Annotated in this window: 112 protein-coding genes and 4 pseudogenes (2 of these 116 only partly in view); 49 read left to right on the top strand and 67 right to left on the bottom strand. The window is 63.4% G+C overall.

Features of this window, described 5'->3' with window-relative positions; translation table 11 throughout:
* From AC0L27_RS18675 to AC0L27_RS18705, 7 genes are all read right to left on the bottom strand, one after another.
* Positions 1-41, bottom strand: the 5' portion of a protein-coding gene (locus AC0L27_RS18675; protein ID WP_473319949.1) for an outer membrane protein. It extends 853 nt beyond the left edge of the window; 41 of the gene's 894 nt are visible here — the first part of the coding sequence; the start codon lies at positions 39-41; the stop codon falls past the left edge of the window.
* A 435-nt stretch (positions 42-476) separates the two neighbouring features.
* Positions 477-1352 carry an outer membrane protein gene (locus AC0L27_RS18680; protein ID WP_473305384.1) on the bottom strand — a complete coding sequence of 292 codons (876 nt, stop codon included), beginning with the start codon at positions 1350-1352 and terminating at the stop codon, positions 477-479.
* 153 nt (positions 1353-1505) lie between these two features.
* Positions 1506-3023 (bottom strand): tripartite tricarboxylate transporter permease, encoded by a 1518-nt coding sequence (locus AC0L27_RS18685; protein WP_473305382.1) that lies wholly within the window; start codon positions 3021-3023, stop codon positions 1506-1508.
* A gap of 12 nt (positions 3024-3035) precedes the next feature.
* Positions 3036-3578 carry a tripartite tricarboxylate transporter TctB family protein gene (locus AC0L27_RS18690; protein ID WP_354100982.1) on the bottom strand — a complete coding sequence of 181 codons (543 nt, stop codon included), beginning with the start codon at positions 3576-3578 and terminating at the stop codon, positions 3036-3038.
* Between the two features lie 76 nt (positions 3579-3654).
* Complete coding sequence (locus AC0L27_RS18695; RefSeq protein WP_473319951.1) at positions 3655-4641, bottom strand: Bug family tripartite tricarboxylate transporter substrate binding protein; 987 nt, start codon at positions 4639-4641, stop codon at positions 3655-3657.
* Between the two features lie 136 nt (positions 4642-4777).
* On the bottom strand, positions 4778-5575 hold the full coding sequence (locus AC0L27_RS18700; RefSeq protein WP_473305375.1) for an enoyl-CoA hydratase/isomerase family protein: 798 nt from the start codon (positions 5573-5575) through the stop codon (positions 4778-4780).
* A gap of 44 nt (positions 5576-5619) precedes the next feature.
* Positions 5620-6819, bottom strand: coding sequence for a pyridoxal-phosphate-dependent aminotransferase family protein (locus AC0L27_RS18705; RefSeq protein ID WP_473319953.1), 1200 nt, complete (start codon positions 6817-6819; stop codon positions 5620-5622).
* A gap of 244 nt (positions 6820-7063) precedes the next feature.
* Here AC0L27_RS18705 and AC0L27_RS18710 point away from each other — a divergent pair, with 244 nt between their 5' ends.
* The 5 genes from AC0L27_RS18710 to AC0L27_RS18730 all read left to right on the top strand — a co-directional run bounded on the left by AC0L27_RS18710 (position 7064) and on the right by AC0L27_RS18730 (position 13937).
* On the top strand, positions 7064-10075 hold the full coding sequence (locus AC0L27_RS18710; protein ID WP_473319954.1) for an FAD-binding and (Fe-S)-binding domain-containing protein: 3012 nt from the start codon (positions 7064-7066) through the stop codon (positions 10073-10075).
* Positions 10068-10496, top strand: coding sequence for a GlcG/HbpS family heme-binding protein (locus AC0L27_RS18715; protein ID WP_473305362.1), 429 nt, complete (start codon positions 10068-10070; stop codon positions 10494-10496). The genes AC0L27_RS18710 and AC0L27_RS18715 overlap by 8 nt, the downstream gene beginning before the upstream one ends.
* 469 nt (positions 10497-10965) lie before the next feature.
* Positions 10966-11139 (top strand): hypothetical protein, encoded by a 174-nt coding sequence (locus AC0L27_RS18720; RefSeq protein WP_247411853.1) that lies wholly within the window; start codon positions 10966-10968, stop codon positions 11137-11139.
* A 112-nt stretch (positions 11140-11251) separates the two neighbouring features.
* On the top strand, positions 11252-12214 hold the full coding sequence (locus AC0L27_RS18725; RefSeq protein ID WP_473305360.1) for a GIY-YIG nuclease family protein: 963 nt from the start codon (positions 11252-11254) through the stop codon (positions 12212-12214).
* Positions 12215-12380: 166 nt separating this feature from the next.
* On the top strand, positions 12381-13937 hold the full coding sequence (locus tag AC0L27_RS18730; protein WP_473305358.1) for an AAA family ATPase: 1557 nt from the start codon (positions 12381-12383) through the stop codon (positions 13935-13937).
* 129 nt (positions 13938-14066) lie between these two features.
* On the opposite strand, the gene AC0L27_RS18735 is transcribed toward AC0L27_RS18730, so the two are convergent.
* The 8 genes from AC0L27_RS18735 to AC0L27_RS18770 form a co-directional block, all read right to left on the bottom strand.
* On the bottom strand, positions 14067-15353 hold the full coding sequence (locus AC0L27_RS18735; protein ID WP_473319955.1) for a relaxase/mobilization nuclease domain-containing protein: 1287 nt from the start codon (positions 15351-15353) through the stop codon (positions 14067-14069).
* Positions 15353-15766, bottom strand: coding sequence for a hypothetical protein (locus tag AC0L27_RS18740; RefSeq protein WP_473305354.1), 414 nt, complete (start codon positions 15764-15766; stop codon positions 15353-15355). Before AC0L27_RS18740 ends, AC0L27_RS18735 begins: the two co-directional genes overlap by 1 nt.
* A gap of 255 nt (positions 15767-16021) precedes the next feature.
* Positions 16022-16834, bottom strand: a complete 813-nt coding sequence (locus tag AC0L27_RS18745) for a hypothetical protein (protein ID WP_473305352.1) — start codon at positions 16832-16834, stop codon at positions 16022-16024.
* A 144-nt stretch (positions 16835-16978) separates the two neighbouring features.
* The gene (locus tag AC0L27_RS18750; RefSeq protein ID WP_473305350.1) at positions 16979-17908 is read right to left on the bottom strand and encodes a hypothetical protein; all 930 of its coding nucleotides are present in this window, start codon (positions 17906-17908) and stop codon (positions 16979-16981) included.
* 299 nt (positions 17909-18207) lie between these two features.
* Positions 18208-18636: a hypothetical protein gene (locus AC0L27_RS18755; RefSeq protein ID WP_473305348.1), complete on the bottom strand. Its 429-nt coding sequence runs from the start codon at positions 18634-18636 to the stop codon at positions 18208-18210.
* An 86-nt stretch (positions 18637-18722) separates the two neighbouring features.
* Entirely contained in the window at positions 18723-19358 is a 636-nt protein-coding gene (locus AC0L27_RS18760; RefSeq protein WP_247411811.1) for a hypothetical protein, read from the bottom strand.
* A gap of 500 nt (positions 19359-19858) precedes the next feature.
* Positions 19859-20641 carry an enoyl-CoA hydratase/isomerase family protein gene (locus AC0L27_RS18765; RefSeq protein ID WP_473305344.1) on the bottom strand — a complete coding sequence of 261 codons (783 nt, stop codon included), beginning with the start codon at positions 20639-20641 and terminating at the stop codon, positions 19859-19861.
* Between the two features lie 131 nt (positions 20642-20772).
* On the bottom strand, positions 20773-22863 hold the full coding sequence (locus tag AC0L27_RS18770) for a molybdopterin-dependent oxidoreductase (RefSeq protein ID WP_473319957.1): 2091 nt from the start codon (positions 22861-22863) through the stop codon (positions 20773-20775).
* Positions 22864-23113: 250 nt separating this feature from the next.
* Between AC0L27_RS18770 and AC0L27_RS18775 the strand changes: the two genes are divergently transcribed.
* From AC0L27_RS18775 to AC0L27_RS18790, 4 genes are read left to right on the top strand one after another with little or no spacing between them, the layout of a single operon-like run.
* Positions 23114-24070, top strand: a complete 957-nt coding sequence (locus AC0L27_RS18775) for a tripartite tricarboxylate transporter substrate binding protein (RefSeq protein WP_473320029.1) — start codon at positions 23114-23116, stop codon at positions 24068-24070.
* A gap of 15 nt (positions 24071-24085) precedes the next feature.
* Positions 24086-24556 (top strand): (2Fe-2S)-binding protein, encoded by a 471-nt coding sequence (locus tag AC0L27_RS18780; protein WP_473319958.1) that lies wholly within the window; start codon positions 24086-24088, stop codon positions 24554-24556.
* On the top strand, positions 24553-26685 hold the full coding sequence (locus AC0L27_RS18785; RefSeq protein WP_473319960.1) for a xanthine dehydrogenase family protein molybdopterin-binding subunit: 2133 nt from the start codon (positions 24553-24555) through the stop codon (positions 26683-26685). Before AC0L27_RS18780 ends, AC0L27_RS18785 begins: the two co-directional genes overlap by 4 nt.
* A complete protein-coding gene (locus AC0L27_RS18790) occupies positions 26682-27380 on the top strand; it encodes a molybdate ABC transporter substrate-binding protein (RefSeq protein ID WP_473319962.1) in 699 nt (232 codons plus the stop codon). The genes AC0L27_RS18785 and AC0L27_RS18790 overlap by 4 nt, the downstream gene beginning before the upstream one ends.
* A gap of 9 nt (positions 27381-27389) precedes the next feature.
* Here AC0L27_RS18790 and AC0L27_RS18795 read toward each other — a convergent pair whose 3' ends face one another.
* The 4 genes from AC0L27_RS18795 to AC0L27_RS18810 all read right to left on the bottom strand — a co-directional run bounded on the left by AC0L27_RS18795 (position 27390) and on the right by AC0L27_RS18810 (position 31109).
* Positions 27390-28196, bottom strand: coding sequence for an SDR family NAD(P)-dependent oxidoreductase (locus AC0L27_RS18795; protein WP_473319964.1), 807 nt, complete (start codon positions 28194-28196; stop codon positions 27390-27392).
* A gap of 23 nt (positions 28197-28219) precedes the next feature.
* Positions 28220-29512 carry a TRAP transporter large permease gene (locus AC0L27_RS18800; RefSeq protein ID WP_473319966.1) on the bottom strand — a complete coding sequence of 431 codons (1293 nt, stop codon included), beginning with the start codon at positions 29510-29512 and terminating at the stop codon, positions 28220-28222.
* Complete coding sequence (locus tag AC0L27_RS18805) at positions 29503-30051, bottom strand: TRAP transporter small permease (protein ID WP_354254746.1); 549 nt, start codon at positions 30049-30051, stop codon at positions 29503-29505. The genes AC0L27_RS18800 and AC0L27_RS18805 overlap by 10 nt, the downstream gene beginning before the upstream one ends.
* An 86-nt stretch (positions 30052-30137) precedes the next feature.
* Positions 30138-31109, bottom strand: a complete 972-nt coding sequence (locus AC0L27_RS18810) for a TRAP transporter substrate-binding protein (protein ID WP_473319968.1) — start codon at positions 31107-31109, stop codon at positions 30138-30140.
* A gap of 321 nt (positions 31110-31430) precedes the next feature.
* Between AC0L27_RS18810 and AC0L27_RS18815 the strand changes: the two genes are divergently transcribed.
* Complete coding sequence (locus AC0L27_RS18815) at positions 31431-32207, top strand: cyclase family protein (RefSeq protein WP_275169829.1); 777 nt, start codon at positions 31431-31433, stop codon at positions 32205-32207.
* On the opposite strand, the gene AC0L27_RS18820 is transcribed toward AC0L27_RS18815, so the two are convergent.
* Positions 32204-32932: a Crp/Fnr family transcriptional regulator gene (locus AC0L27_RS18820; protein ID WP_275169828.1), complete on the bottom strand. Its 729-nt coding sequence runs from the start codon at positions 32930-32932 to the stop codon at positions 32204-32206. The genes AC0L27_RS18815 and AC0L27_RS18820 overlap by 4 nt on opposite strands.
* Before the next feature lie 498 nt (positions 32933-33430).
* Positions 33431-34141, bottom strand: coding sequence for a helix-turn-helix domain-containing protein (locus AC0L27_RS18825; RefSeq protein ID WP_473319970.1), 711 nt, complete (start codon positions 34139-34141; stop codon positions 33431-33433).
* Between the two features lie 148 nt (positions 34142-34289).
* Here AC0L27_RS18825 and AC0L27_RS18830 point away from each other — a divergent pair, with 148 nt between their 5' ends.
* Positions 34290-34610: a c-type cytochrome gene (locus AC0L27_RS18830; RefSeq protein ID WP_473305315.1), complete on the top strand. Its 321-nt coding sequence runs from the start codon at positions 34290-34292 to the stop codon at positions 34608-34610.
* 6 nt (positions 34611-34616) lie between these two features.
* Here AC0L27_RS18830 and AC0L27_RS18835 read toward each other — a convergent pair whose 3' ends face one another.
* Genes AC0L27_RS18835 through AC0L27_RS18845 form a run of 3 tightly spaced genes read right to left on the bottom strand, consistent with a single transcriptional unit; the run spans position 34617 to position 37630 of the window.
* On the bottom strand, positions 34617-35720 hold the full coding sequence (locus AC0L27_RS18835; protein ID WP_473319972.1) for an ABC-type transport auxiliary lipoprotein family protein: 1104 nt from the start codon (positions 35718-35720) through the stop codon (positions 34617-34619).
* Positions 35721-35723: 3 nt separating this feature from the next.
* Complete coding sequence (locus AC0L27_RS18840; protein WP_473305309.1) at positions 35724-36491, bottom strand: ABC transporter ATP-binding protein; 768 nt, start codon at positions 36489-36491, stop codon at positions 35724-35726.
* A gap of 2 nt (positions 36492-36493) precedes the next feature.
* On the bottom strand, positions 36494-37630 hold the full coding sequence (locus AC0L27_RS18845) for an ABC transporter permease (protein WP_473305307.1): 1137 nt from the start codon (positions 37628-37630) through the stop codon (positions 36494-36496).
* Positions 37631-37806: 176 nt separating this feature from the next.
* On the opposite strand from AC0L27_RS18845, the gene AC0L27_RS18850 reads away from it, so the two are divergent.
* A complete protein-coding gene (locus AC0L27_RS18850; RefSeq protein WP_275169822.1) occupies positions 37807-38082 on the top strand; it encodes a hypothetical protein in 276 nt (91 codons plus the stop codon).
* A complete protein-coding gene (locus tag AC0L27_RS18855) occupies positions 38083-38571 on the top strand; it encodes a phage holin family protein (RefSeq protein ID WP_473305301.1) in 489 nt (162 codons plus the stop codon).
* 9 nt (positions 38572-38580) lie between these two features.
* Here the strand turns inward: AC0L27_RS18855 and AC0L27_RS18860 are convergent, their stop codons facing one another.
* A complete protein-coding gene (locus tag AC0L27_RS18860) occupies positions 38581-41274 on the bottom strand; it encodes a bifunctional acetate--CoA ligase family protein/GNAT family N-acetyltransferase (RefSeq protein WP_473305299.1) in 2694 nt (897 codons plus the stop codon).
* Between the two features lie 70 nt (positions 41275-41344).
* Complete coding sequence (locus tag AC0L27_RS18865) at positions 41345-42175, bottom strand: universal stress protein (protein WP_473319973.1); 831 nt, start codon at positions 42173-42175, stop codon at positions 41345-41347.
* Between the two features lie 195 nt (positions 42176-42370).
* On the opposite strand from AC0L27_RS18865, the gene AC0L27_RS18870 reads away from it, so the two are divergent.
* Both AC0L27_RS18870 and AC0L27_RS18875 read left to right on the top strand, forming a co-directional pair.
* Positions 42371-43897: a bifunctional aminoglycoside phosphotransferase/ATP-binding protein gene (locus AC0L27_RS18870; protein ID WP_275169818.1), complete on the top strand. Its 1527-nt coding sequence runs from the start codon at positions 42371-42373 to the stop codon at positions 43895-43897.
* 12 nt (positions 43898-43909) lie between these two features.
* Positions 43910-44881: a CHAD domain-containing protein gene (locus AC0L27_RS18875; protein WP_473319975.1), complete on the top strand. Its 972-nt coding sequence runs from the start codon at positions 43910-43912 to the stop codon at positions 44879-44881.
* On the opposite strand, the gene AC0L27_RS18880 is transcribed toward AC0L27_RS18875, so the two are convergent.
* Positions 44878-46728, bottom strand: coding sequence for a PHA/PHB synthase family protein (locus tag AC0L27_RS18880; RefSeq protein WP_473319977.1), 1851 nt, complete (start codon positions 46726-46728; stop codon positions 44878-44880). The genes AC0L27_RS18875 and AC0L27_RS18880 overlap by 4 nt on opposite strands.
* Positions 46725-47315, bottom strand: coding sequence for a hypothetical protein (locus AC0L27_RS18885; protein WP_473319978.1), 591 nt, complete (start codon positions 47313-47315; stop codon positions 46725-46727). Before AC0L27_RS18885 ends, AC0L27_RS18880 begins: the two co-directional genes overlap by 4 nt.
* Positions 47316-47335: 20 nt before the next feature.
* Here AC0L27_RS18885 and AC0L27_RS18890 point away from each other — a divergent pair, with 20 nt between their 5' ends.
* Complete coding sequence (locus tag AC0L27_RS18890) at positions 47336-48064, top strand: CBS domain-containing protein (RefSeq protein WP_275169814.1); 729 nt, start codon at positions 47336-47338, stop codon at positions 48062-48064.
* A 46-nt stretch (positions 48065-48110) separates the two neighbouring features.
* Here the strand turns inward: AC0L27_RS18890 and AC0L27_RS18895 are convergent, their stop codons facing one another.
* The 4 genes from AC0L27_RS18895 to AC0L27_RS18910 all read right to left on the bottom strand — a co-directional run bounded on the left by AC0L27_RS18895 (position 48111) and on the right by AC0L27_RS18910 (position 51183).
* Positions 48111-48575 (bottom strand): RidA family protein, encoded by a 465-nt coding sequence (locus tag AC0L27_RS18895; protein WP_275169813.1) that lies wholly within the window; start codon positions 48573-48575, stop codon positions 48111-48113.
* Positions 48576-48590: 15 nt separating this feature from the next.
* Complete coding sequence (locus AC0L27_RS18900; protein WP_275169812.1) at positions 48591-50282, bottom strand: benzoate-CoA ligase family protein; 1692 nt, start codon at positions 50280-50282, stop codon at positions 48591-48593.
* 146 nt (positions 50283-50428) lie between these two features.
* Entirely contained in the window at positions 50429-50947 is a 519-nt protein-coding gene (locus AC0L27_RS18905) for a MarR family winged helix-turn-helix transcriptional regulator (protein WP_275169811.1), read from the bottom strand.
* A complete protein-coding gene (locus AC0L27_RS18910; protein WP_473319980.1) occupies positions 50935-51183 on the bottom strand; it encodes a hypothetical protein in 249 nt (82 codons plus the stop codon). The genes AC0L27_RS18905 and AC0L27_RS18910 overlap by 13 nt, the downstream gene beginning before the upstream one ends.
* A 12-nt stretch (positions 51184-51195) precedes the next feature.
* On the opposite strand from AC0L27_RS18910, the gene AC0L27_RS18915 reads away from it, so the two are divergent.
* Together AC0L27_RS18915 and AC0L27_RS18920 are read left to right on the top strand one after the other, a co-directional pair.
* On the top strand, positions 51196-52371 hold the full coding sequence (locus AC0L27_RS18915; RefSeq protein WP_275170192.1) for an ABC transporter substrate-binding protein: 1176 nt from the start codon (positions 51196-51198) through the stop codon (positions 52369-52371).
* A 28-nt stretch (positions 52372-52399) separates the two neighbouring features.
* Entirely contained in the window at positions 52400-52855 is a 456-nt protein-coding gene (locus AC0L27_RS18920; RefSeq protein WP_275169810.1) for a cupin domain-containing protein, read from the top strand.
* A 2-nt stretch (positions 52856-52857) separates the two neighbouring features.
* Here AC0L27_RS18920 and AC0L27_RS18925 read toward each other — a convergent pair whose 3' ends face one another.
* The 4 genes from AC0L27_RS18925 to AC0L27_RS18940 all read right to left on the bottom strand — a co-directional run bounded on the left by AC0L27_RS18925 (position 52858) and on the right by AC0L27_RS18940 (position 58251).
* Entirely contained in the window at positions 52858-54108 is a 1251-nt protein-coding gene (locus tag AC0L27_RS18925; RefSeq protein WP_275169809.1) for a flavin-dependent oxidoreductase, read from the bottom strand.
* 55 nt (positions 54109-54163) lie between these two features.
* The gene (locus tag AC0L27_RS18930; protein ID WP_473319982.1) at positions 54164-56515 is read right to left on the bottom strand and encodes a bifunctional salicylyl-CoA 5-hydroxylase/oxidoreductase; all 2352 of its coding nucleotides are present in this window, start codon (positions 56513-56515) and stop codon (positions 54164-54166) included.
* 94 nt (positions 56516-56609) lie between these two features.
* Positions 56610-57446 carry an enoyl-CoA hydratase family protein gene (locus tag AC0L27_RS18935; protein ID WP_354210215.1) on the bottom strand — a complete coding sequence of 279 codons (837 nt, stop codon included), beginning with the start codon at positions 57444-57446 and terminating at the stop codon, positions 56610-56612.
* A gap of 43 nt (positions 57447-57489) precedes the next feature.
* Entirely contained in the window at positions 57490-58251 is a 762-nt protein-coding gene (locus tag AC0L27_RS18940) for an SDR family NAD(P)-dependent oxidoreductase (RefSeq protein WP_354210216.1), read from the bottom strand.
* 212 nt (positions 58252-58463) lie between these two features.
* Between AC0L27_RS18940 and AC0L27_RS18945 the strand changes: the two genes are divergently transcribed.
* The 5 genes from AC0L27_RS18945 to AC0L27_RS18965 are packed head-to-tail and all read left to right on the top strand — an operon-like array spanning position 58464 to position 64170.
* Positions 58464-59261 carry an alpha/beta fold hydrolase gene (locus AC0L27_RS18945; RefSeq protein WP_473319984.1) on the top strand — a complete coding sequence of 266 codons (798 nt, stop codon included), beginning with the start codon at positions 58464-58466 and terminating at the stop codon, positions 59259-59261.
* 12 nt (positions 59262-59273) lie between these two features.
* Positions 59274-60563 carry an acyl-CoA dehydrogenase family protein gene (locus AC0L27_RS18950; RefSeq protein WP_473319985.1) on the top strand — a complete coding sequence of 430 codons (1290 nt, stop codon included), beginning with the start codon at positions 59274-59276 and terminating at the stop codon, positions 60561-60563.
* Positions 60564-60565: 2 nt separating this feature from the next.
* Complete coding sequence (locus AC0L27_RS18955) at positions 60566-62089, top strand: class I adenylate-forming enzyme family protein (RefSeq protein WP_473319987.1); 1524 nt, start codon at positions 60566-60568, stop codon at positions 62087-62089.
* A complete protein-coding gene (locus tag AC0L27_RS18960; protein ID WP_354210220.1) occupies positions 62086-63174 on the top strand; it encodes an NAD/NADP-dependent octopine/nopaline dehydrogenase family protein in 1089 nt (362 codons plus the stop codon). Before AC0L27_RS18955 ends, AC0L27_RS18960 begins: the two co-directional genes overlap by 4 nt.
* 3 nt (positions 63175-63177) lie before the next feature.
* Positions 63178-64170, top strand: a complete 993-nt coding sequence (locus AC0L27_RS18965) for a 3-hydroxybutyryl-CoA dehydrogenase (RefSeq protein WP_473319989.1) — start codon at positions 63178-63180, stop codon at positions 64168-64170.
* On the opposite strand, the gene AC0L27_RS18970 is transcribed toward AC0L27_RS18965, so the two are convergent.
* The 6 genes from AC0L27_RS18970 to AC0L27_RS18995 all read right to left on the bottom strand — a co-directional run bounded on the left by AC0L27_RS18970 (position 64167) and on the right by AC0L27_RS18995 (position 70523).
* Positions 64167-65213, bottom strand: coding sequence for a 2,5-dihydroxypyridine 5,6-dioxygenase NicX family protein (locus tag AC0L27_RS18970; protein ID WP_473319991.1), 1047 nt, complete (start codon positions 65211-65213; stop codon positions 64167-64169). The genes AC0L27_RS18965 and AC0L27_RS18970 overlap by 4 nt on opposite strands.
* Positions 65214-65251: 38 nt before the next feature.
* On the bottom strand, positions 65252-66019 hold the full coding sequence (locus AC0L27_RS18975) for an ABC transporter permease (protein WP_473319993.1): 768 nt from the start codon (positions 66017-66019) through the stop codon (positions 65252-65254).
* Positions 66016-66801 carry an ABC transporter permease gene (locus tag AC0L27_RS18980; RefSeq protein WP_473319995.1) on the bottom strand — a complete coding sequence of 262 codons (786 nt, stop codon included), beginning with the start codon at positions 66799-66801 and terminating at the stop codon, positions 66016-66018. The genes AC0L27_RS18975 and AC0L27_RS18980 overlap by 4 nt, the downstream gene beginning before the upstream one ends.
* The gene (locus tag AC0L27_RS18985; RefSeq protein WP_354057747.1) at positions 66798-67643 is read right to left on the bottom strand and encodes an ABC transporter ATP-binding protein; all 846 of its coding nucleotides are present in this window, start codon (positions 67641-67643) and stop codon (positions 66798-66800) included. Before AC0L27_RS18985 ends, AC0L27_RS18980 begins: the two co-directional genes overlap by 4 nt.
* 123 nt (positions 67644-67766) lie before the next feature.
* A complete protein-coding gene (gene ilvD / locus AC0L27_RS18990) occupies positions 67767-69461 on the bottom strand; it encodes a dihydroxy-acid dehydratase (RefSeq protein WP_473319996.1) in 1695 nt (564 codons plus the stop codon).
* A gap of 78 nt (positions 69462-69539) precedes the next feature.
* Positions 69540-70523: an ABC transporter substrate-binding protein gene (locus tag AC0L27_RS18995; protein WP_473319997.1), complete on the bottom strand. Its 984-nt coding sequence runs from the start codon at positions 70521-70523 to the stop codon at positions 69540-69542.
* Between the two features lie 121 nt (positions 70524-70644).
* Between AC0L27_RS18995 and AC0L27_RS19000 the strand changes: the two genes are divergently transcribed.
* Positions 70645-71616 (top strand): NAD(P)-dependent oxidoreductase, encoded by a 972-nt coding sequence (locus tag AC0L27_RS19000; RefSeq protein ID WP_473319999.1) that lies wholly within the window; start codon positions 70645-70647, stop codon positions 71614-71616.
* A gap of 16 nt (positions 71617-71632) precedes the next feature.
* On the opposite strand, the gene AC0L27_RS19005 is transcribed toward AC0L27_RS19000, so the two are convergent.
* The 5 genes from AC0L27_RS19005 to AC0L27_RS19025 all read right to left on the bottom strand — a co-directional run bounded on the left by AC0L27_RS19005 (position 71633) and on the right by AC0L27_RS19025 (position 75910).
* On the bottom strand, positions 71633-72187 hold the full coding sequence (locus AC0L27_RS19005) for a flavin reductase family protein (RefSeq protein WP_275169795.1): 555 nt from the start codon (positions 72185-72187) through the stop codon (positions 71633-71635).
* Between the two features lie 9 nt (positions 72188-72196).
* Complete coding sequence (locus AC0L27_RS19010) at positions 72197-73426, bottom strand: acyl-CoA dehydrogenase family protein (protein WP_473320001.1); 1230 nt, start codon at positions 73424-73426, stop codon at positions 72197-72199.
* A gap of 187 nt (positions 73427-73613) precedes the next feature.
* A complete protein-coding gene (locus AC0L27_RS19015; protein ID WP_473320002.1) occupies positions 73614-74882 on the bottom strand; it encodes a CaiB/BaiF CoA transferase family protein in 1269 nt (422 codons plus the stop codon).
* Between the two features lie 237 nt (positions 74883-75119).
* On the bottom strand, positions 75120-75548 hold the full coding sequence (locus AC0L27_RS19020) for a GNAT family N-acetyltransferase (RefSeq protein WP_473320031.1): 429 nt from the start codon (positions 75546-75548) through the stop codon (positions 75120-75122).
* Between the two features lie 62 nt (positions 75549-75610).
* Positions 75611-75910, bottom strand: coding sequence for a hypothetical protein (locus tag AC0L27_RS19025; protein WP_354210231.1), 300 nt, complete (start codon positions 75908-75910; stop codon positions 75611-75613).
* A 491-nt stretch (positions 75911-76401) separates the two neighbouring features.
* On the opposite strand from AC0L27_RS19025, the gene AC0L27_RS19030 reads away from it, so the two are divergent.
* From AC0L27_RS19030 to AC0L27_RS19045, 4 genes and pseudogenes are all read left to right on the top strand, one after another.
* Positions 76402-76602 (top strand): hypothetical protein, encoded by a 201-nt coding sequence (locus AC0L27_RS19030; protein ID WP_473320004.1) that lies wholly within the window; start codon positions 76402-76404, stop codon positions 76600-76602.
* A 108-nt stretch (positions 76603-76710) separates the two neighbouring features.
* Complete coding sequence (locus tag AC0L27_RS19035; protein ID WP_473320006.1) at positions 76711-77055, top strand: response regulator; 345 nt, start codon at positions 76711-76713, stop codon at positions 77053-77055.
* A 259-nt stretch (positions 77056-77314) separates the two neighbouring features.
* Positions 77315-78865 carry an FAD-dependent monooxygenase gene (locus AC0L27_RS19040; RefSeq protein WP_354254739.1) on the top strand — a complete coding sequence of 517 codons (1551 nt, stop codon included), beginning with the start codon at positions 77315-77317 and terminating at the stop codon, positions 78863-78865.
* Between the two features lie 3 nt (positions 78866-78868).
* A pseudogene (locus AC0L27_RS19045) lies at positions 78869-79084 on the top strand (SOS response-associated peptidase); the annotation flags it as partial.
* Between the two features lie 6 nt (positions 79085-79090).
* On the opposite strand, the gene AC0L27_RS19050 reads toward AC0L27_RS19045, so the two are convergent.
* Positions 79091-79867, bottom strand: a complete 777-nt coding sequence (locus tag AC0L27_RS19050; RefSeq protein WP_354210235.1) for a DUF4261 domain-containing protein — start codon at positions 79865-79867, stop codon at positions 79091-79093.
* 58 nt (positions 79868-79925) lie between these two features.
* Between AC0L27_RS19050 and AC0L27_RS19055 the strand changes: the two are divergent.
* The 4 genes and pseudogenes from AC0L27_RS19055 to AC0L27_RS19070 form a co-directional block, all read left to right on the top strand.
* Positions 79926-79997 (top strand): annotated as a pseudogene (locus AC0L27_RS19055) (type II toxin-antitoxin system HicA family toxin); the annotation flags it as partial.
* Positions 79998-80002: 5 nt separating this feature from the next.
* A pseudogene (locus AC0L27_RS19060) lies at positions 80003-80254 on the top strand (type II toxin-antitoxin system HicB family antitoxin); the annotation flags it as partial.
* 201 nt (positions 80255-80455) lie between these two features.
* Positions 80456-80656 (top strand): hypothetical protein, encoded by a 201-nt coding sequence (locus tag AC0L27_RS19065; RefSeq protein WP_354057716.1) that lies wholly within the window; start codon positions 80456-80458, stop codon positions 80654-80656.
* On the top strand, positions 80653-80859 hold the full coding sequence (locus AC0L27_RS19070) for a hypothetical protein (protein WP_354057714.1): 207 nt from the start codon (positions 80653-80655) through the stop codon (positions 80857-80859). Before AC0L27_RS19065 ends, AC0L27_RS19070 begins: the two co-directional genes overlap by 4 nt.
* Here AC0L27_RS19070 and AC0L27_RS19075 read toward each other — a convergent pair.
* Positions 80853-81122, bottom strand: a complete 270-nt coding sequence (locus tag AC0L27_RS19075; RefSeq protein WP_275169783.1) for a DUF6894 family protein — start codon at positions 81120-81122, stop codon at positions 80853-80855. The genes AC0L27_RS19070 and AC0L27_RS19075 overlap by 7 nt on opposite strands.
* A 330-nt stretch (positions 81123-81452) precedes the next feature.
* Between AC0L27_RS19075 and AC0L27_RS19080 the strand changes: the two genes are divergently transcribed.
* Positions 81453-82010 (top strand): hypothetical protein, encoded by a 558-nt coding sequence (locus tag AC0L27_RS19080; protein ID WP_275169782.1) that lies wholly within the window; start codon positions 81453-81455, stop codon positions 82008-82010.
* Positions 82011-82125: 115 nt separating this feature from the next.
* Here AC0L27_RS19080 and AC0L27_RS19085 read toward each other — a convergent pair whose 3' ends face one another.
* Positions 82126-82374, bottom strand: coding sequence for a hypothetical protein (locus AC0L27_RS19085; RefSeq protein WP_473320007.1), 249 nt, complete (start codon positions 82372-82374; stop codon positions 82126-82128).
* Between the two features lie 634 nt (positions 82375-83008).
* Between AC0L27_RS19085 and AC0L27_RS19090 the strand changes: the two are divergent.
* A pseudogene (locus AC0L27_RS19090) lies at positions 83009-83692 on the top strand (EAL domain-containing protein); the annotation flags it as partial.
* A 108-nt stretch (positions 83693-83800) separates the two neighbouring features.
* Here the strand turns inward: AC0L27_RS19090 and AC0L27_RS19095 are convergent.
* Entirely contained in the window at positions 83801-83992 is a 192-nt protein-coding gene (locus tag AC0L27_RS19095) for a hypothetical protein (protein ID WP_275169780.1), read from the bottom strand.
* A gap of 475 nt (positions 83993-84467) precedes the next feature.
* The gene (locus AC0L27_RS19100) at positions 84468-84710 is read right to left on the bottom strand and encodes a hypothetical protein (RefSeq protein ID WP_473305206.1); all 243 of its coding nucleotides are present in this window, start codon (positions 84708-84710) and stop codon (positions 84468-84470) included.
* 259 nt (positions 84711-84969) lie between these two features.
* Between AC0L27_RS19100 and AC0L27_RS19105 the strand changes: the two genes are divergently transcribed.
* Both AC0L27_RS19105 and AC0L27_RS19110 read left to right on the top strand, forming a co-directional pair.
* The gene (locus AC0L27_RS19105) at positions 84970-85155 is read left to right on the top strand and encodes a hypothetical protein (RefSeq protein WP_275169777.1); all 186 of its coding nucleotides are present in this window, start codon (positions 84970-84972) and stop codon (positions 85153-85155) included.
* Between the two features lie 272 nt (positions 85156-85427).
* Positions 85428-86714, top strand: coding sequence for an NRAMP family divalent metal transporter (locus tag AC0L27_RS19110; protein ID WP_275169775.1), 1287 nt, complete (start codon positions 85428-85430; stop codon positions 86712-86714).
* A 142-nt stretch (positions 86715-86856) separates the two neighbouring features.
* Here the strand turns inward: AC0L27_RS19110 and AC0L27_RS19115 are convergent, their stop codons facing one another.
* Positions 86857-87045, bottom strand: coding sequence for a hypothetical protein (locus AC0L27_RS19115; RefSeq protein ID WP_275169774.1), 189 nt, complete (start codon positions 87043-87045; stop codon positions 86857-86859).
* Positions 87046-87213: 168 nt separating this feature from the next.
* Between AC0L27_RS19115 and AC0L27_RS19120 the strand changes: the two genes are divergently transcribed.
* Entirely contained in the window at positions 87214-88428 is a 1215-nt protein-coding gene (locus AC0L27_RS19120) for a mandelate racemase/muconate lactonizing enzyme family protein (protein WP_275169773.1), read from the top strand.
* Between the two features lie 6 nt (positions 88429-88434).
* Here the strand turns inward: AC0L27_RS19120 and AC0L27_RS19125 are convergent, their stop codons facing one another.
* From AC0L27_RS19125 to rocF, 4 genes are all read right to left on the bottom strand, one after another.
* A complete protein-coding gene (locus tag AC0L27_RS19125; RefSeq protein ID WP_275169772.1) occupies positions 88435-88731 on the bottom strand; it encodes a hypothetical protein in 297 nt (98 codons plus the stop codon).
* A 102-nt stretch (positions 88732-88833) separates the two neighbouring features.
* Entirely contained in the window at positions 88834-89376 is a 543-nt protein-coding gene (locus AC0L27_RS19130) for a c-type cytochrome (protein ID WP_473320009.1), read from the bottom strand.
* Positions 89363-90634 (bottom strand): sulfite dehydrogenase, encoded by a 1272-nt coding sequence (soxC, locus tag AC0L27_RS19135; RefSeq protein ID WP_275169770.1) that lies wholly within the window; start codon positions 90632-90634, stop codon positions 89363-89365. Before soxC ends, AC0L27_RS19130 begins: the two co-directional genes overlap by 14 nt.
* A gap of 157 nt (positions 90635-90791) precedes the next feature.
* Positions 90792-91769 (bottom strand): arginase, encoded by a 978-nt coding sequence (gene rocF / locus AC0L27_RS19140; RefSeq protein ID WP_275169769.1) that lies wholly within the window; start codon positions 91767-91769, stop codon positions 90792-90794.
* A gap of 269 nt (positions 91770-92038) precedes the next feature.
* Here rocF and AC0L27_RS19145 point away from each other — a divergent pair, with 269 nt between their 5' ends.
* The gene (locus AC0L27_RS19145) at positions 92039-92299 is read left to right on the top strand and encodes a hypothetical protein (protein WP_275169768.1); all 261 of its coding nucleotides are present in this window, start codon (positions 92039-92041) and stop codon (positions 92297-92299) included.
* A 17-nt stretch (positions 92300-92316) separates the two neighbouring features.
* On the opposite strand, the gene AC0L27_RS19150 is transcribed toward AC0L27_RS19145, so the two are convergent.
* The gene (locus AC0L27_RS19150; protein ID WP_473320011.1) at positions 92317-95058 is read right to left on the bottom strand and encodes an EAL domain-containing protein; all 2742 of its coding nucleotides are present in this window, start codon (positions 95056-95058) and stop codon (positions 92317-92319) included.
* A 60-nt stretch (positions 95059-95118) separates the two neighbouring features.
* Positions 95119-96369 carry a FecR family protein gene (locus AC0L27_RS19155; RefSeq protein WP_473320013.1) on the bottom strand — a complete coding sequence of 417 codons (1251 nt, stop codon included), beginning with the start codon at positions 96367-96369 and terminating at the stop codon, positions 95119-95121.
* A gap of 130 nt (positions 96370-96499) precedes the next feature.
* Here AC0L27_RS19155 and AC0L27_RS19160 point away from each other — a divergent pair, with 130 nt between their 5' ends.
* The 3 genes from AC0L27_RS19160 to AC0L27_RS19170 all read left to right on the top strand — a co-directional run bounded on the left by AC0L27_RS19160 (position 96500) and on the right by AC0L27_RS19170 (position 99893).
* On the top strand, positions 96500-98296 hold the full coding sequence (locus tag AC0L27_RS19160; protein ID WP_473320014.1) for a ShlB/FhaC/HecB family hemolysin secretion/activation protein: 1797 nt from the start codon (positions 96500-96502) through the stop codon (positions 98294-98296).
* A gap of 157 nt (positions 98297-98453) precedes the next feature.
* Positions 98454-99284, top strand: coding sequence for an alpha/beta fold hydrolase (locus AC0L27_RS19165; RefSeq protein ID WP_085384826.1), 831 nt, complete (start codon positions 98454-98456; stop codon positions 99282-99284).
* A gap of 291 nt (positions 99285-99575) precedes the next feature.
* Positions 99576-99893: a c-type cytochrome gene (locus tag AC0L27_RS19170; protein WP_275169764.1), complete on the top strand. Its 318-nt coding sequence runs from the start codon at positions 99576-99578 to the stop codon at positions 99891-99893.
* 195 nt (positions 99894-100088) lie between these two features.
* On the opposite strand, the gene AC0L27_RS19175 is transcribed toward AC0L27_RS19170, so the two are convergent.
* Positions 100089-100430, bottom strand: a complete 342-nt coding sequence (locus AC0L27_RS19175) for a phasin (protein ID WP_007601491.1) — start codon at positions 100428-100430, stop codon at positions 100089-100091.
* 141 nt (positions 100431-100571) lie between these two features.
* Positions 100572-100757 (bottom strand): hypothetical protein, encoded by a 186-nt coding sequence (locus AC0L27_RS19180; RefSeq protein ID WP_007612798.1) that lies wholly within the window; start codon positions 100755-100757, stop codon positions 100572-100574.
* Positions 100758-101398: 641 nt separating this feature from the next.
* On the opposite strand from AC0L27_RS19180, the gene AC0L27_RS19185 reads away from it, so the two are divergent.
* Positions 101399-101755: a hypothetical protein gene (locus AC0L27_RS19185; protein ID WP_007612800.1), complete on the top strand. Its 357-nt coding sequence runs from the start codon at positions 101399-101401 to the stop codon at positions 101753-101755.
* Positions 101756-101802: 47 nt separating this feature from the next.
* Here the strand turns inward: AC0L27_RS19185 and AC0L27_RS19190 are convergent, their stop codons facing one another.
* Both AC0L27_RS19190 and AC0L27_RS19195 read right to left on the bottom strand, forming a co-directional pair.
* A complete protein-coding gene (locus AC0L27_RS19190) occupies positions 101803-102378 on the bottom strand; it encodes a hypothetical protein (protein WP_275169763.1) in 576 nt (191 codons plus the stop codon).
* A 46-nt stretch (positions 102379-102424) separates the two neighbouring features.
* Complete coding sequence (locus AC0L27_RS19195) at positions 102425-102949, bottom strand: GcrA family cell cycle regulator (protein ID WP_275169762.1); 525 nt, start codon at positions 102947-102949, stop codon at positions 102425-102427.
* A gap of 165 nt (positions 102950-103114) precedes the next feature.
* Between AC0L27_RS19195 and AC0L27_RS19200 the strand changes: the two genes are divergently transcribed.
* Together AC0L27_RS19200 and AC0L27_RS19205 are read left to right on the top strand one after the other, a co-directional pair.
* Positions 103115-103723, top strand: a complete 609-nt coding sequence (locus tag AC0L27_RS19200; protein WP_007601486.1) for a S24 family peptidase — start codon at positions 103115-103117, stop codon at positions 103721-103723.
* A gap of 97 nt (positions 103724-103820) precedes the next feature.
* Complete coding sequence (locus AC0L27_RS19205) at positions 103821-104096, top strand: hypothetical protein (RefSeq protein WP_275169761.1); 276 nt, start codon at positions 103821-103823, stop codon at positions 104094-104096.
* A gap of 40 nt (positions 104097-104136) precedes the next feature.
* On the opposite strand, the gene AC0L27_RS19210 is transcribed toward AC0L27_RS19205, so the two are convergent.
* A complete protein-coding gene (locus AC0L27_RS19210) occupies positions 104137-105111 on the bottom strand; it encodes a quinone oxidoreductase family protein (RefSeq protein ID WP_275169760.1) in 975 nt (324 codons plus the stop codon).
* 224 nt (positions 105112-105335) lie between these two features.
* Here AC0L27_RS19210 and AC0L27_RS19215 point away from each other — a divergent pair, with 224 nt between their 5' ends.
* From AC0L27_RS19215 to AC0L27_RS19225, 3 genes are all read left to right on the top strand, one after another.
* Complete coding sequence (locus AC0L27_RS19215) at positions 105336-105536, top strand: hypothetical protein (protein ID WP_007612817.1); 201 nt, start codon at positions 105336-105338, stop codon at positions 105534-105536.
* Between the two features lie 147 nt (positions 105537-105683).
* A complete protein-coding gene (locus AC0L27_RS19220; RefSeq protein WP_007601482.1) occupies positions 105684-106631 on the top strand; it encodes an AAA family ATPase in 948 nt (315 codons plus the stop codon).
* A 5-nt stretch (positions 106632-106636) separates the two neighbouring features.
* Positions 106637-108013: a vWA domain-containing protein gene (locus tag AC0L27_RS19225; protein ID WP_275169759.1), complete on the top strand. Its 1377-nt coding sequence runs from the start codon at positions 106637-106639 to the stop codon at positions 108011-108013.
* A gap of 19 nt (positions 108014-108032) precedes the next feature.
* Here AC0L27_RS19225 and AC0L27_RS19230 read toward each other — a convergent pair whose 3' ends face one another.
* Entirely contained in the window at positions 108033-108215 is a 183-nt protein-coding gene (locus AC0L27_RS19230; RefSeq protein WP_275169758.1) for a hypothetical protein, read from the bottom strand.
* Between the two features lie 351 nt (positions 108216-108566).
* On the opposite strand from AC0L27_RS19230, the gene AC0L27_RS19235 reads away from it, so the two are divergent.
* Entirely contained in the window at positions 108567-108788 is a 222-nt protein-coding gene (locus AC0L27_RS19235) for a helix-turn-helix domain-containing protein (RefSeq protein ID WP_275169757.1), read from the top strand.
* Between the two features lie 203 nt (positions 108789-108991).
* A complete protein-coding gene (locus tag AC0L27_RS19240) occupies positions 108992-110311 on the top strand; it encodes a dicarboxylate/amino acid:cation symporter (protein WP_275169756.1) in 1320 nt (439 codons plus the stop codon).
* A 9-nt stretch (positions 110312-110320) separates the two neighbouring features.
* Here the strand turns inward: AC0L27_RS19240 and AC0L27_RS19245 are convergent, their stop codons facing one another.
* Both AC0L27_RS19245 and AC0L27_RS19250 read right to left on the bottom strand, forming a co-directional pair.
* Positions 110321-111694 carry a hypothetical protein gene (locus tag AC0L27_RS19245; protein WP_473320018.1) on the bottom strand — a complete coding sequence of 458 codons (1374 nt, stop codon included), beginning with the start codon at positions 111692-111694 and terminating at the stop codon, positions 110321-110323.
* Between the two features lie 96 nt (positions 111695-111790).
* A protein-coding gene (locus AC0L27_RS19250; RefSeq protein WP_275169754.1) for an allantoate amidohydrolase crosses the window boundary here: on the bottom strand, positions 111791-112454 show its 3' portion. 596 nt of this gene lie beyond the right edge of the window; only the last 664 of its 1260 coding nucleotides appear in the window; its start codon lies off the right edge, out of view; the stop codon is at positions 111791-111793.

Here is a 112454-nt window from a genome sequence, read left to right on the forward strand (position 1 = left end):
AGCATGGCAGTCGCGACCGCAACCAGCAGAGTTCGTGTCATCAATCTTCCCTCGACAAAAGGTGTTGCCTGCTCGCTTCCTCGCGCGAGGCCGGCGATTCAGTGTCGCGACCCTAGGGAAGAGCGCATCGCTCCGCGTCGTGCGAACGAATGTCAGTCGTTTGTGGGATGCGAGCGGACAGTTGCGCGCGGAAGGCGTGCGCGCACCATCCAAGCGTTCTCGAAATCGCTGCTATTTCAGTAGGATTTGATGGTGGGATGGATTTTCGCGGACTGGCACGATGGCGTCGGGAGGCGCTCGACGCATACGGCTTCGCAGGTCCAACCAGAGCAGATCAGGCCGCAGATGTGGCGCCACCGCAACAAGTCAATCGCTCCGTCCGATTGTCGGCCTTGCGCCATTTCCAAAAATCAGGACAGAAACGACAAAGCCCGGCTCGAGCCGGGCTTTGCTTCTTGTTGACGCCTCTGTTGTTGTTAGTACCGGGCGACCACCGGGCCACCGAACTGATAGTTGATGCCGGCGCGCAGGATGTGGTCGGTGAAGCGCGACGAGACGTTGGCACTGACCGTGGAGAGCGGCGCCAGGGTAAACGGACCGGACGAGAAGCTGCCGAGATCCATATAGAGGTATTCGAGCTTGGCGCTCCAGTTCTGGGTGATCTTGCCTTCGATTCCCACGCCGGCGGTCCAGCCGGCACGCGTCGTCGAGTTCGATCCGACCGAGGCGATCGCGACCGCCGCGGGCGTGAACCCGGTCATCGTACCGGTGGTCTTGATCTCGCCAAAGGCCAGACCGCCAGTGCCGTAGAACAGCACTTTCGGAGTCGCCAGGATGCCGACCCGGCCGCGAACCGTGCCGAACCACTGAAGATGCTGATCGATCGTCAGGACGGTGCCGCCGGCAGCAGCGGGGGGAAGGAACGTCAGGCCGGGAAGACAGGGCCCGGCGCCCGGCGCGATCGGGGCGCCCACGCAGCTATAGGTGGCGCTGCCCTTCTCACCTGACCACTGGAGGTCGCCCTCGACGCCGAACACCCAGTTGGCGTTCTGCCAATTGTAGCCCGCCTGGCCACCGGCGACGCCGCCGTTCATGTCGAAAGACGCATTGGTGACGGAGCCGGCGGGAGGCGCGATCCCAAGGCCGGTTGCCGAGTTGAAGTAGGAGACGTCGGTGCGCGAACGGCCCCAGCTATAGCCGCCATTGCCGCCGACGTAGAAACCGGTCCAGTTCCAGACCGGATCGGCCATGACCGGCGCCTTGACGTAGGGCCTTGCGGCCAGATCGGCCGCCAGTGCGCCCGTCGCGAACAGCGACATCGCCGCCGCCATTCCAATCACAATCCGCTTCATGGCAATCCTCCACACAAATTTGTGATGAAAATATGCGCTGAGAAGCGCCCAAGGGCTGTGCCGCGCCTACAACTACCCGAAACAATCGCAGCGTGTAACGCCTAGGACTAGGACGACATCCCCCTATGTATTTGAATCCAGGGGTGATTACGCCTAGCTTTGCGCCGGCTTGGCCCCCTGCGTCAATCCGACACGGGCGAGCAAACGGTCGATCACCGGCCAGAACAGCAGCACGATCGCCAAGGTCGTGAGCGAGCCGACCAGGCCGTTCGACCAAAACACCTTGAGGTCGCCGCCGGCGCCGATCATCGACAGGCGGAAGGCATCCTCGGCGCGGTTGCCGAGCACGAGTGCCAGCGTGAACGGCGCGAGCGGAATGCCGATCTTCTTGAAGACGTAGCCGACGAGGCCGAATCCGAGCATCAGCCAGATGTCGAACATCGCGTTCTGGATCGCATAGGCGCCGATCGCACAGGACACCACGATCATCGGCGCCACCGCGGCGAACGGCACGCGCAGGATCGAGGCGAAGATCGGCACCGTCGTCAGCACCAGCACGAGGCCGACGACATTGCCGAGATACATCGAGGCGATCAGGCCCCAGACGAAATCCTTGTGCTCGACGAACAGCAGCGGTCCCGGATTGAGCCCCCACACCATCAACCCGCCGAGCAGGATCGCCGCGGTGCCGGAGCCGGGAATGCCGAGCGCCAGCATCGGCAGCAGCGCCGCGGTGCCGGAGGCATGCGCCGCCGTCTCCGGCGCGAACACGCCCTCGATGCGGCCCTTGCCGAAGCTCTCTGGATTCTCGGCAAAGCGTTTCGCCAGATTGTAGCCCATGAACGAGGCTGCGATCGCGCCGCCCGGGGTAATGCCGAGCCAGCAGCCGATGAAGGAGGAGCGCAGCAGCGTCACCCAGTATTTCGGCAGGTCCTTCCACACACTCAGCACGACGCGCAACGAAATGCTCGCTGCGTGTCCGCGCAGCGCCAGGCGCTCCTCCATCGTCAGCAGGATCTCGCTGATGCCGAACAGGCCGATGACGGCGACGAGGAAGTTGATGCCGCGGAGCAGCTCGGACGAGCCGAAGGTCATGCGCAGATTGCCTGACACCGTGTCCATGCCGATGCCGGCGAGCAACAGCCCGAGCGACATCGAGATGACCGTCTTGTGCTTGGCCTCGCGTCCCAGCCCGACGAAGGAGCAGAAGGTCAGCAGATACACGGCGAAGAACTCGGGCGGGCCGAACTTCAACGCAAAGGACGAGATCATCGGGGCGAGGAAGGTGATCAGGAGCACCGCGACCAGCGAGCCGATGAAAGAGGACGTGAACGCCGCCGTCAGCGCCTCCGCCGCCCTGCCCTGCTGCGCCATCGGATAGCCGTCGAAGGTGGTCGCGACCGACCAGGCTTCGCCGGGGATGTTGAACAGGATCGAGGTGATCGCGCCGCCGAACAGCGCGCCCCAGTAGATGCAGGACAGCATCACGATCGCCGAGGTCGGATCCATCGTGAAGGTCAGCGGCAGCAGGATCGCAACACCGTTGGGTCCGCCGAGCCCGGGCAAAACGCCGACGAAGATGCCGAGCACCAGCCCGACCATCATCAGCGCGAGCGTCTTCCACGTCAGCAGGACCGCAAAGCCGTGAAGCAAGAGACCGAAAGCTTCCATCGCGGGCTCGCCTTAGTGGCCGAAGGCCGCTTCTAGCGGCCCTTTCGGCATGATGACGTCGAAGGCGATGTCGAAGGTAACGAACATGATGGCCGTGAATACGACAGCGGTGAGCAGCGACTTCCAAAGCGCGATCTTGCCGACGAGGCGCATGAAGCTGGCGATCAGCAGGAAGCTCGCGACATAGAGGCCGAGAAACTGCGTCGCCAGGCAGAACAGCAGCGTCGGCACGAACACCGCCATCACGCGGCGGGCCTGCGCACGCGTGACGAAGGTCTCAGCTGCCGCGCGGTGCGCGACCAGCGCCACGATCAGGCCGTAGAGGCTGGCACCACCGAGAATGACGGAGAGGTAGAACGGGAAATAGCCGGGCTCCGGCCCGGTCGAATCCCAGGAGGCGCCGGTGCGCCAATTGTCGTAGCCGAGCGTGGCGGCCAGCGCGAGCAACAGGAGACAGACGAATATCTCGATCGTGCCGGAGGAGACGACGGAAGGCGAGTCGTCTTCGGGCGCGGTCGGATCGTCGACGATGATTTCAAGATCGGTTTGGGGCATGAGCCGTTGGGACGGAGTGCGGTTCGATTCTCCCTCTCGCCGCAAGAACGGGAGAGGGAGAAGGGAGAAGAGACGGCTACTTCGCGACGAATCCAGCTTCCGTCATCAGCAACTTGTTGACTGCATCGTCCTCCTCGAGGAATTGCACCATGTCTTTGCCGGTGAGGAAGATCGGCTTCAGCGCCTGCTTTTCCATGTAGTCCTTGTATTCCGCGGTCTGCGTCACCTTGTGGAACAGCTCGACATAGAACGCCTGCTGTTCCGCCGTGACCTTGCCCGGCAGGAACGTCGCGCGGAGCATCAGATACTGCACATCGACGCCCTCCTCCTTGCAGGTCGGGATGTCGGCCCAGGACTGCGTCTCCGTCACTTTGCTGGTGTAGGAGATTCGCTCCTTGTCGAACACGCAGAGCGGACGCACCTGGCCCGCGCGCCAGACTTCGAGATTTTCGGATGGATTGTTGACGTTGGATTCGGTGTGGTTGCCGACGAGTTGGGTCGCCGCCTCGCCGCCGGACTTGTAGGGCAGATAGGAGAATTTCGCGCCGGTCTTCTGCTCGAGGAACACGGTCAGCACGTGATCCTCGCGCTTGGAGCCGGTGCCGCCCATCTTGAACGGCGCGCTCGCCGCCTTCGCGGCCGCGACGAACTCCTTCACCGTCTTGGGACCCGCGCTGTTGTCCCACAGCACGAACTGGTCGAGCGCGATCACCGAAACCGGGGTGAGCTCACGCCAGTTGAACGGGATCTTCGCCGACAGCGGCAGCATGTAGATCAGCGAATAGGCGATCAGCACCTTGTTGGGGTCGCCCTCGCTGGATTTCATGTACATCAGCGCTTCGGCGCCGGAAGCCCCGCCCTTGAGCGAGACCACGATCGGCTGCTTCATCAGATTGTTCTTCTGGATCGCGGCCTGCATCATCCGAGCCATCTGGTCGGAGGCACCGCCCGCGCCCGCCGCAACCACGATTTCGACCGGCTTCGTCGGTTCCCAGGCGGCAATGGCCGGGGTGCTCAACGATAACGCTGCTGCAACGCCAACAGTTTTCACTAGACTTCGCACGAGTTTCGTCCCCCGGTTATTGTTTGGCTTGTTGCCAGGAATTCGATGCATTTTGCGGACGAATGCTGGCGAGTTCAAGCCGGCGCGCATCGCGCCGCCTATGACTTTCGGCTGACGAAGCCAAGCCGGAGATGCGCTACTTGCCCTTCCAGTTCGGCGTGCGCTTGTTGAGGAAGGCGTCCATTCCCTCGCGGAAATCTTCGCTCATATAGGCCTTGAGGATCAGATCCTCGCCCTCTTCGCGCGACAGCGTGCGGCGGATGCGGCGGACTGCCTCCTTGGTCGCTTCAAGCGTCAGCGGGGCGTGGCTCGCCACGAGCCTGGCGGTCTCGTCAGCGCGGCGCTGCAGCGTCTCGACGTCGGGAACGATCTCGTTTAGAAGGCCGAGCGCCAGTGCTTCCGGCGCTTCGACGAGGCGCGCCTTGAAGATCAGATCCTTGGTGCGGGCGGGCCCGACCAGCGAGACGACGCGGCTGATGTTCGACATCGACAGGCAGTTGCCGAGCGTGCGCGCGATCGGAAAGCCGATGCGCGTCGCTTCAGTCCCGATGCGCAGGTCGCAGCAGGCCGCAATTCCGGCGCCGCCGCCGGTGCAGGCTCCCGCGATCGCCGCGATTACGGGCACGCGGCACTGCTCCAGCGTGCCGAGCACGCGGTCGATGCGGGCCTCATAGTCGAGCGCATCCTGCGCGGTTTTGAACGCACGGAATTGAGAAATGTCGGTGCCGGAGGCAAACGCCTTGTCGCCGGCGCCGGTCAGGATCAGCGCCTTGATCGAGCGGTCGGCGTTGATCTCCTGGCAGATCTCCGCCATGCGCTCGTACATGGCGAAGGTCAGTGCGTTGCGCGCCTGCGGGCGGTTGAAGGTAATCCGCGCGATGCCGTCCGTGACGGAGTAGAGCAGGTCTTCGTTGGCGGTGGTCGGTGCGTTCATTGCGCGCTCTCTTTTCTCTAGGTTAGTTCAGGCAACCTGGGCCTTCAGGCCACCTGAGCTTTGGTCATCGGCACCGCGTCGCGTCCCTTCAGGAGGTCCATGGCCGCCAACACGCCGCCGCTCCGGTGCGGGATCTTTGCAAGATCGAGGCCCATCTCGACGCCGGCGAGCGTGCCCATCAGCATCAGGTCGTTGAAATGGCCGATATGGCCGATGCGGAACACCTTGCCCTTGACCTTGTTCAGGCCGGTGCCGAGCGACATGTCGAAGTTTTCCAGCACCACCTTGCGGAAGGCGTCGGCATCGTGGCCATCCGGCACGCGCACGCCTGTCAGCGCCGGCGAATGCGCGGCAGGATCGGCGCACTGCGTCTCCAGGCCCCAGACCTTGATCGCGGCACGCGTCGCCGCGCTGTGGCGCTTGTGGCGGGTCCAGACGTTCTCGAGCCCCTCCTCTTCCAGCATCTTGATCGCCTCGCGCAGGCCGTAGAGCAAATTGGTCGCGGGCGTATAGGGGAAGGTGCCGAGCTTGTTGAAGCTGATGACCTCCTGCCAGTCCCAATAGGAGCGCATGCCGGGGTTGGCCTTGGCCACCGCGAGCGCCTTCTCTGAGACGGCGTTGAAGCCGAGGCCCGGGGGCAGCATCAGGCCCTTCTGCGAGCCGGCGACCGAGACGTCGATGCCCCAGGCATCGTGCTCATATTCCATCGAGCCGAGGCCGGAGATGGTGTCGACCATCAGCAGCGCCGGATGCTTGACGCGGTCGAGCAGCTTGCGCACCTCCAACGGCGGCGTCACGCAGCCGGTCGAGGTCTCGTTGTGGACGACGCAGACCGCCTTGATGGTGTGCTGCTTGTCGGCGGCAAGGCGCTTCTCGATCTCGGCGAGATCGGCGCCATGGCGCCAGTCGCTCGGGATGAAATCGACGTCGAGCTTGAACTTGTCGGCGATGCCGCGCCACAGCACGGCGAACTGGCCGGTCTCGCACATCAGGACCTTGTCACCGGGCGCGAGCACGTTGACCATCGCGGCTTCCCAGCCGCCGGTGCCGGACGAGGGGAAGATGATCACGGGCTGCTTGGTGCGGAACACCCGCTGCATGCCGGCGAGGACGGCGAAACCGAGCTCGGCGAACTCCGGACCGCGATGGTCCAGCGTCGGCATGTCCATCGCCCGCAGCACCCGGTCGGGCACGTTGGTCGGTCCTGGAATCTGGAGAAAATGCCTTCCAGTATGCACGGTCATCGGCGTCCTTCCCGGTCTTTGAGTCTGCCTTTTGCGTCTGTCTCTTGAGTCTGTCTTGCCTTCGAGCCCAGCCTGACTTCGAGCCCGCTGGCCTCAAGGGGCTGCGCGAGCCGCTCGAATATCACTATTCGCCGGGCTTGTCCCTCGCCGGGCGGGGTCCGTCAATGCACAAGAAGCAGGGCTCGCCTTGCCAAGGGCCGTGACCGGAGGCAAGACGGGGGCGGCGAACAGGCAAGAGCGGACCATGGCGGCGGAAGTGCCCGGGAAATCACAGGAATCGGCCAAAAAGGACGGCCTCGCGGCACGTCTGGCCCGGGAAATGACCGGTGACGTCCTGTTCGACGCTTTCAGCCGCGGCCGCTACGCCACCGACGCTTCCTTCTACCAGATCATGCCCCATGGCGTGGTGGTGCCGCGCACCATGGACGAGGCCTTGCGGACGCTGGCAATCGCGCGCGACGAGGGACTGAAGGTGACCCCGCGCGGCGGCGGCACCTCGCAATGCGGCCAGACCGTCAATGACGGTCTCGTGGTCGATCTCTCGAAACACCTGAACCGGATCCTGTCGCTAGACGTCGAAGGACGCACCTGCGTGGTCGAGCCGGGCATCGTGCTCGACGACCTCAACCGCCAGCTGAAAAAGCACGGCCTCTGGTTTCCGGTCGACGTCTCCACGGCCTCGCGCGCCACCATCGGCGGCATGGCCGGCAACAATTCCTGCGGCGGCCGCAGCTTGCGCTACGGCACCATGCGCGACAACACTCTGTCGATGGAAGCCGCGCTTGCCGACGGCACGCTGGGCCGCTTCGGCGAGGTCTCGCGCGATCTTTCCGATCTCGATGCGAACGACAGCGCCCGCGCCCTGTTCCGCGACATGCTCGATCTCGGCGCCCGCGAGGCCGGGGAGATCGCCGCGCGCTTTCCAAAGGTGCAGCGTCGTGTCGGAGGATACAATCTCGATGCGCTGGTGCCGCGCAATGCGCGCAACAACATGGCCCACCTTCTCGTCGGCTCCGAGGGCACCCTCGCTTTCACCACCAAGGTCGAGCTGAAGCTGTGGCCCGTGATCCGCAACAAGGCGCTCGGCATCTGCCATTTCGGCAGTTTTTACGAGGCGATGGACGCGGCCCAGCATCTGGTCAAGCTGAAGCCGATCGCGGTCGAGCTGGTCGACCGCACCATGCTCGCGCTCGGCCGCGACATCGCGATGTTCCGGCCGATCATCTCCGCCGCGATCAAGGGCGATCCGGATGCGGTGCTCGTGGTCGAGTTCGCTGAGGAAGATCAGGCGGACAACCTCGTGCGCCTGAAGCAGCTGGGCGAGCTGATGGGCGATCTCGGCTTCGGCTGGAACAACGACAAGCGAAAATGGGGCGGCGTGGTGGAAATCACCGAGCCTGCGCTGCAGAGCGGGATCGCCGATTTCCGCGCCGCCGGCCTCAACGTCATGATGTCGATGAAGCAGGAGGGTAAGCCGGTCTCCTTCGTCGAGGACTGCGCCGTGCCGCTGCCGCATCTCGCCGACTACACCGCGCGGCTGAGCGAGGTGTTTGCCAAGCACGGCACCAGCGGCACGATGTATGCTCACGCCTCCGAAGGCTGCCTGCATGTACGACCCGTGCTGAATTTGAAGCTGGAGAAGGACGTCAAGGCGATGCGGGCCATCGCCGAAGAGGCCTTCGAACTTGTGCGCGAATATAAGGGCTCGCATTCCGGCGAGCACGGCGATGGCCTGGTGCGCTCCGAATTCCACGAAACGATGTTCGGCGAGCGCCTGGTCGCCGACTTCAGGGAAGTGAAGCAGCGCTTCGATCCCGATGGCGTGCTCAATCCCGGCAAGATCGTCGACGTCCCGAAGATGGACGATCGTTCGCTGTTCCGCTTCAAGCCTGAGTATCGCGTCGCTGAGCTCAAGACAAAACTCGACTGGTCCGCTTATCCCGGGGCTGGCGGCGGCTTTCAGGGCGCGGTCGAGATGTGCAACAACAACGGCGCCTGCCGCAAGCTCGAGGGCGGCGTGATGTGTCCGTCCTACCGCGCGACGCGCAACGAGAAGGACGTGACGCGAGGCCGCGCCAATACGTTGCGCCTCGCGATCTCCGGCCAGCTCGGCGCGGGCGCGCTCTCCTCCGACGAGATGATGGAGACGCTAAAGCTTTGCGTGTCCTGCAAGGCCTGCCGCCACGAATGCCCCACCGGCGTCGACATGGCCAAGATGAAGATCGAGGTGCTCGCCGCGCGCGCGGCCTCGCATGGCCTGACCTTGCGCGACCGGTTGGTCGGCTATCTCCCGCGCTATGCCGGCCTCGCGTCGCGCTTCGCGCCGCTGGCGAATTTGCGCAACCGCAGCCCGCTGCTGCGAAAGCTGTTCGAACACTTTGCCGGCATCAGCGCCCGCCGCGCGCTCCCCGCCTTCCGCAGCGACGTGTTCGTGCCGCCGGCCGAAGCGGTCGGGCCGGAAACCGGCCGCGAGGTGGTGCTGTTCGCCGACACCTTCAATCGCATCTATGAGCGCGAAAACCTCGAGGCCGCGCTGCGCGTACTCACAGCCGGGGGCTATCGCGTGCACATGCCAAAACCCGCGAGCAGCGGCCGCCCGCTCTGCTGCGGCCGCACCTTCCTGTCAGCCGGTCTCGTCTACGAAGCCCGGTCCGAGCTTGACCGCCTCGTCGCCGCCTTCGCGCCGTTTGCCGCGCGCGGCGTGCCGATCGTCGGTCTCGAGCCAAGCTGCCTTTTGACCCTGCGCGACGAGCTCGCCTCGCTGCGCCAGGACGATGACGCCAAGGCCGTCGGCACCCACGCGCTGACCTTCGAGGAATTCCTGGTGCGCGAGGCCGAGGCCGGCCGGCTGCAACTGCCACTCGGCACTGTTGCCGACAAAGCCCTGGTGCACGGCCATTGCCATCAAAAATCCTTCGGCGCGTTCAAGCCGGTCGAGCAGGTGCTGCGCCTCATCCCTCGCCTGAAGGTCGAGACCATCGAGTCGAGCTGCTGCGGCATGGCCGGCGCCTTCGGCTATGGCGCGGACACCTACGATGCCTCCATCGGGATGGCCGAGCTGTCGCTATTGCCCAGCATACGGCGCGCGGACCAGAATACGCTGGTCGTTGCCGACGGCACCTCCTGCCGGCACCAGATCCACGACGGCACCCAGCGCGAGGCGCTTCACGTCGCGCGCGTGCTGGCGATGAGCCTTGATCGTGCCGAAACCCAATCCACAACCACTCCCATTGCAAAGGAAACCAATCATGGCTGACCTCACCCTCGACACCGCCCGCAAGATCCTCGATGCCGCTTTCGCAAAGGCCGGTGAGCTGAAGCTGAAGCCGCTCGTGGTCACCGTCCTCGACGCCCGCGGCGTGCTCAAGATCGCCGCGGCGCAGGACGGCACCAGCCTAATGCGCGCCGAGATCGCCCACGGCAAGGCCTATGGCGCGCTCGCCATGGGCCTCGGCTCGCGCGCCCTGTTTCAGCGGGCGCAGGAGCAGGCCTATTTCATTGATGCCGTGAACACGATTGCCAAGGGCGCGCTGGTGCCGGTCCCCGGCGGCGTGCTGATCATGGACGGCACGACCCTGCTCGGCGCGGTGGGTGTGTCGGGCGACACGTCCGACAATGACGAAGCTTGTGCGGTGGCGGGCATCCAGGCCGCGGCCCTAAAGGCCAACGCTGGGTAGCGATGTCCCCCTCGAGCGCTGCCCACCGGAAAAATGTCACAGATAAAGTTGCGGAGAGGACATTAGCATCATCCGCCTGCCTCAATAGAATTTACCGCGCCTGCTGCGTGCGCGACCGGTCGATCGACTGATTAGAGTCGTCGCGCCTATTGAGATAACGACGGATGGCCCTCAAACTTTCGTTCGCGGTCTCTACTATCAAACTGGGAGCAAAGATATCTCTGAGCAGCATTCCGCCATCCCCAGGCCGGCTGGTAGCGAGGTTGTCGCCTTGTCAAGCGAGCTGCACAATTGGAGGGGAAAATCGCCCAAGGCGAATTTCGGGAAAATCGACAAATATTTGGACTTTGCGCCCGGCCACATTTTGTTCTATGTTTGTCCGGCCTACGCATAACCGCAAGGGCGGCCGCCGCCGATGGTTCAGATCGGACGGCGACCTAACCACAGCAGACTAACCAGGAGTCTACCAATGGCTATCGGCCAGTATATTGCCGATTCGTCGGCGAATTTCTCTTTTGATCTTCTTGTTCCCTCCCAGATGGCTGTCCGGTCGCGCCTTGCGCACTCGGAGCTCATGAGCTCGTCGGGCCGCCTGACGCGCGTGGATGGCGGCGTTTCGCTGTCGTGGATCGCGATCCACTAGCCTCGCCCCCCATCGAGCTTTCCGAACGGCACAGCTTCTCGGCACGCAAGGTGTCGGGGACTGCTGCCGTTCGGATTTCAACGGACATTCGATCGAACAGGAGATCTTCAACATGTCTTACTTCAAGGACAAGCCGCTCATCAGCACGCGCACCACGAGCCATGTGCACCGCCCGTATGGAGGTGTTGCCGACGTTCGCGAGATCATCGACCGCGCCGCCCATGTCAAAGTTCTGGTGTTCCCGATGAGCCTCGGCCCCAAGCTCGTGGCGAGCGAGCTCGCCTGCCCGGCCTTTTATGCCATGACCGGCGACGTTCAGGACGGCAACGTTCCGATCTATCTCGGCGAGACGAACTGCTTCAGCCGGCGGCTCGGTGAACACCTTGCCGATCCGCAGAAGGCGTGGGCCCGCCAGGTGGTGGTGGTGCGCGGGACCTCGAAGGAGGTGCGCTTCACGAAAGAGACCGCAGCCTACCTGCAGTTCTGGCTGACGCATGCGGCCGATCGCTGCGGCGTCATGAAAGTGGTCGCGGGCAGCCCGCCACGGATGCCCGAGATCGATCCGCTGGACCTGCCGCTGCATGAGCGCATGCTCGAAGACGCACAGCGCTTGCTGTTCGATGCCGGCTTGACCGCATTCGAATCGCCGCCGGGCGGCATGCCACAGGTGGACGCGCCGGTGCTGTCGCCGGAGGCGGCTGACGATGTAGAGAGCGGCCCGATGGAGATCGACGTGCACCTGTCGCCTGGCGGCGCGGAGTTCGAGTTGCGTTATGATGAGACGATCTGGGCGCGCGGCTATCCCGCCAACGACCGATTTGTCGTGGCGGCCGGCTCGGATTTCCGCATCGCCACCAATCCGAGCGCGAGCCCGGTGACCCGGGCGCGTCGAGCCGCCTTGTTCGAGGCCGGCGTGCTGACGCCGATCCCGGGAGCCATAGATCGCATGCGGATCACCGTCGACATCGCCTTCCCCTCGATGGCGACCGCCGCCAAGGCCGTCTGCGGGGCGCATGTCGACAGCTCGAAGTGGCGGCCGGTCGATCCGACGCAGCGCCCGGTGATGCAGCTCTAGACCTGAGCGCGACTGGACGCTGCGGAAGGTTTTCTGCAGCGTCCATGTTCGTCGTTTGCGTAGGCGGGGCCTTGCCCTCCTCCGCAATGGCAAGAGCGATCCGCGATTTTTCACAGTAGGACCTGCTGGCGCCGTGTTTCGGCGTCGACGCGAGCCGAGCAATCTCATGATCGATGATCTGGATGACCTGCCGCCGAGCGACCTCGATGAGAAGGTCATCGAGGGCGCGGCCGAGGATTCCGCATCCGGCGAGCAGGCCACTGCCAGCTTGCCACGCGTGCTGCGCTACGCTGTTCTGGCCTCGCGCGCCGACCATTCGGTCTACCAGCGCCTCGCCGCCGAAATCGAGACGGTCTGCCCGGGCATCGCCCTGACGGAGACATGGATCGACACGCCCGACGCCGCAAGCGGATGCGCGCTTGCCGTCGAGCTCGACCACCGGGCTGTCCGCGAAGACAAGCCGGAGTGCCGGAGCCTTGCCGATGGCGTGCGGCTGATCTCGCTGGCGCTACCTCGCGACAGGGGGCTCGACGAAGAGCACCGCCGTGTCGCAAGCGCGCTTGTTGCCGCCTTTCACAAACTTCCGCCGTCCATCCCCCTCGAGCTCGCCGCCGAGATCGAGGCCCTCGTTTATGGCTGGGCGGCACTGCCAGTCTGCGCGCACGAAGTTATAGGTGCCTTTCAGACGCCCGCAATCCGGGCAGCTGCGATGCTCGGCGCCAGCATGGCGCGGCGCAGGATCGAGGAAGCCGAGGAGACAGCATTCGCCCGCTCGCGGGAGCGTCTGCGTAAAGCCGACGAGCGGGAGGCCATGCGCAGCGACGCCAGTAGTGAGAGGCCGCTGCTGGACGTTCCCGAGGGGCATGTCATCGTGGTGCGAACGGATCCGGTCACCATGACGGGCTATAAATTGAAGGAGATCGTCACGCCCTTGAAAGGCCTGATCGATGTACCCTTGCCGCTGATCAAGACACCGGCGCTTGCGGAAGTGCGCCGCCAGTTGATGGCGGAATTCAGCTACGCGGCCAATGTCGTCGATTTTGTGCTATCCGACCTCGTCGGTCGCCCCACGATCGCCTTCCGCCCGCTGCTGATGGTGGGGCCGCCCGGGAGCGGGAAGACGCGTTTCGCGCAACGGCTGCAGCAGCTGCTTGGCGTCGGCATGTGGCGGACTGATTCAAGTGGAGCCGATGGCGCGGCGTTCTCCGGAACCGACCGCAGATGGGCGACCGCGCAGCCGTGCCATCCGCTTCTGGCGATCGCGCGCGCTCGGCATGCCAACGTAATGATCCTGCTCGATGAGCTCGACAAAGCCGCGACGGGGCGAGACCATGGCCGCCTGTTTGATTGCCTTCTTGGGTTCCTCGAAATCGACTCGGCGCGGCAATATCCGGACCCCGCACTGCAGACCCCCGTTGACCTGCGACACGTTTGCTACGTTGCTACGGCGAATTTCATCGACAACCTGCCCTCTCCTTTGCTCGATCGCTTCCGCAAGATAGACTTTCCCAAGCCGACGGAGGCCGACCTTCTGGCTCTAATCCCCGCGGTGATCACCGATATCCTGCGCGACCAGGGTATGGACCGGCGCTGGATCGAGGGCCTGAGCCCGAGTGAAACTTCCGCCATCGCGCACCATTGGCGCGGCGGATCAGTGCGACGGCTCCGCCGCCTCCTCGAGATCGTGTTGCGCCAGCGCGAGGTCAACGCAAGCCGCCATTGAACGATAGCGCCGATCCCCCTGTGCCACAGCGGGTAAGGTCTCAGGCGTTGTCATCCAAAGTCCCCCGCGGGATCAGCCCTGTCTCTTGAGGACGCTTTCAAAGGCTCGCAACCGCATGAACTTCCGTCACTAAGGACTCCAGCCGGAAACTCGCACATCTTCCACCTCCCCGCGCTGCGCGATCTCAATGTTCGGCGGAATGTCCTCGGCCGCCGAGGTGACGATCTTCGCCGCGGCGTGCATCAAATCGAGCTCCGGTCCCACCATCCACCCAGCATCCTGGCACAGCAGCGAAATCGCTTTTTCCAAAATGGACTCGGCTCGGGCAAGACGGTGAATGCGGATGGCGATTTCGTCCGGGGAAATCGGCTCGCCCGAGCCTGTACGGCCCGGTTGGTAGATCAGCGATAGACGTTCCGTCTTCAGACGAGCCAACGGCCGCTCTATCGCATCGATCCTCTTCTGCAAATCGAGGCGGGCGCGCCGATCAGCATCGGACGGCTTCAGGACCTCGGCCGAAGCATCTGACGAGGCAGCATCGAGTGGGTTGCCTTCATCGGCGTGAAGTAACCGGGGGATCCGGCGCTGCGCCTCGTGATAAGCAACCGAGACCTCCTGCCTGAGAATGCGATGCAAGGCACCAACGAACAACTGCGGATGGTGAAACGCGATCACTCTCGGCGCATTCCCCGGTTTGACCGCCACGTTGTTGCGGCCCAGGAACGAGGCGAATTCGGCTTCCGTCGCTGAACTCTTCCACAGGCGTTTCAGCTCCGACTGAAACCTGGGCAGCGGGAAGTCAACAGCCTGAGCCGCTCGGCGCATGGAATCGGTCATGCGCGGCGCATCGATGACCGGCACGACCCCGAGTTCGTCGATAAGCCAGTCGGCAACGTGACCGTTGCCATCGGCGCGAAGCGCCTCGATGACCGACTTTTGCCAACGGCTCGGGACGGCCTCGCCCTCGATCAGGTAGGCCGCGAGCGCCATGACTTTGTGGAGTCTCGGTGCATGATGGCGCATGTCCAGCGCGCGAAAAGTTTGAGGGGAAACGTGGCCCAACACCAGGTGCAGATGATTTGCACCTCCTCCAGCACGCGGCTTGTCGTTGTGGGCGAACACCATCAACGGGTGGTCATGTGCCTTGAGTTCTGTGAGGACGAGATCGACGACCTTCGCCGCTTCGTCCGTCGTCAGCGTACGCCGGGGCGAAATATAGAGATGCCAGAGCGCAATCTCGGCGCGGGACGCAGCCGTCAGGGCCGCCATGACTTGCATCCCGTCGATGGTCCGACGAACGCAGAGATTGCGCATCTCGAGGAGTTCTGGACGCTGATCCTTGTCCTTCCAGAGGTGTGCATCGAGGCGGCGGGCGTCCGTTAGCGACCCCCGATATGAAAAGGCGCGCGCGATCATCAGCGCGGCCCGATCGAGCGGGCGATCAGCAGCAAGGCGGATACTGCATCTCGCAACAAGATTGTCGTCTGCACGAGGTGTTGGGCATCGGCGCCCTGAGCGCGGCTCTGCTTGATTTCGTTCGCACAGCGAATGATCGTTGCGTGGATTTCCGCGAGCTTTTGTCTTATTCCGTCGTGTTTGGCCCGCCTCCTGCGCGGACGGGTTCCGGACAAGTAGGCTTCCATCGCATCCTTGATGAATTGGCTGAGGTCGATCTTCATCGATGCCGCTCGGTCGGTGGCCTGGTCCTTGAGTGCCTGCGGCAAGCGCACGGAAAAAGGAGCGTTGGTCGTGATCGGCGTATTACAGCCAATCTCTGGATGCTTCGCCAATGGCTTTTTCCGGCCCTGCTTGGAGCTGTTTACACCCACGTGATTTTGCTCCAGAAGGCGTCCATCCAGCGGCCGATGAGCCGCAGCCGGTGCTCGCACGGGCCGATCCGGCTTCGACGGATACGGACCCGGAGTTTGAGGACTTGCTCGCGTTCAGCCCGCGTCAGCATCTGAAACTCCCGTGGCGGATCTAGCAGCAAGGAAATCAGGCTGGTCGATCGAGCGAGGCGCCGGACCAGCGTGCAAGAAGCCGCGGCTCCGCGCTGTTCGGCTCGTGCGAAGGTCGGCCCAAGCTTAATTGGCATCGGGAAACCTGAGCCCGCGCGAGGCCTCCTCCATCATCTTTGCGATCCAGCTCGCGATGCGCCGCTGGACCGCCGCCGCCGACAGCCGATCGAGCGGCCGGCCGGAGGCATCGAGCCACAAGGGGGCGAGTTTCGCCGGATCGGCGTTCACGAAATCGACGAGGTTCAATCCTGCACGGTCCACGGGCTGCCACAGACGGTCATCGAGCCGCGGCAGCGCGATCTCCGTCACGCCCGCACGCATCTCGTCGAAGTGCTCCGGCTCCAGGTGGATGATGCCCGGATCGAAATTCGGCGGGAACACGACGCCGACCCGTTCATTGAGCACCCACAGCGGCCGGGCGAGCGGCAGCGCGGTGCGCACTAAGCTCGTGTTCGTCGCCAATGCGCGCATGGCGTCACGATTCGAGGTGGTCACAAGCGCCACGATCATCTGGCCGCCCCCGTCGGCGACCAACTTATCGACGTCCATGTCGCGCAGGAAGCGCAAGACCGTCACGTCCCATGTGGCCGCCGTGTCGAGCACGATGCTGCTACCGCTTGTCACCGCCTGATCGAGGGCGTTAGACAGGGGTGAAAATGCCCGCAACAAAGCAAGCGGATCGTCGGATGCGTCGAGCAGATCGGTGTCGATCTTGGTGACGCTGCCGAGCTTGTCAGCCAACCGCTCGGCGACGTCCGCCGAGAAGACCTCAATCTTGCATCCGCGCGAGCGCAAGATCAGCGCCACGAGTTCGGTAAACAGGCTCTTTCCCTGGCCGCCGATGGCGGACAAGATGACAATGAAGTACCAACCCGGCATCAGCTGCTTCTCCTCTGTCGGCGAGCAGCTGAATAAGGCATGGCTTGACGAACAAGGCCCCCACGAACCCTATGTGGAAACTGTCGTAGATTGTCGTCATCCGTCGGAAATTGATATCAATCGTCTGAGGACGCCTGGCTCGGCTTACGGGCGGAGCGCGGGCGCGCAGGCTTTTGCAAGGGTGCGGAGGAATCGAAAAATCGTCCCGGCGCTAGCTGCGGCGGCAAGATCGAGAGTCGGCATCGGCATTCCCGTCGCGCGGGCTTTCGGCGTGCTGCTGACGCCGCCGGCCGGCGAGGCTGACGTGGCATCGAACGGCTTGGAAGAGCCGCCAAGCAGCGCGACATGATGATAGTCGCCCATGCATGCCCGGCGCCAGAGTTCGGCGGCCGAGTCACGGACGGCGCCATGGCAGGCGATCCAGAAGCCGCGTCGACGCCGATGGCGCAGCGTTTCCGCTCGCCCCGACGCGCCGTCCAGGAGTTCCGACAGACGCGTTGCCACGATATGGTGCTGACAGCTCGCGACCCAGATCGTCAACATCGCGGAAACGACGTCGGAACGGATGTTGTCTACGCCAATCGACCCCGCCAGGATATCGACGATCCGAATGATGACGTCCTGAACCGGGCCTTGCGGTCGCTCCGTCATGGGATCCAGAACGGCCTCGAGCACGTCCCAAACCAGACGGGCTCCGGGCGACGGCTCGGCCCAATCATAGAGCGTTCGCCGTCCGCGGTTTTGCCGCTCCGGATCTCGTGTGGCGAGGCACACGCGATCGCGCACATGTTCAAGGAAGCTGGGCGCGACATCTGTCATCCCAGCGATGAAATCTCCGAGCCGCCTTCTCAGATCGCCCGCAGCCGGCGTGGCCAAACCTTCGAAAAAATACGTCTTCGCCGCGTCAAATGGGAAGGGTGTCGACCTGACGGCCACCAAATGCGGTTGGCCCGGGACCTGGCGCAGCGCCGCATTCACAACATGGGGCTCGACGGGCGCAGCTACGACGACCGTCCGGGAAGAAACTGCGCAACTGACGGCATTCTTCAGCACTTCAGCGGTGACAGGCGCCATGTCGCAATTCGAGAATGGATAACGCCCGATCAGCGCGTCGAAAGTCTCAGGCAATATCTCGGACGGAATGCAGGCGACGCCGGTGTGAGCCGCGTGATGCGCCGCATCTACGAGCACGGACAGCTGCGAGATGACTTCCCCGATACGAGCCGAGGCCTCGCGCCGCGCGCTCCGGCACTGAAACAACGACGCGGCCCGGTCGAGGGCTTCGAGATGGACCGCGACATCCGCCGAAGGACGGCGGACCCGGAGGACGAGGCTCTTAACCTCGGCACGATCCTCCTCGATAAGCATGCACGCTACCGTTTTCCACGACGGAAGAGATCGTCTATTGCGTTGTGGATCCGGGCCTGGTCGATACGGTGCTTAAACCTTTCAAGTTCGGGCGACGTCGGCTGGTTCTTCGCTGTGCTCGCCGGCGATGGTCCGCCAACATCGGTTGGTCGAACGGACGGCCCCCTCGTTGCCGCTCCGGGCGGCCGATCCTTCTTCCCCTTAGCACGCTTGATGAAGTTGTAGAGCGATTGCCCGGTGAACTCCGCGCCCGTGCGACCTCGCGCCCCCCGGACGTTCAGACCCTCGGCAATCTGCTTGTAGGTCAAGCCATGCTCCAAAATCGCCTCGAACGAGCCGATGTGTTGGCCGATGACCATTTGCGTTTTCGGAACGCCCAACTCGGTCGCGGCCAGCGCAGCAACTATCGGCGTCAACAACTCGTCAAGGATCATCGCGGTGCCATTGCCCTTAGATGATGAACAAAATACCTTCCGTTGGGCTTGCGCGTGGCCCGCCCTTCACGACGTGGAATGCTCGATTAGGGCGCCGGCAGGCTGAGGATCGAGGGCGTCGCCCGCGCAGAGCGGCTCCTGCGAATCTTCGCGGCCGCGCGATCGGCAAGATCCGCCACGAAATGGCGCGCGGACGGCCGCTCCTCAAGAAAAGCGTGCAGCAGCCGGCATTGGTGGGCGTCCAACGCCTCCGTGATCATCGCCGCGATCTGAACCGATTCAGCCGAGTCCGTCTCCATTTTAGCGGAGCCCTCCTTGGCGCGCCGGATCGTCTGCTTCACGAACTCGACTGTCACCCGCTCGCCGCGCCGCACCCGCGCGATCACCTCGTGCACCGTTTCCTCGCTCACCGACGCAGCACCCAGCGCCTGAGCGGCGGTCAGCGGCAGCCGGCACACGACCTCGCCGTGGCGCTGGAACAGATGCGCTGCGTTCATATAGAGTTGCGCCTTCCGCGGCTTGAACCCCAAAACCACGCGACACCACCGCAAGAAAATGCCGTGCCCCAGACCTTCCTTGGCCTCTACCAGCGCGACGCCGATCACAAGTCCGCTGCAGGCCTCCCGCTCCACCCCCTCCTGGATGACGACCTCGAGCTCCGGCAGCCTGTCCCGCATCTGGGGAGGAATCTGGCCATAGTCGAACTGATCGCCGCCCATCATGGTCGTGCGCGCTCCAACGCTCTCTCGTTTGAAGTATCCTTGGCCAGGATACACCAAAACGGAAAAACGTCAATCTTTTCCGTATGATGGCAACTCGGCACGGTCCGGGAAGAAAAATCCAAATGCGAAAAGTTTTCGCTTTTGCCGTCAAACTAGAGAGGGAGGACAGCCCGAATGGGAGGAGCTTTGATCCAAGAAATGACCTATAGGCGATCGAGCGCACGCTCTTGATTGCCTGACTAGATGTCCCGTGAGCGGCCGAACGACTGCGAGACCAAGAATAGCGCAAACAGAGGAGCGAGTGGCGATGCACGCTTCGGAAGCGCTTCCAAAACGCAACCCGCGCGAAGCGGTCAGGGCATTGCGGTCAGCGGGTCGATGATGGTGGAATTCAGGGCAGGCAGTCTTCCGTCTGCGTTCCCTGCATCAGCACCATAACTAGGTCGTTCGCCATGCACGATCTCAGTCAGCTTAACGAAAGCTTATGACCGGAGCGCCCCTCATCTCCCCGTCCAGACCGGCTTGCGCTTCTCGGCGAATGCCTTCAGGCCCTCCTTGGCGTCCTCGGTCATCGCCAGTAGTGCGATCTGGCTTTCGGTGTAGGCGATGCTCTCGTCGAACGACATCGACGCGATGGCCCGCATGGCGTATTTGCCACGTCGGATGGCGGTCGGGGATTTGTCGACGATACGGCCGATCAGCCAGTCGACCTTGGCGTCGAGCTCGGCCGCAGGCACGACGTAGTTGAGAAGACCTGCGTCGAGTGCCGCGTCCGCGTCGAACGGTTCGCCGGTCAGCGCCCATTCGTTGACGAGGCGCCGCGGTGCGATCTCCTGCAGCAGGCTCAGCACCTGCATCGGAAACACACCGACCTTCACCTCCGGCAGGCCGAAGATGACGTGATCGGCGGCAACTGCCATATCGGTCATGCAGAGGAGGCCCATGCCGCCGGCCATGCAGACGCCGCCGACGCGCGCGATCGCGGGCTTGGTCGCGTTCCGCGACAAGCGCAGCAAATCGGCATAGTCGACATTGGGCTTCGAATGATCCATCGCGAAAGCCGCGCCGGAGTTCTGCAGATCTGCACCGGCGCAGAACGCCTTGTCGCCCGCGCCGGTCAGCACGATAACGCGGACATCCTTGTCATCATGGGCATCGCGGTAGCCGCGCGTGATGCCAGCTATTACGTCGCCGTTCAGCGCGTTGCGCTTCTCAGGCCGGTTGATGGTGATCCAGAACGACTGCCCGCGCTTCTCGGTGATGACGCCTGTGGTGTCGGTCATGACGCAGTTTCCTTGCTCCCGTTTGCAGCCATTTGCGGCAGCTCGGGCGCGCGGTGCAAGGGCAATCTGCCGGGAGGCGCCACTTTAGCACCTCGACACAAATTTGCGCGCGATTAAGGCGCGAGCGCAGCTCAGGCCGCGGTCGCCTTCCGGATCCAGACCTTGTTGTCGTGGAAAGCGGCGCCGCCGATCGGCGCGATGGTGTCGGCGCCCGTCAGCATGTTGATGCCGCGGTTACCGATATGGTTCTTGTTGGGATGAACGGACTCCGCGATCAGCACGCCGCGGCGCACGCCCTCGAACAGCGTGGCGATCAGCGTGGTCTCGCCGCGGGTGTTGCCGAGCGTCACGGCGTCGCCATGGGCGATGTCGAGCGCGGCCGCATCCAGGGGATGGATCATCACGCTCGCCTTGCCCTCGCGCGCCTGCGAGGACGGGGTCTCGTTGAACGTCGTGTTGAGGAAGCTGCGCGACGGGCTGGTCGCAAGCCGGAACGGATGGGCCTGGTCGGAATGCTCGATCACCGCCCAATGGTCCGGCAGCGACGGCATCTTGTCGAAATCGCCCATCTTCTGGCCGAACGGGGGATGCGCCCAATCGGCTTTGAAATGGAATTTCCTGTCGGCATGGGCGAAGCCGTCGAGATAATGCGACGTGCGGAAGTCCGGCTGCAGGTCGCGCCAGAGGTCGGCTTCGAGACCGGCAATATCGCCGTGGTCGCTCAGCTTCAGCGTCGCATCGATCAATTGACGCGGCGTCAGCTCGAACCCCGGATGCCTGGCACCGAGCCGCGGCGCCAGCGCCTGCAGGACCTCGTGGTTGGAGCGGCATTCTCCGGGCGGGTCGATCAGCTTCGGCCCGACCGAGATGTGCTGGTGACCGCCGCCGTAATAGAGATCGTCATGTTCCATGAACATCGTCGCAGGCAGCACGATGTCGGCCATCTGCGCCGTCTCGGTCATGAACTGCTCGTGCACCGCGACGAACAAATCCTCGCGCGCAAACCCCTGCCGCACCAGTGCCTGCTCCGGCGCAACGGTCATCGGGTTTGTGTTCTGGATCAGCAGCGCCTTGACCGGACCCTTGCCGTGCAGGGCCTTGGAATCGCCGGTGAGGATGCGGCCGATCTGCGACTGGTCGAGCGCGCGGATGGTTGGGTCGATGGCGTCGTGACCTTCGATGATGGATTCGTTGAAGTGCCACAGCGCGTAATTGTTGAAGAAGGCGCCGCCGCCTTCATATTGCCAGGCGCCGGTCACCGCGGGAATGCAGTTCGCGGCATGCATCTGCGCCGCGCCGTTGCGCGAGCGGGTGAAGCCGTAGCCGAGCCGGAAGAAGGTCCGCTTGGTCTCGCCGACCAATTTGGCGAAGGCCTCGATCTCCGCCACCGGCACGCCCGAAATCGCGGACGCCCATTCCGGCGTGCGGGTCTTCAGATGCGCCTCGAGCTCGCCGGGGCAATCGGTGTACTTGTCCATATAGGCGCGGTCGGCATAGCCGTCGCGGAACAGGACATGCATCACGCCGCAAGCGAACGCGCCGTCGGTGCCGGGCCGCAGGATGATCTTGATATCCGCCTGCTTCATGGTCTCGTTGTCGTAGATGTCGACGGCCGCGATCTTGGCGCCACGCTCCTTCCGCGCACGGGCGGCGTGCGTCATCACGTTGACCTGCGTGTTGACGGGGTTGGTGCCCCAGATCACCACGAGATCGGACAGCGCCATCTCGCGCGGATCGACGCCGGCGATCTTGCCGGTGCCGATCGCAAACCCGATGCGGCCGACATTGGCGCAGATGGTCTGATAGAACCGCGAATATCTCTTCACATGCGTGAGGCGGTTGAGGCCGTCGCGCATCACCAGCCCCATCGTGCCGGCGTAATAATAGGGCCAGACCGAGTCCGCGCCGAACTCGCGCTCGGCCTGGTTGAAGCGATCCGCAATCTCGTCCAGCGCCTCGTCCCAGGTGATCCGCGCGAATTGGCCGGAGCCCTTCGGCCCGGTTCGGCGCAGCGGATACATCAGCCTTTCAGGATGATGGATGCGCTCGGCATAACGGGCGACCTTGGCGCAGACCACGCCGGCCGTATAGGTCTGCTTTTTCGAACCGCGGACACGACCGATGCTGCGTCCCTCGAGCACCTCGATATCGAGCGCACAGGCCGACGGGCAATCATGCGGACAGGTCGAATGGCGGATTTCGATCTTGGCGTGCTGGTTCATGTCCAATTTGGTAACACCAAAATACCTGTCAGCCGAGGGTATTTATCCGGCAACGCCCATGCGATTTGCTCAAATCGCGCGCCGCCGGTTCCTGCCGCGACCGCGAAAAGCCGCCCCGCCACACCGAAAACCGCAGGATATTCCAGGCACCATCGGCCTTGTGAGGCGTCGACAGTCCGCCTTCCCTGCCGCTACAGTGCCGGCCAACAAGAACGACATCAGGGAGGTGGGTGTGACGGCCCGACAATTCATGCTGGCGCTGGCCGCCGGCCTGCTCAGCGCCTTTTCCGCAGCCCCGTCCCTGGCGCAAGACTATCCCAACCATTCGGTCCGGATCGTCGTGCCCTTCGGCGCCGGCGGGCCAGCCGATGTCGCGGCCCGGCAGATCGGCAATGCGCTTCAGGAGAGTTTTGGCCAGCCCTTCGTGGTCGAGAACCGCACCGGCGCGGGCGGCGTCATCGGCACGGTCGAAGCGGCGAAGTCACCCGCCGACGGCTACACGCTGTTGATGATGTCCAACACCCAGACCGCGAACGAATCCCTGCTGACGCCGGATAAGCGCAAATACGAGCTGATGCGCGACCTCGCGCCGATCGCACCGGTGAACTCTTCCGATCTCGTCATCGTGGTGAACCCGCAAGTCGCAGCGAAGACGCTGCACGAGTTCGTCGCGCTCGCCAAGTCACAGCCGGGCAAACTGAACTACGCCTCCTCCGGCCAGGGTACGCCCTATCACATGGCCGGTGAGCTGTTCAAAGCCATGGCCGGCATCGACCTCGTCCACGTCCCTTACCGCAACAGTGGCGAGGCCCGCAGCGGCGTGATCGGCGGGCAGGTGCAGATGATGATCGACGCGGTGCCGGCGATGGCGCCGAACATCGGCGAGAACCAGGTCCGCGCGCTCGCGACCACCGGCAAGCAGCGCTCAGCGGTACTGCCGAACGTACCGACAGCGATCGAGGCGGGCGTAGCAGGCTACGAAGCGACGATCTGGCTCGGCCTGATGGCTCCGGCCGGCACGCCGAAACCTGTGATCGACAAGCTCAATGCCGCCGTGAACGCAATGGTGAAGCGGCCCGACATCGTCAAGCTCTGGACTGCGCAGGGCGCGATGCCCATGTCGATGACGCCGGAGGAATTCGACAAATTCCTGCGCGGCGACATCGAAAAATGGGCCGACGTGGTCAAGAAGTTCGACAAGTCCTGAAGCCGTAGAGCGACAATGCCCACCATTCAATTCCAGCTCAACGGTACGGCGGCGGCTGTGGATGCCGATCCGGATCAGACGCTGCTCGATGTGCTGCGCGGCCGGCTCGGCGTCACAAGTCCGCATTTCGGCTGCGGGGCCGGCGAGTGCGGCGCCTGCCATGTCATGGTCGACGATCGCGCGATGGCCTCCTGCGACATGCCGATGTGGTCGGTCGCGGACAAGGAGGTCGTCACGGTGGAAGGCCTCGGCACGGCGGAGCAACCGCATCCGCTGCAACGCGCCTTTATCGCTGAGCAGGCGATGCAATGCGGCTATTGCGTCTCGGGGATCATGATCAGCGCGGCGGCGCTGCTGAAGCGCAATCAGTCGCCGACGGAGGCGGAGGTGAGAACCGCGCTTGATCGCAATCTGTGCCGTTGCGGATCTCATAACCGCATCGTCCGCGCCGTGCTGCGGGCGGCGTCGGAGATGGCGACATCATGAGTTCGGCCCCCCCTGCCCCGCCACTGCCGGTCAGCCTTGCGGCCAATCCCAAGCTGTCATCCTGGGTGAAGCTCAACGGCGATGGCCGTGTCGCGATCTCGCCCGGCAAGGTCGAGATCGGCCAAGGCATCGTCACCGCCCTGGCGCAGATCGCAGCGGACGAACTCGACGTCGATATTGGCCGCATCGAGATGATCCGCGCCTCCACGGCGGCAAGCCCGAACGAAGGCGTCACCTCGGGCAGCCTTTCGGTCCAGCAATCCGGTCGCGCGCTGCGTCAGGTCTGTGCCGAGGTCCGCCAGCGCTTCCTCACCGCGGCATCGGAGCGTCTGGGTGTCGATGCGTCGCTGCTCGAGATCGATGACGGCACGATCTCTGGCCCCGGCAATGTCAGGACCAGCTATTGGGAGTTGGCCGGCGACGTCTCGCTCGACCACGACGCCATTTCGGGCGCGACAGCGAAGATTGTCGCCAAGCGCACTGTGGCCGGACATTCGGTCCAGCGCGTCGACATTCCCGACAAGGTGTTCGCACGGCCGCGCTTTATTCATGACTGTCCGCTGCCGGACTTGCTGCACGGACGCGTGCTGCGGCCGGACATCTCGGGCGCCAGGCTGATCGCGCTCGACGAGAGCGCGACGCGAGCCGTTCCCGGCCTCGTCGCGATCGTCCGCGACGGCAGCTTTTCCGGGGTGGTTGCCGACAGCGAGGTAGCGGCGGAAACCGCGCTGAAGGCCTTGCGCAAGGGCGCGACATGGTCGGCCGGCGAGCCGCTGCCAGATGAAGCTGATCTGGCGGGGTTTCTGAAGAGCCAACCAGTCGAAACGACCATCATTGATACCAGGGCCGTAGTAGCGACCGATAAAGCTGCTCGCACCCTCCGCCGCCAATATATCCGTCCCTACATTGCGCATGCCTCGATCGCCCCGTCCTGTGCGATGGCACAATGGGACGGCGATCGTGTCCATGTCTGGACCCACAGTCAGGGCGTCTATCTGCTGCGCGCCGACCTCGCGATCGTGCTCAAGCTGCCGGCAGAAAACATCGTCGTCGAGCACATGGAGGGCGCGGGTTGCTACGGACACAATGCGGCCGACGATGTCGCGCTCGATGCCGTGCTGCTGGCGAAAGGGGCCGGCGGCCGTCCGGTGCGGGTGCAGTGGTCACGTCACGACGAGATGTCCCACGCGCCATTCGGCGCGGCGATGGCGATCGAGATCGAGGCCGATCTCGATGCGGACAACGAGATCGTCGGTTGGCGCCATGCGATCTGGAGCAACGGCCACGCGGCGCGGCCCGGGCGCGCGGCCCAGCCCGCACTGCTTGCCGCAACCGAGATCGCGAACCCCTGGCCGCGCATGATCTCGACCAATCCGCCCGCAACCAATGGCGGTGGCGGCGACCGCAACTCCGTTCCGCTCTACGACCTCAAGGCCTGGACGATCACGAGCCACCGGCTGCTGACCATGCCGGTGCGGACCTCGGCACTGCGGACACTTGGCGGACAAGGCAATGTCTTCGCAATCGAGTCCCTGCTCGACGAGATCGCCGCCCTGCGCGGCGAAGATCCGATCGCGTTTCGCCTGCGTCATTTGCGCGACGAGCGCGCGAAGGACGTCATCCGGGCCGCGGCACGCCGCGCGCAGTGGAAACCGCGGAAGCAGGCCGGCATCGGTCATGGCGTCGGCTTCGCCCGCTACAAGAACACCGGGGCCTATTGCACCGCGATTGCGGAGATCGAAGGCACCGATGACATCCGCGTCAAGCGGCTGACGCTGGCGGTCGATGTCGGCGAGGCCATCAACCCGGACGGCGTCATCAACCAGATCGAGGGCGGCGCGATCCAGGCGACAAGCTGGGTGCTGAAGGAACGCGTCCGCTTCGACCGGACACGCATTACATCCACGTCCTGGACCGATTATCCGATCCTCACCTTCAGCGAGGTGCCGGCAGTGGATGTCGAGATCGTCCAGCGGCCGGAGATCGAGCCGGTCGGCGCCGGCGAGGCCGCCCACGGCCCGGTGACGGCCGCGATCGCGAATGCCGTTTACGATTGCCTCGGCGTGCGCGTGCGCGACCTGCCGATCACCCGCGACAAAATCATTGCAGCCATGGAGCTGGCATCGTGACGACAGTGACCATTTTGAGCGGAGGCGCGGCACAAGGCCTGGTGCGCGGCCTCAGCTATCCCTTCAAGACACAGACCGGCTTCGGCATCGACGGCGAGTTCGGCGCCGTCGGCATCATGGCCGACAAGCTGCGGGCGGGAACGGCGGCCGATCTGGTGATCCTGACGCAGGCGCTGCTTGCAAAGCTTGCCGCGGAGAAGCTCGTCACCCCCTCCTCGATCTCGGATGTCGGGCGGGTCGAGACCGCGCTCGCGGTCCGCAGCCGCGATCCCAAGGTGACGGTGAAGACTGAGGCTGACCTGCGCGAGGTGCTGCGCAGCGCCGACGCGATCTACGTCCCGGACACGAAAGCCTCGACGGCGGGGCAACACGTCGCAAAGGTGCTGGATCAGCTCGGCATCGCCTATGAGGCCGCCTCGCGCCTCAAGATCTTTCCCAACGGCGCGACCGCGATGCGGGAGCTTGCGGCGTCCACCGCCGCGCATCCGATTGGCTGCACGCAAGCGACCGAGATCATCGCGACCGACGGCATCGCGCTATCAGGAGCGCTGCCGCCGGGCTGGGAGCTCGTGACGATGTACACGGCCGGCGTGACCACGCGGGCCGCACATCCGCAAGAAGCGGCCGCGCTGATCGCGTTGCTGACCGGCGCAGACCGCAAGGATCTACGCCAGCGCGCAGGCTTCACCGGCTAGATAACCGCTCTATGTGTGCAACTGGGTGAGGCCGGTCGGCGGACCGTCGACTGCGGTCCAGCCGCCATCGACGAACAGCGTGCTGCCGCTGACATAGCTCGCGGCGTCCGAGGCGAGATAGGCGACGGCTGTCGCGACCTCGTCGGCGCTGCTCCAACGGTTGAACACGGTGTGGCCGGCGTAGAGATTGTAGATATCGGGACGCTGCTTGAACGGGCCGGTCAGCGCGGTCTCGGCGATGCTCGGCGCGATCGCGTTGACGCGCACGCCGGAGCGTCCGACCTCGGAGGCAAAGCCCTTCACCAGCAGGCCGATGGCCGCCTTGGTCGAGCCGTAGACGCCGAGGCCCGGCTCGATGGTCACCGCCCGCACCGAGGAACAGGCAATGATGCTGCCGCCCTTCTGCTCGACCATAATGCGGCCGAAGGCCTGGAAGAACCAGACCGTTCCCTTGATGTTGAGGTTGAGGACGCGGTCGAGATCCTCCTCGGTGTAGTCGAGGATAGTCTTGCGGATGTTGAGCCCGGGCGTCGTCACCGCGATGTCGAGCCGCGAGAATTTCTGCATCACGGTCTTGGCCAGCGCATTGACGTCCGCAGCGTTAGCCGCGTCGCACGCAGCTGCCTCGGCCCAGCCGCCCTTCTCGCGAATGCCGGTGGCGGTTGCTTCGGCGGCGTCGAGCGCGCGATCGGCGCAGACGACACGGGCGCCGAGCGCGGCCAGCGCCTCGGCCGACGACTTGCCGATCCCGGAGGCGGCGCCGAGCACCACGGCCGACTTGCCGGTGAGATCGAAGAGCTTGCGATAGTCAGTCACGGGTAGATTCTCCTGTATTGCTGCTATCCCTTGTAGCCCATCAGCAGGCGGGGCAGCCACAGCGAGAAGGCGGGGACGTAGGTCACGAACATCAGAGCTGCGATCAGGGCGGCATAGAACGGCAGGATGGTGCGCATCACCGCACCCACCGAGATGCCGCCGATGGCGCAGCCCACGAACTGCGTGGTTCCGACCGGCGGAGTGTTCAGTCCGAGCGCGCAGTTGATCAGCATCAGCATGCCGAACTGCACCGGATCCATGCCCGCCTTCATCGCGATCGGCAGGAAGATGGGCGTGCAGATCAGGATGGTCGCAGCCATGTCCATGAACGTGCCGAGCACGAACAGGATGACGTTGATGAGCAGGAAGATGACCCAGGGTTGCGTCGAGACCTTGCTCATCATCTCGCCGGCGAAGTCGGCCACCTCGTAAAGCCCCATCAGATACTGGAACATGGTGGAGACGCCGATCAGCAGCAGCACCACCCCCGTCGTCTTCACCGCCTTGGCCGCGGCGCGCAGGAAGTTCGGCCAGGTCATCGTGCGATAGATGAAGAACGTCAGCAGGATCGTATAGGTGACCGCGACGGCCGCGGATTCGGTTGCGGTGAACACGCCGGACAAGATACCCGCCAGGATGATGCCGATGATCAAAAGGCCGGGCAGAGCGGCCGCGAGCGAGCGAAAAACCGCGGGCCAGCCCGGGAACTTGCCGGCCGGATAGCCGCGCTTCACCGCGACCGCGTAAGCGGCAACCAGCATGCACACCATCAGCACCAGCGCAGGCAGGAGACCGGCGGCGATCAGCGCGCCGATCGAGACCTTGCCGCCGGCGGCGAGCGCATAGATGATCATGTTGTGACTGGTCGGCATCAGTGCTCCGACCAGCGACGCATGGGTGGTGACGTTGACGGCGTAGTCGGTGTCGAAACCTTCCTTCTTCATCATGGGGATCATCACCGCCCCCATCGCCGACACGTCGGCGACAGGCGAGCCGGACACGCCGCCGAACAGCGTGCAGGCGACCACGTTCGACATGCCCAGCCCACCGCGGATGTGTCCGACGAGATTCTTGGCGAGCTGCACGATCTTGTCGGCAACGCCGCCATGCAGCATCAGCTCACCGCTGAAGACGAAGAACGGGATGGCGAGGAAGGAGAAGATGTTCATCCCCGACATCATCTGCTGGAAGATGACGGCGACCGGCAGGCCTTCGTAGAGAATGGTGCAAATCGCCGAGAGGCCGATCGCGAAGGCGACGGGGACGCCGAGGATCAGGAAGCCGAAGAAAGTGGCGCCGAGGATGATTAGTTCCATGAGGGGACGACCTCTTCGCCGCGCAGCAGAGCGATGATGTGCTCGATTGAAAACGATACGATCAGGACACCAGATGCGATCAGCGGCACGTAGCGGATGACCTCGGGCAGGCCGAGATTGGGGATCTTCACGGTTCCGACCGAGGCTCCGAGGATCCAGCCGTTATAGGCCATCGCGAGGCCGAAGCCGGCCACCAGGACGTGGATGATGATCTCGATTTTCTCTCGTGCGTGATCCGGCAGCATCACCAGCAAACTGTCCATGCCGATATGCCCGGCATCGCGCACGCCGACGGCAGCGCCGATCAGCGTAACATAGAGGATCAGAACCAAGGCAAGGTTCTCCGTCCAGGTCGGGCTGGAATTGAGCACATAACGTCCGAACACCTGGTAGAAGACGATGGTGACGATCACGAGCAGCCCGGTCACCGACAGATACATGCCCAGCCGAGCGACAGGAGCATTGATCCGGGACAGCAAGCCGGTGGACGGGCGTCCGGCTACGTCCAGTTCGTGGTCTGCGACGTGAGGGTCTGTCATCCAAGTCTCCTTGCAAGTCTCCTTGCGCACCTCCAACGCGTCGGTCCGGTGTCGCCAATCGGCGACGCCGGACCGACGCAATGGTCTTACTTCGTGTCCTGGATACGCTTGACGAGGCCCTTCAGCTTCTCGTCACCGGCGAACTTGTCGTATACCGGCTTCATCGCGTCGACGAACTCCGCCTTGTTGGCGATCGTCACGACCTGAACGCCGGCCGCCTCGACGGTCTTGCGGGACGCCTGCTCACGCTCGTCCCAGAGCTTGCGCATGACGGGAACCGATTCCTTCGCCGCCTTGCGGACCATCGCCTGGTCATCCTTGCTCAGCGTGTCCCAGACCGTCTTGGACATCACGAGAACTTCGGGCGCCAAAGAGTGTTCGGTGATGTTGTAGAACTTGGCGGCCTCGAAGTGGCGCGAGGACTCGTAAGACGGCCAGTTGTTCTCGGCAGCGTCCACCAGACCGGTCTTGAGAGCGGTATAGACCTCGCCATAGGGCATCGGCGTCGGATTGGCCCCGAGGCTCTGGATCATGCCGACCCACAGATCGGATTGCTGGACGCGAATCTTCAGACCCTTGAGGTCCGCGAGCGACTTGATCGGGGCCTTGACGGTGTAAATGGACCGGGCGCCGCTGTCATAATAGGCGAGGCCGACCAGGCCGGCGGGCGCCATGGCCGCCAGGATCTCGTCGCCGATCGGCCCGTCAAGGACGGTGCGCATGTGCTGCGTGTCCCGGAAGATGAAGGGCAGGCACAACGCGATGGTTTCCGGCACGAAGTTGTTCAAGGGCGATGCGTTGATCCGCATCATGTCGAGGGCGCCGATCTTGAGCTGCTCGATGGTGTCCTTCTCGGAGCCCAAGGCTCCGTTGGGAAACACCTTCACGCCAAGCTTGCTGCCGCTCGCCGCGGCGAGCTGCTTGCCCATGAACTTGACGGCTTCGACGGTCGGATAATCGGCGGGATGGATGTCGGCGGAACGGAAATCGCGTGCGGTCGCCAAGGGGGCTGAGACCGCCAGCAGAGCGGCTGCGATGATGCCGGTAAGTATCTTCATCTGGGCTTCCTCCTGAATTGATTATGTCGTTGGGCAGATGCTGCGGGCCGCCTTGGGTCGCTCCACTTCTGGTGTGAAGTCAAGCGCCATCGTCGTCCCTAGGGCGCGCGGCATTCCCTGTCCAAGCCAAATCCGGCATCGATCAATGCTAGAGTTGCATCGATGGATCGACCCGGTTTGGGCAGACACCGGCTCATCGACCAGTTTTTCCGAAATCATCTACCGTCTGGCGCGGGAAGCGTTCATGCGCGTTGCTTGACGCCGCCGGTGCGGCCCCCTCAAGATGCTGCAAAACGAAGCGAACCATCCCGAGGAATGCCCATGCCGCGGAAGCTGATCGACATTTCCGTGCCGCTCAGAAACGACGTGACGGCGGATCCGCCGGGCAATCACCCGACGATCCAGTACATCGATCACCAGCAGGGCCTGCCGCGGATGCTGCAGTTCTTCGACGGCCTCACGGCACAGGACCTGCCGGACGGCCAGGGCTGGGCCGTCGAGCAGGTCTCGCTGTCGACCCATAACGGCACGCATCTCGATGCGCCCTGGCACTTCCATCCAACCATGAATCGCGGCGAACGGTCATGGACGATCGACGAAGTGCCGCTGGAATGGTGCTTTCAGCCCGGCGTGAAGCTCGACTTCCGGCATCTCCCCGACGGCTATGTCGCGAGCGCCGACGACATCGAGAAGGAGTTGAGGCGGATCGGGCATGCGCTGTCGCCGCTGGAGATCGTCGTCGTCAACACCGGCGCCGGCGCCAAGTTCGGCCAAGCCGACTATGTCAGCTCAGGCTGCGGCATGGGCTATGAGGCCACCATGTATCTGCTCGAACGCGGCGTGCGGCTGACCGGCACCGACGGCTGGAGCTGGGACGCGCCGTTCGTCCACACCGCGAAGAAATATGCCGAAACGAAAGATGCCGGCCTGATCTGGGAGGGCCACAAGGCGGGGCGGCACATCGGCTATTGCCATCTCGAGAAGCTGCACAATCTCGGCCAGCTGCCTTCGACCGGGTTCACCGTCTCGTGCTTTCCAGTGAAAATCGAGCGGGCCTCCGCGGGCTGGACCCGCGCCGTCGCGGTCATCGACAGCTAGCTGTCGAGCCCGCTCTCGGCGAGTTCGCGCAAGGCATCAATGTCGAGCACGACAATGGCGCCGTGCTCGAGGCGAACCCAGTTGCGGCCCGCCCAGGCACGCAATTGCTTGTTGATGCTCTCGCGTGTCATCCCCACCATCTCGCTGATCTCCTGCTGCGTGATGACAAGCGTGCCGCTGCCGGAGTCGAACTTGCGCTCTTCGGTGAGGCCGAGCAGTGCGCTCGCGAGCCGGCCCGGCAGATTTTGCAGGATCACCTGCTCGACCTGCTGGCTGGTCCAGCGCAGGCGCGCGCAGAGCAGCTCGATGAATTTCATTGCGAGCGCCGGCTGGCTCTTCACGAACGGCAGGAAGTCCCGGCGATCGATGATGTAGAGCTCGCAATTGGTGTTGGCGGTCGCATCGGCCGACCTGGGGGCGCCGTCGAGCACCGCGATTTCGCCGAAGATCTCTCCAGGACCGATCAGATTGAGAATGGCGTTGCGACCGTCAGGCGACGAAGAGGAAATCTTCACCGTCCCTGTGATCACCGCGAACAGATTGTTGCCGGGATCGCCCTTGGCGGCGATCGTCGCGCCACGCTTCACCGTGGTGTGCTTGGCGTAACGGCAAAGCTGATCCAGCGCCTCCGGCTCCAGATCCGCAAAGATCGGGTGCTTGCGCAGGACCGATAATTTATTCCCCGCCGCTTGTCGGGGGTCGTCGCCGGTCTTGTCCTGAGGCACGCCACTGGGCTCCTAAGACTGCGAGGCACTGGGGTCCCTGCGTAGTCAGTGTAGCCCAGTTTTTCAACCGGAAAGCATGCGCCCCCATTTGAGGCAAACGCGGCGAAAATGCCGCGGTCAGGCGCGAAGCCGGCAGCCGAAGGATGAGCCAATGCGTCCCAGTCGATGCAGAGTTGCAAGCGCCGCAAGCCGCCTTGCGTTGAGGCGCTGCCAACCATCCCGAACTCGCACGGCATAGCCCGCGCCGCGGGTGCCGCAAAATGCGACCGTGATCTCAGGAGCTTCGAGGCTTGACGTCCGACTCGGGCCGGCTTGCGCTGGTCTGCCGGTCTGCCCAGACCAGTGCCCCGGCGAATGTGACAAAGATTACCACGACTATGATGCTCATAAGCAACGCGTCAGCCGGCATGATGGCCTCCCCTGTGGTTTCAGGCATTATTTGGGGCACGCGGCCGAATGCATTGATCCCGATCAAAATTGAGCCGCGCTGCGTCGGAATCAGGCTGCGGCCAAGGCCTCGACCTTCGCCGGATCGAGCAGGCTGATCCCGCCATGAATGATCTCGATCACGCCGTGGCGCTCCAGCTTGGTAAAGGTGCGGCTGACGGTCTCGATGGTCAGGCCGAGGTAGTCGGCGATGTCCTGGCGGCTCATTGGAAGCGGAACCGTGTCCGACGGCCCCTTCAGCGAGACCAGCCGCTCGCGCCAGCCGAGCAGAAAGGCAGCAACCTTTTCGTCCGCCGAACGGCGGCCGAGCAGGACCATGTGGTCCCGGGCCTGGTTCAGCTCGCGAATTGCCAGTTCGTTGATCCGCCTGATGAGGTGCAGCCGGTCCTCGATGAAACGGCCGAAAGGTGCCTTAGCGAACTGGCATACGGTCACCGCGCCGATCGCATCGGCCGAAAAATTGTGCCTGCCCGAAACATTCATCCCCAGGAAATCGCCGGGCAAGGCAAAGCCCACGATCTGCCGGCGGCCGTCGGTCAGCAGCTTGTACAGCCGCATGACGCCCTCGACGAGATTGTAGAACGAGGTCGTGATGTCCTCCTCGGAGAAGACAGTCTCGCCTGAGGAAAAATGGACGCGCCGACCGAGATGCTCGAATTCCCGAAGCTCGACCGCATCCAACGACGAACAAACCGCCGATGCGCGGACGGCGCAATCGCTGCAGAGCTGCCAGTTCGGCTCAATCGTGACTACGGGCTTCATCGACCGCTCCAAGCGCCGGCTGCCCATCAGGCCCATTCCGCCGCGCGGCTGCATTTTACTGCACTGCGCCAAAGCCGGTTGACCCAGATCAATTTTGGAGGGAATCCCCGCCCTATTCTTCTCCCAGACTTAAACGGGGTCACTTTAAATGCTGCAAGGAACGCTGCGTCACGGGTTGATCGGGTTGCTTCTGATGACGCCGCCTGCCCTGGCGGCCCCGACCGCCGAACAACGCGGCAAGGCCTTCGCGCGAGCCAATTGCGCGCGCTGCCACGCGATCGACCGAGCGTCGAACAGTCCGCTCAAAGTCGCACCGCCGCTGCGGGCCCTGCACCAGCGTTATCCCATCGAGAGCCTTGGGGAGGCGCTGGCCGAGGGCATCAACACCGGCCACGCCGACATGCCGGCCTTCGAGCTCAGTCCGGACCAGATCCACGATCTGCTGTCCTACCTCAAGACCCTGGAATAGCCGGCGTCACACCGCCTGCACCGTCCAGCCGATCAGCTCCTTCGCGATGCGCGTGAAGGCCGTATCGAACGCTGCGACCGCTAGGCCCGGCTCGACCTTGTCGAGCTTTTCGCTGGTCTCGACAAGACGCGAGGCAATCACCTTGCCGTTCTTGTCGACGATCCGTGCCGACAGTCCGATCTCGACCCGTGTCTCCCCCTCCGTGGCAATGCGGAAGCGCCTGATGTCGATCAGCAGCTGATAGTCCGCCTGCCCGAGATCGGCCGTGCGCAATGGCGCGTGGGCGATGTCGTAATTCTCGAAACTGTCGATCAACCGCGCCTGCACCAGCTTGGGAATGCTGTCGGCCCAGAGGAAGTCCGCAAAGCCCGGATTATCGCCGCCGGGCGCGAACAGCATGCGCTGGGTCTGGAGCATGGCGACCGCTGTTGGCTCGGGAATGGCCAGTGACGCCGAGAGCGTCTTGCCGGCCGGACCGAGGTTCTGCGGCGTGCGCAGGTCATAGGTGACTTTCTGCGCCGGCGTTCCGCCACCGGTCATCTTCTCCAGGCCCGCCAGAATGCCGTCAATCTTGCCGGTGTTGCGCGCAAGTCCCTCCGAGAAGGTCTTGAGATTGGCGACGGTGTCCTTTAGCGGGCCCGAATTGTCCTCCAGCACGGTGTCGACCCGCCGCAATGCATCGCGCGCGGCCTGCGTCATGCTCTGGCCCGCACCCGCCTCGGCAATCAGGGTCAGGGGCTCGCCGGATTTGGTGACCATGACGCCCCCCTCCAGCGTCACCACCGGCACCCCGGTCAGCCCCTGGAAATCGAGCCCGACCCTGCTGTCGGCGCGCACCGGCGTGGTTGAAGCAACCGATATCGTCGCATTGACGAAGCGCGGATTGTCCGGCGCAAGCCCGAGCTGGGTGACCTCGCCGACGCGGATGCCGTTGAACAGCACGCCGGCGCCGACCAGAAGACCGGGCACCGGGCCCTGGAATTGCACGTGATAGCTCGTGCGCGGCCCGATGCCGCCGGTGTTGTTCAGCCAATAGACGAAGCCGAACACCGCGAGGATCGCCGCAAGGACGAAACTGCCGATCAGCACGTAGGGAGCGCGGGTTTCCATGTCTCATCTCATCTCGTGTTGCAGCATCTGCGAGCGCTTGCCATGGAAATAGGCGCGCACCCAGGGATGCTCGGATTGCAGCAGTTCGCGCATCGGACCGATCGCCACGATCTTGCCGTCGGCGAGAGCAGCGACACGGTCGCAGACCGTGGTCAGGCTCGCCAGATCATGGGTGACCATGAACACGGTGAGGCCGAGGGTCTTTTGCAGTGTCCCGATCAGCGCATCGAAATCACCCGCCGCGATCGGATCGAGGCCTGAGGTCGGCTCGTCCAGGAAGAGGATCGGCGGATCGAGCGCGAGCGCGCGCGCCAGCGCGACGCGCTTGGTCATGCCGCCGGATAGCTCCGCCGGATATTTATCGGCATCCTGCGCCCGCAGCCCGACCATTTCGAGCTTGGCGATCGCGATCTCGTCCATCAGCTCCTGCGACAGGACGAGATTTTCACGGAGCGGAAACTGGATGTTCTGCCGGACCGTCAGCGAGGAGAACAGCGCGCCCTGCTGGAACAGAATGCCCCATGTCGTGGCCGCGCCTTCGGTGCGGCCACCGATTGGCCGTCCCGTGACCTCGATGCTCCCGCCTTGGCGCGGGATGAGGCCGATGATGGTTCGCATCAGGACCGACTTGCCGCCGCCGGACGCCCCCACGAGTCCGAGGATCTCACCGCGGCGCACGTCGAGCGACAGATGATCGAGCACGGTCTGCCGGCCGAAGCCGACCACGAGGTCGCGAACGCGGATCGCGAACTGCTCTTGCGATTCGCTCATGATCACATTCCGATCGAGGCGAAGAAGATCGCGAACAGGCCGTCGAGCACGATCACCAGGAAGATCGACTTGACCACCGACGTCGTGGTCTGTCGACCCAGCGACTCGGCGCTGCCCTTCACGCGCAAGCCCTCGCTGCAAGCGACTACTCCGATCACCAGCGCCATGAACGGCGCCTTCAGGATGCCCACCTCGAAATGGGCGACCGAGATCGCCTCATGCAGCCGCGCGATGTAGATCGCCGGCGCCATGCCGCCGTAAAACTGCGCGACCAGGCCGCCGCCATAGAGTGCGGCGATCGACCCGATGAAAGCAAGGATCGGCAGCGCAATGACCAGGGCCACAACCCGCGGCAGGATCAGGACGTGGACGGGATCGAGGCCCATGGTCGAGAGCGCATCGATCTCCTCGCGCATCTTCATCGAGCCGAGCTCGGCGGTGTAGGCGCTTCCCGAGCGGCCGGCGACCATGATGGCGACGATCAGCACGCCGAGCTCGCGCAACACCAGGATGCCGACCATGTCGACGGTGTAGGATTCCGCGCCGAACCTGCGGAAATGGAAAAATCCCTGCTGGGCGATGATGGCGCCGATCAGGAAGGTGATCAGCACGACGATGGGGATGGCCTGCCAGCCGATGCGGTAGAGCTGATAGATCAGCGATGTCAGCCGCAGCGAGCGCGGCCGGCGCAGCACGCCAATCACGGCCATGAACAACGCGCCCAGCATTTGAAGAAAGATCGTGACGTCTTCGCGCGCGCCGACCGTGGACTTGCCGAGATCGTTCAGTCTGAGCAGGACAGGGTTGGGTGCAGGCGTCGGCGCTGGCGTGTGGCGGTTGACCTGACGCACCTCGTCCATCAGGCCACTGAAATGGTCGGCGACACCGATAAACTCGGCCGATTGACCGGATGATGAGGCCCTGCGCGACAGCTTTTCCAAGACCCAGGCGCCGAGCGTGTCGAGCGCGCTGACGCCTGACATGTCCAGCGTCACGGTTCTGGATCGATCGACATCCGCCCCGACCGACCGGGACAACGTCTCCAGCATCGACACGTTCGCGGCAATCCACGGCCCTTCCGGGCACAATTTCAGCTCTTCGCCGGAGGGCGTTGCCAGCAACAGCGGTTCGGAGTTCACGCTTCCACCTCATCGGGACAACCGGGTCCCCATTCAGCCGGTCATTCTAGGCCAGCATGTGGCAGCCGGTTTGACCTGTCTCAAGACCACGGCGCGTCTGCCTCCTTGACGCAAATCAAGCGCGCTCGCGCCGGCGGGTCCTAGGTTTGATTCCATTCAACGGGGAAATCAGATCCATGTTCGACAGCGACAGGATGAGCGAAGAACTGCGCACGCTGAAGGTTGACGTCACACGCTTGCTGAGCACGGCCGGCGAGGAGATGTTCGACAGTTCGAAAGCCCGCGCGGAGGCTCTTGCCGATCAGATCAAGGCCGCGCTCGCCGAGCTCGGCGAGACCGTTGACGCGGACCAGGAGCAGCTTCAGGGCCTCATTGCGGACCGCCCGATCACATCACTTGCTTCGGCTTTCGCGCTCGGCGTGGTCGTCGGCTTCATGCTGCGGAGGCACTAGGTGAACACGGAAAATGTCGTCAAGCATTTGCGTGTGCTCTGGCGTACCGACAGGATTATCGCGGACATCAGGCTGCGCCACCTGCTGATCGGCCTCGGCTTGCGCGCCTTTGCGGCGCTGATCGCCGCGTTCGGGCTGCTGATGCTGGAGCTGTCCGCCTATTTCGCACTGGTGCAGATCTGGAGTGCCATTGGCGCGGCGGCCATCCTCGGCGCCGTCAATTTTGCCATCGCAGCAATTCTCTTCGTGATTGCCGGCCGGCCGCCTTCGGGTCGCGACATCGAACTCGCCAACGAGATTCACGGCGCATCCATCGAAGCTCTTCAGCTCGAGGCACGCACATTCCAGGCCCAGGTGTCGGGCGCCGTGCACCATCCGCTCAGCACGATGTTGCCCGTGCTGGTGCCGCTGATTGCGGTTCTGATCAAGACTTTGCGGAGAACGGCCAAGGAGTCCCCTGCCGCAAATCCGGCTGAAGCGCGCTCCTGACGGGCGCGCTCAAAGCTTCAGCCTGACGTCGCAAAGATCCGGCTCGGCCGGATCCGGCTTCACCTCGAAGCCGAGCTGCCGGCACATTTCGAGCATCGTGGTGTTCTCCCTGAGAACATCACCTGAGATCGCTTTGAGACCCTCCGATCTCGCGTAATCGATGATCAACTGCATTAGTGCCCATCCCAGTCCCTTGCCTTTGAGATCGGACCGCAGCAGGATCGCATATTCGCCGCTCTCGTAGATCGAGTCCGAATGGAGTCGGACCACGCCAACCATCTCACCGGTCGCCTCGTCGAATGCGATAAATGCCATCGCCCGCGCGTAGTCGAGCTGGGTCAGGCGCGCGATGAACTCGTGGGTGAACTCCTTCATCGGCGCGAAGAAGCGCAGACGAAGGTCGTGCGACGTGACATGCTTCAGGAATGCGTGGATGGTCGGCTCGTCCTCCGGACGCAGAGGCCGCGCGAAGATCCGCCAGCCCTCCTTGAGCTTGAGGTGGCGCTCCCATTGCGACGGATAGGCCCGAACGGCGAAGTTGGCGGCGCCGGAGCCGGCAAACTTCCGTTGCGGCGGCCCGACCGCGACGCGAGCATCGACCGCGGTCACGCCGGTTTCGTCCGCGAGCAGCGGATTGATGTCGAATTCGCGGATCTCGGGAATGTCGGCGGCCATCTGCGCCAGCTTGACCAGGACCATGGCGACGGCGTCGGGCTTCACCGCCGGCACGTCCCGGTAAGCGCGAAGCAGTCGTGACACGCGCGTGCGGTCGATCAGGTCGCGGGCCAGTTGCAGATCGAGCGGCGGTAGCGCAAGCGCCTTGTCGTTGATGATCTCGACCGCGGTCCCGCCGCGGCCGAACACGACGACGGTGCCGAAGGTCGGATCGTCGGCGAGGCCCAGGATCAGCTCGCGCGCCTTCGCCTTGACAACCATCGCCTGCACGATGACGCCCTCAATGCGGGCTTGCGGACGCAGCTTCCTCGCGCGGGCGAGAATATCGGTGGCGGCGGCGCGTACCGCCTCGACCGTCGTCAAATTGAGCACGACGCCACCGACATCGGATTTATGGACGATATCGCGCGACATGATCTTCAGCACGACGGTGGCACCTTGCGCAAAGATGTCTTTCGCGTAGGCGACCGCCTGCTCGACATCGGCCGCGGCGTATGTGGGCACCATCGCGATATCGTACGCTTCGAGCAGGTGCTTGATCTCGACGGGTTCGAGCCACTGGCGGCCGTCTGCGATGGCCGCAGCTACGATCTGCTTCGCGGCACGTGCGTCTGGCACGAAAGTATCGGGCATCGCGGGTGGAACCTGGCTCAGTTCCTCCACCACTTCGCGGTGCCGGACCAGGTGCATGAAACCGCGCACGGCGTCATCCTCGGTCGGATAGTTCGGGATGCCCGCGCCAGAGAGTGCCTGAACGATGTTCTGATCGGCTCCGACCCAGGCGGCCAGCACGGGCTTCGCCCATCGGCGGTGCTGCTCGCGGTACTTGCCGACGAGCTCCGTCACGGCCGTGGCGATGTCGGCAGCCGAGGCGATCGCGGTCTGCACGTTGAGGACGAGGACCGCGTCGTTGTCGGGATCGGCGAGCAGCACCTCGAGCGCCGCCGCGTAGCGCGCCGCATCGGCGTCGCCCACGATGTCGACGGGATTTGCGCCGGACCAGGTCGGCGGCAGCACGTCATCGAGTTTCTTGCGAGCGTCCGCCGAGATGGTGGCCGGAATGCCGCCGAGCTCGACCAGGCGGTCAATAGCGAGGACACCGATGCCGCCGCCATTGGTCAGGATGGCGAGGCGCTTTCCTGCCGGCGACTCGACGCGGCCGAGCGTCTCGGCGCAATCGAACAGCTCGCGCAGATCGGAGACCCGCAGGACGCCCGCGCGGCGGAACGCCGCGTCATAGACGGCGTCGGCGCCCGCGAGTGCACCGGTATGGGTGGCGGCCGCCTTCGCGCCCTGCGCCATTCGGCCGGACTTCACCACGACCACCGGCTTCACCCGCGCCGCGGCGCGCGCGGCCGACATGAACTTGCGCGCGTCCTTGATGGCTTCGATGTAGAGCAGGATCGCGCGGGTCTTGTGATCCATCGCGAAATAATCGAGCAGATCGGCAATATCGACGTCGATTTGATCGCCGATCGAGACGATGCCGGAGAAGCCGACGCCGCGCTGTGCGGCCCAATCGACCATGCCGGCCGCGATCGCGCCCGATTGCGAGATCAGCGCGAGATTCCCCGGCCCCGGCATGTGCGCGGCAAAACTCGCATTCAGGCTCACGCCGGGCATCATGATGCCCAAGCAATTCGGCCCGATCAGCCGCATCCCGTATTTGCGGGCCGCAGCGATGGCGGCCTCGTGGAGGGACCCCGGTCCGTGACCGAGCCCGGCCGAGACGATCAGGGCGCCCGCCGAGCCGCGTCGCCCGGCTTGATCGACAATGCCGGGAACCGCGCGCGCCGGCGCGGTGATGACCACAAGCTCCGGCACGAACGACAACTTGTCGAGGCTGTCCACGGCCGCGACGCCGCCGATCTCGGCATGGCGCGGATTGACGAGGCCGAACTGTCCCGTGAATCCAGCCTTGCGGATGTTCTCGAGAACGGCGCGTCCAACGGAGACCGGGCGGGCGCTCGCACCGACGAGCGCGACCGAACGCGGCGACAGCAGGTTCTTCAGACGATAGGTTGACATGAAAACAAATGCGCCCGGTCGGTGGCGGTTCCGATGGTTGACGATCAAGCCCGATAAACTGGCGACCCGCCTAGTAGGAGATCATAACCCAGCACGGTGGCTCGCCAATGACGGTCTTTGTCACACCGCCCCAAACAATCTCGTTCAGGCGCGAATGATGGTAGGCGCCCATCACGATCGCATCGATGGCATGGGAATTCGCCCAGCTTCCGAGCACCTTGCCAATCGAGCTGCCGCCGCCCGCCACGGTTTCGAACGAGGCGTAGACCCCGTGTTCCCTCAAGTGATCGACCAGAGCCGTCCCGGATTGCACGATCGCGTCGGACTTGTCGTCCGCCACGGTCACCACGCGGACTAGGGCTGCTGCCTGAAGGATAGGCAGCGCGTCGCCGACCGCCCGCGCCGCACGCGCGGAGTGATCCCAGGCTATCATGATGTTCTCGAATTCCGGGCGCAGTTCGTCCAGATGCGGCTCCGGGCAGAGCAGCACGGGCCGTCCGGATTCGAACAGGAGCGTCTCGATGATGTGCTCGGTTCGGCTGTCGTGCGGCTTCACGGGGACCAGGGTGAGATCGCTGAAGCGCCCGTGTTCGGCCAGGACTGACGCGATCTGCTCTGCCGGCACCTTGGCCGACCGGCTTTGAGCGCGGATGCCGGTGCGGGAGGTTGCACGGGTGAACGCATCCAGGAGATGCTGCATGTCGCCCGCCCTTAGCGAGCCGTTTGCCTCGGCCGTATCGGGGAGCATCACCTTCGGCCGCACGAAAACATCCTCCTCGAGTGCAAGCGCGGTGATCCTGGCGCCGAGGTCGGCGGCAACGGCCACGCATTTCTCGATCGCAGCAAGGGCCGGGCCGCGCGGCTGACCGACGAGCGGTAGAAAGACGTCCTTGATGGGCATCGGAATTCTCCTCAGGCGCCAGAATAGGCCGGCTCGGGTCCGGACGCTTGATCCTCGTCAAGCCCCGGGAACTTCGACCGGTCTGAGGGAGACAGCCGTTGACCGAAGTCAAGGACTGGCCGCGATCTGCTTCTATGGATTACCCTGATCGCGGGGGCGAGCCGCCTTCCGACGCATCTGGACGTACCAGTTGGAATGACAGACGATTCTGCGACCCAGGACCGGATCTTTGCGGCACTCACCGCGGATCATCCAAACGTAAGGCGGATCGATACGCACGCAGCTTCGGTCTTTCTCGAAAGCAGGCGCGCGCTGAAAATCAAGCGCGCCGTGCAATTTCCGTTCCTCGATTATTCGACGCTCGAGAAGCGCAAGGCGGCGTGCGAAGAGGAGATCAGGATCAACCGGCCGCTGGCGCCGCAGATCTATCACCGCGTTGTGGCGATCACGGAAGAAGCCGATGGATCGGTGAAGGTCGACGGAAGCGGCCGGCCGATCGAGTATGCAGTCGAGATGTCGCGCTTCGACGAAAGCCGGACGCTGGATCATCTGGCCAAGGCCGGCCCGCTGGATGCAAATCTTGCCTCGGCTGTCGCCGACGCGATCGTGGCTTCGCATGCGCAGGCTGTTCGCGCCGACGGCAAGGCATGGGTGTCCTCCATCACCGACCTGATCGATGGCAACAGCAATGGCCTGCGGACGGGCAACCATCTCGAAGCTGGAGAGATCGCAGAACTCGGCAGAGACTCGCACGCAATGTTCCTCCGCCTCCGGCCTTTGCTCGAAGAGCGCGGCCGTCAAGGCTTCGTGCGCCGCTGCCATGGCGACTTGCATCTTGCGAACATCGTGTCGATCGATGAACAGCCGGTGCTGTTCGACGCCATCGAATTCGACCCCCAGATGGCAACCACCGACGTGCTCTACGATCTCGCATTCGGATTGATGGACCTTTTGCACCACAATCAGCCACGCGCGGCCAACATCGTGCTGAACCGCTATCTCGCCGTGACGCCGACCGAAAATCTCGACGCGCTCTCCGCCATGCCGCTGTTCATGTCCATCCGGGCGGCAATCCGCGCCCAGGTCGCGCTGGCACGGCTGAAGTCGCCGCATCCCCATGATACGGGCATTCTCGACGGTGCACGGCGCTATTTTGGCCTCGCCGGCGCGCTAATCCAGCCGCCTGCTCCCCGGCTGATTGCAATCGGCGGATTATCAGGCACCGGAAAGACGATTTTGGCACGCGCGCTCGCGCCGGACGTTACGCCGCAGCCGGGGGCCGTCGTGCTGCGCAGCGACCTCGTCCGCAAGCAGATGTTCGGGGTCGAGGACACGGACCGGCTGCCGGCATCCGCGTACACGCCGGAGGTCACGGCCCGCGTTTACGACATGTTGGCTCAGCACGCCGGGCGGGTGCTGGCGCAAGGCCATTCCGCGATCATCGACGGCGTGTTCGCCCGTGAGGACGAGCGAGACGCCGTCGCCACACTGGCGCGCGAGTGCAACGTGCCGCTGAGCGGCCTGTTTCTGGTTGCGGATCTCGCGACCCGGCAGGCGCGGATCGGCGGCCGCCGGGGCGACGCATCCGACGCCACGCAAGAGGTTGCCGCGCTGCAAGAGCACTATAATATCGGCCATGTCGGTTGGGCGACCATCGATGCATCCGGGACGCAAGAGCAGACGCTCCAGAACTGCCGGGACGCGATCGCCGAGAGCAAGTAAGGCAATCTGCAAATGGCGCGACCCAGCACGAATTCGACGGCCGCGCGCGTCAAGCCTGCGGCGAGGCGCAATGCCCTGCCCGGCCGCCTCAGCCCCGGCATGGCCTGCGACACGGCCTTCCGGATCATCGCCCGCCGTCACCTCGACGCCGTTCTTGCCCAGCATGACGGCACCTGCCGCGGCGATCCCGAGGCGCTGCACCAGATCCGGATTGCACTGACGCATCTGCGCACCGCCATCCGCTTCTTCTCACCGACGGTCGATGACGCCGTACGGCCGGAGGTCTGGACCGAACTGAAATGGCTGAACAGCCAGCTCGGCATGGTACGGGACCTCGACGTTGCAATCGAGCGGGTCATCGCCGAGAGTGGCGGCGAGTTGACCGTGATTGCCGAGCTCCGGCACTGGGACGAGAAGCGCACCGAGAGCCACCGCTTGCTGGCGCGCGCGCTGCAATCCTCGCGATATCGCCGGCTCGTCGAGCAGACGTCAGCCTGGATCGAGAGCGGCCCGTGGTCGACCCGGCGCAGCAAGGGAGCCATCAGGCTACGCCGCTGCACGCTCGCCGACCACGCAACAGCGAAACTCACGGAATGGCAAAAGACGTTGCTCAAGAAAGCACGAAAGCTCCGCAAGCTTGACGTCGAGAAACGGCACAAGCTGCGGCTTCTCAACAAGCGGCTGACCTATTCGATCGAGTCGCTGGAGGACCTGTTCGCCGACGATTCGCTGAGCAAGCAGAAGTCGATCCTCAAGCAATTGCGCAAGGCGCAAAAGTCCCTCGGGCAATTGAACGACGATGCGCGAGGGCAAACCCTGGCGGCGTCGTTGAACGAGGCCATCCCCGAGGCGGGCATTCGCTTCCTCAACCGCAAGCGCGAAAGGAAACTGTTGCGGATCGCCTCGAACGCCTACCGGAAACTGGACAAGGCCAAGCCGTTCCGCTCCGCCGACCTTGCGCCGAATGCGGAGCCTGAAGATTAGGTGTGGACGTAGTCTCCCGGCGCGTCGGGCAGGCTGTTGACGTTCCCAAACCCCATCCGTGGCGGCTCACCGAGTTCACCAGAGCGGGCAGTCAGCCATCTGGACCATTCTTGCCACCACGAACCCTTCGCATGCGGGGCCAGTTTCAGCCATTCGTCGCTGTCGACGTAGGGCGCATCCTCCGCCTTGGTCATGACCTGGTAGCTGTGCCCGGGCTCCTCGGGAGGCGCGACGATGCCGGCGTTGTGACCTCCGCTCGTCAACAGGAAGGTCACATCGGCATCGACCTGATAGTGAATCTTGTAGACGGATGGCCACGGCGCCACGTGATCCCTGACCGTGCCGGCGACAAACATCGGGGTGTGGATGTCGGAGAGCGATATGCTCTTGCCGTCGACGCGATAGCGACCTTCAGCCAGATCATTGCTGAGGAACAGCTTGCGCAGATATTCAGAATGCATGCGATAGGGCAAGCGCGTGGCGTCGGCATTCCAGGTCATCAAGTCGCTCGGCGGTGCCCGCTCCCCCATCAGATAATTGTGCGAGAGCCGCGACCAGATCAGATCGTTCGAGCGCAGCAGCTGAAAAGCGCCGGCCATCTGCGTCGTATCGAGATATCCCCGCTCCCACATCATGTCTTCCAGAAACGAGACCTGACTCTCGTTGATGAAAAGCGTCAGCTCGCCCGCTTCGGTGAAATCCGTCTGCGCAGCAAGCATCGTGATTGTCTTCAGCCGATTGTCGCCGTCGCGTGCCATCGCGGGCGCCGCGATCGACAACAAGGTGCCACCAAGGCAGTAGCCAAGCGCATGAACTTTCCGGCGCGGCAAGATGCAGGCGATCGCATCCAGCGCAGCAAGGACGCCCGATGTGCGATAGTCATCAAACGCCACGTCGCGATCGCTAGCATTCGGATTGCGCCAGGATATCGCAAATACGGTGAAGCCCTCGCCGGTCAGATATTTGACGAGCGAGTTCCGCGGCGACAGGTCGAGGATGTAGTATTTCATGATCCATGCCGGCACGATCAGGATCGGCTCGGGCCGCACCGTTTCGGTGGTGGGATGATACTGGATCAGCTCGATCAACTCGTTCCGATAGACGACCTTGCCGGGCGACGTCGCGACGGTTTTGCCGACAACGAACTGTTCGTCGCCTGCCGGCTCCCTCGTAGGGAGCATGCGCATCAAGTCCCTGCACCAGTTCTGCCAGCCGAGTACGAAATTCTCTCCCCCGCTCTGGAAGGCCTTCTGAAGGACCTCGGGGTTGGTGGCCGCGAAATTCGATGGTGCAAGCATGTCGAGCATCTGGCGTCCCGAGAACTCGACGATTGCTTCATTCGTGGGGGCGACACCACGCACACCCGTCGCAGCATCGTGCCACCACCGTTCTCCGAGGAGAAACGATTGTGCCAACAGGTTGAAAGGCGGGCTTTGCCACAATGGCGCTGCGAAGCGGCGGTCCTTCGCCTGTGGCTCGATCACCGACCAGGGGTTTTGGCCTGGTGCAGCGGCATGCGCGAGGGCGTCGAAATACCGGCTGGTGTCCCCTACGATGTCGCGCGCCCTCTCCAGTTGGCGCTGCGGTGCTGCTGCAAGATGCGAACTCCAATCGAGATAGGCGAGCGACAGCGCTAACGGCGAAATCCCACCGGTGAATCGCGCCAACATCGCATGGAAGGCCCGATCGAGCGGGTATGGTTCGGGCACGGGCGGCGAATCAGCAGCCGGAAGATGCTGCTGGACGATCGCGGCGGGCGTTGCGGAATCCTTTACCAGATCGACGGGCGGCTCGGACGTCAGTTGCCCTCCGGCCAGCAGGAGATTCGACGCCTGCGTGACGTTCATGGCTGAATATTCTTATTGGCTTCTGATATTCCGTCAGCGACAGCGCTGGTCAGCCGCGACCGCTCATTGAGCATGCTGAAGATGGCTGCCGCGACCCGCTCGCCATGCCGAAAATACCGATCGCAGTCGCGACGAATGAAGTCGAGCTGATGCTGACTGCATTCGCGGTACATGGTTGTCCAATCCTTCACGGAGTGAGAGCCGGCCAGTTTCGACGCGAACTCCGCAAATAAATGCGTTTCGGTTTGCGTTCGATCCACGAATTCGTTGGTCATGAACACGACCTCTTCGAATATGAGCCGCTGCGCACCAAATGCGGTATCCAGCGCACGCTGGTTCGCGCTGGCCAGCCCTGCAATTGGATTGGAGGGCAATGATTCGGCCGCAGGCTCTTGCAACTGGACGAACTCACTCACTATCAGCCTCCTGATCACCCACAAGGGGTGCTTCTCCATCAGGGTACAGCCAGCCAAGCCGGGAACGTTGAGCTGCATCAAGTCGAACCAGCCATCGCAGTCGACTTTCCTCGATTGACCTGCGTCAAATCGAGTCGCGATGCCGAGATTAAGCTCAAGTTCAGACGTCACCACAATCAGCGGAGTCCGCCATGCGCGCCCATCAGATCATGACCCGGTCGGTCATCTCGGTCACCCCAGACACCGGCATCGTCGAGGCGGCAAACATCATGCTGAAGCGGCATGTCAGCGGTCTCACCGTCGTCGACGATGCCGGCAAGCTGGTCGGCGTGGTCTCGGAAGGCGACTTCATCCGCCGCAGCGAAATCGGCACGGGACGCAAGCGCGGGCGCTGGCTGCGGTTCATTCTGGGATCCGGCAAATCGGCCGGCGATTTCGTCCACGAGCACGGCCGCAAGGTGTCGGAGGTAATGACCCCCTCGCCGGTGACCATCAGCGAGGATACGGCACTTGCCGAGATCGTCGACCTCATGGAACGCAACAACGTTAAGCGTCTGCCGGTGATCCGCGGCGACAAGATCGTCGGCATCGTGTCGCGGGCGAACCTGCTCCAGGCGGTGGCGGACCTCGCCCGAGACGTACCCGACCCGACCGCGGACGACGATCACATTCGCAGCCGCATCATCGATACCATGGAGAAGAACGACTGGTGCCCGTTCGGGCTGAACGTCATCGTCCGCGACGGCATCGTTCATCTCAGCGGCGTCATCACCGAGGAGCGCACGCGACAGGCCGCGGTCGTCGCAGCGGAGAACGTCAGCGGCGTGAAGAAGGTGCATGACCATCTCTGCTGGGTCGACACCATGTCAGGAATATATCTGAACTCGCCCGAAGACGATGACCTCGCCAAAGCAAGCTGACCAAGGCAAGCTGACCAAGGCAAGCTGAGCGCGCGTCGATCGCAGTTCAGCGCGGAATGACGGCGGTGGCTTCGATTTCGACGCGCGCCGCCTTCTCGACGAGGCGGACGACCTGAACCAGCGCCATCGCCGGATAGTGCGCACCGAAGATGGTGCGGTAGGCCTTGCCCAGCTCTTTCAGGTTCGTCAGGTACTCGTCCATGTCGACGACGTACCAGGTCAGGCGCACCAAATGCTCGGGCTGCGCACCGGCTTCCGCGAGGATCGCGGCGATGTTGCCTAGGGTTTGGCGCACCTGCGCGACGAAACCCTCCGCGAGACGCTCCTCGGCATCCCAGCCGATGACGCCGCCAGTGACGACGATGCGTCCCTCGGCCGCCATGCCATTGGCATAGCCTTTCGGCACCGGCCAACCGGACGGCTGCAGCACCTGCGCCCTGGAGCGGGTTTCATCCTCGGCTGCTGTCGGCAGCACCGCGAGGTGCGGGCCTTTCGGCGGCGTCACGGACAATTCTCTATCCTTCTCTCATTCCGCCGCGACGCCGGAGGACGCCACCGCGGTCTGCGCCAGTTGCCGCAAGGCAAAGCGCTTTAGTTTGCCAGTCTCGGTCTTCGGTAGTTGCGTCACGAACTCGATCGCGCGCGGATATTTGTATGGCGCGATCTCGCGTTTGACATGCTCCTGCAACGCGGCCACGAGCTCGGCATCAGGCGTTACACCCGGCGCGGCAATGACATAGGCCTTCACGATCATGCCGCGCGCCTCGTCCGGCGCGCCGACGACCCCGCACTCGACGACGGAGGGATGCGTGAGCAGCGCCGCCTCAACGTCCGTGCCAGCGATGTTGTAGCCGGCCGACACGATCATGTCGTCCGAGCGCGACTGATACCAGAAATAGCCCTCGCTATCCATCAGATAGGTGTCGCCCGTGATGTTCCAGCCGTTCTGGACGTATTTGCGCTGCCGCTCGTCGGCGAGATAGCGGCATCCGGTCGGCCCGCGTATCGCGAGCCGTCCCATCGTGCCCGGCGGCAAATCATTGCCGGAATCGTCGACGATCTTCGCTTCATACCCCGGCACCGGCTTGCCCGTCGCACCGGGACGGATCTCGTCCTCGGTCGCGCTGATGAAGATGTGCAGCAGCTCGGTCGAGCCGATGCCGTCCATCAGCTTGATGCCGGTCGCCTTCAGCCAGGCATCGAATGTCGACTTGGGCAGCGTCTCGCCGGCGGACACGCATTTGCGAAGCGAGGAGATATCGCGGCCCGGAAGCTTGCCAATCATCGCCCGGTACGCGGTCGGCGCGGTGAAACAGACTGTGGTCTTGTACTGTTCGATCGCATTCAGAATGTCGTCGGGCGCCGTCTTCTCCAGCACGACGAAGGAGGCGCCGATGTGCATCGGAAACAGCACGCCGCCGAAGCCGAACGTGAAGGCGAGCGGTGCAGAGCCGACGAAGCGATCCTTCTGCTCCGCGCGCAAGATGTTGCGGGCGTAACCATCGCAGACCGCGAGCATGTCACGATGGAAATGCATGGTGCCCTTGGGATCGCCGGTCGTGCCCGACGTGAAGGCGATCAGGCAGACGTCGTCGGAGGCGGTATCGACGGCTTTGAACTCCGGACTTGCATCCCCCATCAGCGCCTCGAGCGAGTCGCCGGCGCCGTTGCCCCAATAGACGACGCGCTTGAGACCGGGGGCTGCCGCTTTCGCCTTCTCCATTTCGTCGGCGAGCTTGCCATCGCAGAGCGCGAGTGTGATCTCCGCCTTCTGGATCGGATAGGACAGCTCCTTGGCGCGCAACAGCGGCATGGTCGCCACGACAATGCCGCCGGCCTTGATCACCGCCAGATAGGTCGCGACCATCATCGGATTGTTGGCCGAGCGTAGCAGCACGCGCCCGCCGGTGACGAGACCAAGCTTGCCGACCAGCACATTGGCGATGCGGTTCACCAGCGTTTGCAGCTCACGATAGGTGTAGCTGACGGCAGGGCTGATCACGCAGGGAGCGTCGCCGTGTTCCTGCTCGACCCAGCGGTCGAGGAAATAGCTGACGCAGTTCAGGCGGGGCGGATACTGCAGTTCAGGTCGTGTGAAGATGAATTCCGGCCACAACTCTCGCGGCGGAAGATGCTGCCGCGCGAATGTATCAACATGGGCGGTCGCGGCACTGTCGTCACGCGAGCCCGAAACTTGAACCTTGGCGGCGTTGGCCATCGCACGCTCCTTTCAGCATGGAAAGCACCCGGCAGCACTAACTCGGAAACATTTTAGGCTTAAAGCAATTTCGCGCAATAGCGGATTTTGGGCATCCCGTGCTTTTTCCGGCGGCAAATGGGATTGGTGGGCGCCTCAGCCGCGGCCTAGGCCCGGCGGCGACCGGCCGATTTCTGCGCCGATGCCTTGGTCTTGGCGAGCAGCCGCATCAATTCGCGCACATCCTTCGGCGTCAGATCGGCGAAAAGATCTGCGATCCAGGTTTCGTGTTCCGCGGCCATTCTGCGAAACTCGGCGCGACCGAGTTTGGTCAGCCGGATCACCTGGACGCGGCGGTCCGTCTCCGACGTGCGGCGGTCGAGATGACCGGATTCCACGAGGCGCTCGACGAGACCGGTGACGTTGCCGTTCGAGACCATCATGCGCTTGGAGACGTCGGACAGCGTCATGCCATCGGGCGCCCTGTCGAGCTGCGCCATCAGGTCGAAACGGGGCAATGTGACGTCGAAACGTTGCCGCAACCGGCCACGGACCTCACCCTCGATCAGGGTCGTGCAGGTCAGGAGGCGCAGCCACAGCCGAAGCTCTTCGGCGTGATCCTCCGGAGTTTCGACGGCCTTGGTCTCGGAATCGAGCATGTTGATGCAGTCACTCACGGCCGACATTGGCGCCCGGCAGGGATTCCCAACGTTTTGAGCTTCAAATAAATCGAAGCCGGCTGCAAGCCTAAAGCCGCAACAATCAACCGCACGTCGATTTCTTTAGGCTTCAAATAATTGGCGCGCCGCTTGCATGCACCGCTGCCCGCAGGATGACGACTTGAGCTTAGCTTGCCGCGGCAGCAATCATCGGCATAAACTTGGAGTGGAGTAGCGGCTTGCAGCGCAAGACCGATCGCCACGAGGGACAGATCATGAAGACGCAAATGACATTGGCCGCAGCCGCCTTGCTGCTTGGCACCACGATGAGCCCTTCCCTCGCCCAGGAGAAAATCAAGCTGGGTGTGATCGTGACGCTCTCGGGACCCGCCGCTGCGCTCGGCCAACAGGTTCGCGACGGCTTTGCGCTCGGGGTCAAGGATCTCGGCGGCAAGATGGGCGGCCGCGATGTCGAGGTCGTCGTGGTCGACGACGAGTTGAAGCCGGACGCAGGGGTCACCAAGGTCAAGGGCCTTCTGGAGCGCGACAAGGTCGACTTCGTGGTCGGCCCGATCTTCTCCAACATCCTCCAGGCGATCCACCGGCCGGTCACGGAATCGAAAACCTTCCTGATCAGCCCCAATGCCGGCCCCTCTACGTTTGCCGGCAAGGACTGCAACCCGTTCTTCTATGTGACCTCGTATCAGAACGATCAGGTGCACGAAATCCTCGGCAAGGTCGCGCAGGATCGCGGCTACAAGCGCATGTATCTGATGGTGCCGAACTATCAGGCCGGCAAGGACTCGGTTGCGGGCTTCAAGCTCGACTACAAGGGCGAGATCGTCGAAGAATCCTACATGCCGCTGAACACGCTGGACTTCCAGCCGGAGCTTTCCAAGATTTCGTCACAGAAGCCCGATGCGCTCTTCACGTTCATGCCGGGCGGCCTCGGGGTCAATCTCGTCAAGCAATACCGGCAGGCTGGCCTCGCCGACAGCATTCCGGTGCTCTCGGCTTTCACGGTGGATGAATCGACCTTGCCGGCGCAGCAGGACGCGGCGGTCGGCATGTTCGGCGGCGCGAACTGGGCGCCCAATCTCGACAATCCCCAAAACAAGAAGTTCGTCGCGGCCTATGAGGCCGCCTATAACGGCGTGCCGGGCACCTATGCCTTCCAGGCGTACGATGCCGCGATGCTGATCGACAGCGCCGTCAAGGCCGTGAAGGGCGACCTCTCTAACAAGGACGCGGTCGCGGCCGCTCTGAAAAAGGCCGACTTCACCTCGCTGCGCGGCGCCTTCAAGTTCAACACCAACGGTTATCCGATCCAGGACTTCTACCTGACCAAGGTCGCCAAGCGCGCAGACGGCAAGTTCCAGACCGAGATCGTCCAGAAAGTCTTCGAGAATTACGGAGACCGCTACGCCAAGGACTGCAAGGCGGCGAACTAAGCCGCAGGTCGCGTCGAGGGAGGAGACAATGAAGAGCGAAATCACCGGCATCACGCGGGCCAATGAGGGCATCCAAGGCATCTCCTGGAACATCCTCGGCCAGACCTATGTGCCGAAGAGCAACACCGAGCACAGCTTTTCCTGGCATGCGACGCTGCCGCCGGGCACGTTCGTGCCGCCGCACATTCATCCCGACCAGGATGAATATCTCTATATGCTGGAGGGCAAGCTCGATTTCATGCTCGGCAATTCCGAGTCGCAGGCGACCGCGGGCGACCTGATCCGGCTCGGCATGGGCATGCCGCACGGCATCTTCAACAAATCGGAGCAGACCGCGAAGGTGCTGTTCTGGGTGTCACCGACCCGCAAGCTGTTCGACCTGTTCTGGGGCCTTCACAACATGAAGGAGCAGAAGCCCGAGGACGTGGTGGCGATGGCCGCCGAGTTCAACATCCACTTCCTGCCGCCGCCTCCCGGCGGCTAGATTCACGCCCGCACCGCCGCAAGTCCCGGCACTGCGGCGAAGCCGGCCTTGGTGGCATAGCCGCGCACGATGGCTTCGCGCTGGGAATAGCTCAGCACGTTGTCGACATTATCGAAACCATCAGGCGCGAGCTGCTCGACAGCGTCGATGACGCCCTCGGGGCCGCCGCGCCGGTTGGACCGGATGATGTCCGCGGTCATGGGCAGGCGCTTCTTCTCGTATTCAAGCAGCGCCTGGCGCGGATGCTCGGCGCGCACCAGCGCGTCGGCGAGGCAGCGTGCATCGAGGATGGCCTGCGAGGCGCCATTGGAGCCAACCGGATACATCGGATGCGCGGCATCGCCGAGCAGCGTGACTCTGCCCGACGACCAATAGGGCAACGGATCGCGGTCGCAGGTCGGATATTCGTAGAACTCGGGCGTGGCCGAGATCAGGCTCTTCACGTCGACGTAAGGCACCGAAAAGCGCGCCACATGCGGCATCAGCTCCTCGCGCCGGCCCGGCCGCGACCAGTCTTCCTTGCGCGGCGGCGGGGCATTGCCCTCGCCGACCTTCACCAGCACCGCCCAATTGGTGAGACGGCTCGCCGGGCTCGATCCCTCCGCAATGGGATAGATCACCACCTTGGCGTTGAGGCCGCCGGCGACGATCATCGATTTGCCGGTGAGGAACAGCGGCCAATCCCGCGCACCGCGCCACAGCATCAGGCCGTTCCAGCATGGCGGCCCCTCGCTCGGGAATAGCGTGTCACGGACCCGCGAATGGATGCCGTCGGCACCAATCAGAATGTCGCCGCGCGCAGTATGGATGTGTGCGCCTGAGCGGTCGAAGAAGTAAGCGGTGACGCCGCCCTCGTCCTGCGTGAAGGCGCCGAGGCGGCAGCCGGTGTGGATGGCCTCCGGCCCGAGCCGCTCCTCGACCGCCCGATGGATGACGCCTTGAAGGCGGCCGCGGTGGATCGAGAATTGCGGCACATCGTGGCCGGCGTCGATGCCGCGGGCCTCGCGCCAGACTTCCTGGCCGTGGCGGTTGAGGTAATAGAGCTGGTCGGTGCGGATCGCGACATCGTCAAGCTGCTGGAGCAGACCGAGACCTGCCAGCTCGCGCATGGCATGCGGCAGCGTGTTGATGCCAACGCCAAGCTCGCGGATGGTGTCAGACTGCTCGAAAATCTCGCAAGCGAGGCCCCGCGAGCGCAGCATCAATGCGGTGGTGAGACCACCGATACCGCCACCGACGATAATCGCCTTCATCGCCCTCACTCCACTCGGTACACACCAGGCAATGCGGCCAAATTCGCACGGGCGGTCACTCCGCCGCAAGCGGCTTTGTCGCCTCCGCCTTGAGCTCGGCCCGGGTCTTGGGCTTAGCCTTAATTCTCAGCTCCTCGAGATCCTGCCGGTCGCGCACGCTGTTGCGGAAAATCTGATCTTTTCCGGGAAGATATTGCGGAGGACAGAACGTGTCGTCCGCCCCGTACCAGGCCGCCGCCCTCATGGTGAAGGAGGGATCGACCAGATGCGGCCGCCCGAGCGCGACGAGGTCCGCCCGGCCGGCAGCCAGGATGGTGTTGGCCTGGTCAGCCGTCGTGATGTTGCCGACACACATCGTGGCCACGCGCGCCTCATTGCGGACCTGGTCGGAGAACGGCGTCTGGAACATGCGCCCGTAGATCGGCTGCGCATCGCGCACGGTCTGTCCGGTCGAGACGTCGACGAGATCGACGCCGGCTTCGGCAAACGCGCGCGCGATCGCCACCGCATCGTCGCCGCCGATGCCGCCCTCGGCCCAGTCGGTCGCGGAAATGCGCACAGACATCGGCTTGTGCGACGGCCACGCGGCCCGCAGTGCCTCGAAGATTTCGAGCGGGAAGCGCAGGCGATTGACCAACGAGCCGCCATAGTCATCCGTGCGAGTGTTCGTCAGCGGCGAGATGAAGCTCGCAAGCAGATAGCCGTGGGCGCAGTGCAGTTCGAGCATGTCGAAGCCGCAGCGCTCGCCGCGCTCGGCCGCCGCGACGAAAGCATCTCTCACTGCGTTCATGCCGGCGCGATCGAGCTCGCGCGGAACCTGGCTGTCGGGGAAATAGGGCAGCGGCGATGCGGAAAACACCTCCCAGCCGCCTTCGTCCAGCGGACGGTCCATGCCGTCCCACATCAGCTTGGTCGCCCCCTTACGCCCGGCGTGCCCCAGTTGCAGGCAGATTTTTGCGGCTGAATTGGCATGGACGAAATCAACGATGCGCCGCCAGGACGCCTCCTGCTCGTCGTTCCACAATCCTGTGCAGCCCGGCGTGATGCGGGCGTCGCGGGCAACGCAGGTCATCTCCGTGAAGATCAGGCCGGCGCCGCCGATCGCGCGCGAGCCGTAATGCACCAGGTGGAAATCGGTCGGCACGCCCTCCTTCGCCGAATACATGCACATCGGCGACACCACGGCGCGATTGGCGATCTCCATCTCGCGTAGCCGGAAGGGCTGGAACAGCGGCACCATCGGCTTCTTGGTGTCGACGTCGAAACCGCTGTCACGAACACGCTTGGCAAACGATGTTTCGACCTCCGCCACGAAGTCGGGGGCGCGAAGCTTCAGATTGTCATAGGTGATCGCCTTCGAGCGCGTCATCACGCCGAAGGCGAACTGCACAGGATCGAAATCCCAGAAGCGGTCGACATGCTCGAACCAGACCAGCGAGACGTCGGCGGCGTGCTGCGTCTTCTCGACCTCTTCGCGGCGGCCGTGCTCATAGACCTCCAGCGCCGCCTTGATGCTGGGCGCCTTCTCCATGGCGTCAGCCAGCGCGATCGCGTCTTCCATTGCGAGCTTGGTGCCCGAGCCGATCGAGAAATGCGCGCTCGCCTTGGCGTCGCCCAGCAGAACCATGTTGTCCTTGACCCAGCGCTTGCTGCGGATCATCGGGAAGTTGCGCCACGTCGAGCGGTTGGTGAGCAATTGGTGCCCATCGAGGAACCAGCCGAAGATCTCCGCCATTCGCGCAGCGGACTGGGTCTCGTTCAACCCCGTCAGCCCGGCGCGTTCAAACGTCTCCGGATCGGTCTCGAAAATCCAGGTCGAATGTCCGGCTTCATATTGATAGGCATGGGCGATGAACGGCCCCCACTCCGTCTGCTGGAAGATGAAGGTGAAGGCATCCAGCGGCCTGGTCGAGCCCATCCAGGCGAACTTGTTGGCACGGAGGTCGACTTCCGGCACGAAATGATCGACGTATTTGTCGCGGAAGCGGCTGTTGATGCCGTCCGCGAGCAGGATGAGATCCGCGTCAGCGAAGCGGGATTCGTCCTCGACGTCCGCTTCGAAATTCAGGACGACCCCCAATTCGCGCGCGCGTGCCTGCAGGATCAGGAGCAGCTTCTGCCGCGAGCAGCCACAAAAGCCGTTGCCGCCGACCCGATGGACCGTTCCGCGGAAGTGCACGGCGATGTCATCCCAGTAGGCGAACTCCTGGGTGATGCGGCGATAGCTCGGAAGGTCGTGCTTCTCGAAATTATCGAGCGTGGCGTCCGAGAACACCACGCCGAAGCCGAAGGTGTCGTCGGCGCGATTGCGCTCGTACACCGCGATCTCGGCGCCCGGCCGCTGCTTCTTCAGCAGGATTGCAGCGTAGAGACCCGCAGGTCCGCCACCGATGATCGCGACTTTCATGGGAGCCTCGCCAATTCAACCCGGCGAAACTATTTTAAGCCTAAAATAATTTCACGCAAGTCCCCATTGCGGCAGGCCTGCGGCAAAGCCCGGCTTAATCGCCCCTGAAGACCGGCTTGACCTTGTTGGCAAAGGCCTCGAAGGCCCGTTCGAAATCGGCGGTCGTCATGCACAGCGCTTGAGCAACGGCTTCCGCCTCGATCGCCTCCTCCACCGACATCGCCCATTCCATGGCCAGCATCCGCTTGGTCATGGTGTTGGCGAAGGTCGGTCCTTCCGCGATTTGCCTGGCCAGCACTTGCGCCTGGGGCAGCACCTGCTCCGGCGTGACGAGGCGGCTGAAGAAGCCCCAGCGCTCGCCCTCCTCCGCGGTCATGAACCGGCCGGTATAGAGCAACTCGGAAGCGCGGGACTGTCCGATGATCCGCGGCAGGATCGCGCAGGCGCCCATGTCACAACCGGCAAGGCCCACCTTGTTGAAGAGGAATGCAACCTTGGCCCCGCTGGCAGCAAGCCGCATGTCCGACGCCATGGCGATGATCGCGCCCGCGCCGGCACAGATGCCTTCAACCGCGGCAACGATCGGCTGCGGGCAGGCCCGCATCGCCTTGACGAGGTCGCCGGTCATCCGCGTAAACGCCGTCAGCCCCTTGGTGTCCATCTTCACGAGCGGCCCGATGATCTCGAACACATCGCCGCCGGATGAGAAATTGGCACCAGCGCCGGTCACGACGATGGACTTGACCGCATCGTCGAACGCGCAAGCGCGAAAGAAATCGGTGAGTTCGCGATAGCTCTCGAAGGTCAACGGATTCTTCCGTTCCGGACGATTGAGCGTGACTGTTGCAACACCATCGACGACGGCCAGCAGGAAATGCTGCGGCGAATAGTCCGCAAGCGGTAAGGTCACGGGATTGGCTGGTCTGCTCATGCGATCTCCTTGGCTTGCTTGCTCCGCGCCTTTGCCATGCGCGCTAAATCTCACCACCGGCAACGGCGATTGCCTGCCCGGTGATTGCGCCGGCGCCCTCGCCGCACAGCCAGAGCACGGCATCCGCGACCTGTTGTGGAGAGATCAATCGCCCTTGCGGATTATGTTTCGCGAGCTCGGCAATGGCCTGCTCGCGGCTACGCCCCGTCTTCTTCATGATATTCTCGATACTGCCGGCGACGAGATCCGTGTCGGTGAAACCGGGACACACTGCGTTGATGGTCACGTTGCTGCCAGCCATCTCGAGTGCAAGGGACCGCACGAGACCGACCACAGCGTGCTTGGCCGCGGTGTACGCGCTGACATAGGCATATCCCTTGAGCCCCGCCGTCGACGCGATCGCGACGATACGGCCATAGGGACGATCCTTCATCCCGGGCAGCACAGCGCTGACAGCATGGACCACGCCCATGAAATTGACGTCCATCATGCGCGCGAACAGGGCGCTGTCGGATTTGGCGAACGGCGCCGACTCGGCACTTCCCGCGTTGGCGATCAGAATATCGATCGGCTGCCGCGCACTCGCTTGAGCGATGGCGGCGTTCATTGAGGTTTCGTCCGAGACGTCGGCGACGGCCGCAAAATGCGCTGCCCCTGCGCCGACAGCCTCTTCAAGCGTCGCAGCGTTCCGCCCAAGGACGGTCACAGTAGCACCCGCCTTGACGAGCGCTGTCGCGATGGCGCGACCAATGCCGCGACCGCCACCGGTCACCAGCGCGTGCGGCGAATGCGGTAATCCGGACATGCGCTGGCTTCCTTGCATTCTGCTGATCGCTCTCTCGATATATTTTAACCTTCAAACTTTTGCAAACAAAGCTCGACTCGGCCTCGCGAACGGCCGCATGCAGAAGACGGCCTGAATTGCTTTAAGTATAAAATTATCTCTTCCCATCCCTCACAGGCCTGTTAGCATCGAAGGGCCGAGCAAAAGGATGTCGCGTGTCGCAGCCTGCGCCAATGATAACAAAGGACGGCCGCTTCGCCTATGAAGCCGCGGGCGATCCGGGCGGAACACCTCTGATTTTCCTGCATGGCATCGGCGGTGCGGCACGGGCCTGGCGACAGCAGCTTGCCACATTCGGCGACCGCTTCCACGCGATTGCATGGGACATGCCGGGCTATGGCGGATCGGCGCCGCTCGCCAGCGTCAGCATCGCTGCCCTGGCGGATGCGCTTCAGCGCTTCATCGAGCAGCTTGGTGCGAGCAAGCCAATTCTGGTCGGCCATTCCATCGGCGGCATGATCGTCCAGAAATGGCTGGTGCAATCCCCGAAACTGGCGCGCGCGATCGTGCTGGCGCAGACCAGCCCGGCGTTCGGCAAGGCCGACGGCGATTGGCAGAAATCGTTTATCGCCGCACGGCTCGGGCCGCTCGATCGCGGCGAAACGATGAAGTCGCTGGCGCCCTCTCTGGTGAGGGAACTGGTAGGCGACGATCCTGATCCCAAGGGAATGGAGCTTGCACGCGAGTGCATGGCAAGCGTGCCCGAGACGAGCTATCGCGCCATGATGCTGGCCTTGATCGGCTTCGACCAGCGCAGCACCCTCAAGGATATTTCCATACCGACGCTGCTGCTGTCCGGCTCCAAGGACAACAACGCGCCAGCGCCAATGATGGCGAAGACGGCGACCTACATTCCTTCCGCGGAATATGTCGAACTCGACTCTGTCGGCCATCTCGCCAACCTCGAACGCCCCAACGCCTTTGACGAGGCCCTCGGCCGGTTCCTGAATTCCGTCGCGACCAAAACGTAGGATGACTGCGCAATGACCATGCAAGTCAGCAAGAACATCGGCGCGACTGACAAGGTCGCGCTGGATGCGCCGATCTTCGATCCCGTTGCATTCCGACTGAGCGACGAGCAGGCCGGCATCATCGCGCGCGCGCGAGAGATCGGCCAGAGCGTGTTCGCTGGCCGCGCCGCGACTTACGACCGCGAGGCGATCTTCCCGTCGGAGAACTATCGCGACCTGCATCGCGTCGGCTTGCTCGGCATCGCCGTGCCCAAGAAGCATGGCGGGCTCGGGGCGAATTATCAAACTTATGCGCTGGCGGCAGCCGAAATCGGCCGCTATTGCGGCGCGACCGCGCTCACCTGGAACATGCACGTCTGCTCGACGCTGTGGTCGGGCCCGCTCGCCGACGATCTCGACATGGATGCAGAGACCCGCGCCGAGCACGAGGGGCGACGTGCAGTCCACTACAAGCGTATCGTCGAGGACGGCGCGATCTATTCGCAGCCGTTCTCGGAGGGCGGTGCGGCAGCGGCAGGCGGAGTCGCTTTCGGCACGGAAGCAAGGCCGGTCGCCGGCGGCTGGATCGTGAACGGCAAAAAGATCTTTGCATCACTCTCCGGCCATGCGGACTATTACGGCGTTCTCTGCACCGAGATCGAGGAAGGCGAGAAGGCTTCGCGCCGCAATACGCTTTACCTCGCCATCCCCGCAAAATCGGAAGGCGTTTCGGTCGTCGGCGACTGGGATCCGCTCGGCATGCGCGGAACGGTCTCGCGCACGCTGCTGTTCAAGGACGTGTTCGTGCCGGCAGATTCGGCGCTGATGCCGCGGGGCGTCTATTTCCAGGCCGCGATGCGCTGGCCGCACATGTTCCTGACGCTGTCGCCGACCTATATGGGCCTGGCGCAAGCCGCCTATGACTTCACCGTGCGCTATCTGCGCGGCGAAGTACCGGGCATGCCGCCGGTCAAGCGCAGGATGTATCCAACCAAGCAGATTGCGGTCGCGCAGATGCAGATCAAGCTCGAGCAGATCAAGGCGATCTGGTTCCAGGCGGTCACCGAGGCGCGCGCCAATCCGAGCAAGGAGCAGATCTTGCGCGCCTATGCCGCGCAATATTCGGTGATGGAGGGCGCCAACGAGCTCGCCGCGCTCGCGATCCGTACCTGCGGCGGTCAGGCCATGCTCCGGTCGCTGCCGCTCGAGCGGATCTATCGCGACAGCCGCTGCGGCTCGCTGATGTTGCCCTGGACAGCCGAGCTCTGCCTCGACCGGATCGGGCGCGAGGCGCTGTACGAGGCCGGCGAAACGGACGACTGACGGTGGACATCTGCAGTCTGATCGATCGCAACGCGGCGTTCGCGCCAGACAAGACAGCCATTGCCTTCGAAGGCGAACGGTTGAGCTATGCAGCGTTCGCTGCACGCATCGAACGGACGGCGGCGACATTGAAGCAGGAGCTCGGCGTAGGCCGGGGCGACCGCGTTGCGATCCTCAGTCTGAACCGGCCGGACTATCTGGTTCTGCTCTATGCCTGCGCGCGGCTCGGCGCGATGCTGGTGCCCCTGAACTGGCGGCTGGCTATCGCCGAGCAGCTTTTCATTCTCACCGATGCCGGCGCCAAGGTCCTGGTGCTCGAGCAGGCCTTCGAGAGGATCCTCGCCGAGCTCGAGGGGACTGCAATTGTCGGGCTCGATTTCGAGCCGCCCCGCGGCACGACGTTCGAAAACCTGTTGGCTCGCAGTGAGGGCACCGGCCGCAACCCGCACACTGATCTCTCCTGCCCGCTCCTCATTGTCTACACGTCAGGAACGACCGGACGGCCCAAAGGCGCGGTGCTGCGCCAGGAGGCGCTGTTCTGGAACGGCGTCATGAGCCAGCACATGCACAACATGACGTCCGATGACCATGTGCTGACGCTGCTGCCATTCTTCCACGTCGGTGGCCTCAACATCCAGACCACGGCGGCGCTCCACCTGGGCGCGATGGTCACGGTTCACGCACGCTTCACGCCGGACACCGCGCTTGCAGCCATCGAACGGGAGCGGCCAACCTTGACCGTGATGGTGCCGGCGATCATCCAGGCCGTAAGCGAGCATCCCGCCTGGACCACGACCGACCTTTCGTCGCTCAAAGCCGTCGCGACCGGCTCGACCATCGTGCCGCCGTATCTGATCGACCGCTTCGTCGCGCGTGGCGTCCCGGTGCTTCAGGTCTACGGCTCGACGGAAACTTGCCCGATTGCGGTCTACACCCGGCTTGGTGGCGATCTCTCTCGTGCGGGATCGACTGGACTTGCCGGCCTGTGCTGCGAAGCGAGAGTGATTGATCCCGCCGGCAGCGAGGTGCCGGCGGGCGCGCCGGGAGAGATCGCGGTGCGCGGGCCCAACGTGTTCTTCGAATATTGGGGCGATGCGGACGCCACGCGCGATGCGCTGCACGACGGCTGGTATCGTACCGGCGATATCGGCCTGTGCGACGCGGACGGCTATTTCTGGGTGCGCGACCGCAAGAAGAACATGATCATTTCCGGCGGCGAGAACGTCTATCCGGCGGAGGTCGAACGCGTCCTGCTCGAACATCCGGATGTCAGCGAATGCGCGGTGATCGGCCGGCCCGATCCACGCTGGGACGAGGTGCCCATCGCCTACGTGATCCGGCGATCCGGCGCTCGACTGGAAGCAGACGCGTTGAAAGTGCATCTCCAGGGACAACTCGCCCGCTACAAGGTTCCGCGTGACATCGTTTTCGTCACCGACCTGCCGCGCACGGCGCTGGGCAAGGTCCAGCATTTCCTGCTGAAGCAGCTTGATGCGCAATCGCGCGCGCAAGGAGAAGCATCTTGAGGATTGCGGTTCTGGGTGGGGGAAACGGCTCTTTCGCGGCCGCGGGCGATTTTGCGCTATCGGGACATGAGGTCCGGCTCTGGCGCCGCGACGCGGATCAGGTCGCAGCACATCGCGCCGCCGGCTCGCGCATCCTGGTGAAGGATCATAACGGCTCTCACGACGTCAAGCTCGCGCTGGTCACGACCGGCATCGCCGAAGCCGTCAACGGCGCGGAGCTGATCCTTTGCCCCGCCCCCGCCTTCGCGCAGACTGATATTGCGCGCCTGCTTGCTCCACATCTGCGGGACGGACAGGTCGTGTTTCTGCCGCCGGCGACATTCGGCTCGATCATCTTCGCCCAGGCTGCGCGGGATGCCGGCAACCGCGCCAAGGCGTGCTTTGCCGAAACCGGGACCTTGCCCTGGCTGACCCGCAAGCACGGCCCGTTCGAGATCGCGATCACCATCCGCGCCAAGCGGCTGCCGGTCGGCGTTTTCCCGCTCGATCAGGCGCCGCGCGCACTTGAGGTGATCGGACAAGCTTTCCCCGGCGCGGTCGAGCCGTGCGGAGATGCTCTCTCCGGTGCGCTGATGAACGCCGGCCCGATTATCCATCCGCCGCTGATCGTGATGAATGCAGGCCCGATCGAGCATTTCGAAAAGTGGGACATCCACAAGGAAGGAACGCAAGCCGCGATTCGCAGGGTCACCGACGCGCTCGACGCCGAACGGATCGCCGTCCGTGAGGCGCTCGGATATGGCGCACCGCATTTTCCGCTCGCCCATCACTATGCCAAGGAAGGCGAGATCTGGATGTACGGCCGCGGCTCGCACGACCGGCTGACCGATTCCGGCGACTGGCGCGAGCGGATCATGCTGACCGAGCACCGCTACATGAGAGAAGATTTGCGGCTTGGGCTATCGCTGCTGGTCTCCGTCGCCGGCCTAGCGGGCGTGGCTACGCCGCTGGCCAAGGCATTCCTGGCCATTGGCGGCGCAATCTGCGGTGAGGATTTTGCGCAAGGCGGCCGAACCCTCGAGACGCTGGGGCTCGGCAATCTGGGCAAGGCCGATTTGCAGACGCTTCTTCGCGGGGGATTTTGACCGATGACCAGCCGAGCCACCATCGCCTGTCTCGGTGCCGGCCGCATGGGGCGCGGCATCGCCGTCGCGTTTGCCTATGCGGGGCATAAGGTCACGATGATCGACATCAAGGCCCGTTCAGTGGAAGATTTCGCCAGGCTGGAGGCAGATGCGCTCGGCGAAGTCACGACGACCTTTGCCAGCCTGTCGAAGCTGGGGCTACTGGCCGAGGCGGATGTCGATCCGCTGATCGCGCGGGTCTCGGTGGTGCCGGCCAACCAGAGCGGTGCGGCACTGTCCGATGCTGGAATAGTCTTTGAAGGGGTTCCCGAAGTCGTCGAGCTCAAGCGAGATGTGCTGGGGGCGGCCTCAAAACAAGTCGGCCCCGATACGATCATCGCATCGACGACCTCGACCATTCTTGTCGACGATCTCTCGGGCGCGATCGTGAACCCTCGCCGCTTCCTCAACGTGCACTGGCTCAATCCGGCCTATCTGATTCCGCTGGTCGAGGTTTCGCCCGGTAAAGCCACCGATCCCGCTGTCATCGACGAGGTCAAGGCGCTGCTCGAAGGCATCGGCAAGGTGCCGGTGGTCTGCGCGGCGACGCCCGGCTTCATCGTTCCGCGCATCCAGGCGTTGGCGATGAACGAGGCCGCGCGCATGGTCGAGGAAGGCGTCGCCAGCGCAGAAGACATCGACAAGGCGATCCGCTACGGTTTCGGCTTCCGTTACGCCGTGCTTGGGCTGCTCGAATTCATCGACTGGGGCGGCGGAGACATCCTCTACTATGCCAGTCGCTATCTCGAAGGCGCACTCGGCAGCGACCGCTATCGTGCGCCGGCGGTCATTTCGCGGAACATGCACGAGGGCCGGATCGGCCTGCGCACAGGTGCAGGCTTTCTCGATTATTCCGGCCTCGACATCGACGCCTACCGGGCAAAACGGCTTCAGGCCATGGTCGACCTGCTCCGGCACTTCGACCTGGCGCGGCCACCGGTGCTCGATCGCGGTTAGCCGAAGGCGTCCTGCAGCACCCCTTCACGCACCACCGCGACGCCGTCGAGCTCGATCGTCGTTCCCATCATCGGCAGATCGAAATGGCCCGCCGTGTAACGGCCGGCGAATTCGTTGGCACCGGTCGAGAACAGAAAGTTGCCGGACACAGCGCGAATTTCCGTGCCGTTGGTATCGCGCTGGTCATACATCGACAGCGCCTCGTAGCGCGCGGCCGGATTCATGCCGAAGCCGACATGCGATACCGCATAGGCTTCCCGATCGCCCCAGGCGGCAAGATAGGCACGCATCATTGCGGCATCGGTGCCCTCGCCTTCCAGCCCGACGACATAATCGTCCTTCAGCGTCATCTTCACCGGCGACGTCAGGTAACGCTTGAAGGTCAGGTTGATGTCGCCGGGCGCCATCACCAGCGTTCCATTGATCGTTCCGCTCTTGGGGAAGCTGACGACGATGCCGCCGGGCCAATGCGCCAGCGTACCGGGCTTGTCCGTCCAGCCCCACACGCCGACCGTGGACGCGCCGACCATATCGACGTCGAGCGCCGTGCCGGCCTTTGACGTCACCCGCATCCGCTTGGTCCCGCGCAGCATCTTCGCCGCTGCGCGAACGCGCTTCTCGAGCGCCAGATCCGGCACCATTCGCTCCAGCGCCTCGGGATGCTCGTTGGAGATCACCAGGATACGCGCGCCGGCTTTGAGGATCTCGGGTGTCTCGACCGCATGCATCAGGCCCTCGATGGTGCAATCCACCACGAAGCCGGCCTGTTGAAGCGCAGTGATGACCGGACCGAGCCGCTGGATCGCCTCGCTTGCACCTGTCGAGCGAACCGGAACGATATTCCGGTTACGCGGGGTCGGCATGACCACGTGAAACGGTCGCGCGCCCATCCGCAGCAGCGCGAGCTCCGCCAGATGAACATTCAACGCACGTGACTGGGTTTCCGAGAGGATCGCCGCGGTATCGCCGGCCTTGACGGCGCATCGCTCAAAAATCTCGCAAAATGCGTCGATCCATTTTGCCTCGATGCGATCAGCCAGCATGGTCTACTCCCCGGTCTTCCTGTTTCTTCTTCGTCAGTTCATGCTTCGGGGAACCCCCGCAGCAGGTACGCGCGCACTGCCCCGAGCAGGCCATTCAGGATCAGGCCCAGCAGCGAGATCGTGATCAGCGGAACGAACATATCGACGGCCTGAAAAGTCCGGGCCGCCGTGACGAGGACATGTCCGAGCCCGTCGCTCGACGTGATCATCTCCGCCAGAAACACCACGATGCAGGAAATGACAAGGCCGATCCGGCAACCGGTCAGGATCGACGGCATCGCCGCCGGCAGCACCACCTTGAACAGGATCTCATATCGCGGCGTTCCCGCTGCCATGGCCGACCAGATCAGTTTCTGCTCCACCGTCGACGCGCCGTAATAGGTAGACAACAGAATGGGAAAGAGTGCATCCGCCGCCACCAGCGTGATCTTCGATCCATGCCCGAAGCCAAGCAGCAGCAGCAATGCTGGATAGAGCGCGACCTTAGGCAAGGGCGCGAGTACGCGAACGATCGGCCGAACCACCGCGTTGATAGCCGGACTGGCGGCGGCGGCGATGCCGATGCTTACACCGAGCACGACCGCAATCGCGAAGCCGGCAAACAACCGGAACAGGGTCGCCGCAATCTCCTGCTGGAACGTCCACGTCAAGAGTTGCTGAAGCAACCGAACGAAGACGTATCCCGGCGGCGGCAGCAACACTGCAGGCGCGAAGCCAAATGATACAAGGCCTTGCCACAGAGCGATCACCAGCACGATCGGCGCGAGCCCGAGGATGATGCTGGTGGAGCGAAGCTGTGGCATCATGAGAAGCTCAGCGGCATGTCGAACTGCGGTTCGGACCAGCGCACCAGCCTTGCGCGGACCCGCTCGAAGATCGCATCGAGGCAGATTCCCATCGCGCCGACGATGATGATCATCGCAAAGACGGTATCGTATTGGCCCATGTCGAGTGCGTTGAACAGGATGTTGCCGGCGCCGGACTGACGGGCGATCATCTCGCTGGTAATCATCGTGATCAGCGCCAGCACGAGTCCAGTGCGGCACCCGGTCAGAATTTCCGGAAGCGCCGCCGGCAGTACGATCCGGACCAGCCGTTGCGCAGGCGAAAGCCCCATCGCCGCGCCCGACCACAGCATCTTCTCCTCCACCGCCTTGGCGCCTTCGAAGCTGTGATAGATTACGGGCAGGCTGACGCCGAGAAAGATCACCAGCGTCTTCGTGACGTCGCCGACGCCCAGCCACAGCATGATGATCGGCATCAAGGCTGCCTTCGGGACCGGGTAGATCACCATCAGGAGCGGATTGAAGAAGGCCGCGACGGCCCGGCTGCGGCCCATCAACAGGCCGAGCGGGATCGAAACCGATACCGCTATGCCAAATCCGATCGCCATGCGGCGGAGCGAGGCCAGGATGTTGATCAACGATTCCTTGTCGCCAAGAATGTCCGGGATTGCACGGATCGCCTCGATCGCCGTTGGAAAGCTATCATTCTTCAACACGAGGGACGCCGCCTGCCACATCGCCAGCAATCCGATGCAGGCAAGCACCGGGGCAGCACGTCTCGCCAAGACGGCGGGCGATATCATGACGGAGACCCGACAGGGTCGGTCTCGTCGAACATCCGCTCGATATCGACAACGTATTTCTGGTAGCGAGGGTCGAGCAGCAGCTCGCTGCGTCGGCGCGGCCGCGGCAGATCGATGTCGATGACCTCGCGGATGCGGCCGGGAGACTTCGACATCATCACGACCTTGTCTGACAGGAAAACCGCTTCGTCCACCGAATGCGTGACGAACAACACCGTCTTGCGATCACGCTCCCAGATATTCAACAGATCGTTCTGCAGGCGCGTTCGCGTGTGAGCATCGAGCGCGCCGAACGGCTCGTCCATCAACAGAACCTCAGGATGGTAAGCCAACGTTCGAGCCAGTGCCACGCGCTGCTTCATGCCGCCGGACAGCTCCTTGGGATAGAAATTCTCGTAGCCCTTGAGCCCGACCATCTCGATCAAGGCCCGGCTCTGTGCTTCCGCCTCGGTGGTGCGCACGCCCTGCTGGCGAGGGCCATACATCACATTGCCCAGCACGGTCTTCCACGGAAACAACGCGAACTCCTGGAACACCGGACCGCGATCCGGCCCTGGTCCCGTGATCGTCCGTCCCCTGATCTTCGCTGAGCCGCTGGTCGGGCTGACAAAGCCGCCGACGACGTAAAGCAATGTCGACTTGCCGCAGCCGGACGGACCAAGGATGGAGACGAAGGCTCCCTCGTCGATCGCCAGCGAGATGTCCGACAGCGCCACATGATCCTTCCGCGCCGAGGTCTGAAATACCTGCGAGACGCTCTCGATCTCGATGATTGCAGAAGCCGGTTTTTGCGGCGTCACCGGTCTCACCCATTCGCTCGATCTCGAAGGCACTACCTTCATCCCGTCTCACTTCGTTCGCGCGCGAACCCTGCGCAACAGTCTCGCTGAATGCCCTCCGTCAGCGGCACCAGCTTAGCAAGAAACTTGCCAGACCACGGGCTGTTTTCGGGCAAGTGCGCCGCGTCATCCGAACCAGGGCCATTCTGCGGGCCCCTCATGCGTCACGGCCCCGCCCGGTGCCTGCCCAACCAATCGCGCATATTTCGCCAGCGCGCCTGCGCGGTGACGAGGCGGACGCGGCTTCCAATCCTGGCGGCGAGCAGTGAGCTCCTGCTCGTCGACCAGCATATCCATCCGCCGATTTGCGGCATCAATCCGGATCCTGTCGCCATCGCGAACCAGCGCCAGCGGACCGCCAACAAATGCCTCGGGAGACACATAGCCGATGCACATTCCGCGCGTAGCGCCGGAGAACCGTCCATCCGTGATCAGGGCGACCTTCTCGCCCATGCCCTGTCCATAGATCAGCGCGGTGACGCCGAGCATCTCGCGCATGCCGGGGCCGCCCACCGGCCCCTCGTTGCGGATCACGAGAACCTCGCCCGCCTGATAGGTGCGATCACGAACCGCCGCGACGCAGGCCTCCTCGTCTTCGAAAACGCGCGCCACGCCTTCAAAGAACTGGCTCTTCAGGCCCGCGACCTTGATGACCGCGCCGTCGGGACAGAGGTTTCCCTTCAGCACCGCGACGCCGCCATCTGGCATGATCGGCGCGCGAGCCGCATAAACGACCTCTCCGTCAGGTGCATTGGCGGCGCCATATTCTTCGGCAAGTGTACGGCCTGTGACAGACAAGCAGCTGCCATCAATATGCCCGCTCTGGATCAGCTCCCGGATCACCACGGCGGCGCCGCCGATATCGTAGACATCCTTTGCCGTATATTTGCCTCCCGGCCGCAGGTTTCCGATCAAGGGCGTCCTGGCAAAAACCTCGCCGACATCATCGATCGTGAATGCGATCCCGGCCTCGTTCGCGATCGCCGGCAGATGCAGGGCAGCATTGGTCGAACCGCCCGTGGCAGCCACGATTGCCGCACCGTTTTCCAGGGATTTCCGCGTCACGATGTCGCGCGGCAAAGGCCCGCCGCGCTCCAGCATCTCCATGATGAGGCGCCCCGCCCGCCTGGATAGCTGCGCGCGCTCGGCATAGACACCCGGCACCATCGACACGTTGGGAATGGTGAGGCCCATCGCCTCCGAGACCATCCCCATCGTGTTCGCGGTGAACTGCCCGGCGCACGCGCCGATTGTCGGCAGGCAGGCTCGCTCGATCCGTTCAAGCGTGGCGCCGTCGATCTCTCCCGTCATGAAGCTGCCGACAGCCTCATAGGAGTCGAGCACGGTCAGGGTCCGCCCGTCTACGCGGCCCGGTAGCGAACTGCCGCCATAGATGAAAATGGCCGGCACGTTACACCGGACCATGCCCATCATCACGCCGGGAAGCGTCTTGTCGCATCCGCCGTATCCGATCAGTGCATCGTAGGCGAGACCATGAACGACGGCTTCGATCGAGTCGGCAATCAGCTCCCGCGAAAACAGGGAGAACTTCATCCCTTCGTGATTCATGCTGATACCGTCGGAAACCGATACGGTCGAAAACTCGCGCGGCGTGCCGCCGGCCTCTTCGATTCCGGTCTTGGCCGCTGCGACCTGAAAGTCGTGCGTCATGTTGCAGGGCGTCTGTTCGCCCTTCATGCTGACGACGCCGACCATCGGCTTGGCAATCGCAGCGTCGTCGAGCCCCATGGCGCGCATGAACGCGCGGTGCGGAGCCCGGTCGAGACCATCCGTCGTGATCCGAGATCGGAGCTTCTTCATACGTGCATCTTCTTCATGCAACGTCCCGGATCATCCTGGACGCCGCATCCTTCCCGCTCGGTTCATTCGTCCGATCGCCTATTGCAGCGGAGCGACGATCGTCGAATGCTTGAATTGCGCGACATCCAATTTTGGCAGCATCCCTGTCTCGGCGTAGATGTCCAGCATCTTCTGGATCGCGGGGAAATTCGGTGCCGCGCCCGGATCGCGGCCGAAATCATTGTCCTTGAGCAGATAAGTCTCGAGAACCGGAATAGGTGCCTTCAGGACCTCGTTGACGACCTTCAACGTCTCTTCGCGGTTGGCCAGCGCTTTCTTCATGCCAGAGGTAATGTCACGCACGTAAGCCTTGACCAGTTCCGGGTTCTTGTCGACGAAATCGGCACGGCAGGCTTCCAGGATGTGCACGATGTTGGGCATCGCCTGCGACAGCGAGAACAGTTTGCGCGTGCCGCCCTTTGCCTCCGCGCGCGCGGCAAACGGCTGGTTCATGTTCACCGCATCGACGCGGCCCTGCCGCAACGCATCCTCGGAGACGGCAAAGCCGACCTCGACCAGCTTGATGTCCTTGGCCGGATCGATGCCATTCTGCTTCAGCAACAGATTGAACGGGCCCTGGGTGCCGCCGCCTATCACGGAGATCCCGACCGTCTTGCCTTTGAGACCGGCGATCGTCTTGATCGGGGAGTCGTCCATGACAGCCCAGTAGACCGAGAAACCGCCGGCCTTTTCGAAGACATGCTGCGCCACGATGTAGGCCTTGAGGTTGCCGCCAACCACTCCGTTGGCGAGCGACAGCGGCGCCTGGGTCGCGCAATCCAGCGCGCCGGCCGCCAACGCTTGCGTCATCGGAGCGGTGCCCTGAAACTGGGTCCATTCGATATTGTAGGCCTTGCCGATATTGGGAAACTCAGCCGGCCGGCGCATCATCCAGTATTTGGATTCCTCGGCCGGAATCGTCCAGCCGACGCGAATTGTCTGCTGCGCCCATGACGAGCCTGCGCTCGCGCTCACGGCCGCTGCCGCCCCCAAAGCCAGGATCCACTTCGAAACGGTTCGCATCGTGCCCACTCCGCTGCCCAGGCGCCGACCGGCGCCATCCAACCCGACCGCGCCAAATGTTTCATGGTTCAAACAATCAAGCAAGCCATGCAGGCCGGGCGCTTTCGTCGTGGAATACGCCATGTATGGTAGTGCAGCGTCGCGGAGCGACAGATGGAGACAATCTATGGCTGAGGGGAGAAAGACAAACCCGCAAGGCGTCGAGCGGCTCGGCTATATCGGCCTTGGATTGATGGGGACACCGATGACCCGGCGGCTGCTCAAGGCCGGCCATCAGGTCACTGTCTGGAACCGTTCGGAAGGGAAGATGGCCGCGCTTGTCGAGGCTGGTGCCGGGCGCGCAGCCACCCCCCGTGACTTGATGGAGAGCTCGGACGTCGTCTTCATGTGCGTGACGGATGCGGCTGCCGTGGAAGAGGTGATCTTCGGGGCCGAGGGCATCTCAACTGCGCCCGGCGCGGGCAAGCTCGTGGTCGACTTCTCGTCGATCCATCCTGATGCCGCACGGGACCTTGCAACACGATTGTTAGCCGCGAACGGCGCGGGCTGGATCGATGCGCCGGTCTCCGGTGGTACCAAGGGCGCCGAGGAAGGCACGCTTGCCATCATGGCCGGCGGAAAATCCAGCGATATCGAGCGGGTCCGCCCCTACGTGCTGGCTATGGCACGCAGGCTCACCCACATGGGCCCGACCGGCGCCGGCCAGATCACAAAGCTATGCAACCAGGTGATCGTCGGATGCGCGATGGCTGTTCTTGCGGAGGCAACTCGCCTTGCCGTGAACGCCGGAATCGATGCCAACCGGTTGCCCGAAGCACTCGCCGGCGGCTTCGCGGACTCCATTCCGTTGCAGCTGTTCGTGCCGCGGATGGTCCAGGGTATTCACTCACCGCCGCTTGGTCACATCGCTACAATGCTCAAGGACCTCGATACGGTCGCCGATGTCGCACAGACGACATCGACGCCGGTGCCCATGGCCTCTCTCGCAGGACAACTTTTCAGGCTCGCCAAAGCCGCGCGCGGCGCGGACGCGGATGCGCTCGAAATCTACAAGCTTTCGGCAGGGCGCGCTGAACCGACGACCGCAAGCTGAAGCACACGTCGAGTGACTACTTGCGCTCATCGTCGGCGAGAAATCGGCCAAACGCACCCCGCGCGAAGAGCAGCGGTTCCTTCGCATTGTAAGTATAGGCCTCGACCGCACCGAGAAAGATCACGTGGTCGCCGCCGTAATAGCGATTGACCGAGCGGCATTGAAAATTGGCGACGCTCTCAGCGAGCACCGGCGCGTTGCCGAGGCCCGGCGTCCAGTCGACACCGGTGAACTTGTCATCAGACGATTTGGCGAATTTGCTCGCAAGCGCCTGTTGCGAAACACCAAGAACGTTGACCGTGAAATGACTGGCGTTCTGGAAGATGGTTAGACTAGAGGAATAGACGACCAGGCTCCAAAGAACCAGCGGAGGATTCAGCGAAACCGAGGCGAACGAATTGCACGTCAGGCCATAGGGCTTGCCGTCAGGAGCAGCGGCTGTGATGATCGTCACCCCTGTGGCGTAGGTGCCAAGCGCGCTGCGAAAATCGCGGGGATCGATCGCTGAATTGTCGCTCGCGAACTCGTTGGCCGGATCGGGAACGGCAGGCTGCTTCGGCAGATCATTCATCGGCCGGCCTCACAGCGTGAGATTCTCGGACGGCAGGCCCAGCGCCACGCGTCCATAATTGGTCCCGGCTGCATCGAAATTAAACGCGAGATGCGAATTGATCGCGTGCGCATCGCGGAATTGCCGCTGCAACGCGCCCGTAGTGAACAGGCCCCGTGCTCCGCTCGCGGCAAACAGCATCGACACCGCATCCGTGCAGAAGTTTACTGAAAAGGCGCCGTCGCGCCGATATCTGGTCTTGGTCGCCATATCGGGGATATGACCCTGCCTTGCATCCTCCATGGCATTCAGACAGGCCGAGCGCATGATCAGGCGTGCCGCGTCGATCTTCGCCGAGGCCTCGGCTATCTTGATCTGGGTGCTTTGAAAATCGCTCAGCCTGGCGTGGTTGTAGGTGGAAATACGATGACGGACGACCTCCGCATAATCGTCGAGACACGCCTGCGCGTTTCCCAGCGCGACGCCTGAGAGGACGTAGGGAAACAGCGAGAACACCGGGAGCGCATACAGCGGGTTGGGATTGAGCTTGCTTCCCGGAGTCGGCCCACCGTCAAGATCGCCGACCGCGACCGTCATGTCGTCGGGCACGAAAGCGTCCCTGACCTCCACGTCGCAAGACCCCGTCCCGCGCAGCCCCGCGACATTCCAGGTGTCGAGGACTTTGTAGTCGGCTTTCGGCAGCAGAAATATTCGATACTCGATGCCGTCTGCCTCATCGTCGGAGTAGACCACGCTTGCAAGCATGTTCCATGCGCAAGAGGCGACGCCCGAGGAGAACGGCCAGCTGCCATGGAGCCGGTATCCGCCCTCGACTCTCGTGGCACGTCCGGCGGGAAAAATGAACGAGGACGCGATCAGCGCGTCCGGATCACGACTCCAGACCAGATCCTGCGCCGTCGGCTCGAACATGCCGAGCATCCAGTGATGGCTCGCCAGATTGGCCAGATTCCATGCCACCGAGGCGTCTGCTTGACCGAGCAGGTCCGCGCAATCGATCAAGGCGACATAATCGAGTTCTGCGCCGCCAATGCGCTTCGGCTGAAGCATCCGGAACAGGCCGGCGTCGTGCAGATCCTCCTCGGTTTCCGGCGGCAGATGCCGCAACTCTTCCGTTCGCGCCGCCCGCTCTCGCAGCCGCGGCAGAAGGGCTCGGGCCCTTGCGACCATTGCCGCATGGGCAGGTTCATCGAATTGCGCCCCCGCGGGTCGGCCCACGCTCGGCTGTTGACCAGGCGCCATTCGTATCCCTCGCTTTCACGCATTTATGCGGCGAGACCCTTGCCAAATCAAGCCGAGGCAGCGCTGTCCGGGTATGGTCGCCCTGAACCCGGGCTGCCCGGGAAGGATGCGATGCCGCGAAGGTGGCATCGCCAAGCTGTGATCCGCAAGCCCCGCGAGGCCTTGCCTGCAGGAATCGACCCCTCGCTCAGACCGACGTCGAGGGTTTGCCCGAGCCGAACACGCCCTTTTGGGTGAACTGCGACATCCGGCGCTCGTCGTAACCGAGCGTATCACGCAAGACCTGCTCCGTGTGCTCGCCCAGCAACGGAGCAGCCACAGGATCAATCGGGCCGGTCAAGCTCATGGTGATCGGCGGCTCGATGTTCGGGACCCACTCTGCCGTACGATGCGGAATCCGGTTCAAGCGATGGCGCTCTCGCGCCTCCGGTGCATTGAATCCCTCCTCGACAGTCCGGAGATAACCGACCGGGATATTGGCCAGCTTCATCTTGGCCATCCAGTTCTCGAGGATGTCGCTCGCAAAGACCTCCGCGATGGCCGCTCGCAAGAGCTCCTTGTGCTCGGAGCGGGCTTTGCGCGTTGCAAACTGCGGATCGGTGATGAGATCAGGCCTGTTCAGCACCTCGACGACCAATCTGCGATAGAGCCGGTCATTGGCACACGCGATGTAGAGCGGCCCATCGGAGGCCTCGTAGACGCCGACGGTGGGAGACCCGCTCGGCGAATTGCCGAACCGCCCAGGGTTCTCGCCGTTGATCAGATAAGCCATGCCATAGAAGCCGGTCATGCCCATCGCGACGTCGAACAGGGCGACCTCGACATGCTGACCGCGACCGAGCCGATCCCGCGCCAACAGCGCCATCAGGATGGCGTTGCAGGCAGACATCCCCGTCGCCATGTCCACGATGGGCGGGCCGGTGCGAACCGCAGGGCCATCGGCAAATCCGTTGAGCGACATGAAGCCGCTTTCCGCCTGCGTGATCGGATCAAAACCGGGACGCGAGGCAAATGGTCCGGTGCGCCCGTAGGCGGAGATCGAGCAATAGACCAGCCGCGGATTGAGCGGCGCAACAGTTTCATAGTCCAGGCCAAATTTCTTCATGACCCCGCTGGAAAAGTTCTCGACGACCACGTCGGCCTTGCGAATCAAATCCAGCGCGATCTCACGAGCCTCCGGCACGGTAAGGTCGAGCGCGATGCCGCGCTTGTTGCGATTCAGGCTAAGATAGGCAGCACTCTCTCCGCCGATCTCGGCGTGTTCATACGCACGCGTGTCATCGCCCCCGTCTGGATTTTCGATCTTGATGACGTGCGCGCCGAAATCAGCAAGCGTCTGCGTACAGGCCGGGCCAGCAACCACACGCGTGAAATCGACGACCAGCAGACCATCGAGCGCGGTAGGCGCGCCCGTCGCCCGCGACGAACGTTCCGGCAATTGAGGCTTGGTGGGCATCGACGGCGCTCCCTTACATCGGCTTATGGTTGCCGAATTTCCCGCAGGAGCAAACTTAAAGCCCGGCACCGCTGACTTCGCAAGTCCTTCGCCCGCATCGCTTCAATACGCAAAAAGGGACCGGCAGCTGTCAAGCTGCCGGGCCCTTGGACGTTCCGTGTTGCGCTCCATCTCGCGCGAACCATTTTCCGTTGCGGGAATCGCGTTCCGCACCACGGGAAACCTGGCACCATTCGCTCAGCGAAGCCGCTTTCGCCAGTAAAGCGTGTGCGCCCAAGCCCAGGGCACAAGGGGTTCGAAGAGCCGATAGCCCGCCCGGATGAAATTATTGGCAGACACCGGATTGTCCGTCGTATCCGAGACGATGCTGTCCCATCCAATACGCCGTCCTCTCGCCTCGATCACCCGCATCAGCCTGCACTGGAGGTCACGTCCCCAGTGCCGCTGCAACACACCGACCCTGTAGAAATAGCCGCCATTTCGAATGTGCGTTGACGGCACGACACCTGCGAATGCTACCGGCTCACCGCCGTGGTAGGCAAGCCACCACGCCCCTAACTCGAATTGTGGCAAGGCAGCCGCATCGAACAACGTCGACTGATGCCGATCGGCCAATGTGTCGGCGATGTCGTCATCGGATGCATCGAAAAAGCGAATTCTGTACATGAGACGGTCCATTGGCGAAGGACGACGGGAGTGGAATGCAGCAATGTCGTCGCGGCTAAGGCTCACTTGCCGAGCACGACCTTGACGCTTAGCCCGACCACACCCATCAGGCCGGTGGCGATCACCGTAATCACGGCCTTGAGCGTGTAGCTCTGCGCCTGCTCCACGCTCGTTCGCCATCGGCGCAAGTGCTGAAGATCAGCCCTCAGCTCCTTTCGGTCGTCGTCTTCGATTCCGAAAGACGCCAGCACCGATGCCACCGTCCTCAATACGATGGCATCGATATTCGCCTGCTGAAGCCTGTGTTGCTCGGCCAGCGTCTCGGCAACGATCGCCCTGATTTCGTCATCTGGCATCTTCACCGCTGGATGATCCCCGCAACATTCTCAAAAGCCGCCCTTGGCGAAGTACAAGGAGACAAGAGATTGGCTGTGATCGCCGCAAATCCAGCGAGAGCGTCCGCGGAACCAAAGCCGAGGACCCGGCCCAGACCAGGAAGCTTGCCAGGTAGAGCGCGACGCAATAGCCCGTCATTTTGTCTCGCTCCACCAGTGCCGATCTCCGCTCCCGGAGACCGCAGCGGCGCGAGCGAAGAGCCCGGCGCCGCGGGCCGGCTCGCTTCGGCGCAGGGCCAGCAATGGTACGGACGGCGGCGCCCCGATCGGCGCTCCAGGTTTGACCGGATGCGCGACCACAGTCGCTCTCGACATCGAGACGAAAAAACCCGCGGCGGATGCTTTCCGCGCGGGTCAACCAAACTCGTTTCGATGATGGCATTATGCCGGTGTTTTGCCCGACGTGTCAAACGAACGAATTCGCGCAGGCTGCGTTAGGCGATCAGGAGAGCCGGCAGATGACGCTCAAGACGAAGTCACAAAACACATCGCGAAATCTTCCATTACGAAAGCCGCGTATCGACAAGGACCGCGACACGCAAGAGACCATCGTTGAAGACGCCGGCGTTACGGAGGACAGCGACCGCGATCTCGTGCATGGCGAGGGCGGCACCATCGACCTTCCCACCAGGCCCGGCGATTTGTCGAAGGACGATTAGGCTGCTTCGCGAGCGGCGCGACGCGTAAAACATCGCTCATTCGACCACGCCGTGCCGGAACTTACGCCAAGGCGGGCGCGTTCGTTCCTTCAGGAGGAACATTGTGCGATGAGCCATACCGTACTGGTTGTTGACGACGATCCCGGCGTGCTCGACGTCATCGTCGACATGCTGGAAGATCTCGGTTGCGAAGTCATCAGCGCCCGGAGCGGCCCGGATGCGCTCGACCGGCTCAGGCAGAACCAGAACATTTCCATCCTCATCACCGACATCAACATGCCTGGGATGGACGGTCATGAACTGGCAGAGTTGGCCAGACGACGCCGCCCGGAACTGAAGATCCTGCAATTGTCGGGACGTGAGCCCCGGCGCGACGGCCTTCCCATGATCAGAAAGCCGTTCTCGTTCGAGGAACTCGCCAGCACCATGCAGCGGACCACCGGCATCTGCTGAAGGCCGCAAGCCCAAAACGTCGGAAAGCGCAAGAACCCAAAACAAAACCCGCGGCGGATCGCCTCCGCGCGGGTTGAACCAAACTCTTTTCGATGATGGCATCATGCCGGTGTTTTGCCCGACGTGTCAACGCGGCGAACGCGGACAAAGGATTGCCTCTCCCAATCAGATATGTGGTGTGCAACGGGCTTGCTTCAAGCCCCCGACCCTGCCGTAGAACCCTCGACCCGAACACCATCCAAACCCGAGCGGTCATCCCATGCCTGTACTGCTTCCGACGTCCCGGACGCGCGGTCACGCCAAAGCGGCCGGCGCCCGCCACGCGCAAGATCACGCAAAAGATCACGCACAAGACCATGCCGTGGTGATCGCCGGCGGCGGCCCGACCGGCTTGATGCTGGCCGCGGAGCTCGCGCTCGCGCATGTCGACGTCGCCGTGGTCGAACGGCGCGCCCATCAGGAACTGGTCGGTACGCGCGCCGGCGGCTTGCACGCACGCAGCATCGAAATCCTCGACCAGCGCGGCGTCGCGGATCGTTTCATGCGTGAAGGGCAGATCACCCAGCTCGCGGGCTTCGCCTGGACCAGGCTCGACATCAGCGACCTCCCCACCCGGCACGCTTACGGGCTGGCACTGCGGCAGAGCCACATTGAGCGCATCCTGGCCGACTGGGTCAGCGAGCTCGCGGTGCCGATCTATCGAAGCCGCGAGGTGACGGGTTTCGCGCAGGACGAGACCGGCATCGACGTGACGCTCTCCGGCGGCGAGACCTTGCGCGCAAACTATCTGGTCGGCTGCGACGGTGGCCGCAGCCTGGTGCGCAAGGCCGCGGGCGTCGATTTCGCGGGCACAGATCCGACGCTGAGCAACCTCATGGCCGAAGTCGAGATGCGCGACGAGCCGGCATGGGGCCTGCGCCACGACGCGCTCGGCTTTCACGGCCTCAGCAAGACCGAGAGCGGGCGCGTGCTGGTGGTCGTGACGGAAGCGACCCTCGATCGCACCGGCGCGCCCGGCCCTCGCGATCTCAGCGACGCCCTCGTCGCCGTTTACGGCACCGACTTCGGCCTCCACAACCCGTCTTGGATCTCCCGCTTCACCGATGCGGCACGGCAGGCGGGGTCCTATCGCAGCGGTCGCGTGTTGCTCGCCGGCGATGCCGCGCATATCCATCACTCCGTCGGCGGACAAGGCCTCAACATTGGCGTGCAGGACGCCGTCAATCTCGGCTGGAAGCTCGCGCGAGTGGTCAAGGGCCTGTCGCCCGAAACCCTGCTCGACACCTACCACGCCGAGCGACATCCCGTCGGCGCGCGGACCTTGCGCAACACCATGGCGCAAATCGCCCTGCTCCGCCGCGGCGAGGACGGCCTCAAGGCCGCGCGCGAAATCGTCTCCGAACTGCTCGCGATGGACGCGCCGCGCCAACGTTTTGGCGCGATGATGAGCGGGCTCGACGTGCACTACGATCTCGGCCAAGGACACGCGCTGCTCGGGCGCCGCATGCCCGATCTCGATCTAACGGTCGACGGGCGTCCGCTGCGACTGTTCACGCTGCTGCACGGCGCGCGCGGCTTGCTGCTCGATTTTGGCAAGGCCGGCAACATCGACATGACGCCCTGGGCAGATCGCATCGATCTCGTCGAAGCGGACTATCACGGTGCATGGGAGCTCCCGTCCATTGGACAGGTCGCTGCGCCCAAAGCCGTGCTGGTACGCCCCGACGGGCATGTGGCGTGGGTGGGAGACGAGAGCCAACACGGACTGGCGGACGCGATGACGAGGTGGTTCGGACCGGCTTCAGACTAGTTTCCGAATGCTGTCGTGGAGCCGATACATCCAAAGGCAATGCCGGTGATCCTGACCACAGCGGCAGAGCGAGAGGTTTGGCTGAGGGCGCCGTGGGATGAAGCCAAGGCACTGCAACGGCCGCTGCCGGACGAAAGCTTGAAGATTGTTGCGCGCGGCATCGAGAAGGAAGATGTATTCACCGCTGCTACAGTCCTATGTTCGGGCGAGCCGGGCTAACGCTGATTATGCCGAACCATCGGTACAGAAAAGAACGGGCAAGCCTTCAAATCGATCGGAGTCCTTGTAACGAGCCGAGAAGCGCTCGCGCGAATCGCGACCAAATGTATCGCCGTCTTTGACCACAAGCCCGTGCTCAACCAGATAGACGGCAAGACCGTCCACCTTGTTGATCAGCGTTGGGAGTGTCAGCTTTTGGGTCTCGAACTCGATTTCACGCTCAGCAAATGCTGACAGCCCCATCGTTACTGCTCCGATGCCTGTCTTTGATCGGAACGGTAATATGTCCACCCACAGCGAGGAAGGATAGTCCGGATACGGCGCAAACGATTGGCTGGACATGTCCAACCATAGATCGGCGGAACGTGCGACCTTGCCATTCCATACAACAGCGCAACATTCCGGCACCGTCGCGATCAATGCGCCGATGACAGCAGTTGTCAGACGAGCGGCGGGCAGCGGCCGCTGGTTTTGACCAAGCACCGAGACGATCAGATGCCCACGGTGCCGCGCCGCGACCGTCTTAGCCTGCGGCCATGTCGTGGAGGCGCGCGACCACAAGCCGGGATCGTCAGGAATGGGCGCCGGCATCGACATGACGGCAACAAACTCGTTGCCACAGCGAATGAGCGGCGAGTTTGCCTGAGGCGGTTGCGTGTCTCCGTTCTCCGCAAGGTCAGTTGCCAGCTCCGGATGTCGCGCGCGAAGGGCCTTGGCAACCGCCGACATGTCCGGCGTCACAGGATTGTCCAATAAGACCAGAGAGAGAATCGAGTTACTCATCGACCGCCCCGCAGAAATGCGGCGAGCCCGACGCGCGGAAAGGAAGATGTAGCATCGTCATCCTGAACGGGATATTCCTGTTGGGACCCTGAAGAGCATTGAGAAGCAGTCCGGCCTGAAACTAAGGTAAGAGCCATGCGTAATTATATTGGTCTTATCCATAAGGATGCCGATAGCCATTTCGGCGTTTCATTTCCGGATTTCCCCGGCGTTGTTACTGCCGGCACCACCCTGGATGATGCTCGTCATATGGCGGAAGAGGCCTTGGGCCTTGATATCGAGGGTATGGCAGAGGATGCCGAAGCCATCCCCGAACCCTCTGCCCTCGAAGAGGTCATGTCAGATCGGAACAACCGTACCGGCGTTGCCATCCAAGTGAACATTGAAATCCCCCGCACCGCAAAATGAGTAAATTCCGCAAACCGGCCACCGGCACGCCCGAAAGATTCTTCTCAACAAACTAGCAAATGACAAAGACGGTTCGAAACCGGCGGCCTAGGCTTGATCCATCACCGCGCCTCACTCGGCATCGATCGGCAACGACAACGCCGGGGTCGCGCTCCCGCCTGCTCGCACGATGGACATGCCATGCAGAAGCGCCGACGTTTCAAGCAGACCACGACACTCACCGAACGGCTCGCCGAGGAGGCCGCGCGGCTTCGCGAGGAAGCGCGCACGCTCGCGCCGGGGCGCCGCCGCGAAATGCTGCTGCGCAAGGCGCGGCAGGACGAGACCGCCATGCACATCGACGCCTGGCTGCATTCGCCAGGGCTGAGGGCACCGTCATGACCCTACAATATCGCGCCTACCTCGTTGGCGACAACGGCGTCTTCCACTCCGCCGAAGCGTTCGAGGCCGCCTCCGATGCGAACGCCCTCACCTTCGCGCAGCAGTTCACGCGGCGCGGCAAGGTCGAGGTCTGGCAGCTCGGCCGCAAGATCGCCGTGCTCGAGCCCGAGTCATCGCCGCCGGAATTCCTCACGCGTCAATGATCGCGTGATGTCGCGGGCGTCCTGAAGGTCTCGAACGCGAACGAGAACTTGACCTGCATCACGGGACCTTGGGCATCGCGAACGTCGATCGCCATGGTCTGCCTGCCGCCCGCAGCAGGCGCGGAGAGGATGGCATCGCGCGCCATGTCCGCGACCGACTTGGCGGCCTCCGCCTGAACGGCGCGCGAGCTGGCCAGCTCCAGCCCTTCCTCGTCGAGCGCTACACCGGTGTCGTCGCGCAGGTCGAAATAATATCGGGGCATTCGCAGTATCCTTTGCCGGTATAGGTCCGAAACGGCCAAAGGGTTTCGAGCGGCTCGAAAAAAACTGTTGGAATCAATAGGTTCCGGGAACTCTACTTTTCCGTTTTGGCGGTGCTGCGCCTGCCCTAGGCCTGTGTGCGCCCGGTGCCAGCCTCGAATCCCATCGGCGAACAAGCGCCGGCCGCCGCGTCTCGCCCGTCATGTCTCATTCCATCGAAGGAGGATTTCGCCCGCTGTGTGCGCGGCATCACGGAAGCGCGCGCCAGGTCGGCCTATCACTCATCCCACGACGACGGCTTGGAACAAAACAAACAACCAGACAGGTGGACCATGACGAAGACCTTGATGATCACGAAGATGGCGGCAGCGATCGTGTTGGCCAGTGTTGCGGCAGGCGTTGCGAGCAGCTCGGCGCAGGCCGGCTGGGGCCAGAATGGACAGTATGGCAACACGCCGCAGGCCCACCCTCAATTCGGTCCCCATTTCAACGGCTATGGCGGCAACGGCGGCCAGCGCCCGGTCGTCTATCCCGGCCCCCGGCCGATGCCCCAGGTCAATGTCTATCCGCGGCCCGCGCCGCCGGTCTATATCCCGCCGCAGGTCGTGGTCCGGCCGGTGCAGTATCCGGTTGTCGTGAACAGGCCGGTGTACGTTCCGACGCCGCAGGTGGTGGAAAAGACGGTCGTCGTGCAGCGCCCCGCCGTGGTTGCGGCACCGGTCGCGGCGGCTGCGCCCGCCCCGGTGGTCAACAACAACTGCAACTGCCTCGTGAAGGAATATCCTCAGGCCGGTGTCGTGGTGTTCAGGGATATCTGCACCAAGGAAAGTGCGACCTACACCAACCTGCCGCAGCAGACCACGCAGGCCGTGCTGCCGCCGACCCAGTAATCGCGCGGAAGCCCGCGCGCTGGATACGATGACAAATCGAACGCGGCAGCATCGCCTGCCGCGTTCGTGTTTCGGGGGTGAAAGCGACAAGGGCGCACCGACATTCGGCGCACCCTCACTCCTCCGCAAGCTTCCCGACGATATAGGCATCCACCGTTTCGGCGAACGAGCGCTGGACACCGACCGCGGTCCCATGCTGGTCGAGCGCATCGCGCTGGAGCACGCGCAGGCCGCGGCCGCGCATGCAGGCCGGGGCCGTGTTCAGATATTGATCGATGGCGCCCTTTGCGAGCGGGATGGCCTTCGGGTCACCCCTTGCGATCAGAAGCCGCAAGAGGCTCTGGCATTCGGCCAAACTTGGCATGGGATCAGCGCCTCACGCCTGCCGCGATTTCGCCGGCCGCTTGACCGGCTGGGTGTGGGTGCCGAACAGCGCCAGCAAAAACGCAACTTCTTCCTTCGAACCAACCTGGATCATGATGATCTCCTTTTCGCTAGGTTGGTCTGGCACAGCCGGCGGGGCGTTCGAGACAATCTGGTTTCAGCACTGTTTCAGGCGTGTTTCGTCGGGGCGCGCCATGGCGGGCCAGCAAATTAGGAACTGCTTTTGGGATGAAGAAGTTATTCGAGCGTCGGTCCGGATGCACGACCGACACCTCCCAACGGCCTCAGCTCGCCCCCCGGGCTGGGGCCGTTTCTCCGCCCGCGCAAATTCAACCCGAGCGCGCCTGGTTCTGGTCTCGGCTGGGTTTCTCCCAGGACAGCTTGTTGCAGCCGGAGCACCGAAAGATGGCAATCGCCCCCTCGGGTGAGCTGACCGCATCGATGAATGTCATGGGCTTGTTGCACGCGGCACACATCGGCCGCAGCCTGGTATCTCGGTTTGCCATGCGCGCAAACGCGGCACAGCGGAATAGGTTTCTATTGCTTTTCGCTGTTCTTTAACGCCTGCGACCTAATTTTTCCCGCGGCGTTTGAGAGGGCGTGGGGTTCGCGTGATGGCTGTGAAGTGTGCGGGATGTGCCGACGGGACCGAGCTCCCGTTCCAGTTCAAGATGGCGTTTCAGCCGATCGTCAACGTCGTCGAACACCGCATCTGGGGCTATGAGGCCCTGGTGCGCGGTCCGAACGGCGAAAGCGCGCACAGCGTCCTCAGCCAGCTCACCCCCAATCAGCTCTACCGCTTCGACCAGGCCGCACGCGTGCTGGCGATCGAAACCGCAGGCGCGCTGTTCGACGACCCCGAGGCGCGGCTCTCGATCAACTTCCTGCCGAATGCGGTGTACGAGCCGCGCGCTTGCATCCAGAAATCGCTGGAGGCCGCGCGCCGCGCGAGCTTTCCGACATCGAATTTGATGTTCGAGTTCACCGAGAACGAGCGGATCGCCGATCCCGCGCATATCGAAAACATCGTCCGCACCTACAAGGCATTCGGGTTCTGGACCGCACTGGACGATTTCGGCGCGGGCTATGCCGGCCTCAGCCTGCTGGCCCGGTTGCAGCCGAACCTGATCAAGATCGACATGGAGCTGGTGAGAGACATCCAGCTTAGCCACCCCAAGCAGGTGATCGTTTCCGCGGTGGCCGCGATCGCGCGCGAGCTCGACATCACCGTGCTGGCCGAAGGCGTCGAGAGCGAGGCCGAGCTCACTTCCTTGCGGGCCGCCGGCATCGCGCTGTTCTAGGGTTACTATTTCGCAAAACCGGGGTTCATGTCGCTGCCGCAGGTCCGCGGATTTCAGCAGATGGATGTCGCCGTCGCCGGCTGACGAAAGCCGCAAGTTGCTTTTTCAGGATCTGCGCTTCTGCGTGACGAGGCGCAGCGCGATGCCGTGCTGCCAGGCGCGCACCCTCACCGCCGCTTCGCTGCGACCAAGCTCGCCGGCGATCTCGTCCGGCCGCCAGCCGGCTTCGGCCAGCGCCTTCAGCCGCTCGTGCTCTTCCGCTGTCCACTTCTTCAACAACGGGTAGCGTGATTGCATGGTCGGAAGCGGTCTCGCCTGCGTGGTCGATGCAGGCGACAAGCGCGCGAAGCAGGCGAAGTTCCTATCCGACATTGCCATGAGATCTGCGGCGCGATCTGCAGCGCGATCTGCAGCGGGCCTCCCGCGGATGGACCGGGGCCTGCGACAGTGCTCGCTCAGATCCAGACTTCCTCGCGGCACGAATCGCACCGATAGATCAGGATCGAGCAATCGCGCCTCACATCGAAGATCGACGTCAGGCAGCGCGTGTCCCTCTCGCATTTCGGGCAAGCCGGCCTTGGCTTGTAATGATCCGGCCTCGTTGCCGGGCCTGCTTGCTGTTCGCTGCTCATCTCATTCCTCGTTGGAGGACTGAGTTCCTAAGTGCCAAAGTGCACATTCGTTCCAATCACCCGGGTGGCGCTTCGAATGGAAGAGAGGGCCTAGACGCCCCATGATCGCGCGCGCCGATTATCGGCTTCATCCTGAACGATCAAGCGGGTTTGTCCTGAACGATCAAACCGGCTTGCTGTTGGCGGGTCCCCCCCCCCCGCAATTCGTCCAGGCTCTCGAGTGTGCAGATGCGCGCGGCGCGGCGGGCCAGTTCGTCGTAATTTTGCGCCACCTTGCGCAGCACGTCCCGCGTCTCGGGATATTCGCAATTGTCCGCCTTGGTGCGGAATTCTTCCGCCCGCATCCGCCAGTACCGCGGAGGGTGCATCCGCTCGGCTCCCATGGGCCACTCCCCTCAGTTGGTCCAACTGTTCTTGTTCCTTAATGAAGAGCACGTCCAGGAGTTCCGCGCAGATGGTCCGGTTCCGATCACACGTCGAGATTGCGCACGAACTGCAGCTGACAACGACAGCATCTCGCGGGAAAGATCGACTTTAGTTCAAATGCAGCAGGGCGGATTCGGCAGGATGCAATGGGTTTGCGCCATGCTGGAACATGTCCCTTGCGACGGAGGCAACGGGGATAGCTCGGAGAGACCGTCGATGTATGTCGTCGCCGCCGCGTTGCTGGTGCTGTCGGGACTGTTCTACTCCGCGAGCCATCACGAGATCGGCTCGTTCGGCGTCACCATGTGCACCTATGGAAGTGCGTTCTGCGATAACCCGCTGATCGTCTTTGCCGGCGCCGCGCTGGCCGGCGCCTGGGGCATGTTCGTCAGCATCAAATAGTTCCGACGGCACTCGCTCAGGAGACAAGCGTCTCGCCGGTGTCCGTGCGCGGGTTGCGAACTGCGCGACGGCCGCCCGGTTGCACTCGGGATGCGCGCAAAAGCGGACAGCGTATTCTTCGATGATGTACTTATACAGGTGTTTTGCCCGACGGGTCAAACGAAGATTCGCTTTATCAGAAACGAGCGAGGAGCGCGTTACGCGTGGTCCGGGAACCTTGTTCCCTCCTTAGCATTTGTGAAGGACGCGCCCCGACCGAGGTCCCTCCCGCCATGACCGACAGTGCCCTCACCCCCACGAAATCCGCGCCGACACTGTTGCAGAGGCTGGGGCCGGGTCTCGTCACCGGGGCGGCCGACGACGATCCGTCCGGCATCGCCACCTATTCGCAGGCCGGCGCGCAATTCGGTTATGGACTGCTCTGGACGGTGTTTCTGACCACGCCGTTCATGATCGCGATCCAGCTCGTCAGCGCCCGGATCGGCCGCGTCACCGGCAAGGGGCTGGCCGCCAACGTCATGCAGATCGCGCCGCGCTGGGCGGTGCTGTCGCTCGTCGGCATGCTCGTCGCCGCCAACACCTTCAACATCGCCGCCGACATCGCCGCGATGGCGGAGGCGCTCTCGCTGGTGATCGGCGGCCTCAACCACGAGCACGCGCTGATCTTCGCGGCGGGCTCGACGCTGCTGCAGGTGTTCCTGCCCTATCGGCGCTATTCGCCGGTGCTGAAATTTCTCACCTTGGCGCTGTTCGCCTATGTCGCGACCGCCTTCACCGTCAAGATCCCGTGGAGCACGGCGCTGCTCGCGGCGGTGTGGCCGCAGACGAATGTCAGCGCCGACTATTTCATGATGGTGGTCGCCGTGCTCGGCACCACGATCAGCCCGTATCTGTTCTTCTGGCAGGCCTCGCAGGAGGTCGAGGAGATGAACCAGGGCAAGCGCGACAAGCCGCTGCGCGAACTGAAGCGCGGCGGCAGTCCGGAGCTGGCGCGCATCCGGGCCGACACCCTCTCCGGCATGCTGCTCTCCAACGGCATCGCCTTCTTCATCATCCTCACCACCGCGTCGGTGCTGCACGCGAATGGCGTCACCAACATCAACTCGGCGACCGAGGCAGCCGAAGCGCTGCGGCCGCTCGCCGGCGACTTCACCTTCGCCCTGTTCGCCACCGGCATCATCGGCACCGGCCTGCTCGCCATCCCGGTGCTGGCGGGCTCGGCCGCCTACGGCGTGGCGGAGATCTTCGGCTGGCGCGCGACGCTGGAAGCGAAGCCCGACGAGGCGGTCGGCTTCTACACCATCATCGCCGCGGCGACCGCGATCGGTTTCGGTCTCGGGTTCACCGGCATCGACTCGATCCACATGCTGGTCTGGAGCGCGGTGCTCAACGGCATCGTCGCCGTTCCGATCATGGCCATGATGATGCTGATCGTCTCGAGCAAGGCGATCATGGGCCGCTTCAAGGGCCGCTCATGGCTCATCGCGCTGGGCTGGCTCGGCACCGCGCTGATGGCGCTGGCCGTGCTCGCTCTGCTCGGCTCGTCCGCGATCGGCTGACTAACTTTGCGACAGGGCCGCCGAGATCTGCGAGGCGATGATGAGGGCCGCGAACACGGCCGGCACGCTGATGAAGCGCAAGAACTGGTCGATCGAAAGCATCGCTGTCTCCCCCAAGACAAAAACGTCTCCGCCCGCCGCGCTATTCCACCCCGTGCGCGGCGTGCTGATCGGCCGTCAGAAACTGATCGGAAATGGCGGCGCCACCCATCGTGAGCAGCGCCAGGATCGAAATCACAGCCAGAAATTTCATGGCCGGAGGGTCGATCCCGATTGCGGCCAAAAACGTCACAGCATGGTCCCTTTTCACGACGATGCCGGGAAAGATCATGGCTGTCCCCACCAGATTCCACGGAGTTTTCCGCTAGAACGGCCGGAACGGGCTTGCCTGCGCACCTCGCCGGACTTCACTGCGCAGGGTCGTTAGCCTAACAATTGTGGCTGGAGCCGGGCTTGCGGGCCGGCCAAGAAAAAGCCCAGCCGGGCAACAGGGAGCGACATGAGCAAATCATCAAAAGCAACAAGTCTCGAAATTCTCGCCTGCGATGCCGGTTGGAGAAACTACCACTTCGTCAAGCTGACGACCGAAGACGGCATCGTCGGCTGGAGCGAGTTCGACGAAGGCTTCGGCTCGCCCGGCGTCGGCGCTGCGATCCAGCGCCTGTCTGCCCGCGTCGTCGGGCAGAACGTTTTCCGGCACGAGCGCATCTACGCCGAACTGTTCGCGGCCACACGTCCCGCCGCCGGCGGCGTGGTGGCGCAGGCGCTCGGCGCGATCGAGAATGCGCTGCTCGATGCCAAGGCGAAGTGTCTCGGTGTGCCCTGCTATGAACTGCTCGGTGGCAAGATCCGCGACCGTGTCAGGGTCTATTGGTCGCATTGCGCAACGTGGCGGATCAATCATCCGTCCTGGTACAAGCCGCCGATCGAGAACCTCGACGATGTCAAGGCGATGGGACGCGAGGTGCGCGAGAAGAAGTTCACCGCGCTCAAGACCAACATCTTCTCCTACGATGACGGCAAGCCGACCGGCTGGCGGCCGGGCTTCGGCTCGCCCTTCGCCCCCGAGATCAACGTCGATCGCAAAATCCTGCGCGACTTGCGCATGCATCTGGAAGCGATCCGGGACGGTGCAGGCCCCGACGTCGACATCCTGCTTGACTGCAACTTCAACGCCAAGACCGAGGGCTATTTGGAGATCCTGCGCACCATCGCGGACCTCGACATGTTCTGGATCGAGATCGACAGTTTCAATCCGGAAGCGCTCGGTTACATCCGCAGGCAAAGCCCGCACCCGATCTCGTCCTGCGAGACGCTATTGGGCTTGCGGGAATTCCTGCCCTATTTTCGCGAGCAGGCTATGGACGTCGCGATCATCGACACGCCCTGGAACGGCGTTTGGCAGTCGATGAAGATCGCAGCCGCTGCGGAAGCGTTCGAAGTCAACGTTGCGCCGCATAATTTCTACGGTCATCTCTGCTCGATGATGAACGCGCATTTTTGCGCCGCTGTGCCGAACCTGCGCATCATGGAGATCGACATCGATCGCCTGGCGTGGGACGGCGCGCTGTTCACGCATGAGCCCGAAATTCAGAACGGCCATCTGCTCATTCCGGACCGGCCCGGCTGGGGCACCGAGCCAAACGAAGAAGCCCTTCGCGCGCATCCGCCGAAGACCACCGGCGGGCTCCTCAACTACGGTCGCAAGAATTAAAGCGTCTCACGGCGTTACCGGATTGACGGTCGGGGACGTCTTTGGCCCCGGCCGCGCCGGCTCGATCGGTGATTTCGGTTCGGTCGGGAGAATCTTGGCACCTACGGCGCGCGCAGCTTCTCCCGTGGTTGCATACATCGCAACGTGAGCAGGCTGCGTCTTGGCGCGATTCCATGGCCCATGATCGACGACGAGCATCGCGGCGATCGTCACCGCGGCCACAATCAACGCGATCACGCCGGGATGGCGAAGCGCCGAAGACATGGAATTTGCGAAGCGATCCATTGCCATCGAAGGACCCATACGTTTTTCCTATCGCAGGTTAATTCAATTCGGTCCCGCGAGTTCCGCTCCTGGCCCAGGGGAAGTTCCCAGCCAATGCGTGGAACCTGACGGTACAAGGGGTCAGTGTTTCACATCCGGCCGCGCATCGCCCACGAACCGGTGGCGGTTCGGCATTTTGACCGCTGCAAGCGATTTGGCATCGAGCGTCGCATCCCCTCCTACCAGTCCATTCAGGTTCAGGATGTACGCGGACACCGCATAAACCTCCTCATCGCTCAACGATTGCGGCGCGTTCTGCGGCATCGCGCGGCGGATGTAGTCGAACAGCGTCGGCGCATACGGCCAATAGCTGCCGACCGTGCGGATCGGCTTTGGCGTTGCGATCGTGCCCTGCCCACCGACGAGCCGGTCACCGAGCCCGCCCTCGCCCTTGTCGCCATGGCATGATGCGCATTGCTGGGCGAACACCTCGCGCCCATGGCTGACCGAGCCACTTCCCTTCGGCAGATTGCTGCCGTCGCCTCCGACGTCGATATTCCAGCCCGCGATCTCCGCAGCCGTCGCGGGGCGTCCGATGCCGTACAGGCTTTGTGCTTGCGCTCCGCTCGCGAACGCACACAGCACGATGACGATAGCAATGCCGCAAGTCTCACGCCAGCGCATTGGTCACCTCGCCGTCGGCCGCGATGCGCCAAGGCCAGATCGCGTTGTTGTGGTAGAAATAGTTCTCGCCGCGCACCGCGAGCAACTCGGAGAGCGTCGGCTGCACATAGCCGGTCTCGTCGATGGCGCGGCTCTGGATCACGGCAGGCTTGCCGTCCCACTGCCAGGGCAAGCGAAAGCGTGTCAACGCACGCGTCAGCACCGGCTCCTGCAATTGCGCGGTTTGCCAACTCTTTCCCTCGTCGACGGACACTTCGACGCGCGCGATCTTGCCATGCCCGCTCCAGGCGATGCCCGTGATCTCGTGGAAGCCGGGCGCGCCCAGACGCTGGCCGCCAGAGGGCCGCGTGATGATCGACTTCGCCTCCATGTAGAACGAAAATTCACGCGCGGTGCCATCCGGCAGCAGGTCGGTGTATTTCGAGGTCTCCTCGCGCGAATAAACCGGCTCCGCAGTTACATGCAGGCGCCGCAGCCACTTCACACTCATGTTGCCCTCGAAGCCCGGCAGCAATAGCCGCAGCGGATAGCCCTGCTGTGGACGCAGCCGCTCCCCGTTCTGGCTGTAGACCAGCATGGCGTCCTCGAGGCATTTCTCGATCGGGATGCTGCGCGTCAGCGCAGCCGCGTCGGCACCCTCGGCGACGACCCATTTGGCTTCTGGCTTCAGCCCGGCCTCCTGCAGCACCAGCTTGAGGCTGACCCCGGTCCATTCTGCACAACTCACCAGACCTACGAGGTCGGACGCTGTCTTGCCATAAGGCTTGCTGTAGCCGGGGTTGCCGGAGCATTCGAGAAAGTGGACGCGCGATTGCGACGGGAAACGCCTGAGATCATCCATTGTGAAGATCAGCGGGCGCTCGACCAGTCCGTGCAGCATCAACCGGTGCTGGACCGGATCGATGGTCGGAACGCCGCCATGATGACGCTCGTAAAACAGGCCGTTCGGGGTGATGATGCCATCGAGCTCCTGCAACGGCGTCCGGCTCGAGGCCGAGATGTACTGCTTGAGAGTCGTCGAGATGTTCTTGACGACTCTCTTCTCGAACGGCGATGGCGCGCCATAGAGCTGGCCCCCCGTCGGCTCGCCCGGCGCCTTCATCCATTCGGGAATGTTGGGTGGAAGGTTGTCGGTCCCGGCGGCAGCCGATGCGCCGGCGCCCAGGACAGTGCCACCCGCAGCCGCCGCGCTGGCGCGCAGAAAGTGACGGCGGGTCGTGTCGGCCGATTTGTCGTCGGCATCAAACGTGCTGCTCATTTGCGGGTCCTCGGCTGAAGCGCGACCCGCATGAAACATTCAGCGACGAGCATTTGCAATTCGCAGCTGTTTCAAAAATGAGCGATTTCGACCGCGACTGATCTAAATTGGCGGCCGCGACGGCAATTCTCTTCGCAATGCACAAACGGCTCGTCGGTCACTCGCCCGGCGCGATCGCATTGCTCGGGGTCGGCCGGTCGGCGATCTGCTGGCCGAACAGGCTGCCGATCAGTTCGACCGCGGTGCGTGCGGTGCGGCCACGCTCGTCAAGAAAAGGATTGAGCTCGACGATGTCGACTGATCCGACCACGCCGGAATCGTGCAAAAGCTCCATGATCAGATGCGCCTCACGATAGGTCGCTCCGCCCGGCACCGTCGTGCCCACGCCGGGTGCGACGCAGGGGTCGAGAAAATCGACGTCGAAGCTGACATGCAGTACGCCGTTGCTGGCCCTGACGCGCTCGATGACGCGGCGGATCAGTACGGCGACGCCGAACTCGTCGATCTGGCGCATGTCGACAACCCTGATCCGGCGCGTGCGCATCAACTCCTTTTCGAGCTTGTCGATTGAGCGCGCGCCGAACAGGTCGAGCCTGTCAGGATCGATCGAGGCGCGCGGATCATCGCCGAGCAATCCGTCGAGGCCAGGTTCGCCGCACAGGAATGCCGCCGACATGCCGTGCATGTTGGCGGTGATCGTCGTTTCCGGCGTGTTGTAGTCGGCATGGGCATCGAGCCAGAGCACGAACAGCTCGCGTCCGCGCTCCTGCCAGTGACGGGCCATGGCATTCACCGATCCCATCGACAGCGTGTGATCGCCACCGAGGAAAATCGGCAGCGCGCCGGTTTTCGCGATCTCGTAGCCTCTATGGCTCAGCACGCGCGTCCAGCGCTGGATTTCGCGGTAGTGATTGGCTTTGTCGGGAGGCACGTCTGCGAGGTCCCGGAGCTCGGCCACGGAGAGATCGCCGTAATCGACGACCTCGAAATCTAGGCTCTCGAGCAGTGTCGCAAGGCCGGCGGTGCGGAGCGCCGCAGGACCCATCAGGGTACCGCGCTGCGAAGCCCCCATGTCGATGGGAGCGCCGAGCAAGGCGATGCGCCGGGCTCGATCCGTCGTGGTTCGATCGGTCACAGCTGTCTCCTGAGATCAGCAAGCTTGAGCCAGCCTAACAGAGATTCGCATCCGTCGTTTCACGGGGAAGGTCCGCGCAGGGGCGCATCCTCTCGGAACAAAAGCCCGCGCGCCGAATTGCTCATCCAAGGCCGGTACCCGCCGTAAAGACCACGGCGCCTGTCGCGGATAGCCAAAGGTCGTCCGACCCGCTGTTCAGAACGAGCGCTCGCGCGGATAGCCAAAGGTATCGGCCTCCGCCAACACATGATCACCTGGAGGTTGCGCACTTGAGCACGGAGATCCCGCAGTCCACCTCACATCCCGGCATGGCCGAGCGCGCCATCGATGCCGCGACGGACGTATCCCGCACCATCGGTGAAGTCGCAGGTGGCCTGCATGCAGCTGTCGACCGCGTGACCTCCGCTATCGACGAAGCTCGAAAGCCGGGCAAGCCCCTCGCGACCGTCGCCGCGATCACGCGCGAAGCACCGCTTGCCAGCCTGTTCGTGGCTTTCCTGTTCGGCGTCGCGGTAGCGCGTCGGCGCTAGAGATCGAGCGGACCCGTTCAGGCGGCACTAACGGCGGCGCACTCGACCGCGAGGAATTGGTGCTCGAATGCTTCCGCCGGCATCGGACGGCCGAAGAAATAGCCCTGGCCTTCCTCGCATCCCATGCTCACCAGGAAATCGGCCGTAGCGCGGTTCTCGATGCCCTCGGCCACGACCGTCAGTCCGAGCCGTTTGCTGAGGCCGATGGTCGACCCGACGATCGCGGCATCGTCGGAGTTCGCGAGCAGACCGAGCACGAACGACCGGTCGATCTTGAGTCCATCGAGCGGAAACTTCTTCAAATAGCTCAGGCTTGCATAGCCAGTGCCGAAATCGTCGAACAGGACGCGGACGCCGAGCTGCTGGATGCGCTTGAACATGTCGAGCACGCGGGCTTCGTCGTGAAGCAGGATGTCTTCGGTGACCTCGAGTTCGAGCAGCGACGGCGTGAGCCCTGTCGCTTCGAGCATCCCCGCAACTGAATGTGCGAGATCGCCGGAGTGGAGCTGCGAGGGCGACAGGTTGATCGCCACCCGCACTCTGTCGCCGGACAATTCCCAGGCGCGTGCTTGCCGGCAGGCGGTCTCCATCACCCAGTTTCCGATCCGCTCGGATAGGGCTGAGCTGTTGACCACCGGCATGAACTCTCCCGGCGAAACGTAGCCGCGCACGGGATGCCGCCAGCGGATGAGAGCTTCGGCCCCGACCAGGCTCGCGTCGATCAGGCGAACCTGGGGCTGGTAGAACAGTTCGAACTCGCCGCGATCCGCGGCGAGCGCCAATTCACCCTCCAGCGTTAGCCGGTTCTCCAGCTCCTCTCGGATCGCGCTCTCGAAGACCACATAACCGCCGCGCCGCGTCAGCTTTGCCTTGGTCAGCGCAAGATGACCGTTGCTCAGGAGATCGTCGGCGTTGTGCCCGCCTTCTGGATGGACGGCGACGCCGATGCTGATCCTGACGCGATGCTGCCGCGTGCCGGTCGCAAGCGGCGCTTCGAACGCGCGCGCAATGCGCTCGGCGAAGTCCGCGATCGGCTCGTCGCCATCGGCGCCTTTGCGCGCAATGGCGAATTCGTCTCCGCTGAGCCGGGCAACGATAGCGCCGTCGTCCGCCTGGTCCTTCAAGCGGCCAGCGACCGCCTGCAGCACGAGATCTCCGGCGGCATGACCGAGCATGTCGTTGATGCTCTGGAAACCGTCGAGCCCGATGACGAGTAGCGCGACCTCGCAAGGGCGCTGCCCCGCATCCGCGATCATGCCGACCAATCCTGCATGCAGCGTGTTGCGGTTGGCAAGTCCGGTCAGCGCGTCGTACTCGGCGAGATATCTGACGCGTTCGGCCTCGCGCTTGCGGACCGAGATATCGCGCAGGATAGCTCCGTACTGAAAGCCGTCCGTTCCCTGCCAACCCGAGAAGCTCGCCTCGACCGAGAAAATTTCACCGTTCTTGCGCCGCCCTTCGAATTCAACGACGACCGCTCCGCCGGGGACCAGGAGTGCCTGGCGCGCGGCGTCGCGCATGGACGGCCTCGCGTCACCGTCCACCGACACGGCGCACAGCGTTTCGAACGGGCGGCCGATGATCTCGGCGGGCATATAGCCGAAGATCGCACTGGCGCCGGGATTCCACACGGTGATCAGCTGACCTTCGTCGGTGCAGACGAGGCCATCGCCGAGCGACATCGCGATACGATGAAAGCGGCTTTCGGCGATGCGCCCCAACAGACCGCGGAAGTCGATTTCGTCGAGTGCGATCGCCGTCAGATAAGCCACAATCGCGATGTGGAACAGCGATGTGTCGATGATGAAGGGCCATCTTGCCTGCACGAGGACCGCAACCAGTTCGAAGATCGCTCCGGCTGAGATCAGGAGTGCGACGCGAATTCCCGGTCCGAAGCGGCGCCACGAAAACACCATCAGCAGGCAGATCACGGCGAGACCCAGGATCATGCCGGTATCGGAAGTCCAGCGCAGCATCCGGCTCTGGAGGATCGATTCCGCTGCCAGCGCCTGGAGGATGGGTCCGGAGATGATGCGGCCATTTGGAACGCTGAAGCGGTCGCCAAGCTCGAGCGCCGTCGCACCAATGATGACCTTCTTGTCTCTCAGCTTGTCGAGAGTAGCCGGTTCGCCGCGGAGCACGTCGACATACGAGACACTCGGAACGGAGCCCGCCCGAATGCTGAAATCGATCAGGAAAGGCGGCCGCCGATTGGCGTCCTGTCCGGCCAGCACGACGGCCATCGACGGCATCAAGGCGTCGCCGAGCTTCTCGCCGAATGGATAGCGGCGAACGAGCCCGTCGGATTCGATCGCGACATTGACCAGCGCCGGCCACGACTGGTTGCTGAACGGCTTCAGGGGCCGATTGATGTGAGCTGCTCCGCCATTCGGCGTCGGCTGCTTGAAGGACGGCAGGATCGTCGAGCCGCCGACCTCACGCAGTGCGTTGACGAAGGCCTCGTCGGACGCCGGATCGGATGGCGAGCTGAAATCGACATCGAACGCAACGTCCTGCGCCCCCGCGGCCTCTAACCTGTGCAACAGTTCCGCGTGCAGCCGGCGCGGCCAGGGCCATACCCCGATCTGCTCGATCGAGGGCGCGTCGATGGCCACCACGACGACATTGCCGCTCGCGGCACGCGATTGCCAGGCGAACCGCAGGTCGGTCAGCGCGTTGCGAACCGCGCCATGCCACCCCGTGGACAGCACGATCGCAAGCGCGATCACGACTAGAATATGCGGACGATAGCGCTTCACTCCGATCCTCCCGCGCACCGGCTTCTGCTGGTACGCCCCCTCATCCCCTAAGAAATCGCCTCAGTGCTTGTTGTGGCCAAAGGCATTGCCGTGGCCATTGCTGCCGTTGCCGCCGCCATTGCCGTTGCCGTTGTTGCCCCTGCCGTTACCGGTGGCGCCGGCGTTGCCATTACCGTTGCCATTGCCGGAATTGCCGTTACCGGAGTTGCCGTTGCTGGAGTTGCCGTTGCCGGAGTTGCCGTTGCCGCCAGCGTTTCCGTTGGCGGCCGCTGCGGCGATCGCGGCGCCTGGATTTGACGAACTGCTGCTGCCAGCCGTTACGGCACCACTTGTCGTCACCGCAGTCTGGACGGTGCTGTTGGATGCCGTCGTGCTCGCTTTAGAGTTACTCCAGACTGTCTCGGTGCTGGCATGCGCGTTGCGCACCTGCCCGGGAGCAACGCCCCCGTGAGCGAGCCCGCGCGTGACCTTGTGGACGTTCAGCTTGACCTCGCCGAGCGAGCTCGAGATGCGCACGACGCCGGGCTTTGCAGCACCGCCCTTGGGCGCGTGAGCTCCGGCCGCCTGATGCGATTGCTTGGGCGTGGCGGCCGCCTTGGTGCCCTTGTCAATCGGACCGAGCGCATGGATCGCATGGCCGTTCGCTGCGTTCCGCGGGGCGGCCAGGCCCGATTTCGGCACGGGGACGCGCTCGATGCTCGAGGCGCGCGGCTTGCCGTGCTCGATCGGATTGAACGTTCCGGAGCCGCTCAAAGAGAGGCCTGGCTTGCCATGCTCGAACACGGTGGCGGCCTGCCCGGGCAGGACCTGGGCGATCTGCCCGGTCTTGAAGTCGGAGACCTCGACCTGGCCGCGGAGCACGCCGACCCTGGTGCTGCCCGCATTCACGGTGACGCTGAACTGCGTTCCCTTGACGACGGCGGCGAGATAGGGCGTCTCGACCTCGAAATGCTTGACGTTGCGCTTCTCGACCTCGAGCAGGATCGAGCCTGCCTGCTGGATGATGGTGGTCGAGAGACCGTCCTTTTTCTCGGTCGGCAGGCCGACCACCGAGTTGGGAGAGATCAGGATCGTTTCCTCGCCGCGGACGAGCAGCACGCGTCCGTTACGTCCGGTGCGAATGGTGTCGCCGGGCTTGAGTGCCTCCTGCTGGTTCAACGAAAACTGCTGCGCGCCGCTGGTGGCGACCCAGACCTCGCCGGTGGCCTTGCCGACCGACCAGACGCCGTCGTCCGCGGCGAATGCGGCGGAAGCCGTTCCCAGGATCAGCGCAGCCACGAAGGCGCACTGCATTCCAATCTTGTTCAGCATGACGATCCTCAGTCCGCGTTACAGCCAGTCCTGAGGGGTATCCGAAATCACTCAACATAGGATTAGCGGGTAGCGGCCAGCGGAGTGGTCGCGTTAACGGTTCATTGACCATAAAAAACTATGAAAAATCATGGGGCTAACGAACTCTTACCGCATGAGGGGCACATCTCCGTCAAACTACGGGGGCAGCCGCGTCGCGCGCGTTGAGAAGCGGCATCTCGTTACCACAATCGTGCTGTTGGCACCGTTTTTCGCCGGAGTTCCTCAGGCTTTCTCACAACAGGCGAACCAGGCGGGCTTCGATCCGCGCCAACCAGAAAAATATTTCGAAAACCAAACCGAGCGGGAATCGCTGAGCCGTCCTCCGGTCAGGCTACCAACAGTCGACCAGCCCAACACCGGCGGCGATACCAAGCCTCAGTTCGTGCTGCGCGGCATCAACGTCAGCGGAGCCCGCGCCGTTTCCCCCGATCGGATCGCCGCGGTCTACCAGCCCTATGTCGGCAAGAAGGTTTCGCAGGCGGATCTCGCCGCAATCGCCGGCGCGATCAGCGATCTCTACCGCGCCGATGGTTTCCACCTGAGCCGTGCGATCGTGCCGCCGCAGGATATTGCCGACGGTCTGCTCCGGATCCGGGTGGTCGAAGGCGCCATCGTGCAGGCCGAGCTGAAAGGCGACGGCGCCGAGCAGTTCGGCGTGAGACCGATGCTTGGGCCGGTTCTGGCCGAGCAACCGTCGCGCTTGGCAACGCTGGAACGCCAGCTCTTTCTCATCAACGGCAGACCTGGCGTCCGGATCACCGATACCGCACTCGAGGAGATCGGCGGTGCATCCGGCCGCTTCCGCCTCATCGTCTATTTGAAGACCTGGCACGTCTTCTCCTCATTCGGTCTGGACAATCTCGGCTCATCATCAGTCGGTCCGTGGCAGACCTACGCGACCGGCGCGTTCAACTCCTATCTCACGCCCGGCGACACGCTGGCCGTCAACCTGTCGACCATCGCCAACGACCCCCGCCAGCTCGGCTTCGCACGGCTGTCCTACGATGCACCCGTCGGCGTCGACGGCGTGCGTCTCGGCGGGTCCGTCCTGTACAGCGCGGTCAGGCCGGGCGATGCCCGCCGCCTCGACAGCGACATCACCACGACCGAGGCGTTCGAGCTGCGTGCCAGCATCGTCCCATTGCAGTCGCAATTGTCCTCGCTGACCCTGACTACGGCGATGACCTTCAGCAATGTGTCCGAGCATGACCTTTACGGCCCCTGGTACAACGACCACATTAGGACCGCGAGCTTGACCGCCGATTACCGGCTCCAGGATCATTTGGGCGGCACCAATTTCGCGACATTGACCTACCGCCAGGGCCTCGACATCTTCGGTGCCTCGCATTTCAACGACGACCTGTTGTCGCGCGATGGCGCGTCATCGAACTTTTCAGTGCTGAACCTCTGGTTCACGCGCTACCAGACACTCAACGACGTCTGGTCGCTCAAGCTCTCCGCTGCGAGCCAGACGGCGTCACGGCCGCTGTTCACCTCGCAGCAATTCTATCTCGGCGGCGCTGCCTTCGGCCGCGGCTATGGCGCAGCAGAGATCAGCGGGGACAACGGTCTTGCCGGCTCGCTCGAACTGCGCTTCGACCAAAAGCTCAATTTCCGCTACTGGACCGGCTATCAGCTCTATGCCTTCGGCGACGCCGGCGCCGTCTGGAACGACGGTTACCGCCTCAGCGACGGCCTGTCGCTGACCTCGGCCGGAGCCGGCGTGCGGTTCTTCCTGCCGGACGATTTCCAGGCCGATCTCGGCGTGGCCGTCCCCCTGAGCTACCGGGCGCCCGACAACGAGCGCCGCAGCCCGCGCTTCCTGTTTACCCTGTCAAGCGCGTTGCGACTGTGCTCGGAACGCGGCAAGGGCGGTTGTCTGTAACCCCCCTTGTGCTTCGCGCTGTGGCCCCCGACATGCGGCCCTTTTTGGGGCGTGGCTCACAGACTTACCTAAATTTAATCCGGTAACCTGCTCACGATCGCTCGATCCGGGATTTCCCAATGGCCATGTTCAGTCAAAAGTGATTTGAGACGGAACCATGAAAAGGGTGTTTGCAGTTCTGGCGTTCCTCTGCGTCCTCGGCGTCGGCCAGTATTTCGTCGTCAGCCGGTTCGCGATCCGCCATGAGGTTCTGACCCTGTTCGACGCCGCGCGCCAGCGGCCGATCGCGGTCGAAATCGCTGTACGGCGCGATTACGAGACCAAGGCCAATCTCGGCCTCTGGAAGCTCCCGCTCGCCATCATCAGCAACGGCAATACCGTCAAGGCCACCGAATATTCCTTCCTCGCCAACGTGCTCGCCGCACGCGGTTATCTCGTCGCCAGCATCCAGCAGGATCTGCCGAGCGATCCGCCGCTGATGACCAAGGCAGGCCAGCAATATGTCGGCCGGCGCGAGGTCTATATCCGCTGCGAGGCCAACATCCTCTTCACCTTGGGCGAGTTGAAGCGGCGGCAAGAGAACGCCGACTACGACCACATCACGCTCGTCGGGCATTCCAACGGTGGCGACGTTTCGATGTATGTCGCCCATCAGCACCCGGAGCTGGTGTCGAAAGTGATCACGCTCGACAATCTGCGGGTGCCTTTCGTGCTTAGCGACAACATGAAGATCCTGTCGTTCCGCTCGAAGGATCCGCATTTCGTAACAGATCCCGGCGTGCTGCCGACGCCGGAAGAGGCCAAAGCGCGCGGCATCGACATTATCCACACTGGCGCACAGCATACCGAGATGAGCGATCGCGGTCCCGATGCCGTCAAGGAGAAAATCCAGGCAACACTCGACCGCTTCCTGCGCGACAGCGCCAGCAGCGCGCTCGCCCCGGCCGATACACGAAGCCCGATGATCATGAACCCCGGCGACTATTAGTCCGGCCCCTTTGCGGCAGATCAAGGCTGCCGCGAGCCGGCCACGATACAAAGGGCCTCGCCATCTCGGAGAGGCACGTGTCGCACTCCATCGAAAGCCTTGATACGAAAAGACTCGATACGACAAGCTTTGTCCTGCCCGCGGGAAGGACGCCGAGATTCGCCCGGCATCTCTATCGTTCGGCCCGAAAGCTGCTGCGGTCGATCATCGCCCGCATCGACCTCTCGCAGTTTCCGGGTTCGTGTTGCGGATGAGGACGGCGTCGCGATCCAACAACACACAGGGTTCCCCATGCACCGGCATTTAAGACGAATTTGCCTGCTGGTTGCAGTGGCCTCGAGCATGGGCACGTCGTCCGCTCTCGCCGCCGATGCAGATCACGGCGCCGACCTTGCGAGGCGCTGGTGCGCCAGCTGCCATGTCGTGGCGAACGGCCAGACCCAGGCGAGCGCCGACGTCCCCTCTTTCGCATCGGTTGCGCGCAGGCCCGACTTCAGTTCGGAAAGGCTCGCCTTTTTCTTGCTAGATCCGCACCCGAAGATGCCGAATTTCCCCTTGAGCCGGACTGAAGCCGGCGACATCGCGGCCTACATCGCATCGCTGCGTTAGCAGAGCGGCCGAGCGGTCGAGACACTTGCGACAAATGCAAATCCCTGCCGGAGAACCGACAGGGATCGGCAGAAGGATGATGGGCTGTGAATGAGGTCCATTCGCCGGCCCATCATGGACCGGTACCCGTAGCGACGTGCGGATATCCACGCGGCGCAGGTCCAATCTGTGGACGCGCCGTAAACACACCGACAGTCAGGACTTGCCCTTCCCCGGCTGCATGAGGCTGCCGGTCATCTGCCGCATGTGGTCCCCGGCACTGGTGAACTGGCTGCGCAGGAAATCCGATTGGATTCGCATCGCCTCCTGAAGGTCGGTGGCATGGACGAGCTTGCGAGCATGCTCAAACGCCGACTTCATGTTCTGCTCGGTGAAAGCGAGCGCCTGCTTCGACACGTCCGCCCCCGCGCCCGGAACGGTGGTCATCGATTTGGTGGCGGCTTCGAAAAACATTCCGAATGCCTTTTCCGCCTGGTCAATCGTCTTCTCGGCCAAGTCGCGCAGTTCGGCCGGAACTTCGAGCTTCGGTTCGATCATGGTCGCACTCCTCCCGTTTTCTGAACTGAATACCACACTTGCCGGATCGCCTGCCAGCGTCCAGCCGGGGGAAGACATGCCCGGCGGCCGACTCTGGCAGGCAAACGAGGGGCAAGGCGTAAGGCCGGCGCGCAGGCCGGCTCAGGACAGGGGGTGTTCGGGAAGGGTTTCTTCGGTGGCTAGGTCTTCGACGAGCTTGATGACCTCGAAACGCTGCCGGGGCGCGAGCTTCAAAAACGCACGCAGCAGGCGCAGGCTTTCGACAGTGCCGCTTGCAGGCGCGCCGAGCTTGAGGTGCAGCTCAGCTGCGAAATTGAGGTTCTTCATCTCGCACCTATGACAAGCATCGAACTTCGTGATCCAACATCGAGGTCCCGACTAAGAACCGAACGCCACAACCGGATGCCATAATCGGATGTTATGGCGATGGCGCACTTTCGGCCGGGGGAGCCCGGTGGGTTCGCACGCCGAGCTACGTGTGCAAGCGGGCACACCTGAACAGGTTGCAATTATGTCAAGAAACAACTCATCCGGCAAGCCTAACGGTTGGCGCAGCGATGCTTCGTCTGCATCGCGCCACGGCAATTCCGGATAACAGGAATATAGGCCGCCGTCACCCACCTGCGTCAAGAAGCGTCATCGATCAGGCATACAGTCTCGATCGCCGTCAATCGACGCTGCGTTTCGTCTTCTTTCGGATGTGAATGGACATTGGTGAACGCGAAATTGCGCTTCATCAGCGTATACACGTAATTGTTGAGTCCGGCATCGGCGGTTGTATCGTCGACGAAATAAACGTCGATTTCGCGCCATGGATCGGCAACCACGGCGCGGCCGCATTTGTTTCTGGCCGTGAACCGTTTTCGAGGAGCAAACGACAAAGCGATGGCGAAACAGTCACGCAGATTACGGGCGCCATGGCCGATGCATTGATCGATTCCGGCGCCCCAGCACCAAAGGACGACGGCATGCTTTCCCGCTGCGATCTCATCAAGGGCGCCGCAGTCGCGCTTCTCACCTTCTCGATACAAGGCGCATGGGCGCAGGAGACCAGGATGAACCTGTTCAAGATCGTCACCATCAAGGACGAAATCGTCGTCGGATTGTCGACAGAGGAGCTTCAGGCGCTCGGCGGCAACGATGCCAGCGCCGTTGCACATGCTCTGGCACAGAAGGGCGATCTCACCGTCTGGCAATACAACGTGCATCGCGGTCCGAACGGCGAATTACAGCAAGCGCCGACCGCCAGAATAGGGCTTTTGGCCAACGCCTCGCTGCGCGTGGAGCCCTATACCACGACCTACCAGATCCTCCCGCATCCCTAAGCAGCAGACCGGCGCTCCCGCGGCCGCGGTCGCGGGGAGCGCCATTGTCATCTGCCTTGCCCTGCACGCCGTGTCCCCGTTTCCGTCGCAAAGCCATAGATCAGCGCCAGACGATCCAGGCATTCACGAAAACGTCGGGCAAAATAGTCGGTCCAGCGCTGCGTACGGACGGCGCGACGCTGGCCGATCTCGTCCATGGTCAGGCCCAGCACCAACACGTCGTGCACTAGCGCGGCGCCGTCGGTGCCGAGTTCGCGCTCGACCCGGTTCAGCCGCAGCACCGCCTGGCGCTGGCTCTCGGTGACCGGCTCGCGCGTGCGAGCGCCATCAACATATTCGCGGGTTGCGTCGATTGCCTGAAGGCCTCGCTCGGCCCTCTCCCAATCGTTCTGGAAGGCGCGCCCGCCGCGATATTGCGCCTCGTCGATCTGACGGTGCGCGTGCAGCCGGCCGAGCGGATCGCTGCGGATCGACCGCACGGCCATGATCTTTTCGCCGGGGTCGAGCGCCAGCGGATTGTCCACCTCGACTTCCGCCACCTCCGCATTGAACGGTATCTCGCGTGAGCGTCGGTCGTAGACACTCGCCAATTTGTAGGATCTGTTGCGTCGGACACGTGCCACTCGGATACTCCTTGCGAAATTGACGATTGAACGGGCGGTCGTGGGATCAGGCGGCGGAGACCAGCCTCAGCACGACGGGGCCGGCGACGCGCGCGGAGCCAGCTCCGGCGCGACGCGTCAGGCGCGCATGCGGCGTGCAATAGCTCGAGCCCGGCTCACGCGGATGGCCGCAGAAGGTAATCTCCTCCCCGTCCTTGTCGCCGCCATAGGGATAGCGACAGTCCTCGCTGGCGAGTTTGACCAACGGGACCAGGCGCGGCTGGACGCCGACGCAGCGCAATTTGACCGGCGCGGCAGGCTTCATCGCGGATTTCGGCGGCAGATTCAGTAACGCGGGACGGTGCGGGAGGAAACAGGCTCCAGACGGTAGCACCGGCACGATCGACGGGCTCGTCGTCCGCACCGGCGCGATCAGCCCGAGCCGCTTGGCGCGGCCGACCACCGCGTTGCGCGTGTAAGCCGTTCCAAACCTTGCGTTAATCTGTCTTCCGATCTCCGCATAAGACATTCCCTTGAGAAAATAGTCGCGAAGCGCGTCGGAGTGCTCCGACGGCCAATGGCCCGGTTCCATGCTGCTGTCCTGTGATGCGCCTCCTCCGATCGCACGATCGCGAGGCGGAGCTAACATTCCGGTATTCCGAAGCCCAAGTCAAGCGATAATTCTGATATTCATAATTGCATCAATTCCGAATTTCGGATTACAAGAGGCGGAACGACGGACAATCGAGGGAATCACATGTTGGACGCGGCAATGATCGAACGGGGCTTGGAAAAGACGGGCAAGAGCAAGGGCGGTCTGGCGGCTGCCATGGGCGTTCGCCCCGGCGCTGTCTCGGAGATCCTGGGCGGCGAACGCCTGGTGAAGGCTTCGGAAATCATTCCGATCATGGAATATCTCGAGCTCAATCTCGCGCCGATCATGGGCCGCGTCGGGGCCGGTGCCGTGATCGAGCCGGATTATGAGCAGGTTCCCCCCGAAGGCCTTGGCGACATCGCGTTGCCCTTTCCGATCATGGAGGAGACCATCGCATTCGAGATCGTGGGCGATTCGATGCTGCCCAAATACGAGAGCGGCGACGTAATCGTGGTCTACAAGGACCAGCGCCATCCGCTGTCGAGCTTCTACGGCGAGGAGGCCGTGGTCCGGCTCAAGACCGGCGAGCGCTATCTGAAGACCATCGAGCGGGGCAAATCCCCCTCCGTCGTCAATCTCACCAGCTTCAATGCCAAGCAGATCGTCGGCGTGAAACTGGAGTGGGTCGGCGAGATCTGCCTGTCCATGCCCAAGGGCCAGCTGGAGCGGCTGCGCGCCAAGTCGGCGCGCCCTCGCAAGAGGAGCAAGTAGGCAGCAATTTCCGTTTTTTCGAAATTGACCTTGACTTGATTCCGTTTTTCGGAAATACTCCGCCGTGCCCGACCATGGGGCACGGCAGGATTCTTTCATGCAGTATTTCGTCGTGATGATCGACTATGGGCGCCGCGGCCGCGAGGCGGTCGTCGACCCTGAAATCACCAGGCGCGAGGTCATTTCCCGCGTCGCCTCAGGTGAATATCGGAACATCTCGTTCATCCAGGAGATCGTGGAGAATTCGGTTGAAGACGTGACCGAGACGATCCTCGCTGAGGCTGCCCTGCCCCGGATCCCGCCCGAAGAAGTCGACGTCCAGGCCGTGCGCCTCGATCACGCCCGCGATCTGCGCAAGCACGAGCGGACGTGACGCAGGCCCAAGCGACCCGCACCACGCCCCCGTCCGGAGTTCACACCGTGAGAACGGTCGATCCCGTGGTCTTGCGCCCAGCGAGATCGGCATGCGCCTTGGCCGCGTCCTTCAGTGGATAGGTCTGGTGCACCTCGATCTTGACCGCGCCGGACTTGACGACGTCGAACAGCTCGCCTGCCATCGCGACCAGGCTCTCACGCTTCGCGGCGTAGGTGAACAGCGTCGGCCGGGTGACGTAGAGCGAGCCCTTCTGCGCGAGCAAACCGAGATTGAGCGGCTCGACGGCGCCGGAGGACGCACCGAACAGCGCGGCGACGCCGAGCGGCGCGAGACAGTCGAGCGACTTCAGGAACGTATCCTTGCCGACGGAATCGTAGACCACCGGCACCTTCTTGCCGCCTGTGATCTCGTCCACGCGCTTCACGAAATCCTCGCGGCTGTAGATGATGACATGGTCGCAGCCGTGCGCCTTGGCGAGCTTGGCCTTCTCGTCGTTGCTGACGGTGCCGATCACGGTCGCGCCGAGATGCTTGGCCCACTGGGAGAGAATCAGGCCGACGCCACCGGCGGCCGCATGGAGCAGGATGGTGTCGCCGGCCTTCACGCGATAGGTCTGCCGGATCAGATATTGCGTGGTGAGCCCCTTCAGCATCATCGCCGCCGCGGTCTTGTCATCGATACCGTCCGGCAGCTTCAGCAGTCGGTCGGCCGGGATCAGCCGCGCCTCGGAATAGGCCCCGAGCGGCGAGGCGCCGTAGGCGACGCGATCGCCCGGTTTCAGATCGGTGACACCCGCCCCGACCTCCTCGACGACGCCAGCAGCCTCGCTACCGAGCCCGCTCGGCAGTTGTGCCGGGTAAAGGCCCGAACGGTTGTAGATGTCGACGAAGTTGAGACCCACGGCGGTATGGCGGATTCGTGCCTCGCCCGGTCCGGGCTTGCCGACACTGACCTCCTCCCAGACCAGCACTTCCGGACCACCAGTCTTGTGAAAGCGAATGGCATGCGTCATGGGCGTTGCTCCCTTATCGTTGAGGTCAAAATCCGAATACCGGATCGGGCTTTCCAGATAGGTATTTGGTCCCCCCGTCACAGTACAGAGACGTAACAAGAATGTCACAGCGAACGACAAACCTCAGCCGTTCCGCCTCTGTTCGAAAGAGTTGATGTCGGCCTTGCGCCTGCCGGCAGTAGCCTTGGCGCGGGTATGGAGGTCGTCTGCGAAGGAGAGCCGAGATGCCAGCTTATGTACAGCATCATCAGGATATCGAAATCGCGCCTGTGATTTGCCCTGCATGCATGGGGTTCCTTCCAATGTATGTGCGCGAGGTCGAACCGCATTGGAGTCTTGCCAAGATCGACTTCGTCTACGAATGCGCCGATTGCGGCGCCGAGGTCAGACAGACGATCCGCAAGCCGGAGTTGCTGCGGCACTGATCGCGCGGCCGGTGGCCACCCGATTATTTGCGCTGAGCGGAAAAAACGCCCACTCGCGCGGGTCTGGCCTCTCCCAAACGAGGCTTGTTCTTTGCCGTGAACGCAGGCAGAACAAGCCTCAAACAAGACCTTTGGGAGCGCCTTTTCGTGGCTGAACAGAAGCCTTCGACAGCGATCGAGGCAGTGGAGAGCGGCCTCGCCGCGCAAGGCTACATCGCGAGCCGGCAGATCGCGACCGCCGTCTATTTATCGCAGCAGATCGAGAAACCGATCCTGGTCGAAGGCCCGGCGGGCGTCGGCAAGACCGAGCTTGCCAAGGCGATCGCGGCCTGGCGCGGCCTGAAGATGATCCGCCTGCAGTGCTACGAAGGCCTCGACGAGGCCAAGGCGCTCTATGAATGGAAATACGCCAAGCAGCTTCTCTACACGCAGATCCTCAAGGACAAGCTCGGCGAAGTCCTTGGCGGCGCGCAGACTTTGCACGCTGCACTTAATCAACTCCACGATTTCGGTGACGTGTTCTTCTCCAAGGAGTTCGTCGAGCCGCGGCCGCTGCTGCAAGCGCTGGAGCAGCCGGGCGGCTGCGTGCTCCTGATCGACGAGATCGACAAGTCGGATGCGGAATTCGAGTCGTTGCTGCTGGAAATTCTCTCCGATTTCCAGGTCACGATCCCAGAACTCGGCACCGTCTCCGCGATCACGCCGCCAACTGTGATCCTCACCTCCAACAGCGAGCGCGATCTCGGCGACGCCCTGAAGCGGCGCTGCCTGCATCTGCACATCGGCTTCCCCGAGCAGCGGCTCGAGGAGCGCATCGTCGAGAGCCGCGTCCCCAACATTTCGCAGACGCTGCGGCGGCAGATGGTCGGTTTCATCCACGAAATCCGCTCGCTCGACCTGAAGAAGCTGCCTTCGGTCAGCGAGACCATCGACTGGGCGCGCGTGCTGGTGCTCTTGCAGGCCTCGGAGCTCGACACCGAGATCGTCAAGGACACGCTCAACGTGCTCCTGAAATACGAGGCCGACATCGAGGCGGCTCAGCCTCAGATCACGACCTTCATTGCCAAGGCAGCACGATCTAACGTCTTCGGTTGACGCCGATGCGCGAGAATATTCATCGTTTCTTCCGTGCGGCACGGGGCGCCGGCGTCCATGTCTCGCCTGCCGAAAGCATCGACGCGATGCGCGCGGTCGCGCAGGTCGGCGTTTCCGACCGGACCATCCTGCGCGATGCGCTCCTTCTGACGCTCGCCAAGTCGCAGGACGAAAAGCTCGCGCTGGGTGACTGTTTCGATCTGTTCTTCAGTCAGCCCGAGCCGCGGCAGGAACAATCTGAAGCCAACAGCAACGATGTTTCGGAGGACGCGGATCAATCTCCGTCGTCCGGCGAGGCCAGCGATGCGAGCGGCGGTTCGCCTCCCGCAGAATTGGGCCCCCTCGCGCAAATGCTGCTGTCGCAGGATCGCAACGCGATCAGCGCCGCGATCGCCAGCGCCTCAGGTGCGGCCTCGCTGTCCGACATCCGCTACTCCACCCAGCGCGGCATCTTTTCCAGCCGCATCCTCGACGCCATGGGGCTCCAGCGACTACGCGACGATCTCGACGAGCTGACCGCGACCAACCCGGCGCTGGCCGAGCGGCTTCGCGCCGCGCTCGATGCCTTGCGCGAAGCCGTTCGCGACACCGTCGCGCAGGGGCTTGCGCTCTATGCCCGCGAGGAGGCCGAAAACCTCCGCAATGAGATTCTGCGCAACGCGCCGCTTGCCCGCATCGAGCGGCGCCATGTCGCGGAAATGCGCGCCCTCATCCGCCAGATCGCGCGACGCCTGCGCGAGCGCTATTCGAAACCACGCAAGCGCCAACGGCGCGGTCATCTCGACGTCCGCCGCACGCTGCGCCGCAACGCCGCCTGGGGCGGCATCCCCTTTCTCACGGCGTGGAAGCGCAAGCATCGCGACCGGCCGAAGATCGTGGCGCTCTGCGACGTCTCCGGCTCGGTCGCGCAGGTCTCGGATTTCTTCCTGCTCCTGATCCACTCGCTGCACGAGGTGGTCGACGACGTCCATTCCTTCGCCTTCTCCTCGCATCTGATCGAAGTCAGCGACATCCTGGAATCGAAACCACCGGAAGAGGCGATGGCCGAGATCATGTCCAAGGTCGGCTTCGGCTCCTCCGACTACGGCTCGTCGCTGGCCGATTTCGAGAAGGAGTTCATGAGCGCGCTGACGCCGCAGACCACGGTGATCGTGCTGGGCGATGCCCGCAGCAACAATCTCGATCCGCGCGCCGACATCCTGCGCCGCATCTCCGAGCGTTCGAAGCGGCTGGTCTGGCTCAATCCCGAAGGACGTCTCGCCTGGGGCTTTGGCGATTCCGAGATGCCGCGCTATGCGACCTTCTGCAGCGTGGTGCGTCAGTGCTCCACCGCGCAGCAGCTTGAGCGCGCGGTGTCCGATATCGTGGCGACTTATCAGTAGGCCCTACCCACAGCCGGCGTCAGTTTCGCGCCAGCTCCGCGTGAGCCACATTGCACTCCCGGAAATGATAGGCGATCTCGTCAAGCGCGCGCTGCTCCCATTCTTGAGCTTGCGCAAGCCAGAAAACCCGGCGCTGGAAATCAAGCGCGGCGCGCTCCCGGCACAGAGATTCTTGACTGCGAATTTCGACCAGCCTGTTCATGCACTCCACTCCTGGCGTGTGAAGCCATTCCGCGCGATCAGCGTAACAGAATCTCGAACCCTTCGTCTCATGATTTCTGTGCATATTGCGACGCGGAATGAGACAGCAGCGCTGCCCGTGCAGCGCGGTAGTTCGCGGACCAGCATCAAACGCACATCATCAATATGTGATCGAGGCCCGGGACTATAATCATGATCGAGCGATCTTAACTCTTGTGACGCAATGGCATGCAGCAATTTGTGAAGAGAAGTTCTAAACGCCTCACCGAATTCCCGACTCATTGTCGTCGCACGGTCTTCATGCAGCGCCTCTAACAGAGGCGCACGAACGGCACCACGGCTTGAGGCAACAATGAGCAACGACATCGACTTCGATCTTACGCCGGACCAATGGGAGGTTCTGAAGGCGCTTCGCAACCCGGTGTCGAACGGTCGTCTTGCGAAGGCCTATCTCATCGAGAGCCTCGTCAAGCTTGGTCTTGTCGTCGTCAGCGACGGCGTGCCGGTCATGACGCCGAATGGACGCAAGGTGCTGGTACGCGGATCGTGTCGGCTGCTGGATCTCGCGGCGTGACGCGCCACCCGCGTGCGGAACGACCGCAAAATCGCCCGTCCACGTGACCGACGGCACCTCGAACGGCCCCCGGGGCCGGTGCGGGTGTCCGGTCGCACCGCAAAAGCGACCAAATAGACCTCCGCCTCAGCGAAACCGCGACAATCTGGCACGCTAGTTGCTCCTTTCGACGATCGAGACGTCGTCAAAACGGGGGAGTCACCATGTCGACCATTGCCGCGGCCCCGGCCGCCGAGCGAAAACCGCTCTACACATCGCTGTTCGTCCAGGTCCTCGCCGCGTTGATCCTCGGCATCATCCTCGGCGTGGCCGTCCCGGATTTTGCCATTTCCCTCAAGATTCTCAGCGACGCCTTCCTGAAGCTGATTTCGATGATCGTGGCGCCGATCGTGTTCTGCGTCGTAGTGCACGGCATTGCCGGCGCGGGCGACCTCAAGAAGGTCGGACGGGTCGGTGTCAAAGCGTTGATTTATTTCGAGGTGATGACCACAGTCGCGCTCGTGGTAGGTCTCATCCTCGCCTACACTTTCGGCCCCGGCCACGGCATGAACATCGACCCCTCGACGCTCGATGCCAAGGCGCTCAATACCTACGCCGACAACGCCCACAAGCTGCAGGGCGGCGGCATCGGCTCCTTCCTCCTCAACGTGATCCCGAGCACCTCGTTCGACGCCTTATCGCGCAACGACGTGCTCCAGGTCTTATTTTTCGCCGTGCTGTTCGGCGTGGGTCTCGCGCTGGTCGGCGGTGAGAAAGGCAAGCTCGTCACGTCGATGATCGATGCCGCCTCGACCGTGCTGTTCCGCGTCATGGGGCTTATTGTTCGCGTTGCTCCACTCGGCGTGCTCGGCGCAGTCGCCTACACCGTCGGCAAATACGGGGTCGGCTCGCTCAAGCAGCTGGTCTCACTGGTGGCGCTGTTCTACGTCTCGGTCGGCATCTTCGTGTTGGGCGTGCTCGGCGGCGTGATGGCGCTCGCCGGCATCAGCATCCTCAAATTCCTCGCCTACCTGCGCGAGGAATTGACCATCGTGCTCGCGACCGCCTCGTCCGACGCCGTACTGCCGCAGATCATGAAGAAGCTGGAGCGGATGGGCGTGAAGGATTCCGTCGTCGGCCTCGTGATCCCGACCGGATATTCCTTCAACCTCGACGCCTTCTCGATCTACCTCACGCTCGCAGTCGTCTTCATCGCGCAGGCAACCAACACGCCGCTGTCCTTCGGCGACCTCCTGCTCGTGCTCGGCGTCTCCCTGATCACCTCGAAGGGCGCGCATGGCGTGCCGGGCTCCGCGATCGTGATTCTGGCGGCGACGCTGAACGCGGTGCCGAGCATCCCAGCGATCGGCCTCGTGCTGGTCTTGTCGGTCGACTGGTTCATCGGCATGGCTCGCGCGGTCGGCAACCTCACCGGCAACTGCGTTGCGACCGTGGTGGTGGCCGCCTGGGAAGGCGACCTCGACCGCGCCAAGGCGGCCAAGGTCCTCGACGGCGGCGAGCTTGTGGACGTGACGGCGGGATAACCCCTCCGCTCAGTCATTCCACTGGAGGAGCGGCGTTCCGTGCGCCCTCCTCCAGACGGAGAGGAAACGCGGAAACCAGGAGTGGGCCACGGCGCCCTTGTAGGCCCAGGTGCGATATTTCAGGCCCTGTTCCGAGATCAGTTCCTGATAGCCGCCGTGGACTTCGGTCGCGGTGCGAATGTCCTTCAATATTCCTTGCGCGCAGGCGCGGTAGGTATCGCTCCCCGAGAATTCGTCATAGTCCAGCATGCGATCCGCGAACTCGACGTTGAACGTCGGCCAGGAAGAACGCCCCTGGTAGGCGGGAGCCGCGATCTTGTGGATCATCTTGTTCCGCGGATTATCCGCGGACACCAGGAAGTGGAATGTGCCGGGGATGCGAAAGCGTGGCTCCCCAATGATCAGATCCGCCGTGGCCGCGAACAGCGCGCGCTCGGCCGGCTCGCTCATATCCCAGAAGCCCAGATGCACGCTGACGAAATCCAGCGCGACCGAGAACACCGGCGAGCCCGTGGGGCCGTCCAGGGAATGCCTGATATAGCCACCCTTGCCGAACAGGCCGAGCAGGTCCCTCTTGTACTGCGCCAGGTCGCGTCCGAGCAGCCGCTTCAGCTCGTTCTCGTCGACGATTCCGAGCTGCACGCCCCACACGAACGTCGTGTAGACGCAGGCATTGGTGACGAAACGCCTGCGCTCGGCGCGCGTGTCGGTTGCCGCGGAGCGCGGAGCACTGGCATCGCACAGCAAACGCCTCGTGTCGCCCTCATTGAACGGCTCTAGCTCGCTTGCGAGCTGGAGGATCGCGCGCTTCAGATCACCGCCATATTCGGCCAGCAGCAGGCGACCGGCATGCGCGCATTGCGACATCGCCAGGAAGGATGACGCTCTCTCCTCGGCAGAGATCATCTGCTGCAGGCCGGCCAGAATGCCGAGCAGCGTATCCGAGGGGCGCGAGAAATAGTTCACGCCGAGATACCGAAAGCGCCCCGCCGGGACGATGGTCGTCGTGACGACATTGGCGCGAACCGCTTCCAGCAGCAGGCGGACGCTCTTTTCGAGCAGACGAGCCCGCCGCACCGCATCCTGCGAATCCATGATGGTGTCGGGGTCGAGGACGTCGGGATAGAACCAGGCGAAGTCGCGCGGATAGTACGCAGAGGCGTGCGGCGCGCCGGTGACGAGGAAGGACTCGGTTACCGAAAAGGCGCTGTCCATCGAGTGCCGGTAGAGGTCCTCCATGGCCGTGAGCGGATGATGTGACTGCCTCAGGAGTCGATCACCGAGAAAATTCACAGCCTGAATCGCGTTGGCGACGAAGGTCGCCGCCACACCCTGGTAAAACCGGTTTTCGCGATGGGATGGAAAAGAGATGCCGCTGTTCATAGGCGCCGTCGAATGGTGTCTCGTGGTTCGGCGGGAGGCCGTCGCGGCTCTAGACCTGTCTGATTCGTGTCTCTATCCCGTGACTTGCGGGTCAGTTTAGCCTTCCCGCGGCCGAAAATTCTCGATCAGCCGCAGCAACACCCGCGCGCCGGCGTCGGCATCGGCGAGTTCGACATGCTCGTCCGGATGATGGCTGATGCCGCCGCGGCAGCGGACGAAGATCATGCCAACATCGGCAATGTCGATCATGGCCATGCCGTCATGCCCGGCCCCGCTCGGCAGCTCGAACACGGGGAAATCTTCCGCTTGAATTGCCTGCGCGATCTGGTCCTTCAGCCAGGGCGCGCAAGGCGCGGTGCGGTTCTCGTGGGTGACGTCAAGCTGGAGCGTCAATTGACGACGCTTTGCGATGGCTTCGATCTGCCTGACGACATCGGCAACCGCGCGCTTGCGGTGCATGTCGGTCGGTGCCCGCATGTCGATGGTGAACGACACCTGGCCCGGGATGACATTGGTCGCGCCGGGCCTCGCCTGGATGTAGCCGACGGTGCCGACCAGCCCATCCTCGTCGGTGCGGCAAAACTGCTCGATTGCGCCGATGCATTCGGCCGCGCCCGCCAACGCATCGCGCCGGAGCGCCATGGGCACCGTGCCCGCGTGCCCCGCCATGCCGGTCAGCCGCGCGGCAAGCCGTGTCGCGCCCGCGATCGCGGTGACCACGCCGACGGGCAGGTTTTGCGCTTCCAGCACAGGACCTTGC

This window comes from Bradyrhizobium sp. Ken51 (assembly GCF_055807435.1).

Excerpts from the sequence above, each read along its gene's own strand:
- AC0L27_RS18680 (WP_473305384.1), bottom strand. The coding sequence starts at position 1,352 with ATGAAGCGGATTGTGATTGGAATGGCGGCGGCGATGTCGCTGTTCGCG.
- AC0L27_RS18685 (WP_473305382.1), bottom strand. The coding sequence starts at position 3,023 with ATGGAAGCTTTCGGTCTCTTGCTTCACGGCTTTGCGGTCCTGCTGACG.
- AC0L27_RS18690 (WP_354100982.1), bottom strand. The coding sequence starts at position 3,578 with ATGCCCCAAACCGATCTTGAAATCATCGTCGACGATCCGACCGCGCCC.
- AC0L27_RS18700 (WP_473305375.1), bottom strand. The coding sequence starts at position 5,575 with ATGAACGCACCGACCACCGCCAACGAAGACCTGCTCTACTCCGTCACG.
- AC0L27_RS18705 (WP_473319953.1), bottom strand. The coding sequence starts at position 6,819 with ATGACCGTGCATACTGGAAGGCATTTTCTCCAGATTCCAGGACCGACC.
- AC0L27_RS18710 (WP_473319954.1), top strand. The coding sequence starts at position 7,064 with ATGGCGGCGGAAGTGCCCGGGAAATCACAGGAATCGGCCAAAAAGGAC.
- AC0L27_RS18715 (WP_473305362.1), top strand. The coding sequence starts at position 10,068 with ATGGCTGACCTCACCCTCGACACCGCCCGCAAGATCCTCGATGCCGCT.
- AC0L27_RS18720 (WP_247411853.1), top strand. The coding sequence starts at position 10,966 with ATGGCTATCGGCCAGTATATTGCCGATTCGTCGGCGAATTTCTCTTTT.
- AC0L27_RS18725 (WP_473305360.1), top strand. The coding sequence starts at position 11,252 with ATGTCTTACTTCAAGGACAAGCCGCTCATCAGCACGCGCACCACGAGC.
- AC0L27_RS18730 (WP_473305358.1), top strand. The coding sequence starts at position 12,381 with ATGATCGATGATCTGGATGACCTGCCGCCGAGCGACCTCGATGAGAAG.
- AC0L27_RS18735 (WP_473319955.1), bottom strand. The coding sequence starts at position 15,353 with ATGATCGCGCGCGCCTTTTCATATCGGGGGTCGCTAACGGACGCCCGC.
- AC0L27_RS18745 (WP_473305352.1), bottom strand. The coding sequence starts at position 16,834 with ATGCCGGGTTGGTACTTCATTGTCATCTTGTCCGCCATCGGCGGCCAG.
- AC0L27_RS18750 (WP_473305350.1), bottom strand. The coding sequence starts at position 17,908 with ATGGCGCCTGTCACCGCTGAAGTGCTGAAGAATGCCGTCAGTTGCGCA.
- AC0L27_RS18755 (WP_473305348.1), bottom strand. The coding sequence starts at position 18,636 with ATGATCCTTGACGAGTTGTTGACGCCGATAGTTGCTGCGCTGGCCGCG.
- AC0L27_RS18760 (WP_247411811.1), bottom strand. The coding sequence starts at position 19,358 with ATGATGGGCGGCGATCAGTTCGACTATGGCCAGATTCCTCCCCAGATG.
- AC0L27_RS18765 (WP_473305344.1), bottom strand. The coding sequence starts at position 20,641 with ATGACCGACACCACAGGCGTCATCACCGAGAAGCGCGGGCAGTCGTTC.
- AC0L27_RS18770 (WP_473319957.1), bottom strand. The coding sequence starts at position 22,863 with ATGAACCAGCACGCCAAGATCGAAATCCGCCATTCGACCTGTCCGCAT.
- AC0L27_RS18775 (WP_473320029.1), top strand. The coding sequence starts at position 23,114 with ATGCTGGCGCTGGCCGCCGGCCTGCTCAGCGCCTTTTCCGCAGCCCCG.
- AC0L27_RS18780 (WP_473319958.1), top strand. The coding sequence starts at position 24,086 with ATGCCCACCATTCAATTCCAGCTCAACGGTACGGCGGCGGCTGTGGAT.
- AC0L27_RS18785 (WP_473319960.1), top strand. The coding sequence starts at position 24,553 with ATGAGTTCGGCCCCCCCTGCCCCGCCACTGCCGGTCAGCCTTGCGGCC.
- AC0L27_RS18800 (WP_473319966.1), bottom strand. The coding sequence starts at position 29,512 with ATGGAACTAATCATCCTCGGCGCCACTTTCTTCGGCTTCCTGATCCTC.
- AC0L27_RS18805 (WP_354254746.1), bottom strand. The coding sequence starts at position 30,051 with ATGACAGACCCTCACGTCGCAGACCACGAACTGGACGTAGCCGGACGC.
- AC0L27_RS18810 (WP_473319968.1), bottom strand. The coding sequence starts at position 31,109 with ATGAAGATACTTACCGGCATCATCGCAGCCGCTCTGCTGGCGGTCTCA.
- AC0L27_RS18815 (WP_275169829.1), top strand. The coding sequence starts at position 31,431 with ATGCCGCGGAAGCTGATCGACATTTCCGTGCCGCTCAGAAACGACGTG.
- AC0L27_RS18825 (WP_473319970.1), bottom strand. The coding sequence starts at position 34,141 with ATGAAGCCCGTAGTCACGATTGAGCCGAACTGGCAGCTCTGCAGCGAT.
- AC0L27_RS18830 (WP_473305315.1), top strand. The coding sequence starts at position 34,290 with ATGCTGCAAGGAACGCTGCGTCACGGGTTGATCGGGTTGCTTCTGATG.
- AC0L27_RS18835 (WP_473319972.1), bottom strand. The coding sequence starts at position 35,720 with ATGGAAACCCGCGCTCCCTACGTGCTGATCGGCAGTTTCGTCCTTGCG.
- AC0L27_RS18840 (WP_473305309.1), bottom strand. The coding sequence starts at position 36,491 with ATGAGCGAATCGCAAGAGCAGTTCGCGATCCGCGTTCGCGACCTCGTG.
- AC0L27_RS18850 (WP_275169822.1), top strand. The coding sequence starts at position 37,807 with ATGTTCGACAGCGACAGGATGAGCGAAGAACTGCGCACGCTGAAGGTT.
- AC0L27_RS18860 (WP_473305299.1), bottom strand. The coding sequence starts at position 41,274 with ATGTCAACCTATCGTCTGAAGAACCTGCTGTCGCCGCGTTCGGTCGCG.
- AC0L27_RS18865 (WP_473319973.1), bottom strand. The coding sequence starts at position 42,175 with ATGCCCATCAAGGACGTCTTTCTACCGCTCGTCGGTCAGCCGCGCGGC.
- AC0L27_RS18870 (WP_275169818.1), top strand. The coding sequence starts at position 42,371 with ATGACAGACGATTCTGCGACCCAGGACCGGATCTTTGCGGCACTCACC.
- AC0L27_RS18875 (WP_473319975.1), top strand. The coding sequence starts at position 43,910 with ATGGCGCGACCCAGCACGAATTCGACGGCCGCGCGCGTCAAGCCTGCG.
- AC0L27_RS18880 (WP_473319977.1), bottom strand. The coding sequence starts at position 46,728 with ATGAACGTCACGCAGGCGTCGAATCTCCTGCTGGCCGGAGGGCAACTG.
- AC0L27_RS18890 (WP_275169814.1), top strand. The coding sequence starts at position 47,336 with ATGCGCGCCCATCAGATCATGACCCGGTCGGTCATCTCGGTCACCCCA.
- AC0L27_RS18900 (WP_275169812.1), bottom strand. The coding sequence starts at position 50,282 with ATGGCCAACGCCGCCAAGGTTCAAGTTTCGGGCTCGCGTGACGACAGT.
- AC0L27_RS18905 (WP_275169811.1), bottom strand. The coding sequence starts at position 50,947 with ATGTCGGCCGTGAGTGACTGCATCAACATGCTCGATTCCGAGACCAAG.
- AC0L27_RS18915 (WP_275170192.1), top strand. The coding sequence starts at position 51,196 with ATGAAGACGCAAATGACATTGGCCGCAGCCGCCTTGCTGCTTGGCACC.
- AC0L27_RS18920 (WP_275169810.1), top strand. The coding sequence starts at position 52,400 with ATGAAGAGCGAAATCACCGGCATCACGCGGGCCAATGAGGGCATCCAA.
- AC0L27_RS18925 (WP_275169809.1), bottom strand. The coding sequence starts at position 54,108 with ATGAAGGCGATTATCGTCGGTGGCGGTATCGGTGGTCTCACCACCGCA.
- AC0L27_RS18930 (WP_473319982.1), bottom strand. The coding sequence starts at position 56,515 with ATGAAAGTCGCGATCATCGGTGGCGGACCTGCGGGTCTCTACGCTGCA.
- AC0L27_RS18935 (WP_354210215.1), bottom strand. The coding sequence starts at position 57,446 with ATGAGCAGACCAGCCAATCCCGTGACCTTACCGCTTGCGGACTATTCG.
- AC0L27_RS18940 (WP_354210216.1), bottom strand. The coding sequence starts at position 58,251 with ATGTCCGGATTACCGCATTCGCCGCACGCGCTGGTGACCGGTGGCGGT.
- AC0L27_RS18945 (WP_473319984.1), top strand. The coding sequence starts at position 58,464 with ATGATAACAAAGGACGGCCGCTTCGCCTATGAAGCCGCGGGCGATCCG.
- AC0L27_RS18950 (WP_473319985.1), top strand. The coding sequence starts at position 59,274 with ATGACCATGCAAGTCAGCAAGAACATCGGCGCGACTGACAAGGTCGCG.
- AC0L27_RS18965 (WP_473319989.1), top strand. The coding sequence starts at position 63,178 with ATGACCAGCCGAGCCACCATCGCCTGTCTCGGTGCCGGCCGCATGGGG.
- AC0L27_RS18970 (WP_473319991.1), bottom strand. The coding sequence starts at position 65,213 with ATGCTGGCTGATCGCATCGAGGCAAAATGGATCGACGCATTTTGCGAG.
- AC0L27_RS18975 (WP_473319993.1), bottom strand. The coding sequence starts at position 66,019 with ATGATGCCACAGCTTCGCTCCACCAGCATCATCCTCGGGCTCGCGCCG.
- AC0L27_RS18980 (WP_473319995.1), bottom strand. The coding sequence starts at position 66,801 with ATGATATCGCCCGCCGTCTTGGCGAGACGTGCTGCCCCGGTGCTTGCC.
- AC0L27_RS18985 (WP_354057747.1), bottom strand. The coding sequence starts at position 67,643 with ATGAAGGTAGTGCCTTCGAGATCGAGCGAATGGGTGAGACCGGTGACG.
- ilvD (WP_473319996.1), bottom strand. The coding sequence starts at position 69,461 with ATGAAGAAGCTCCGATCTCGGATCACGACGGATGGTCTCGACCGGGCT.
- AC0L27_RS18995 (WP_473319997.1), bottom strand. The coding sequence starts at position 70,523 with ATGCGAACCGTTTCGAAGTGGATCCTGGCTTTGGGGGCGGCAGCGGCC.
- AC0L27_RS19000 (WP_473319999.1), top strand. The coding sequence starts at position 70,645 with ATGTATGGTAGTGCAGCGTCGCGGAGCGACAGATGGAGACAATCTATG.
- AC0L27_RS19005 (WP_275169795.1), bottom strand. The coding sequence starts at position 72,187 with ATGAATGATCTGCCGAAGCAGCCTGCCGTTCCCGATCCGGCCAACGAG.
- AC0L27_RS19010 (WP_473320001.1), bottom strand. The coding sequence starts at position 73,426 with ATGGCGCCTGGTCAACAGCCGAGCGTGGGCCGACCCGCGGGGGCGCAA.
- AC0L27_RS19015 (WP_473320002.1), bottom strand. The coding sequence starts at position 74,882 with ATGCCCACCAAGCCTCAATTGCCGGAACGTTCGTCGCGGGCGACGGGC.
- AC0L27_RS19020 (WP_473320031.1), bottom strand. The coding sequence starts at position 75,548 with ATGTACAGAATTCGCTTTTTCGATGCATCCGATGACGACATCGCCGAC.
- AC0L27_RS19030 (WP_473320004.1), top strand. The coding sequence starts at position 76,402 with ATGACGCTCAAGACGAAGTCACAAAACACATCGCGAAATCTTCCATTA.
- AC0L27_RS19035 (WP_473320006.1), top strand. The coding sequence starts at position 76,711 with ATGAGCCATACCGTACTGGTTGTTGACGACGATCCCGGCGTGCTCGAC.
- AC0L27_RS19040 (WP_354254739.1), top strand. The coding sequence starts at position 77,315 with ATGCCTGTACTGCTTCCGACGTCCCGGACGCGCGGTCACGCCAAAGCG.
- AC0L27_RS19050 (WP_354210235.1), bottom strand. The coding sequence starts at position 79,867 with ATGAGTAACTCGATTCTCTCTCTGGTCTTATTGGACAATCCTGTGACG.
- AC0L27_RS19065 (WP_354057716.1), top strand. The coding sequence starts at position 80,456 with ATGCAGAAGCGCCGACGTTTCAAGCAGACCACGACACTCACCGAACGG.
- AC0L27_RS19070 (WP_354057714.1), top strand. The coding sequence starts at position 80,653 with ATGACCCTACAATATCGCGCCTACCTCGTTGGCGACAACGGCGTCTTC.
- AC0L27_RS19075 (WP_275169783.1), bottom strand. The coding sequence starts at position 81,122 with ATGCCCCGATATTATTTCGACCTGCGCGACGACACCGGTGTAGCGCTC.
- AC0L27_RS19080 (WP_275169782.1), top strand. The coding sequence starts at position 81,453 with ATGACGAAGACCTTGATGATCACGAAGATGGCGGCAGCGATCGTGTTG.
- AC0L27_RS19085 (WP_473320007.1), bottom strand. The coding sequence starts at position 82,374 with ATGCCAAGTTTGGCCGAATGCCAGAGCCTCTTGCGGCTTCTGATCGCA.
- AC0L27_RS19095 (WP_275169780.1), bottom strand. The coding sequence starts at position 83,992 with ATGCAATCACGCTACCCGTTGTTGAAGAAGTGGACAGCGGAAGAGCAC.
- AC0L27_RS19100 (WP_473305206.1), bottom strand. The coding sequence starts at position 84,710 with ATGGGAGCCGAGCGGATGCACCCTCCGCGGTACTGGCGGATGCGGGCG.
- AC0L27_RS19105 (WP_275169777.1), top strand. The coding sequence starts at position 84,970 with ATGTATGTCGTCGCCGCCGCGTTGCTGGTGCTGTCGGGACTGTTCTAC.
- AC0L27_RS19110 (WP_275169775.1), top strand. The coding sequence starts at position 85,428 with ATGACCGACAGTGCCCTCACCCCCACGAAATCCGCGCCGACACTGTTG.
- AC0L27_RS19115 (WP_275169774.1), bottom strand. The coding sequence starts at position 87,045 with ATGATCTTTCCCGGCATCGTCGTGAAAAGGGACCATGCTGTGACGTTT.
- AC0L27_RS19120 (WP_275169773.1), top strand. The coding sequence starts at position 87,214 with ATGAGCAAATCATCAAAAGCAACAAGTCTCGAAATTCTCGCCTGCGAT.
- AC0L27_RS19125 (WP_275169772.1), bottom strand. The coding sequence starts at position 88,731 with ATGGGTCCTTCGATGGCAATGGATCGCTTCGCAAATTCCATGTCTTCG.
- AC0L27_RS19130 (WP_473320009.1), bottom strand. The coding sequence starts at position 89,376 with ATGCGCTGGCGTGAGACTTGCGGCATTGCTATCGTCATCGTGCTGTGT.
- soxC (WP_275169770.1), bottom strand. The coding sequence starts at position 90,634 with ATGAGCAGCACGTTTGATGCCGACGACAAATCGGCCGACACGACCCGC.
- AC0L27_RS19155 (WP_473320013.1), bottom strand. The coding sequence starts at position 96,369 with ATGCTGAACAAGATTGGAATGCAGTGCGCCTTCGTGGCTGCGCTGATC.
- AC0L27_RS19160 (WP_473320014.1), top strand. The coding sequence starts at position 96,500 with ATGGGGCTAACGAACTCTTACCGCATGAGGGGCACATCTCCGTCAAAC.
- AC0L27_RS19165 (WP_085384826.1), top strand. The coding sequence starts at position 98,454 with ATGAAAAGGGTGTTTGCAGTTCTGGCGTTCCTCTGCGTCCTCGGCGTC.
- AC0L27_RS19170 (WP_275169764.1), top strand. The coding sequence starts at position 99,576 with ATGCACCGGCATTTAAGACGAATTTGCCTGCTGGTTGCAGTGGCCTCG.
- AC0L27_RS19175 (WP_007601491.1), bottom strand. The coding sequence starts at position 100,430 with ATGATCGAACCGAAGCTCGAAGTTCCGGCCGAACTGCGCGACTTGGCC.
- AC0L27_RS19180 (WP_007612798.1), bottom strand. The coding sequence starts at position 100,757 with ATGAAGAACCTCAATTTCGCAGCTGAGCTGCACCTCAAGCTCGGCGCG.
- AC0L27_RS19185 (WP_007612800.1), top strand. The coding sequence starts at position 101,399 with ATGCTTTCCCGCTGCGATCTCATCAAGGGCGCCGCAGTCGCGCTTCTC.
- AC0L27_RS19195 (WP_275169762.1), bottom strand. The coding sequence starts at position 102,949 with ATGGAACCGGGCCATTGGCCGTCGGAGCACTCCGACGCGCTTCGCGAC.
- AC0L27_RS19200 (WP_007601486.1), top strand. The coding sequence starts at position 103,115 with ATGTTGGACGCGGCAATGATCGAACGGGGCTTGGAAAAGACGGGCAAG.
- AC0L27_RS19205 (WP_275169761.1), top strand. The coding sequence starts at position 103,821 with ATGCAGTATTTCGTCGTGATGATCGACTATGGGCGCCGCGGCCGCGAG.
- AC0L27_RS19210 (WP_275169760.1), bottom strand. The coding sequence starts at position 105,111 with ATGACGCATGCCATTCGCTTTCACAAGACTGGTGGTCCGGAAGTGCTG.
- AC0L27_RS19215 (WP_007612817.1), top strand. The coding sequence starts at position 105,336 with ATGCCAGCTTATGTACAGCATCATCAGGATATCGAAATCGCGCCTGTG.
- AC0L27_RS19225 (WP_275169759.1), top strand. The coding sequence starts at position 106,637 with ATGCGCGAGAATATTCATCGTTTCTTCCGTGCGGCACGGGGCGCCGGC.
- AC0L27_RS19230 (WP_275169758.1), bottom strand. The coding sequence starts at position 108,215 with ATGAACAGGCTGGTCGAAATTCGCAGTCAAGAATCTCTGTGCCGGGAG.
- AC0L27_RS19235 (WP_275169757.1), top strand. The coding sequence starts at position 108,567 with ATGAGCAACGACATCGACTTCGATCTTACGCCGGACCAATGGGAGGTT.
- AC0L27_RS19240 (WP_275169756.1), top strand. The coding sequence starts at position 108,992 with ATGTCGACCATTGCCGCGGCCCCGGCCGCCGAGCGAAAACCGCTCTAC.
- AC0L27_RS19245 (WP_473320018.1), bottom strand. The coding sequence starts at position 111,694 with ATGAACAGCGGCATCTCTTTTCCATCCCATCGCGAAAACCGGTTTTAC.